Below are 102063 nucleotides of genomic sequence, written 5' to 3' on the forward strand. Positions count from 1 at the left end.
TCCGTTACCTAAGAAGTAACACACATACTTTAGTTCTGAATACTAATACTTTGCACTTTTTGCCCTGCCTACACAACAGTTTTTAATGTAAGATAAATTCCCTTTATTTACCTCTGTACGTTCTTTAAGTCCAAAGCCTTTCAAATAGATTTGTGTGGTTTTTATAGATTTATGGCCCAATGATTCACTAATCATTTCAATAGGTACTCCCCGATACTTCGCTGTCGTTGCCCAAGAATGGCGAAGTGTATAGGAAGTGACTGGAGATTGCAAATGCAAGGCTCTTGCCAAGTCCTTCAAACAATTATTGAATTGGCGAAGAGCGGACTGATATTCCCGGTACCCTCTTTCATCCAGACGTTTTTGATCGCCGCTAAGGATGTCAAACAGATAATCCGGACAATCGGGTTGTGCATCTTCCCTATTGCGAAGCTGGTTAATCATTTCACTGGCTGTATCAAGTACTTCCACACTCATCGGGGTTTTAGTTTTGATACGGTTGTATCGCAACACATTCTGTTCCAAAGCCGATTTCTCCAGGTGAGCCAGATCAGCGAACGACATTCCACAAAACTGGAACATCAGGGCAGCAATAGCCTGTGTACGACGCAAACGCTCCGATTTGGGGTCCTCATACAGAAGCTTATGCAATTCGACAGCAGGCAGGGCCTTCTTCTGGCGAACATCGACACCGGTATAAACATCATGAAACAGTCGCGGCACATAAGGCGCAATGCCCGCTTCTACTCCCCGGTTATAAATACTACGAAGCATACGCATATACGTAGAAATCGTGTTGGGCTTTAAGCCACACTCGTAAAGATACTGCCCGTAGCGTCGTAAACTTTCCCGGGTGACTTGTCTGAACGACACATTGAGCGTGCCGCAAAACTTGCTGAAAGAGAAGAGAGCATTCTTGTAGACATGCGCCGTAGAATAGCGTCCCTCCTTTCGCAAACGGCCGATGTAGAACTCTGCACATCGGCTAAATCCATTTTTGTTCCTCATTACATCACTAGTTATTTTATATATTTCAAAAAAACATCCGACTTTGTCCATCATGAGAACGGAACAAAGTCGGATGACCTTCATTTTGTACGCTATTATCTTATACGTATGTTTCCAGCAATTTCACACTTTCTCCTTCGGGAGTGATAGTGACATCTTGCGTGGTAGCAGGCAACAGGATAGATTCTCCTGCACTAACAGTCAGTTCATTACCTTCATTGTCTCTCATCTTGCAGGATCCTTCCATACAGATAAAGATCACGAATGAATCGAGTTCGGAATAGTCGCAACTGATTTCTTCAGTCATGTCATACAGAGAAGTCGTGAAGTAAGTGCAAGCAACCAGTTCTACCGGTTCGTCCTTCAACGGTTCGTATTTAGTGCGATAGTCATCCAACACTTCGTAGTTGATGGCTTCACGAGCTAAATCGGTGTGAAGTTCGCGGGTTTTACCATTCGCATCTTTACGGTTGAAATCGTAGATACGATAAGTTATATCAGAAGTTTGCTGAATCTCGGCGATGAAAGAACCTGCCCCGATGCTGTGCACACGTCCCGCAGGAAGGAAGAAAACATCACCCGGATGAATTTCATATTCCTGCAATACGTCGGTAATCGTATTGTTCAACACGCGTTCTTTATATTCTTTCGGGGTAATCTGTTCAGAGAATCCTGAACGCAATTTAGCTCCTTTGTCGGCATCTACCACATACCACATCTCGGTTTTTCCCATCGAATTGTGGCGTTTCTTCGCCAACTCATCTGTTGGGTGTACCTGGATTGACAAATCCTGTTTGGCGTCGATGAACTTAATGAGCAGTGGGAATTTGTTGCCGAAACGGGCATAATTCGCTTCACCAACCAGCTCCTCGCGATACTTTCTTACCATATCGGCCAAGGTTAAACCTTTATCCGGGCCATTAGCCACCACGGATTCATTGTTCTCAACACCGGAAATCTCCCAGCTTTCTCCTACTCCTTTCAAGTCTGAATTCAAATGCTTGAATGGAATAATTTTGTCGCCCCCCCAAAGCGTCTGCTTCAGAATAGGTTCGAATTTTAATGGATACATTTTTGTTTTTCTTGTTATAAACTTAGATTAAATTCGCTCGGATTGTTACAATCCGGGAACAAACATACAAAAAATAGTTCAGTTTTTAAGAAAAGGAGGATGAAAATTCATTTAAGAAATCATCTTTTGTTCTTGTATCCAAAGAAGATGAAGTAATAAAGCTAAACTTTCCTAAAGCACCTGTCATATTTAGTCGGAATAATTTGTGAGTAAGAAAGAATTTCCCTTTATTTGCAGGAAATTTTTAATAATACCAGACATGAATAACACATTCCCAACAGAAGGGAATCTATCAGGGCTCAGCCGGAAAGATTTCCAAAAGGATATAAATGATAAGAAAACTGATTTATTTATCCTCAAAAACACAAAGGGAATGGAAGTAGCTGTAACCAATTACGGATGCGCCATTCTTTCTATCATGGTACCGGACAAAAACGGTAAGTATGCTAATGTAATCCTCGGACACGACAGCATCGACCACGTCATCAACAGCCCGGAACCTTTCTTAAGCACTACTATCGGACGCTACGGCAACCGTATCGCGAAAGGAAAATTCACCTTGTTCGGCGAAGAACATGAACTCACGATTAACAACGGACCTAACTCTCTGCATGGTGGACCTACCGGTTTCCACGCCCGTGTTTGGGATGCTGTCCAGATTGATGAGAGCACAGTGCAATTCAACTATGTTTCTGCTGACGGCGAAGAGGGATTCCCCGGCAATCTGGAAGTGGAGATGACTTATCGCCTTGACAACGAAGTTAATGCATTGAATATTGAATACCGTGCTACCACCGACAAAGCTACAGTCGTTAACTTGACTAACCACGGTTTCTTCAACCTCGCCGGTATTTCCAACCCTACTCCTACTGTTAACAACCACATCGTTACGATCAACGCTGATTTCTATACTCCTATCGACGAAGTCTCTATTCCTACCGGTGAAATTGCCAAAGTAGAAGGTACTCCGATGGATTTCCGTACTCCGCACACTGTAGGCGAACGTATTGACGACAAATTCCAACAACTGATTTTCGGTGCAGGATATGACCACTGTTATGTACTGAACAAGATGGAAAGCGGTTCGCTCGACCTGGCTGCCACTTGCAAGGACCCGGAAAGCGGACGTATCATGGAAGTATATACCACCGAAGCGGGTGTACAACTCTATACGGGCAACTGGCTCAACGGATTTGAAGGTGCACACGGAGCTACATTCCCTGCCAGAAGCGCCATCTGCTTTGAAGCACAGTGTTTCCCGGATACTCCGAACAAACCTCATTTCCCATCGGCTACTTTGCTGCCGGGTGATGAATACCAACAGATCACTGTCTACAAGTTTACAGTAGAAGAATAAGATTTGAAAAATAACTAACCTAATTTTATAAACTAACATTTTTTTTGAACCATGACACAAGAAAAAAAGAACGGTAATCTCGTCGCAATTATCACGATGTTCTTCATCTTTGCGATGATCTCTTTCGTAACAAACCTCGCTGCTCCATTCGGAACAATCTGGAGAAATGAATATGCGGGTTCGAACACTTTAGGTATGATGGGAAATATGATGAACTTCCTGGCTTACCTGTTTATGGGAATTCCTGCCGGTAACATGCTCGTTAAGATCGGTTACAAGAAGACTGCTTTGATTGCAATGGCAGTAGGTTTCCTCGGTTTGTTCACACAGTATCTTTCCAGCTTATTCGGAGCAGGTGCTGAAGTATTCGCATTCGGTGAGTATGTTATCAAATTAAACTTTGTAATCTATCTGCTTGGTGCATTCATCTGCGGTTTCTGCGTTTGTATGCTTAACACAGTGGTAAACCCGATGTTGAACCTTCTCGGTGGCGGTGGTAACAAAGGTAACCAGCTGATTCAGACTGGTGGAGCTCTTAATTCTTTGTCTGGTACATTGACTCCGCTTTTTGTAGGCGCTTTGATCGGTACTGTTACTTCAAGTACTGCTATGTCTGACGTTGCTCCTCTGCTCTTCGTTGCTATGGGTGTATTCGTTGCTGCATTTATCGTTATCTCATTTGTTGCTATTCCTGAACCACACCTTCAGAAAGGTGGAGTGAAGAAAGAGAAATTCTCTCACAGCCCATGGAGCTTCCGTCACACTTTACTGGGTGTAATCGGTATCTTTATTTATGTAGGTATTGAAATCGGTATCCCAGGTACACTGAACTTCTATCTTGCCGATTCAAGCGATAAAGGTGCCGGTATCATGATGAACGGTGCTGCTATCGGTGGTGCTATCGCTGCTATCTATTGGTTGCTGATGCTTGTGGGACGTACTGCAAGTAGTGCTATCAGTGGTAAGGTTTCCAGCCGTGCACAGTTGATCGTTGTTTCTGCTACTGCTATCATTTTCGTATTGATCGCTATCTTCACTCCGAAAGATGTAACGGTTTCAATGCCGGGTTACACTGTAGGCGAAGGCTTTATGATGGCACAGGTTCCTGTGAGCGCCTTGTTCCTTGTACTTTGTGGTCTTTGTACTTCTGTAATGTGGGGTGGTATCTTCAACCTTGCAGTAGAAGGCTTAGGAAAATATACAGCACAGGCTTCCGGTATCTTTATGATGATGGTTGTTGGTGGTGGTGTATTGCCGTTGATCCAACAAAGTATCTCTGACTCTGTAGGTTATATGGCTAGCTACTGGTTGATTATCGCTGCTTTGGCTTACCTGTTGTTCTACGGCTTGGTAGGTTGCAAGAATGTAAATAAGGATATTCCTGTGGAATAATCACATAGAATAGAATTCAATTTATTCACCTTTAAAATATAAATATCATGGATACAGAATACGTAAGAAGTCGATTCATTAAACACTTTGACGGAACTACTGGATTTTTATATGCTTCTCCGGGCCGTATCAACCTGATCGGCGAACACACTGACTACAACGGCGGATTCGTTTTTCCGGGAGCGGTAGACAAAGGGATGATTGCTGAAATCAAACCTAACGGTACTGACAAAGTAAAGGCATACTCTATCGACTTGAAGGATTATGTAGAATTCGGTTTGAATGAAGAAAATGCTCCACGCGCCAGCTGGGCAAGATATATTTTCGGTGTATGCCGTGAAATGATTAAACGTGGCGTTGACGTGAAGGGATTCAATACTGCTTTTGCAGGTGATGTGCCTCTGGGTGCAGGTATGTCTTCTTCTGCTGCTTTGGAAAGTACGTATGCTTTCGCATTGAACGAACTGTTTGGTGAAAACAAGATAGATAAGTTCGAATTGGCTAAAGTTGGCCAGGCTACAGAACATAATTACTGTGGTGTGAACTGCGGTATTATGGACCAGTTTGCTTCCGTATTCGGTAAAGCTGGTAGCTTGATCCGTCTGGATTGCCGTTCACTGGAGTATCAGTATTTCCCATTCCATCCGGAAGGTTATCGTCTGGTTCTGATGGATTCAGTTGTGAAACACGAATTGGCTTCTTCTGCTTACAACAAGCGTCGCCAAAGCTGTGAAGCTGCTGTTGCCGCTATCCAGAAGAAACATCCGCATGTGGAATTCCTGCGCGACTGTACAATGGCTATGCTGGAAGAAGCAAAAGCTGATATCAGCGCTGAAGACTATATGCGTGCAGAATATGTAATCGAAGAAATCCAACGTGTACTTGACGTTTGTGAAGCACTGGAAAAAGATGATTACGAAACTGTAGGTAAGAAGATGTACGAAACTCATCATGGTATGAGCAAGCTGTACGAAGTAAGCTGCGAAGAACTCGACTTCCTGAATGACTGCGCTAAAGAATACGGTGTAACCGGTTCACGCGTAATGGGTGGTGGCTTCGGTGGTTGTACTATCAACCTTGTTAAAAACGAGTTGTATGACAACTTCGTTGAAAAGACAAAAGCTGCTTTCAAAGCTAAATTCGGCAGAAGCCCGAAAGTGTATGACGTAGTAATCGGCGACGGTTCTCGTAGAATTGAATAAGAATTTATTCGAAATTAAATAAGTAAGAAGGGCGGCTTCCACACGGGAGCCGCCCTTACTTTTACAATTAACAAAAATCTAAAATCTATTACCTATTGATTTAACTAACCCTATTCGTTTTGATTCTTCTTATTGTACGCCCTCTGTCGTCATCTGAATCCGTTTCATCGTACCATCTTCATTATAGTACAAACGGTCGATGCAAACAGCGCGGCGGAAACTACCACCTGCCGTATTAATGCTTCCATTGTGGTAAATGAAGTACCAATCTCCTTTGAATTCGATGATAGCCTGATGATTGGTATTGGAATTACCCGCCAGTTCGTTCAGGATACCTTTATATTCCCAAGGCCCCTCGATACTACGGCTCATAGCATAGCAGATCTTCTCGGGAAATTCGGAAGCGTAAGAGAGGTAATACCAGTCTCCACGTTTGTGTATCCATGGAGCTTCCGTATAACGGGGCAGGTTGATGGGGATAATCGGACCATCCAGCTCAATCATGTTCTTTTTCAGTTTAGCGTAGTAACACTGGGTATTTCCCCAACAGAGATATGCCTGTCCGTCATCATCAATGAAAACCGTCGGGTCAATGTCATCCCACCGGATATTAGTGTATTCGGTTGTCATATCATTGGTAATCAATGCTGATCCGCGAGCATCCACAAAAGGACCTGTCGGAGAATCCGAAACAGCTACACCAATTGATTTGCCGGGAATCGTACCATGTTCTACCGTTACATACCAGTAGAATTTGCCGTCTCGTTCGATTACCTGGCTTGCCCACGCTTCTCCTTTCGCCCAACTGAAATCTTTTGCTTTCAAGGGAACGGGATGCTCCGTCCATGTTTTCATATCGGGAGAGGAAAACACACACCATTCATTCAGCAGGTAGTGTTCTTTGGGAGGAGGACATTCATCGTGTCCGGCATAGATATATACTTTACCATTATGCACCATAGCAGCAGGATCACCCGTATATTTGTATTTAATGATGGGGTTACCGTTAGCTATGAAAGTGGTGTCATTTTGCGCTGACAGCCCGGAAAAGACTGTCAGTGCAAATGAGCAAACAATGAATCTAATCTTAGTTATCATTTCTTCTTGAATTTATAAACCGCAAAGGTGGTAGGTTCCAATTCGGTAACAAACACATTACCTTCAATCGATACCGGAGTTTCCTGCGGAGTGATGGCGGAAGGTTGTTCAAGCGTGTTATCCTTATCAAGATCAAGCGAACGAAGTTTGATGCAACGGCCGTCGGAAAGTACATCCTGTTTTTTCAGACCTTCAAAGTTCAATGAAATCGGTTGGGCTGTGGCGGAAGTATTAGCCACCTTAACAATCAGTTCATTCTTATCCTTGTCATAGACTGCGCTGGCAAAGAGTCCGTTTTGCCCTTCAGCTCCCGTTACACTTTTCTTGTTCATGGTAAGCGGAAGTACATTGGTTCCTTTGTTTTGTGCAAACAACTGCTGTACATAATAGCTTGTTGTACGCACGGAATTCAAGTTATCAAACCAAATCATATCCGGACGCCATTGCCATCCCTCTACGTGAGCAAAAAGAGGAGCATAAGTAGCCATGTGTACGACATCGGCATTGCGTTCCAGCCCTGTCATGAAGGCAGCTTCGAGCAGAGCGGCATGGTAATGATTCCATTTTTTACCTTTTCCGTGGCAGGCATATTCTCCGGCAAAGACTTTCGGGCCTTTACGGTCATAGTTATCATAGCGTGCACCTTGTGCCAAGAACCAACTTTCGGGACGATAGAAATGTTCGTCAACCAGATCGGCTTTCAGACGTTTCATTTCAGGCCACAGATAATCAAATTCTTTACCTTCGGAATTTGGACCGGAGCTACCTACAATCTTCATATCGGGATAGGCCTTACGAATCGCTTTGATGAATGGCTCGAGACGTTCAGGGTATTCTTTACCCCATTGTTCGTTACCGATACCAATGAATTTCAGGTTAAACGGAGCCGGATGTCCCATATCAGCACGCACTTTTCCCCAAGTCGTATTGACGTCTCCATTGGCAAATTCAATCAGGTCAAGTGCATCCTGAATATAGTTATCCAGATCACAGACTGCCACATGTGCTTTCGGATCGTTGTTCTGATATTGGCAGGAAAGACCGCAGTTCAGAATCGGAAGAGGTTCGGCACCCATTTCTTCGGACAACAGGAAGTATTCGTAGAATCCTAATCCGTAGCTTTGGTAGTAATCGGGGAAGAAACGGTGGGTAAAAGTATACTGCCAACGATTCTCGTTCAAAGGACGGTTTTCTACGGGACCTACTGATTTTTTCCAGTCGTAACGGGTATCGAGATCAGTGCCCTCTACAATACAACCACCGGGGAAGCGGAAGACTCCGGGGTGAATATCCGCCAATGCTTGTGCCAGGTCTTTGCGGAGACCGTTTTCATGTCCTTTCCAGGTATCAACCGGGAAAAGGGATACGTGTTCCAGGTCTACGGTTCCTTTGGAAGTAAGGAAAATACGAAGTACGGATTTTGGTTGGGTAATGCCGGGCTTCAGGATGACCTGATACTTTTTCCATTCTTTGGAGTCAATCGTAAGATTCTCCGAGGCAAATGCCTGATGCTCGCCCATGGACTTGGTATCTACCAATTCGATGCGTAATGTTTCTTTCGCGCTTCCTTGTGGCAAACGTGCCCAGACAGAAAAGCGATACTCCTCTCCTTTCTTGACGCCAATACCGAAAAAGCCTTCGTTGTCCAGGCCGGTATGTTTGTGTCCGTGTCCCGGATCGGAAAGACGTACATAATGCGGATTACGTTCAAAAGGTCCATCGTCCATCAGTGTCACTTTGCCATAGGTATTCCATCCCATCAGGTGCTGGGGGAACTCGAATGAGCGGTTCTTTACCAGTTCCGCGTATAATCCGCCATCGGCAGCATAATTGATGTCCTCAAAAAAGAGTCCGTACATGGTAGGTTGGATTTCTGCTCCCAACTTCTTCGTCTGAATCACCAGCTCGTTGGTTTGTGCATGAAGTGCCATACCTGTAGATAAGGCCAATACGGCCAATAAATTCGTGTATTTTCTCATGGTTTTCAATATAAAATTATATATGATTATTTAATTCTTTTTCCCCAGACAGAACGTCCCCGGCTATCGAGTCCGGTAAAGAGAATGGTTTCCGTTTCATTCTCCCAATCGTGTCCTGCAAAGATAATCAGATTCTCTATTTTCTCCGAATCTGATTTTATCATTAATAGATGCTTTTCAGTCAAAAAAGACCAATTTCCATTCATTGGTACAATTTTCCATCTGTCATCTGTGATCTCTCCCGTACAAGTTCCGTCCTTAGCCAACTTGATTCGGGTGGAAAGATTCCACTCACCGTCTTTCAATTTGCCTTCTCCCCACAGAATTTGACCGGCCTCCAGCCGACGTTCATATTTAGGCTCCTGCACCCGAATCATCTCCCACTCTCCTACCAAATCGACTTCGGTGAATTTACGCGAAGGAGTTCCTGTATATCTTTCGGGAGAAACAACCGGCCATCCGTCCGGTGTAAAGAACAACTGGCGGACGTGTAATACCATCAGTTGATTTTGTGGAGAAAGACGTCCCTGATGTGCCATGAAATAGTTTCCCTGTCCGTCGGTGAATACTCCACAATGAGCAGTGCCCGCCCAACCGGAATGATTTTCAAAGCGATAGGGAGCGGTCAGTATCGGGAAGTTGTTCGTGGTGTCCTTTTCGGCTTTGCCGAAATAGTCGGTAAACGGTCCCTGGGCAGCATCGGAACGGCTGACACGTACATTATAAGTAGTCATCAATGGGTCGTATGAAGTGAAGAGATAATACTTTTTCAAGTCGGGGTTATAGATGATTTCCGGTGCTTCCAGATTGTCTTTCCGATAGTTGGCACGGCGGGCTACCAGATGTCCCAAGTCGCCTTCATTGAGAGCTAGTCCTGTTTCCGGATTCAGTTCCACGCAGTAGAGTCCACCAAAGAAAGAACCGTAGTGCATCCACCATTTTCCGGTGATTTCATCGGCTATCACACTGGGGTCGATGGCATTCATGACGGTAGAATCATTGGTTTTGACGATACTGCCTATTTGTGTCCAAGGACCTTCGGGGGAGTTGGATTCAGCAAGTCCGATATACGAAGTCTTGCGTCCGAAAGCGGAGACACAATAGTAGAGACGGCATTTGTCTTTGTAGGGAATGATATAAGGGGCCCAGATATTGGTTGCTCCTTTTCCATCGGCATGTGTCTGCACCCACTGCACAGCTTCTTCCGGAATTTCGGGAAATGCCCATCCCAGAAACTCCCAGTGTACAAGGTCTTTGGAGCGACGCATCTGAATGTACCCCAAGGGCACACCCTTTTCTTCGGCTTCCTTTCGGTTTTCGCCGAAGATGGCGTCGGTAGAATACATATAGTAATAGTCGCCCAGCTTTCGGCAGGACGGGTCGTGCACGTTGTATGTTCCCCATTGGCGGTAATCTTCCATCTTGGCTACTGACAAATAATTATCATCCCAAGGATTCGCGGATGGGGTCGGGCTAAACACGGCAGAAGTACAGCTTGTCAACAAGCTACCAGCTACAAAAAAAAGGGGCATAAACAAGTTTGTCATAACATTAGTGATTAGTTTGTCAATCATGCCACAAAAATACGCTCCGTTTCCCCCATTGAAGGTGGACATACGAACATGATTGGTGGATAATCCGCTAACCTGCTAAAAAGAAGCCCTCTTCCGCTTTTGCGATTTGAGATTATCTTTTAACTTTGCTACTATTAATACGTACAAATATGAAAAGACACCTACTCACACACCTTATTATATATAGCGTTTTGTTTTTTGCCGGATGGAAGAGCGTGCATGCACAGGAACGATTCGCAGATCGATACAACATCACTTACGTGACAATGAACGAGGGATTGCCTCATAATTTCATCGACGATTTATATAAAGACAGCCGTGGATTCTTGTGGATTTCCACTGCCGGCGGCGGAGTGTCACGCTACGATGGTTATGAGTTTGTGAATTACAATCCAAACACTCCCAATTGCAAATTGAAGAGTAATTTTATTATTAATGTATGCGAAGATTCAGCTCAACGTCTTTGGATGGTGTCTGAAGGAGGAACGGATATCATTGACCTAACTACCTTGAAACCGACCATACCGAGGGATGCCAAAGGGGTCTTGAAAAACATATTGAATCAACCGGCTGTACACGTCATGAAAGATTCGAAAGGTTGTATCTGGCTACATTGTGCCAATAAACTCAATCGTATTGTTTTTAATGAAAAAGGAGATGTAGAAACGGTCTCCACTCTCGACCTCGTTGTCCTGAACGGGCCGAATATTGCTCTTCAAGATATTGACGAAGACGGTAAAATTTGGGCAGGAATCAATGGTGAAATACTTAAAGTGGATTGGGACTCACAGGGAAAACTGACAACTACCCCAATCGCCGAATGTCTAAAATTCGAGCCTGGAACTTATATTTCCGATTTTCTTATGAAGGAAAACGAGGTATGGATTTCCACCGACCGGGGACTGTTCCGATATAATAAAAGCGGGAACATCGTCAAACGGTATGAACACGACCCTAACAACCCACGTTCGCTTTCGCAAAATTACTTGACCGACCTGTCTATAACCAATGACAAACAATTGATTATTGCCACCTTGCGCGGTGTAAACATCTATAATCCAATGACGGACGACTTTGAGTGTATCGCATCCGGTGACTTTCAAAATGGAAGTTCCAATCTGCTAAACAGTAATTTTATCAATTGTATACTGTCTGAGGAAGATCATATCTGGTTCGGAACCGAAACCGGTGGTATTAATATGCTAAGTCCACGACGGTTGTCGATACGGAATTATCTACACAACAAGGAAAATCCGTCGAGTTTGTCTTACAATCCGGTGAATGCCATTTACGAAGACAAGTACGGCACTTTATGGGTAGGAACTGTGGAAGGCGGGCTAAACCGGAAAGAGCATGGAAGTGAAAAGTTTACACATTTCACCCGTGACCATGGTGGACTAAGCCATAATTCCGTCAGCGCGTTAACAGCTGATCCGGACGATCATCTCTGGATAGGAACCTGGGGTGGAGGCATCAACCTTCTCGACCTGAAAGCTCCCCAAGAAGTGCTGAAGGTCATTTCTTCTCAGACAAGTAGCGGATTTCCAATCGACTTTGTCGGTTCGTTGACATACGACCCTATTAATAAAGGTATATGGATTGGTGCCAATCAAGGGCTTTACTTTTACGAACCGGAAACCGGAACAATCAGTGCTCCTCTGGCAGACAAAGTGGCGGAGAATATTCATGGCTGCATCGGTTCTATTATTGATAAAGAAGGGAAGCTTTGGATTGGATGTCTGGAAGGGGTATATATCATCAACCTTCATTCCCGTTCGGCCGCAGGAGAGTTCGAATACAGGCATTTAAACTACAAGCTGAACGATCCCAACTCTCGTCTGATTGAAAAAATCACCTGTTTTTTTGAGACAAAGGACGGCACACTCTGGCTGGGAAGTAGCGGATATGGCATTTACAAACGGACTACCAACGAGCAGGGAAAGGAAATATTTGTATCTTACAGCACTCCTCAAGGATTGCCTAACAGTAGTGTGCGTGGAATATTAGAAGATGGCAACGGGTATCTGTGGATTGGCACAAACAATGGTCTTTCCTGCTATCATCCGGAAGAGAATCGGTTTATCAATTATACTTTGCAGGATGGACTGATTAACACCCAGTTTTACTGGAACGCTTCTTGCCGTTCGACACAAGGTTTACTTTATTTCGGCAGTGTTGGCGGACTGGTAGCTATCGAGAATAATCGTCCGACCATTTCTCTTCCTGCCGCCAAGGTACGTTTCACACGCCTACGGATCGGCAATGAGGAGATATTGCCGGGAAGCGAATATTTGCCGGAAGACATTGCTATCACTACGGAGCTACGTCTGCACGAGAAGGAGAAATCGTTTTCACTGGAGTTTTCAGCGCTCAATTTTAAGCCAAGTAATACGGCAATTTACAGTTACCGGTTGCTCGGATTTGATGATAAATGGATGCAAGTGTCCGGCAACCGCCGTTTTGCCAGTTATACCAATTTGCCTCCGGGCGACTATACACTGCAAGTGAAATATACTCCCGACAGAGAAAATGAAGGAGAGAATGTGACTGAACTGAAAATTACAATTGTTCCATACTTTTACAAAAAAGTTTGGTTCATTCTACTGATTATCATCCTCGCGCTAGTAAGCGTATGGCAATTCTACCAATGGAGAATCCGCACGCTGAAACGACAGAAGGAATATCTGCATCGCACGGTGGAAGAACGCACACACGAGCTGGAACAGCAGAAGCATCTGCTGGAAAATCAGACGGAAGAACTTTCACGCCAGAACCAGATGCTAACCCAGCAGAATGAAAAGATTACGAAACAAAAAGCGCAATTGATCCGAATGTCGCATAAAGTACAGGAGCTTACGCTTGATAAGATCTCGTTTTTTACCAATATCACACATGAATTCCGTACGCCGATTACGTTGATTATCGGGCCTATCGAGCGGGCATTGAAGTTGAGTTATAATCCGCAGGTGATCGAACAACTTCATTTCGTTGAGCGCAATTCGAAGTATCTGTTGTCATTGGTCAATCAGTTGATGGACTTCCGCAAAGTAGAATCCGGTAAGCTGGAGATTGTCAAAACACGGGGAAATTTTCTGAAATTCATTGATTCGCTAATCACTCCTTTCGAGGTGTTTGCGGGAGAAAGGAATATCGTACTGAAAAGGTATTACAGGATAGAAACACCGGAGATTCTGTATGATGAGGAAGCAATGCGTAAAGTGGTGACTAATCTATTGAGTAATGCTATTAAATTTACGCCGAATGGAGGTACTGTTTCCCTGTATATATCTTCCCTATCATCTGGTGAGGGTGGAAAAGAATCTTTGTATATATGTGTCTGCGATACCGGGCCGGGCATTCCGGAAGAGGATCTGAACCGGATATTCAATCGTTTTTACCAGTCGCAGAATCAGGTAAAATATCCGGTGTACGGACAGGCGGGAACCGGTATAGGGCTTTACCTCTGCAAACGAATCGTGCAGATGCACGGTGGGGAAATCAAGGTGCGCAACAACCACCTTTCAGGCTGTTCGTTCCGTCTTCTCCTCCCCTTACAACGGGAAGAAGAAAAGGATGACAAGCTGATAATCATTAATTCTAACGATTCTTCGATTAATGCTACGCCAACTTCCCAAACTCCTAAAGAGAAAGAGGCTTTGACGATTCTAGTGGTGGAAGACAATGTGGATATGCGGGGATATATCCGTTCCATCCTCCGTGAACAATATAATGTACTGGAAGCGGCGGATGGAGAAGAGGCGTTGCATATTCTAAACAGCAATCCGGTGGATTTTATTATCAGCGACTTAATGATGCCGGTGATGGACGGTGTCGAACTTTCCCGTCGGGTGAAAGATACTTTCGCCATTTCACACATTCCTTTCCTGATGCTAACTGCCAAGACTTCACAAGAGGCCCGTTTGGAAAGTTATCGTATGGGAGTAGATGAATATTTATTGAAACCTTTTGATGAAACATTGCTATTGACACGTATTCAGAACATCTTGGAAAACCGAAAACGCTATCAGCGCAAATTCACGCTCGACATGGATGTGGATGTGCTGAATATGGAGGAAGAATCGGGTGATAAGAAGTTTATGAATCAGATAATGGAAGTAATCAAAGAGAATTATAAAAATTCTTATTTTGAGGTCAGTGATTTCAGTGAAGCTGTAGGAGTGAGCAAAAGTTTGCTGAATAAGAAACTGCAAAGCCTCATCGGACAATCAGCCGGACAGTTTATCCGAAATTACCGATTGAATATAGCACGCGAACTGATTCTGAAGAATCGGGAAACGAAAAATATGAATATTGCGGAAATAGCTTATGAAGTAGGATTCAACGATCCTAAATACTTCACCAGGTGCTTCACCAAATATTTTAATACGACACCGAGTTCACTGCTTAATAAGGAAGAATAGTTTTACCTAAAAACAATAATCTCACATAATAAGTTGTATTTTTTACACCTAAAATCTTTTATCCACCTCTAAAACACGTTTGTCCACCCTCATTTACCATCAATGCCATACTTTTGTCATGCAATCGGTGCTCAATCCTTTGGGAGAGCACCATGCATTTAAAGTTTAATCTAATATTAATATTATGAAGAATGACAAGAAAATGGCTGTCGTATCGTGCATAGCTTCGGCTAAATCCAACCTTCCCCCTATTGCACAACAATTTAATCTATCAAATTAACAACCTTAATACTTTTAAAAATGAGGAAACATTTATTTTTTTCCCTAATGCTTAGTATGTGTACCTTTGGCGGCATGGCGGTGTATCCTACACCTGCAATGGCTACCGTGGCACAATCTCCGACTATCAAGGTTCGTGGTCAAGTTATCGACGAACAAGGTGAACCCATGCCAGGGGCTACCATCAAGATTAAAGGTGGACAAGGCGGAACCGTTACCGACTTAGACGGTAACTTCCAACTGGAGGTTCCTGGAAACGCTACCCTTTTGATTAGCTATGTGGGCTTCAAAGAACGTGAAGTGGCTGTTCGCAACCGCGCCATTATTGAAAGCATCCAGTTGCAAGCCGATAATAAGATGCTTGAGCAAGTGGTTGTCGTAGGCTACGGTACACAAAAGAAATCCGACTTAACCGGTTCTGTTGCCGTGGTAGATGCGGAAGCCTTGAAACAGACATCAAACTCCAACATCTCCACCATGCTCGAAGGTAAGGTTTCCGGTGTACAAATCACCTCTGACGGACAACCCGGAGCCGATCCTACCGTTCGCATCCGTGGCGTCGGGTCTTTCGGAGACACCTCTCCTCTTTACGTTATCGACGGCGTTCCCATGGGAACTTCCATCCGCGATTTCTCTTCAAACGATATTGAAACCATCCAAGTGCTGAAGGATGCTTCGGCTGCTGCCATCTATGGTTCGCGCGCCGCCAATGGTGTGATTATCATCACCACCAAACGCGGACAAAAAGACCAACCACTGAAAGTGGATTACAATGGTTACTTCGGTGTGGATAATATTCCTAAAGGTGTCTATGATGTAATGAATGCTGACCAGTACAGCCAGTACCTCGGTCAGGCGGCCGCAAACTCCAACACTCCGTTGCCAACGGGATATAAACTTGACAGCGAAACCGGAAAATACCATTTCCAAGATGACACCAACACCAACTGGTTTGATGAAGTATTCAAAGCGGGTATCCGTCAAAACCACAATGTAAACCTCTCCGGAGGTGGCGCCCATAACACCTATAATATATCATTAGACTATTTCAACCAAAAAGGAACTCTCGAAGGTGCCGGCCCTAACTATGAACGTTACACGGCGCGTGTCAACAACACCATGGAGACCAAATTCATAAAGTTCCAGACCAGTCTTGTTTACTCTCACTCCGACCAAGACAATATGGGGCTTTCGAATGCTTCCGAATACGTTCAAGGTCTGTATGGTGACGTAACCAATGTGCTGCGCGGTACCTTAATGATGCAGCCCACCATCAAGGCATACGATTCTTCTACATGGGTACTTGATAACTTAGTAGGAATCGCCAACAACTTTAATTATGACGCTTACGGCTATGGCGTATACTACGATACCGTGCATGGTGACATCTCCGCTTCCAACCCGTTGCTGGTAAATAACCTACTGCAACGTAACACCCGCGTAGATCGTTTCGTGGGAACCGGATCTGCCGACGTGGATATCCTCAAGATGATTGGCGTTGATAACAAAAATCATAAGCTCAACTATAAAGTGAACCTCTCTTACAGCAAAACCCATTGCAAGGACTTCACTTGGATTCCCGCATGGGTGCAGAGTAACCGTGTGTACTTGTCCAAGAGCAACGAACGGCTCACCAAGGGGTCGCGCGACTATTCGGATGCTTTGATAGAGAATGTGATTACTTACGATGGCACGATAGGCAAGCACCACATCAACGTATTGGCAGGCCAGAGTTACGAAGAAGAAGACACCGACCTGCTGACCGGATGGGGAATCAACTTCACCGAACCGTATTTTCTACAGCTCCAGAATGCTTCCGACACGTATTCTGAAAGCTACGAATACAAACATTCCATCCTTTCTTACATCGGTCGTATCAATTACAATTACGATGACAGATACTTATTCTCGGCAACAGTGCGCCGGGATGGCAGCTCGCGCCTGACCAGAAATATCCGTTGGGGAACTTTCCCTTCCGTCTCTGTGGGTTGGCGCTTCGACAAGGAAAAATTCTTCCCCTTCGACCAGAATGTCGTAAACCTGTTCAAGGTTCGTGCCAGCTATGGTGAACTCGGTAACGAGAATATCGGTGAGTATATGTATCAGGCTGTCATGTCGCGCAACAATATGACTTACAATTTCAACGGTAACGTAGTGACCGGTTCTGCCGTTTCCACTTTCGTGGACAATAACCTGGCATGGGAGAAAAAGAAAACCTACAACGTGGGTATCGACCTCGCCTTGTTCAACAATCGCTTAGAGTTCACAGCCGAATGGTACAAGAACACCAGCGAAGACCTGCTGTACGCTGTCCCTGTGCCCGAACAAGCCGGTGTATCCAATACCACCGTTACGATGAATGCCGCCTCGATGAACAACTCCGGTTTTGAGTTCTCGGCTACCTACCGTAACCGCGATCATGACTTCAAGTATGAACTTTCGGCCAACCTAAGCACGTTGCGCAACCGTGTGACTTCGTTAGGCTTTGGTACCGACTCTTATATCTCCGGAGCATATATTACCAATGTAGGCCAAGAAATAGGTCAGTTCTACGGCTGGGCTTATGAGGGTATTGCCCGCACGCAGGAAGACTTGGATAACCACGCCACTCAAGAGGGTGCCCAGATTGGCGACTGCCTCTATAAAGACATAAGCGGACCGGACGGTAAACCCGACGGTAAAGTAGACGCCAACGACCAAGTGGTGCTGGGCAGCGGTATGCCTAAGATTCATTTCGGTCTCAATGCTCGTTTTGAATACAAGCGCTTCGACCTAAGCATTGCTACCTTCGGTGCGCTGAACTATCATGTCAGCGACGACATCTACAACTCGCTTAACTCTTGCTACGGCTGGGGAAACAAAGAGGTGGGTATGCTTGATGCCAACCGCTTTAGCGAAGACGGTAGCACTTATCTTTCCAACGTGCCACGCACTTATGTCACCAACAGCGCCAGCTTGGGTTGGAACGACCTCTTCAGTTCACGCAAGATTCAGAATGCAGCCTACTGGAAGATTGCCAATGTAGAATTGGGCTACAATTTCCCTAACGAGTGGTTCGGAAAATATGTATCAGATGTACGTTTCTACGTGTCAGCACAGAATCTCCACACATTCACCGGATATCACGGTTATAATGTAGACTATGCGGGAGGAACTTTTACTCCGGGATACAACTTCTGTTCTTATCCTACTGCACGCACTTTCATGTGTGGCGTTCATTTTACATTTTAATCGTTACTATCTAGTACCTAAATACTAAAAACATATTTTATGAAACTATATAAATATTCACTTATTCTCATTTTGGGATTTAGCACGCTGGTTTCTTGCAGTGACAAAATGGATCTGTTGAATCCCAACCAACAAACCTCAAGTACTTTCGGCTTTAATGCCGATGATTTGGAGGAAAGCGTGATTGCCGCCTACAACCATATCCGCATGGAGGGTTCCTATGCTCGTGTAGGCTACACCATCGACGTGTGCCGTGGCGATGAAGCCTGGAACTCTTCACAAGTGTGGTACATGCCTTTCGATGACCTTAACGCAGAAGTTACCTCGGACATCACGTGGTGGCCTTGGCGGGAATGGTACTACACCATCAACGTGTGCAACTTCGCCATTTCCCGTTGCGGTGAGGACAACAGCCAACTTTCTAATAAAATGAAACGCATCAAAGGACAAGTGCTTTTCTTGCGCGGCCTGTCGTACTACAACTTGGTTGGTTATTATCAGAATCCGCCCCTCATCACAGATTATGCCACCTATTCTTCGTTAGACGGACTGTATACCACCAACAGCACTTACGATAACGTGCTCGATCAGGTGGAAAAAGATTTCCACGAGGCGATGGAATTGCTTCCTTCCCGTGATGAAGGCGGCGAATGGGCTGGTGGACGTGCCACCTGCGGCGCTGCGGCAGGCTATTATGCTCGCGCCCTCATGATGCGTCAAAAATACAGCGATGCACTCACGGTGCTGAAAGACATCATTGGCAAAAAATACGGCACCTATCGGCTAATGTCCAACTATGGCGATAACTTCCGCGAAGGTTCGGCATACGAGAACAATGCGGAAAGCCTCTTCGAAGTGCAGTATCTTGACTATGGAGCGCAAGGCACCGACGACGAGTGGACTCCGGTAAATACAAGTCCCAATGCCACACAAGGATCGGCTATTGAGAGCAACTTTGGTCCCGGTAACTATGGCGGTTGGGCCGACATCTCGGCTTCGCCCTGGCTCTATCAACTCTTCAAAAGTGAACGTACTATCAATGGCAAACTCGACCCCAGACTCTATTGGACCATCGGAACCTACGAAAACGACTGGGCGGATTTCGAGTATGGTAATGTAGCTTATACGCACAAACTTACAGCCACCGACAATATTGTAACCAACAACACTTACGGTGGTCTGCCGATTGCCAAATTCACGAATCTCCGTACCGGTCTGTACAGCACCATCGTTACAGGCTTGCACGATGGCATCAACCTGCGCCTGATGCGCTATTCAGATGTGCTGCTCCGCGCTGCCGAGTGCGAGAATGAAGTCAATGGTCCTACACAGCAGGCTATCGACTGGATTAACGAAGTGCGCAATCGCGCTGATTTGTCCGACTTGGAACTTTCCGACTTCGACACGACTGACCAACTCTTTGAGCAGATTGCCAACATAGAGCGTCCCAAAGAGTTCGGCTGCGAATTCGGTCGAGGTTTCGACCTCATCCGCTGGGGCTTCTTCTACGACAGCAGCCGCTTGAAACAGCTCAAGGAACACGGTACGGTACGCCGCTCTACAGTGGGAGTAAAGAATCCTGTGAACTACAGCGATGTAGCAAACGATCCTGAACTGAAGAGCACTTTCGATACCTACATATCGGGACACGAATTCCTGCCCATTGTGCAGCAGTTGATGAACAACAACCCGAATCTGAAAGGCAACTCCGCCAACTATAGTACAGATAATTCCACTTACTTCCGGGAAAGCGGATGTAAAGTGCGTCCGGTTGTAAATTTAAGCAAGTAAATAAACTTAGAGACCTATTAAAATTTAAGACAATGAGATTACTAAAAAAGATAGCATACGCTTGCTGTTCCGTAACCTTTGGATTACTGACACTGACAGGCTGCACGGATGGCAAACTTTATGACGTAAACGCCCCCGACTGGATTTCCGATAAGATACAGGAAATTGAAGATTCGAAGAAACAACCGGAAGATGAAGTGCTTGAGGGCATGCAGGAAGATGTGTACACCATCGGAAATACGGATTTCACCTCCGGTTGGTGGTCTACTTTCTCCAAGTATTATGTGGTACCTGATGGCGAGAAGTGGAATGCGGTGTTCAATCTCCATATCAACCCGACCGATAACACGTATTTCAAGAACTATGCCCTTGTAGTCACCAACGATGTGGATCGTGGAGGTACAGGATACACTGAATACGGAGCTATCCGTTTTGATGCCACAAGCGATTCTATAGCTTACAACTCGCAATGGGGCAAGCTCTATTTTAAGTACACCACAAGCACATTGCTCCTATCTCCTGATGCCAGCAATGCAGCCCCTAACGTACAGAGCTTGGGCGGCAAGGTGACACTCACCGTTGACCGTACCAATGAAAATGCTTTTACCATAAAGATGACCAACGGTGTAGCCACCAAGATTTACAAGCAACCATACAAGGAAGGAAATCTGAATGCAGATGCGAACAACACCAATATCCGCTGCTTCTTAGTTCCCGAAGGTTCTTACATCGATTTCTTGCAGACCAACATCGTCCCTATAGGTGGCCTTACATCTGCTCTAGACAAGAATCCGGTATCGATGGTACTGCAGGACGTACCTGATCAAGTCAACGTAGGTACTCCGCTCGAAGAGGCCATGATCGATGTATCGGCCATCGTTACCTTTGAAGAGGGAGTGACCAAAACTGTACCGGCTGCCGAACTCTCTATCTCTGCCATCCCTGATATGGAGCAACCTGGTGTGAAAACTCTTGTGGTCATCTACAACAAGACCTTAAAGGGTGAGAATTGTGATAAACCGATTATGGCTAATACTACCTTTGAAGTAGTGGAACAGATTGCATCCATCGAGGTGACTACCCCACCCTCGCACACACAATACTATTATTACACCTCGGCAGCTACCGAGAGTTTGGCGAACCGGACGATGGCCTTCGACCCGACAGGTATGGTGGTTACAGCAACTTACACCGACCAAAGTACAAGAATCATTGACAACGCGAGACTCATCTTCTCTGCCGTTCCGGTGAAGACCGGTTCGCAGATCGTTACCATTACTGCTGAAGAAGGAATCACCGCAACGGTAGAGGTTAACGTCTCCAAGTCTATAGCTTCTGAAGTGAGAAACACAACTAGCATGGTAGGAGCCGAAGACAACTCAACGGGCTTCCACGGAGCCTCTTCCGACATATTCAACGTACCTGTGGGCAAGACAAAGTATATCACCTTCACCAACTATAGTGATTTGGCTGCCAACTGGAATAACTTCCTTGTATTTCTCCATAAAAGCATAACTACTGACGAATACGCATTTGTTCGCGCCGACAACTTCGGATTAGGCAATGGATATGCCGCCTGCGTTAATGGCGGAACACAAGGCGACTGGGACACTTGGCTTTCCGGTATGAATGGAGCCAAAGTCACGGTCTATGTAACTAATTGCGGCAATAGCACCGCTGACATCCAGGCAGTGATGGTGGGTACTAAAGGCAAAACCTCTACCCAGTATTATTTGGGCATCAATACCATAGATCCCAATGACCTGTGTTTTACATTATCTGTCGAGAAGGCTCATCTTGTCTTCAATGAATAAGAATAACTATTAATTTCTTTATCATCCATATCAAATGAAAAAACTAACATTTTTCTTAATATCCCTGCTGACGGTCTTTGCTTTTGCAGCTTGCTCCGATGGACTGGACAATATCGAATACAATAGAAACAGTGATATAGTCATAGTTACTCCCGAAGTAACTACAGCCACAGGCACTTCGCTGACTGTCACTTCATCGGTCACCGGCAATATCAATCAGGTAGTCAAGAAAGGCTTTTGTTACAGTGTCAATGCCCAGAACCCAACTATCAAAGATAATATAGTGGATGCCGATGATAATTTCAGCGCTACGATTTCCGGCTTGACGGGCAATACCTCTTACTATATCCGCGCTTACGTCTATGGTAACAGCCGTTATACCTACTCGGATGTGCTCACGGCAACCACAGAAAGCCAAAGCCTTGACGAACAGCTCAAAAACTATGTGGCACCCGCCTATGAAGACAACTACATAGGCATAGCCGCTTGGAATCAACGCAGTAAATGGAATTTGGCAAACGTACACGACCCCACAGTGATGAAAGCTGATGACGGATACTATTATATGTATCAGACAGATGCTTCTTACGGAAATGCGCACTCCGGTAACGGACATTTCCATGCACGGCGCTCACGCGACCTAGTCAACTGGGAATACCTCGGAGCAACCATGACCGAAACCCCTCCTACTTGGATTAAAGAGAAGCTGAACGCCTACCGTGCAGAAATGGGACTGGAGCCTATCGATAGCCCTTCTTATGGTTATTGGGCACCGGTTGCCCGCAAAGTTGCCACTGGCAAATACCGTATGTACTACTCCATCGTGATTACTAACTATATCAAAACGGGCAAACCGGAAGTGGATAATAACGGAAACTTCGACGGTTCATGGACCGAACGTGCTTTCATCGGACTGATGGAAACAGCCGACCCGGCAAGCAATATCTGGGAAGATAAGGGTTTTGTTGTCTGCTCTGCCAGCGATAAAGGCAAAACAGACTATGGACGCGTAAGCACCAGCGACTGGAACGGTTATTTCAAGATCAATGCTATTGACCCAACCTATATTATTACTGAGAACGGAGAACACTGGATGATCTACGGCTCATGGCACAGTGGCATTGCTGCCCTGCAACTGAATCCCGAAGATGGTATGCCGCTCCACACCCTAGGCAATCCGTGGGACATCACGGGTGAAAACAACTCCGGTTATGGTAAAATTATCGCTACCCGCGGCGATAGCCGTTGGCAAGCTTCGGAAGGTCCGGAAGTAATTTACCGCAATGGTTATTATTACCTGTTCCTCGCTTATGGTACACTAGCAGTAGAATATAACACCCGCGTCTGCCGCTCTGTCAACATCGACGGTCCGTATGTTGATATGGACGGTACCCCTGCTATGGGAAGCGGAGAACTCTATCCGATACTGACAGCACCTTATCAGTTTAACAATAGCTATGGATGGGTAGGTATCTCCCACTGCGGTATTTTCGAGGATGGAGAGGGCAACTGGTTTTATACTTCACAGGGACGTTTCCCTGAGAATGTCGGGGGTAATGAATACTCCAACGCTATCATGATGGGACACGTTCGCAGTATCCGCTGGGATGCCAACGGCTGGCCTTTGGTGATGCCGGAGAGATATGGAGCCGTGCCACAAGTGCCTATCACGGAAGAAGAAATTGCCGGTAACTGGGAACATCTGTCTCTGACTTCCTCCACTGGTACTCAAAGAACATCTGAAACACTGACTTTTGATGCCGGTACGCATAAGATTAGTTCCGGCAGTTGGAAGGATGCATCGTGGACATTCGATGCGGCTTCACAGACGATTACGACTAGTGCCGGAGTAGTGCTTTATCTACAAAGAGAAGTGGATTGGGAAGCTACTCCCAGAACTCATACCATCGTTTACGCCGCACAAGGAAATAAAAAGACTTATTGGGGAAAGAAGGTTCAATAAACGCTCATTGATATGCTTATTGAAACTGCTTCCGGAATCTTGATATCCGGAAGCAGTTTTTTCTCTTTTATGCTGCATAACATATAAGAGTGTATTTGATACACCAAACTAAAGTGTTACTTTTACACCCAAAATAAGATAAGCATCTCATTTACATTAAAAATAAAACCATGAAAAAACATTTTCTACTTGCAGGAATTGCCGCGCTGATGCTGGCTGCGTGCAATAACAAGCCGGCTTCCGAGCTGACTTTGTCCGGTCTTGACCCGGTAAAATTTCAAACAGAAGTGAATAATGCCCAAACAGCTCTTTACACGTTAAAGAATAAGGCAGGCATGGAAATATGCATCACTAACTTCGGAGGACGCATCGTGTCTATCATGGTACCCGACAAAAACGGTCAGATGCAGGATGTAGTTTTAGGTTTTGACAGCATTGCTGATTATATTAATGTACCGAGCGACTTTGGCGCTTCTATCGGACGCTATGCAAACCGTATCAACCAGGGACGTTTTGTATTGGATGGCGATACGATCCAGTTGCCACAAAACAATTACGGACACTGCCTGCACGGAGGTCCGAAAGGCTGGCAGTACCAAGTTTATGAAGCCAATCTTATTGATCCGACAACACTGGAGCTGACTCGTATTTCACCGGATGGAGATGCTAATTTCCCGGGCAACGTAACAGCTAAAGTGACTTACAAACTGACTGATAACAACGCTATCGACATCAAATATAGCGCAACTACTGATAAAAAGACGATCATCAACATGACCAACCACTCTTATTTCAATCTTTCCGGTGATCCGTCTAAAATTTCAACCGATCATATCATGTATGTGAATGCAGACTACTATACTCCGGTAGACAGCACCTTTATGACTACAGGCGAAATTGTTCCGGTTAAAGACACTCCGATGGACTTTACTACTCCGAAAGCTGTAGGTAAGGAAATCAATAACTATGATTTCGTTCAATTAAAGAATGGAAATGGATATGACCATAACTGGGTATTGAACACTAAGGGAGATCTTTCCCAAGTGGCAGCCAAACTCACTTCACCCGAAAGCGGCATTACTCTGGAAGTATATACCAACGAACCGGGTATACAGGTTTATACCGGTAACTTCCTCGATGGAACGGTAACCGGCAAAAAAGGTATCGTTTATAACCAGCGTGCTTCTGTTTGTCTGGAGACACAACACTATCCTGACAGTCCTAACAAGGCAGACTGGCCGTCTGTAGTTCTGGAACCGGGACAGACTTACAACAGTGAATGTATTTTCAAATTCGGTATAGAGAAATAATTTAATATCAAAAAAACAAAAGCAGAATAAGATGAACTGGAATTCACACGAGTTTATATGGATCGACTGGGTAATCATCGTAGTCGGTATTTTAGCAGTCACATGGGCGGTATGGCGTTCGATACAGAAAGACAAGCGTTTGCAACAAGGCGCTAACAGTGAAGATTATTTGTTTGGTAAAGGGGAACCCTGGTATATCATCGGTGCAGCTATCTTCGCTGCCAATATCGGTTCGGAACACCTTGTAGGACTTGCCGGTACAGGAGCTAAATCCGGAGTAGGTATGGCACACTGGGAAATGCAGGGATGGATGATCCTTATTTTAGGTTGGCTTTTCGTACCGTTCTATCAGCTGATGAACGTGAAGTTAGGAAAAATCATCACGATGCCCGACTTCCTGAAATATAGATATACTCCTGCTACAGGTTCATGGTTGTCTATCATTACCCTCATAGCATACGTATTAACCAAAGTCAGCGTAACAGCATTTACCGGAGGTATCTTCATGGAAAGTCTTCTCGGATTGCCATTCTGGTTTGGTGCTATCGGCCTGATCGTTCTTACGGGAATCTTCACTGTTCTGGGTGGTATGAAAGGAGTTATGACATTGTCTGCTATCCAGACTCCGATACTTATTATCGGTTCGTTCCTTGTTCTTTTCTTAGGATTGTCTGCACTTGGAGCCGGTAGTATCAGCGACGGTTGGACTCACATGATAGAGTATGCCAAGACACTTAATATAGGAACAGACGGAGTTGCTCACGGCACAAACCACATGTTCCACTTTGAGACAGGCGACCCGATGTATGATGACTATCCAGGTTTCTGGGTATTTATCGGAGCATCCATTATCGGATTCTGGTACTGGTGTACTGACCAGCATATCGTTCAACGTGTGCTTGGACAACGTAAAGGTGAATCCAGCGAAGAGGTTATGAGACGTGCACGTAGAGGTACTATCGCTGCCGGTTATTTCAAGATTTTGCCTGTGTTCATGTTCTTGATACCGGGTATGATAGCTGCTGCATTGTCGGCACGTCCGGAAAGCGGTTTCGTACTGGATAATCCTGATACAGCTTTTGGTTCAATGGTTAAGTTCGTATTGCCTGCCGGTGTAAAAGGTATTGTTACCATTGGCTTTATTTCGGCATTGGTGGCTTCATTGGCAGCATTCTTCAACTCTTGCGCTACCTTGTTTACTGAAGACTTCTACAAACCGATGTTCAAGGACAAGAGCGAAGCAACTTATGTGTTGGTAGGTCGTATCGCTACTATTGTTGTAGTAATTCTGGGTATTGTATGGATACCTATCATGCAGAGTCTGGGTAGTCTTTATGATTATCTGCAAGGCATCCAGTCATTGCTTGCTCCTGCGATGGTGGCTGTATTCGCCCTCGGTATATTCTCCAAGAAGATTACGCCTAAGGCAGGTGAAACAGCTATGATAGTAGGTTTTATCATCGGTATGGTACGTTTGCTGACCAATATCCTCACGAATACAGGTAAAGATGTGATGTCTGGATGGTACTGGGAATGTACTGCCTGGTTCTGGCAGACAAACTGGCTGATCTTCGAAATATGGCTGCTCGTATTCCTGATCGTACTGATGGTTGTTGTTTCATTCTTCACTCCTGCACCTACTGCCAAGCAGATAGAAGCTATCACCTTTACTGATGACTATAAGACACTCATCAAGCAAAGCTGGAACAAGTGGGATGTTATCACCTCTATCGGTGTAGTAGTTCTTTGTGCATTATTTTATATATACTTCTGGTAATACCCTGATATGAATAAGTATTATAGTACCAATCCAACTTTCTATGTCGGCATCGACTGTATAATCTTTGGTTTCTCCGAAGGGGAAATCAGCCTGCTCCTGTTGAAGAGAAACTTTGAGCCGGCAATGGGTGAATGGTCACTGATGGGAGGATTCGTGCAGAAAGATGAAAGTGTGGACGATGCCGCCAAACGTGTATTGCATGAGCTTACCGGACTGGAAAACGTTTATATGGAGCAGGTAGGAGCTTTTGGAGCTGTCGAACGTGATCCGGGTGAACGGGTAATCTCCGTAGCTTACTATGCATTAATCAATATTAATGAATACGACCGGAAACTTGTTCAGAAGCACAACGCTTACTGGGTGAATATGAACGAACTTCCCCCACTTATCTTCGACCATCCTGAAATGGTGGAAAAAGCACGGGAACTGATGAAGCAAAAAGCGTCCGTGGAACCTATCGGATTCAATCTGCTTCCGAAACTCTTTACGTTGTCTCAACTGCAAAGTCTATATGAAGCTATTTACGACGAACCGATGGATAAACGGAACTTCCGTAAAAGAGTGGCCGAAATGGATTATATAGAAAAGACTGATAAAATTGACAAACTGGGTTCGAAACGTGGTGCTGCCTTGTATAAGTTCAATAGCAAGGCTTACCGCAAGGACCCGAAATTTAAATTATAATCATTATGCTGGAAGAACTAAAAGAAAAAGTATTTCATGCCAATCTCGAATTGGTAAAGCATGGATTAGTCATCTTTACCTGGGGAAATGTTTCTGCCATCGACCGTGAAAGCGGATTGGTAGTAATCAAACCCAGTGGTGTAAGTTATGATGATATGAAAGCCGAAGATATGGTAGTAGTGGATCTGGATGGCAAGGTCGTTGAAGGACGGCTGAAGCCATCTTCAGACACCCCTACTCATGTAGTGCTTTACAAAGCATTTCCGGAGATCGGAGGAGTGGTACATACGCACTCTACCTATGCTACAGCCTGGGCACAAGCCGGATGTGACATTCCGAATATCGGAACCACTCATGCAGATTATTTCCATGATGCTATTCCCTGCACAGCGGATATGACAGAAGCGGAAGTGAAAGGTGCTTACGAGCTGGAAACCGGTAATGTGATAGTGAAACGTTTTGAAGGCTTGAACCCTGTACATACACCGGGAGTATTGGTAAAAAATCATGGTCCTTTCTCTTGGGGAAAAGACGCGTACGATGCCGTACACAATGCTGTGGTTATGGAACAGGTAGCTAAAATGGCAAGTATCGCTTATGCGGTGAATCCCAATTTAACAATGAATCCGCTGCTGATAGAGAAACATTTCAGCCGCAAGCATGGTCCGAATGCTTATTACGGACAGAAATAATTAAAAATTAAAGATTAAAAATTAGAACAATAACAATTAAAGCAATAACATTATGAACGCATTTGATCAATATGAAGTATGGTTCGTAACAGGAGCACAGCTTTTGTACGGAGGTGACGCAGTAATCGCAGTAGACGCACACTCTAATGAAATGGTTAACGGATTGAACGAATCCGGTAAACTTCCTGTAAAGGTGGTATACAAAGGAACAGCTAATTCTTCTAAAGAAGTGGAAGCTGTTTTCAAAGCAGCCAATAATGACGAAAAGTGTGTCGGTGTTATCACTTGGATGCATACGTTCTCTCCTGCTAAAATGTGGATTCACGGCTTGCAACAGTTGAAGAAGCCTTTGTTGCACCTGCATACTCAATTCAACAAGGAAATTCCCTGGGATACAATGGACATGGATTTCATGAACCTGAACCAGTCTGCTCACGGTGACCGCGAATTCGGACATATCTGCACCCGTATGCGTATCCGTCGTAAAGTAGTGGTAGGTTACTGGAAAGAGGAAGAGACTTTGCATAAGATTGCCGTTTGGATGCGTGTTTGTGCCGGTTGGGCAGATTCACAGGATATGCTGATTATCCGTTTCGGCGACCAGATGAACAACGTAGCCGTAACCGATGGTGATAAAGTGGAAGCTGAACAACGTATGGGTTACCACGTAGATTACTGTCCGGTAAGCGAATTGATGGAATATCATAAGGATATCAAAAATGAAGAGGTAGACGCATTGGTAGCTACTTACTTCAAGGAATACGATCACGATGCTTCTCTGGAAGATAAATCAACTGAAGCTTACCAGAAAGTATGGAATGCTGCCAAGGCTGAACTGGCTATGCGCGCTATCCTGAAAGCCAAAGGTGCCAAAGGATTTACTACCAACTTCGACGATTTGGGCGACATTGAGTACAATGGTTTCGATCAAATCCCGGGTCTTGCTTCACAACGTCTGATGGCGGAAGGTTATGGATTCGGTGCTGAAGGTGACTGGAAATCGGCTGCTCTTTACCGTACTGTATGGGTGATGAATCAGGGTCTTCCTAAAGGCTGTTCATTCCTGGAAGATTACACACTGAACTTCGATGGTGCAAACAGCTCTATCCTTCAGTCACACATGTTGGAAATCTGTCCGCTTATCGCAGCCAACAAACCTCGCCTGGAAGTACACTTCCTCGGTATAGGTATCCGCAAGAGTCAGACTGCACGTCTGGTCTTCACTTCAAAAGTAGGTACAGGCTGCACTGCTACTGTTGTAGATATGGGTAACCGTTTCCGTCTGATCGTGAACGACGTAGAATGTATCGAGCCGAAACCGCTGCCTAAGTTGCCGGTTGCTTCTGCTCTCTGGATTCCGATGCCAAACCTTGAAGTAGGTGCAGGTGCATGGATTCTGGCTGGTGGAACTCACCACTCTTGCTTCTCTTACGACCTGACAGCAGAATATTGGGAAGATTATGCTGAAATCGCAGGTATCGAAATGGTACATATCAACAAGGATACTACGATCAGCTGCTTCAAGAAAGAACTGCGCATGAACGAAGTTTATTACATGTTGAATAAAGCACTTTGCTAAAACAATTATTCAAGTTTCGCATGGCTTAATTATTTCGTTAAGTTTTTGCGAAACTTGATTTTTTTATAATGATCGTTATACCTTAAAATATTGATTTCAACATGAAATTAGATGCAAAATCAACCATCGAGGCAGGTAAAGCTATTCTTGGTATAGAACTCGGTTCTACACGAATAAAAGCTGTCTTGATCGACCAGGAAAACAAGCCTATTGCTCAAGGTAGCCACACTTGGGAAAACCAGTTAGTTGACGGACTTTGGACGTATAGCATTGAAGCCATCTGGTCAGGGCTGCAAGATTGTTATGCTGATCTTCGTACGAACGTAAAGAATGCATACGGCATAGAGATCGAGACTCTGGCTGCCATCGGTGTCAGCGCTATGATGCATGGTTATATGCCATTCAACAAAAAAGAAGAAATCCTCGTGCCTTTCCGCACTTGGAGAAACACCAATACGGGCCGCGCAGCGGCTGCTTTGTCCGAACTATTTGTCTATAATATCCCTCTGCGTTGGAGCATTTCCCACTTGTATCAGGCTATTCTGGACAACGAAGCACACGTTAATGAAATCGACTTCCTGACCACTCTGGCAGGTTATGTGCATTGGCAGATCACAGGCGAAAAAGTGTTGGGAATAGGCGATGCATCAGGTATGCTTCCTATAGATCCAACTACTAACAACTATTCTGCTGAAATGGTGGCTAAGTTCGACAAGCTGATTGCTTCGAAAGAATATAGCTGGAAGCTACAGGATATTCTGCCTAAAGTATTATCGGCAGGTGAAAATGCAGGTGTCCTCACACCGGAAGGTAGTAAAAAACTCGACGCATCGGGTCATTTGAAAGCAGGAATACCCGTTTGTCCTCCGGAAGGAGACGCCGGCACCGGTATGGTTGCAACCAATGCTGTGAAACAGCGCACCGGAAATGTATCAGCAGGTACTTCTTCATTCTCAATGATTGTATTAGAGAAAGACTTGTCCAAGCCATACGAAATGATCGACATGGTTACAACTCCTGACGGAAGCCTCGTAGCCATGGTACATTGCAATAACTGTACTTCCGATCTCAATGCATGGGTCAACCTGTTTAAAGAATATCAGGAACTTCTGGGCATACCTGTAAATATGGATGAAATCTATAGCAAACTCTACAATATCGCACTTACCGGTGACACAGATTGCGGAGGTCTTCTTTCGTACAACTATATTTCAGGCGAACCTGTAACAGGACTTGCCGACGGAAGACCTTTATTTGTACGCTCTGCCAATGACAAGTTCAATCTGGCCAACTTTATGCGGACTCACTTATACGCTTCAGTAGGCGTTCTCAAGATTGGTAATGATATCCTGTTCAACGAAGAAAAAATCAAAGTGGATAGAATTACAGGTCACGGAGGACTGTTCAGAACAAAGGGAGTAGGTCAAAGAATCCTTGCAGCAGCCATCAACTCGCCTATTTCGGTAATGGAAACAGCCGGTGAAGGTGGTGCCTGGGGGATTGCCTTGTTAGGTTCTTATCTCGTGAACAACGAAAAGAAACAATCTCTTGCCGACTTCCTGGATGAAAGTGTATTTGTCGGAGATGCCGGTGTCGAGGTATCACCCACGCCCGAAGATGTAGCCGGTTTTAATACATACATCGAAAACTATAAGGCAGGATTGCCTATCGAGGAAGCAGCGGTCAAATTTAAATAAGCCTCATCACGAGTGCTTCCTCTGCTTTTTCTTCTCATAATCATTTAAGTATTAACATAAAACATCCTCATCCCCTCTCCTCTTTTGGAGAGGGACAAGGGGAGACTATTATCATGAAAACCACCTCGTTCATACTTGCACTTGCCCTGTCCACCTCACTAGCTAAAGCACAAAACGCTCCACAGGTGTCTTACTTCCCTTTACAGGATGTGAAACTATTGGATAGTCCGTTCCGGCAAGCCCAACAGACTGATTTACATTATATACTTGCCTTAAACCCCGACCGTCTGCTCGCTCCTTTTCTACGCGAAGCAGGATTGCAACCTAAAGCTCCCAGCTACACCAACTGGGAAAATACCGGATTGGACGGACATATCGGCGGACATTATCTATCCGCACTCTCCATGATGTATGCCGCTACCGGAGATACTGCCGTCTACAACCGCCTCAACTATATGCTGAATGAGTTGCATCGTGCACAGCAAGCTGTAGGTACAGGATTCATCGGAGGAACTCCGGGAAGCCTCCAACTTTGGAAAGATGTAAAAGCAGGAAAAATCCGTGCCGGAGGTTTCGACCTTAACGGCAAATGGGTACCTCTATACAACATACATAAAACGTATGCCGGATTGCGGGATGCTTACTTGTATGCAGGAAGCGATCTGGCACGTAAAATGCTGATTGACCTTACAGACTGGATGATTGACATCACTTCCGGTTTGAGCGACGAGCAAATGCAGGATATGCTTCGCAGCGAACATGGCGGATTAAATGAGACTTTCGCTGATGTAGCTGAAATCACAGGCGACAAGAAATATCTGGAACTGGCCCGCCGTTTCTCCCACAAACTTATCCTCGACCCGCTTATCAAAGATGAAGACAAGCTGACAGGTATGCACGCCAACACACAGATTCCCAAAGTGATCGGCTACAAACGAATAGCAGAACTTTCGCAAGATGACAAAAGTTGGAATCATGCTGCTGAATGGGATCATGCCGCCCGTTTCTTTTGGAATACGGTAGTCAATCACCGTTCCGTCTGCATCGGAGGAAATAGCGTCCGTGAACATTTCCACCCATCCGACAACTTTACGTCCATGCTGAACGACGTTCAAGGACCGGAGACCTGTAATACTTACAACATGCTCCGTCTTACTAAAATGCTTTACCAGAATTCTCACAATCCCAACAATACACAGGAGCCTGACCCCAACTACGTAAACTATTACGAACGTGCGCTTTACAATCACATTCTTGCATCGCAGGAACCGGACAAAGGTGGTTTTGTATACTTCACTCCCATGCGTCCGGGACATTACCGCGTTTACTCGCAACCGGAAACATCCATGTGGTGCTGTGTCGGTTCAGGCTTGGAGAATCATACCAAATACGGTGAATTCATTTATGCACATCAGAAAGATACGCTCTATATCAACCTCTTCATCCCCTCGCAACTAACCTGGAAAGAGCAAGGCGTAACTTTGACACAGGAAACCCGATTCCCTGACGACGGTAAGGTAACTTTGCGAATAGATGAAGCGCCTAAGAAAAAACGTACTTTAATGATACGCATCCCGGAATGGGCTAACCAATCCAAAGGTTATAGCATCAGCATCAATGGGAAAAGAAAAATATTCATTATGGCAAAAGGTAATCAGTATCTTCCTCTCTCCCGCAAATGGAAAAAAGGAGATGTCATTACTTTCAACTTGCCTATGAGAGTCAGCATGGAACAAATTCCTGATAAGAAAGATTATTATGCTTTCTTATATGGCCCTATCGTTCTTGCAGCTTCCACAGGCACTGAACACCTCGATGGTTTATATGCCGATGACAGTCGCGGCGGACATATCGCCCATGGCAAACAGATTCCTTTACAGGAAGTTCCGATGTTGATAGGAAATCCCGATTCCATCCGTAAATCTCTTCACAAAGAACAAGGCAGCCGGATCGCTTTCAGCTACAACGGAGATGTTTACCCTGCACAAGGCAAAGCATTGGAGCTTGTTCCCTTCTTCCGCCTGCATAATTCCCGTTATGCCGTTTATTTCCGGCAGACTAGCGAAGAGCAGTTCAAAGCCATTCAGGAAGAAATGGCAACGGCTGAACGAAAAGCAACCGAATTAGCTAATCAAACCATTGATCTTATCTTCCCCGGCGAACAGCAACCGGAATCCGACCATGGCATCCAATATGAGCAGGCAGAGACCGGAACGAACACAGACCGGCACTTCCGTCGTGCCAAAGGTTGGTTCGGCTATCAACTGAAAGTAAAAGAAGAAGCAAGCCGCATACTGGTCACCATACGGAAAGATGACCGTAACAAAGTGGCTATTCTACTGAATAACGAAAAGTTAGCTGTTAATCCGACGATCAGTGAAGCAGATAAAGATGGCTTTATCACCCTTTCTTATGTCCTGCCTCAAAAACTGAATACAGGTAGCTGTCCAATACGTTTCATCCCTGACGGAACGGAATGGACACCTGCAATTTACGAAGTGCGTTTACTAAAATAAACGTTCAAAAAGAAATAACCATCATCAAAATCAAACATCTATATAATCATTAAACAAATACCATTTATGAAAGCAAAACTATTAGTCAGCACGGCCTTTCTGGCAGCATCAGTATCTCTTTCCGCGCAAAAGAGTGCTACCATAACCGTACATGCCGACCAAGGCAAAGAAATTATCCCGAAAGAAATCTACGGTCAGTTTGCCGAACACCTGGGTTCATGTATCTACGGTGGTCTTTGGGTAGGCGAAAAGTCAGATATACCCAATATCAAGGGATACCGTACAGATGTATTCAATGCATTAAAAGACTTGGCTGTTCCCGTTCTACGCTGGCCGGGTGGCTGCTTTGCCGATGAGTATCATTGGATGGACGGCATCGGTCCGAAAGAAAACCGTCCGAAGATGGTGAATAACAACTGGGGCGGAACAATTGAAGATAACAGTTTCGGTACACATGAGTTCCTGAATCTTTGCGAAATGCTGGATTGTGAACCTTATGTAAGTGGAAATGTAGGTAGTGGTACCGTAGAAGAACTCGCCAAATGGGTGGAATACATGACCTCCGACGGGGACTCTCCCATGGCCAACCTTCGTCGTAAGAATGGTCGTGACAAAGCATGGAAACTCAAATATCTGGGAGTAGGAAATGAAAGCTGGGGCTGTGGTGGCAGTATGCGTCCGGAATATTATGCAGACTTATACCGTCGTTATTCTACTTATTGCCGTAACTATGACGGCAACCGTCTGTTCAAAATTGCCAGCGGTGCAAGTGACTATGACTACAACTGGACAGACGTATTGATGAATCGTGTAGGACATCGCATGCAGGGACTTTCTCTCCACTATTACACCGTAACCGGATGGAGCGGCAGCAAAGGAGCAGCCACTCAATTCAATAAGGATGATTATTATTGGACAATGGGTAAATGCCTGGAAGTGGAAGATGTGCTCAAGAAGCATTGTGCCATCATGGATAAATATGACAAGGACAAAAAGATCGCTCTTTTACTCGACGAATGGGGAACCTGGTGGGATGAAGAACCGGGAACCATCAAAGGACACCTATATCAGCAGAATACATTGCGCGATGCTTTCGTTGCTTCTTTAAGCCTTGACGTATTCCACAAATACACAGACCGCCTGAAGATGGCAAACATCGCACAGATTGTCAATGTACTTCAATCCATGATTCTGACGAAAGACAAAGAAATGGTGCTCACTCCTACTTATTATGTCTTCAAGATGTATAAAGTACATCAAGATGCCACTTATCTTCCCATCGACTTGACTTGCGAAAAAATGAATGTACGTGATAACCGCACCGTTCCGATGGTAAGCGCCACAGCTTCCAAAAACAAGGATGGAGTGATCCACATTTCTCTGTCCAATGTAGATGCTGACGAAGCACAGGAAATCACCATCAATCTGGGTGATACGAAAGCAAAAAAAGCAGTCGGAGAGATTCTGACCTCTGCAAAACTGACCGATTACAATTCTTTTGAAAACCCTAATATTGTAAAACCGGTACCTTTCAAAGAGGTAAAAATCAATAAAGGTACAATGAAGGTAAAACTTCCTGCTAAGTCCATTGTTACTTTAGAGTTACAGTAATTTTAGGGCAATTACTTATTGTATCACAAACAAGAAGACCGTAAAATTGTCGATAAAAAAGATAGCTCTTTTGGATTGTTAAATCCACATAAAGAGTTATCTTTGCGAACAATCTGACAGAAATCAATTAAATTTTAATGATATGAACGATAACAAACTTATGAATCGTGCAGCGGATAACATCCGTATTCTTGCTGCTTCAATGGTTGAGAAAGCCAATTCCGGTCACCCGGGTGGCGCCATGGGTGGTGCTGATTTTGTAAATGTACTCTTCTCTGAGTTTCTAGTATACGATCCTGAAAATCCCCGTTGGGAAGGACGTGACCGCTTCTTCCTGGACCCTGGCCATATGTCTCCGATGCTTTATTCTACACTGGCATTGACAGGTAAATTCACTTTGGACGAACTGAAAGAATTCCGTCAATGGGGAAGTCCTACTCCGGGACATCCTGAAGTGGACATCATGCGTGGCATTGAAAACACTTCCGGTCCGTTGGGACAAGGACACACTTTCGCTGTGGGTGCTGCCATCGCTGCCAAATTCCTGAAAGCCCGTTTCAACGAGGTGATGAATCAAACAATCTATGCTTACATCTCTGACGGTGGTATCCAGGAAGAAATCTCTCAAGGTTCCGGACGTATTGCCGGTGCACTGGGATTGGACAACCTGATTATGTTCTATGACTCCAACGATATCCAGCTTTCTACTGAAACGAAAGATGTAACCGTTGAAGATACTGCCATGAAATATGAAGCATGGGGATGGAACGTACTTAGCATCAACGGTAATGATCCTGACGAAATCCGCGCAGCAATCAAAGAAGCACAGGCTGAAAAAGAACGCCCGACACTGATTATCGGTAAAACGGTTATGGGTAAAGGTGCACGCAAGGCAGACGGCAGCAGCTATGAAGCCAACTGCGCTACACACGGTGCTCCTCTCGGTGGCGACGCTTATGTAAATACAATCAAGAATTTGGGTGGTGATCCTACTAACCCGTTCGTTATATTCTCGGAAGTAGCCGAACTGTATGCAAAACGTGCAGAAGAGCTGAAGAAAATTGTAGCTGAAAAATATGCTGCAAAAGCTGCATGGGCGAAAGCAAACCCGGAACAAGCTGCCAAACTGGAACTTTTCTTCTCGGGCAAAGCTCCGAAAGTGGACTGGGCTGCTATCGAACAGAAAGCTGGTAGCGCTACTCGTGCTGCATCTGCCACTGTACTGGGCGCACTTGCCACACAAGTAGAAAACATGATCGTTGCTTCTGCCGACCTTTCTAACTCTGACAAGACTGACGGTTTCCTGAAAAAGACTCATTCTTTCAAGAAAGGTGATTTCAGCGGAGCATTCTTCCAGGCAGGTGTATCAGAATTGTCGATGGCTTGTATCTGTATCGGTATGTCACTCCACGGTGGTGTAATCGCTGCTTGCGGTACATTCTTCGTATTCTCCGATTACATGAAACCTGCCGTACGTATGGCTGCTTTGATGGAACAACCGGTGAAATTCATCTGGACACACGACGCATTCCGCGTAGGTGAAGACGGTCCTACTCACGAACCGGTAGAACAGGAAGCACAAATCCGCCTGATGGAAAAACTGAAGAACCACAAGGGACACAACTCGATGTTGGTACTTCGTCCGGCCGATGCAGAAGAAACAACTATTGCATGGAAACTTGCCATGGAAAATATGTCTACTCCGACAGGATTGATCTTCTCTCGCCAGAATATTGCCAACTTACCGGCAGGAACTGATTACGAACAGGCAGCTAAGGGTGCTTATATCGTAGCAGGTTCTGACGAAAACCCGGATGTAATCCTGGTAGCTTCAGGTTCTGAAGTTGCTACATTGGTAGCCGGTACAGAATTGCTTCGCAAAGATGGCGTAAAGGTACGCATTGTATCTGCTCCGTCTGAAGGTCTGTTCCGTAACCAACCGAAAGAATATCAGGAAGCTATCCTTCCGGCAGATGCAAAGATTTTCGGTATGACTGCCGGTCTGCCTGTCACTCTTCAAGGTCTGGTAGGTTGCCACGGTAAAGTTTGGGGATTGGAATCTTTCGGTTTCTCTGCTCCTTACACTGTATTGGATGAGAAACTTGGATTTACTGCCGAGAACGTATATAACCAAGTAAAAGCAATGCTCTAATGAAAACAATCGGATTAGCATGCGACCATGCCGGTTTTGAACTGAAAGAATATGTTCGCGGCTGGCTGGAAGTAAAAGGCTGGGCTTACAAGGATTTCGGAACCAACTCTACCGCTAGCGTAGACTATCCGGATTATGCTCATCCGCTGGCTCTTGCAGTGGAATCGGGAGAATGTTATCCCGGTATCGCTATCTGTGGCAGTGGAAACGGAATCAATATGACGCTGAACAAGCACCAGGGAATTCGTGCTGCTCTCTGCTGGAATGCAGAAATTGCGCACTTGGCTCGTCAGCACAACGACGCTAATGTTCTGGTCATGCCGGGACGCTTCATCAGCACTGAAGAAGCGGATATGATTTTGACAGAGTTCTTCTCTACAAAGTTTGACGGTGGTCGCCATCAGAACCGTATTGATAAGATTCCGGTAAAATAAAGCCTGAAGATAAATCAAATATGAGTAAAGCTGTTCTTCTTTCTGAAGGGCAGCTTTATTTTTATGTAAATATCATATAAAACAATGAAATAAGATCCATCCTTACATATCATCTAAAAAACAAACCGGCAATAAACTGATAACAGAAATAACCGCAAACAACAAACTTCAGCAAAGTTCCCAATATGAATCCGATTAATGAGCCGAATCCGGATTTAAGTGCCTGAGAAAATTCCTTATTTCCCAATAGCTCACCAATCACAGCTCCGAGGAAAGGCCCGAGAATAATACCCCAAGGTAAGAAAAGAAGTCCGACTAGCGTTCCGATAATACATCCCCAGTTTCCCCATTTACTACCGCCACTATACTTACTCCCGAGCATTGGCGAAAAATAATCTAACACCTGCAATACAGCTACAATTAATAACCAAACGATCAATTGTGTCGTAGTATATTCCACCTTATCCGTGAAATGAAGAATGACTAATCCCAAATAAGCAATGGGAGGACCGGGAAGAAACGGAAGGATACAACCTGCTAACCCAGCTATCATACAAAGGGCACTAATCACAATCAAAATAATGTCCAGCATAGTCTATACATTTTAATATCTGCACAAAAATACAGTAACTTTCAGTAAATACAAGCTAACATCAATAATTATTTCCCCTCCCTTCACCTTTCTCCTGCCATCGCTTTATTCATCGGAGATTGCAGGTGAAGGGCACACCCTTCACCATTGTTTCACAATGAATCTGTCATCGACGGTATCATTGATTTACACATCCGGGCATTTTTTCTATTTCAAACCTCCCCTCCTAATATAAAAAAGCCTACCTTTGTCAACCAAGCGATTCAATAATAAAAAAAATGAACGATAACAAATTAAAAAACAAACCGGTACCTTACAACTATGCCCGTTGTTTCAACGAACACTGTCCGAAAGCACCCGATTGCCTGCGCCATGTCGCAGCATTACATACCACAGCCGATACTTCTTTTATCAGCATCGTAAATCCCGTCAGTATTCCGACCGACAGCACTGCTTGTCCTTACTTCAAGACTGCCGAAAAAATGCACGTAGCTTGGGGAATCAGTCATCTATTGGATAAAGTACCCTTCAAAGATGGAACCAGTATCCGCAACCAACTGATAAGTCATTTCGGCAAAAACCTTTATTACCGTTTCTACCGGGAAGAACGTCCCATCACTCCCAATGACCAAGCCTTCATCTGTCAACTCTTCCGCCGGAAAGGAATTATGGAAGAACCTGCCTTTGACAGCTACACTGACGAATATAATTGGTAAAGCTACGCTCTAAATAGTTTTTCCCGGTGTGAAACTTTTGGTTTCATGCCGTAGAACTAAAAGTTTCACACCGGGAAACCAGTAGTTTCACACCGAGAAACTAATAGTTTCAAGGCATGAAACAAGAAAAAGACTCGGATCATGCCAACATTGTACGATGTATCTTTGTTTTTTTATATTATGAATACAAACATCAGAAAAATACTAAATGACAAGTACGGGCTTTTCGAGAAAGACATAAATTTATTACTTGAAAAGTTTACAAGGCTTTCTCTGAAAAAGAAAGAGACCATCCTGCAGGAGGGTCAAGCAGATCATTATATCTATTTTGTAGAGAAAGGGATCGTAAAAAGTACAATTTTCAGAGAAGGCAGAGAATTTATCGTATTCTTTGCACTAGAGAATGAGGTTCCTTTTAGTTCGCCCGATTTGATTCATAGCGGACAATCCTTATACACTTTAGAGACGATAGACGATTGCATTTTGTGGAGAATCTCCCGTAAAGACTTGGCTGACCTATTTGGAACATCTATTAATCTATCCAATTGGGGAAGAATGCTTCTCCAGGAATGGCTTGCAGTATCTTCTTCCTATTTTTCATCCATCCACTGGATGAGTAAGAAAGAGCAATATCAGTACTTACTTGAGAAAATGCCTCAACTTGTACAAAGATTGTCTATGAGAGATCTTTCCGCATGGCTGGATATAACTCCACAGTCTTTGAGCAGAATCAGAGCCGATATTTATTAATTACCCTTTGGTAACTTTTCGTTCTTCCGGTTGGCCTACCTTTGCGCTCAAATTTTAAATACGTATGATATGAAAAGTTTAAAAGGTATTATTTATGCCATGATTTCATCAGGCACATTTGGTCTCATTCCATTATTCACTATCCCACTAATGGGGGATATGGGGATGAATGAATCCAACATTCTTTTTTATCGTTTTCTGTTTTCAACTCTTATGATGGGAGCAGTATGCCTCATACATAAAAGTCCTTTAAGAGTCAATATGAAACATCTGATTTCCATCACTGGGTTAGGTGCTTTGTATGCTCTAACAGCGTTGTTCCTTATTTATTCCTACCATTATATAAGCAGTGGAGTGGCTACAACGATTCACTTCCTCTACCCTATATGCGTCAGCTTCCTGATGGTGGTATTTTTTAAGGAGCAAAAATCAAAGGCTTTGTTCCTGGCAGCTTCACTATCATTGATAGGCGTTGCATTCATGTGCTGGTCGGGAGGAAGCAGTATTCGATTAATGGGAGTCGGACTGGCAGCTCTTACCATATTGACCTACGGGATATATATTGTTGCCCTGAATCAATCGGGTTTAGGTAAACTGCCTGCTGAAGTACTTACATTCTATGTACTCCTGGGCGGCTGCATCATCTTCTTTATCTATAGTCTGTGTACAACGGGAATATCTGCCATTCCGGGTACAAAAGCCGGATTATATATCCTTGCACTGGCATTTCTATCAACAGTCATCTCGGATTTGACGTTGATTTTAGCAGTGAAGTATGCAGGCTCCACCACAACAGCCATCCTTGGTTCGATGGAACCGCTGGTTGCAGTTGTTGTAGGAGTATTAGTCTTTGCGGAACATTTTTCATTTCAATCTTTGGCCGGTTTATTGCTTATATTATTATCTGTCATTATTGTCATATTAGCCGACCAACGAAAGAAATCGCAGAAGATACTAGAAAAAGAAATTGTTCAGTCACATTAAGGAAGTTCTGGTGAAGAGGCGGGTGAAGCATAGGGCTTCACCCGCTATTGCTGATGAATAAAGAGATACAGAAGATGTTGTAAGAGTGAAGGAGCATTTCACTAAACACTCAATATCGATCAGTCATCACAAATACCAATTCTCCTCCTTTCATAATATCCGAATGATATATTCTGAAATTCTCAACAGGTTTGCCATTCAACGTTACCGACTGCACATACTTATTTTCATCCGATAAGCCCTTTGCCTGTACCGTGAATGTTTTATGATTCGGTAATGAAATGGTGACTTCTTCTATCTGCGGTGCTCCTAATATATACTCCCCTCCAATCGGATTTACCGGATAGAATCCCATTGCAGAGAAGATATACCATGCAGACATTTGTCCGCAATCGTCATTTCCGCACAATCCATCCGGTTTGGGCAGATAGAAACGGTCAAAAATCTCACGAATGAGTTGCTGTGTTTTATGCGGTTGTCCCACATAGTTATATAAATAAGCCACATGATGGCTTGGCTCATTGCCGTGTGCATACTGTCCGATAAGCCCCGTTACATCTTGGGTGAATCCTGTATTCTCTTTAGATGATTCCAGGAAAAATAAAGAGTCCAGTTTATTGGCAAACTTCTCTTTACCTCCGAGTTGTTCGATTAACCCTTCCACGTCATGTTGCACGTGCCAAGTATATTGCCAGGCATTCCCCTCCGTATAATCTCCGCCGGAAGTGGCAGCATGTGACAATAACAAGGTGTTAAAAGGAGTACGCCAGTCCCCCTTCGAATCTTTCCCTCTCATCATGGTTGTTGAAGGGTCCAGCAGATTCTTATAATAGGAAGAGCGTTTGGAGAAATAAGCATAATCTTCATCATTCCCCAGCGCTTTAGCCATTTGAGCCACACAATAATCATCATATCCCGATTCCAGTGTCCGGGAAACAGATTCTTTTGGGATAAGATCGAAAGGATAATATCCGTATTGGTCATAAATCTCCCAGTCGGAATGCTGATGACTAACGGTTGAAGTGCCACGAATAGCAGCATACGCCTCTTCCGGTTCAAATCCGCGGAAACCTTTCAGATAGGCATCCACTATGACAGGAATGGCATGATTCCCTATCATACAATGACTCTCCTTTCCCCACAAAGCCCATATCGGCAGATATCCTTGTATTTTATAATGGTCAAGCATACTCTGGATCATACCATCCACCTTTTCCGGACATAGAATCGTATATAAGGGGTGAGCTGCCCTGTAAGTGTCCCACAAAGATAAAGTAGAATAATAACTACCCGTCTTCGAAGTATATATACTATCATTGGCTCCACGATAACGACCGTCTATATCAGCAATGTTGTTAGGTTGGATAAACAGATGATAGAGCGATGTATAAAAGTTGGTTTTCTGTGCATCACTTCCCGTAACTTTCACCCTAGAGAATAGTTGATTCCATTGGTTATGTGCCTTCGTACGGATTCCCTCAAAATTCCATGTCGGATTTTCTTTTTCCAAAGCTGCAATGGCACCCTCTACTCCTACCGTTGAAAGTGCTATTTTCACTTGCAAGGTATCCCCTTTCGCCAGATTGAAATCCAACAGAAGACGTTTCCCTTTCTCCGGATCAACAGAAGATAAGGTATCCTTTACCGTATAGGGTTTATCAAAAGAAATCACATAATAATAGGAACGTTTCACCCAGTTCTCTACCATCTGATGTCCGGTGATGGTATGGTTATCCGGCAGATCCATATCAGCATACAACACATGTTTTTTAAGCCATTCCCGATCCCATACGACTCCGCTCTGCAAGTCTACCAGTAATCCGGATGGTGCATCCGAATGATAAACGTAACGATGAAAAGCTGTCCGTTGGGTAGAAGTCAGTTCGACATCCACATCAAAATCTGTCAGGTGAACAGCATAATATCCGGGAGAAGCCTTTTCTGACCTCTTATCAAACTTACCTTTATAAACATTATTTTCGATCTTCCCACTGAAAGGTAGTAAGAGGATATCACCCAAATCAGGACATCCCGTTCCGCTTAAATGAGCCTGGGCAAAGCCGATGATAGAATCATCCGCAAAATTATATCCGCTGCAATACTTCCAGGCATCATTTCCTGTTTCCGGGCTCGCCTGAATCATACCGAAAGGAACGCATGCTCCCGGAAAAGTATGTCCGTTATCCGCATTGCCTATAAACGGATTCACATATACCGAATAATCGGCATTTACTTTGGGTTGTGTAGTACAACTCAACACCAATAGTCCTCCAACTATATTTAATAATAGGATGGGTATCTTTATTGTCATCTTCATTTGTTTATTACTCATTTCTCATTCATTTGTGTCCTGAAAAGTAATGTTCCATATCCGGGACCATCACACCATTTAGAGCCCCCCTCAATCGGTATTTTGGACATTACACGCCGGGTATAGGGCATATCCAACCCCTTGCGGGTGACATAGTGGTTGTATACAATCTCAAATATCGGGCGAAAGGCTCCTCGTTCTTTCTCCGAAATCACTTGCCAATCGCAATAACGTCCTGATATATCCGTCCAGACTTTGAAAGGAACCGATTCTCCCAGATTATACTTTACCGTATATTCGTAGCCGGTCAGCAAGCGGTTGTCAAGTGCGGCATACATCTTTTCATCACCTTGATTATAACCTGTTTCGCAAACTTCAGACAGATTACCCAATCCGAACATCACGTGGTCCTGATCGCGTCCACTCTCCTGGCACTGCCCGCTTTCACTGATATAATTTTTAATTGTACCATTATCGTGACCATTATAGTAGAAGTCAACAGCCTGATTATACAAAGATTCATCATCCAGGAAAATGCCGAAAGCCATATATGCTTTCGTTGCAGCGGCTCCCCAGTTTCCGTTTGTATAAGGCTTGGCTTTGAAAAAGGTGTCCAGAACCGGAATAAATACCGTACGCAACATGTGCTCCCAGCTTGCAATATCTTTCTTTTCAACCTTGTCATACGTATACTTGATAAGTTCGGCGGCATTGGCTAACATACTTCCTTGTAAAGAAGCACACAGGGGATCATCATTATCATTGGGGCCAATAAGTTTTAATACAGCGCTATACGCATTCAATATTTCGATTGATTTGCGGGCATGGGCTTCCTTTCCTGTAATCGTCCACATCAGAGCATTCAAATAAGCTGCTTTATGGTCATCTTCGCTCGGTCTTTTTGTATAGCTGTTCACTCCCAAGCGGGCTATAACCTCAAAAGGTCCCTGAAGCTGATAATCGGATGAAGCACAAGGATCGGCCTGCAACAATAAATAAGACTGATAAGCCGGATTTATCTTCTGGTCTACATAATGCCTGATTCGCTCCAGGCTCTCCCGGGTATGTAGAATACCCGGATGGATAAATTTATTCTCTTGCGACAGAGCTTGTTTTGCTTCTATTTTCTTCCACCTCATAAGTGCTTCTATATAGTAATAATCAGCATAAATGATAGAAGCATCTATTTCTTCCCCGGCAGGATAATGCCCGGTAGAATGTAATAGAAAGGAAGAGTTCTTCTTTCTACTCTGATAGTGCTCTGAAGATAAGCTATGAAGCATTTCTTTTGCTAATGCATAATATCGTTCGGATCGTTCCGGATCGTCTTCCAATGTTGACAGTTCCAATAAGGCGGACGCTGTTACCGCAGCAGCCGAAGCGTCTTTGGGTGCTACCGGAATATCTGGTGCATCAAAATCCCAGAATGGAATCGGGTCGGCCGGCAAACGACTGATATAAAGATCGGCCAGCTTTTCTGCAAATCGCAAGAAGTCCTTATCACGGGTTTCACGATACACCATCGTATAGCCATAAATAGCCCATGCCTGTCCACGTGCCCACATAGAACGGTCACTATATCCCTGGTGAGTGATTCCTTTTATAAGCCTGCCGGATATGGTATCATAAACGGCCACATGATAGCAAGAGCCGTCTTGACGAAAGTGATTTTCTTTAGTCACACGAGCATGCGACAATGCCATATCATAATACTTTTTGCCTCCTCCATTCTTTGACGCCCAGAATAATAATTCCAGATTCATCATATTGTCTATGATTGTATTGTGCGGCCAACCATTTTCCGCAACTTTCCACGGCCATGACAGAATAGTTCCGACCCGGGGATTATACAGTTTTGACAGTTCTTCCGCACTTTTGAGAATAACGTCCTTATAATATTTATCCTTTGTCAGACGGTAGGCATTGCCATAACTACAGAATATCTGGAATCCCAGATCATGACTGGTAACTTTATGGGATAAAGGCTCTAACAGTCTGGTGAAATAAACGGCTTTTTCTTTTATCTCTGGTTCCCGGCTATATTCGTAATCATACCATAAAACTCCCGGAAAAAAGCCACTCGTCCAATCATCGACACTCACCATATTCCAATGCAACTTATGAACATCCATGGATCTCGGAATTTTAGAAGAAGTTCCTATCGCTTTTAATGTTTTATGTATTTGCCGATTACAGTAAGCCAGTTCTGTCTCTTGCGCATTAGCTATACAGATAATGCATAAGCCTATCCACAAAGAGAGTATTCTTTTCTTTATCATTTACCTATATTTTAATGATGTATATAATAACAAGAGGGTGTATCGAAAGCCTACAGTAACTCAAGACACACCCTCCCTTTATCCTCTTTTTACCTATTTTTTACCTTATAATTGGGAGGTGATTAGTTTTCTTCCAAATATTTAATCAGTTCCGCCTCGTTTCTAAAGGATTTCATCCATTTAACGGTATAAGGCGATACGCCGTCCGGATATTCAAGATCAGCAATCTTCAACTTGAGAGACATATTGAATGATTGATCCGTAGGTATCGGCTTACCTAACGTGTAACTTGCTCCCGTCACCAAATCCCAGTAATAAACGGTACCATACTCCTTCTCAACGGTAGAATAAGTGCCATGTCCGTGCTGGTTACCTTTATCATTTATTAAAGATCCATATTCGGGAGAGTCAAACGTTATCGCTTTCTTCGCCGGAAGACCTTTTATAACTACCGCTACAATAGGATAATTACCTACGTGGAAGGTTGACTTTCTCTCTATATCACCTCTATATTTTCCATTGCTTTGCAAAGCAGGTGTCACAACCAAATTATCTCCGTCTGCTGCTGTCGTTGCATTGGCCGTAGCGACCTTCCATTCGGTTCCTTTCGCATCAATAGCTCCTTCGCTCGGCGGCATACCCGATTCTGTACGGAACAGTAGTGTGCCATATCCCGGATGGTCACACCACATCGCATCCCCTTCCGGAGAGATTCTTGAGATAACCTGCTGCGTATACGGCATTTCCAGACCTTTGCGAGTTACGTAATGATTGTAAGCAATCTCAAATACAGGCCGGAACTTTCCTCGATCATCATCAGAGATATTATTCCATCTCACTCCCGTCACATCCGTGAAAGGTTCAAAAGGCACATCGTATCCGAGATTATACTTAGCTGTATACTCATACCCTTTCATAAGTCTGTTTTCCGATGCGCTCCAAAGCGTCTCGTTGCCCTGATTATAAGCAATTTCGCAGGCTTCTGCCAGATGTCCTATCCCCAGCATCGTGTGGTTTTGGTCACGTCCGCTTTCCTGACATTGTCCGCTCTCCATAATATAGTTCGTCAAACTTCCGTTGTCGTGCCCCTCATAGAAAAACGTCACCGCTTCGTTATAGAAACTTTCGTCATCCAAAAAGATACCGAACGCCATAAAAGCCTTGATAGCAGCGGTTCCCCAATTGCCGTTTGCATAAGGAGATTTGGCAAAGAAGTTTCTCAATACCGGAATAAATACGTTACGGAACATATTCTCCCAAGACTTGACATCCGTATCCGATACCGAAGGATAAGTATGTCTCATCAGTTCAGCGGCATTAGCAAGAAGAAATCCCTGCAAAGCAGCGCACAGGGGAGCGTCATTATCACTCATATCGATCTCACGCAATGTGCCGGCATAAGCATTCAATATCTCAATCGACTTTTGAGCGTGCGCCGGATTCTGGGTAATACACCACATGATAGCGTTCAGATAAGCAGCTTCGTGATCTTCTTCGCTTGGAGTCTTGGTCGACGAAGTGTTCTGTCCGAAACGTGAAATAACCGTGAAAGGACCTTGAATCTCATAAGTAGACGAAGACAAAGGACTCTGCTGCAACAGTCTGTAACAATCTATTGCCGGAGAAACATTCCCATTCACAAAGTTCTGCATCCGGGTAATGGCAGCTGTCGTATGTAGAATACCGGGATGAACGAACTCCATAGAAGGTCCCACTTCCGTATAGTTGGGATTCGGATTGGGCGGCGGAGGCGTATTATCTTCCTGACACGAAACAAACGTAAACAACAAGCATAATATCGGTAGTATATATTTCATTTTCATATGAATATCATTTTAAAGGTTCAACATTCGATTACCAACCCGGATTGTTACCCAATTCGTGACCATTGGACAAAGAGTTCAGCCACTGCAAAGGAATCGGACGCAATTTAAACTTACTCTCAAACGACTCTTGTGTCAAGGTAGTCTTGATTGTTCCGCCATAAATATTGGAAACATCCCAGTTGTACTTCAACACACGTTCAGCCAGTTTGCCGGTGCGCTGCAAGTCGTTCCAGCGTGATCCTTCACCAAGGAGTTCTTTGGCTCTTTCGTCCAAAATATTATCTATCGTGACATTGGAATAACGAGAAAGCCCACTCTGCGGAGAATGTTTTTCTGCACGGGAAACAACGTAGTTAATATATTTCTCGGCATTAGCCTGATCGTTGTTATTCATCACTGCCGCTTCCGCCGCAATCAGACAAGTTTCCGCCAAACGGAAGAGATAGATATCACGCGTTCCCGAACCGGATTCGTCTTCCCTGTACTCCGCATTTCCATCTTTGAATTTCCAGATAGGAAGACAGGTACGAGAAGTTGCGTTCGTTGTCTGATAAGCGTGTTTGTAGTAATCATCATTCGCCCAATTTGTATTATCCCCCATCGGATAGTTGAACACTTTATATCTTACTCCATTCTTGTCCGTTTCAGCCCAATACTTATATTCAGGATCGGTAGGTACCGGGAAATAGATAATCTTATCGCCTTTGGCGAACACTCCATCTACAGGAGTAGTACACTGGAACCAGTTCTTGCCTGCATCCTTTCCGTCTGTGGAAGTACTCGCATTACCATTCAAAGGACTCATAAAGGTCACAGAAGGACGTCTGTCTTTCTGCCAGTCATACATCATATAAGCAAATTTAGTAGGAATCGCCTCCACATGCATACTCGCATTACCATAATAACTGTCTTTGCCCAATCCCAGCCATCCGCCAATAGCATAAGGCATCATATACCATTGATTCCAGATATTGGTGTTGTAGTTAGCTCCGTCAGCAAAACCGATAGGGAAAATAATTTCATCGTTTATTTCATTCGACTGACGATGAACCATCGCATAGTCGTCCAACAACTTATGTCCGGAATTAAGATACACATCTTCAGCATCCTTGAATGCGTTTTCAAAATCCTTCGGATCGGCATACTCTTCATAACCACGTGTCAGATAAACCAACGCACGGATATGCTTCGCAGCAGCTTTGGACATGCGTCCGTAGTTGGAACCCGTTTGACGCCAAGGAAGAACACTAATGGCTTCTTCCAAATCTGTAAAAATCTGCTGGTAGAAAGCGGCACCATTCGAATACTCGACAGTATAGCTCGGCTCTTTAGACTCGTTGATTTTCAACGGTCCCTGTCCCCAGTTCCTCACAATCTCAAACAAATACCAAGCTCTCAACGCTTTGGCTTCAGCCACAAGCTGTGCCAACGCACTGGGTTCTATTCCATCAGGGTCGTCTGTCTTCAAAATGACACTCTTCGAACGATCGATAGCAGCATTTACATTATTCAACGCATTGAAATAAGAACTCCACATCGCATAAATAGTACCGTTATTTGACTGATAAGTAGTGGTATACTGATTCATTGCCGCTACTTCTGTCGGATAATTCTGTGTGAAGACATCCGTACCTTGTTGTGTAAATATCTGATAAGTAGTAGTATTATAGATATTTTTCAAGTTTGAGTAGCAACCTACAATCAGACTCTCATATCCCCCCTTTGTCTGATAGTATTTGTCCGCTGACTGGCTGGAATGGTTCACTTCGTCCAGAAAATCAGAACAAGCAGTCATTCCAAAAGTAAATAACAGAAGCGTATACTTCAAATATCTTTTGTTTATCATAGATCTGTTTTTTTAAAATGAAATATTAACACCAAGTAAAGCATTCATAGTCATACCGTCCGTATCTCCAATGTTAGTAAGATCAGGCTGTTCGGGATCAAGACCTCTAAACTTCGTAAGAATGAAAGGATTCTGTACAGTCACATAAATACGGGCATTATCCAGTCCCCATTTCGACATCAGTCTCTTGTTCAAAGTATATCCCAGCGTGATATAGGAAACTTTCAGGAAGTCTGTTCTTTCATAAGCGATATTACCTCTGGACCCCATCTGTGAGGGGCGTCCCATGGTATTCGAAGGATTCTCCGGCGTCCAGTAATTAGTTCGCAGATTGTTGAAGTTCTGGCTGTTCCATTCTAATGCGAAGTTCTCAAAGAAACGGTCGTACTGTGTGGCTCCCGCCTGGAAATACATGTGGAATGAAAAGTCGAAATCATAGATTTTGAACATATTTGTCATACCTCCTGTCCAGTCCGGTGTTCTCTTTCCGTCGATGATATAGTCATCGTCCGTCAGCTTGCCATCATTGTTATAGTCTTTAATCTTGAAGTTACCCGGTACACAACCATATTTTGCAGCCTCTTCTTCTTCTCCCAACTGCCATACGCCAATTGTATTTTGAGTCCAGTTCGTATCTACCGGCTTACCGATGAAACGCTTGTCAGAATAGCGTCCTCTCATGCCTTTCAGATGAATGGAATAATTGCTAAGATCTTCTTCATCAGCCAGACTTACGATTTCGTTTTTATTGTAAGCCAGGTTGATGGTCGTATTCCAGGCAAAGTTCTTGGTCACGATATTCGCGGTATTCAATTGCAACTCAAATCCGCTGTTTCTTACGGAACCTACATTCGAAGTAACCGACGAATAACCCAAATGAACAGGAATATTACGTTTCATCAACAGGTCATTGGTAGTACGATTGTAATACTCAATGTTACCCGAAATTCGTTGGTTTAAGAAACCGAAATCAAGACCTACGTTATATTCTGAAGTACGCTCCCAAGTCAGCATCGGATTGGCAATGTTAGCAGGAAGATTTCCTACGGAAGTAGACGTTCCGAACGGATAATATACAGACCCCGAAATGGTACCTTCGGATGCATAAGGAGACACAGAGTTGGTATTACCTGCCTGACCATAACTGAAACGCAGTTTCAGGTTGGACAACCAATCCAGATTCTTGGCAAAATCTTCTTCAGTGATTCTCCACGCAATAGCTGCGGAAGGGAAAAGCGCCCATTTATTTCCTTCGGACAAACGTGAAGAACCATCGTAACGCAAGCTGGCTGTAAGCAAGTATCTATCCATCAACCCATAGTTGATTCTACCTACATAAGACATCATCGTCCACTGACTGAAATTGGAGCTCAAGCTCTCGATAGCTCCCCCATTCAGGTTATACCAAAGTGAATTGAAAGACAAATCCTTGCTTGCACCGTACAATCTGTCGTACTGATACTTTTGAGCGGAGAACACTCCGGTCGCAGTAATAGAATGAACAGACTTCTTCCAAGTATAGTTCACAATGTTATCCCAAATCCAACTCAATGAATTATCTTTCGTCGCATTCGCCTTAGCACCTTTGGCAGTTCCCTGCTGTGCTTTTGTCCACACTCCGATATAATCCCCCATGGAAGTCTGTGTAAAATAAGGAGAAAACGAGGAAGTAAGTTCCAAATTCTCAATAGGTGTTATTTTAAGATAAATATTGCTTTGCAGGTTGAGGCTCTTCACTTGCGAGCGCTGGTTTTGAGAAGTAACCAACGGATTGAAAAGATTATTGCCGGAATATTTCCATATCTCCTCACCTGTCACCAGGCTATTGGGATGTTGAGTAGGACGCATACGGAACACATCACGCAACAAGTCCCAGTTACCTTTTTCACGAATACTGTGAACCGCATACATACTTCCTCCAAAAGAAACATGCTTATTAATAGTGATATCTATTACCGAACGCAAGTTGTAGCGTGTATATTCTTGCGGCTGAATCATACCGTCTTCAAAATAATAGCCGCCAGAGAAACCGTATTTCACAGCTTCCGTACCACCAATTGCCGACAAGCTATGGTTTGTCATAAAGGCAGGACTGGACACAGCGTCCAACCAATCGAAATACTTACCTTCTTTCACTGCCTGCAATTCGGACGGGTCAGTAAAAATTTGCTCGTCTCTCTTATAAATATAGTTGGGAGCTCCGCCACGGGTAGCCTCTCTCGCCAACTGCACATATTCGTCACCGGACATCATGTCGGGCAAGTTTGTATAAGATCTCACACCAACATAACCGTTATAGGAAATTTTCGGCTTACCAGTCTGTCCTCTTTTGGTCGTTACGATGATTACACCGTTTGCACCACTGGAACCATAGATAGCCGTTGCCGAAGCATCCTTCAGGACGTCAATCTTTTCAATATCGTCCGGATTGACAAAATCCAGATTACCGCCGGGAACCCCGTCAATGACAATCAAAGGAGACGAAGAGGCAGTGATAGAGTTGATACCACGAATCTTTATATCATAGCCTCCACCCGGTTTGTTATTCGAACGTGTGATGGTCACACCGGACAACTCTCCTTGCAACGCACCTGCGGAATTCGTTTTTCCACCTCTAAGCAGAGTTGTATTGGAGACAGAAGCGACAGAACCAGTCAAGTCGGACTTTTTCACAGATCCGTAACCTACCACCACTACTTCGTTCAATGACTTCGCATCTTCACGCAATACAACATTCAGAAAGTTTTGAGCGGATATTTTTATTTTTTGTGTCGTATAGCCAAGATATGAGATTTCAACCTCATCCCCTGCTGCTACTTCCAAAGAGAAATTACCGTTCATATCCGTTATCACTCCCTTTTTTGTTCGGGGAACGATCACATTAGCCCCCACCACAGGAAGGTCTGTTTCATCTTTTACGATACCTGTTATCTTCTTTTCCGAACCGCTTGCGCGTCCGTCTTTGTTTGTAGAAGAGACGTTTGGCTTTTTAGCCAGAATGATATGACGTCCTTTAATGGTATATGACAGGTTGGTCTTACTTGCAACCGCATCCAGGACATCTTTCAAAGAACTGTTCGTTTGATTAATTGTGATTCGTTGTTGCTTGTTGATTTCGTCCGAATCATAGAAAAACAAATAGTTGGCCTGTTTTTCTACCATTCGTAACACAGTCTCGAGTTTTTCATTTTTTACTGATATCGATATTTTCTTTTCCTGCGCATACACGTTACCAACTATACCCTGCAGAATAAATAACAACAAAACAGCAAAGGTTATTTTTGTATTTTTTATGCTTCTTTTTAGGGCAAACCCATAGACAATAGGCTGTTTATTCATACATTTGTAAGTTTTAAGATTAAATACTATTCCGTTCGAAGGAAGTTTAATTTAGGAGATGCGTGCATCTCTCGGAGAGAAGAGGATTCGCCAAAATCTTCTTCTCTTTTTTTAAGGCTAACTACTGTTCATAACAATGTTTTATTAAATTATACGGCTCAATGAATCGTCACTTGCCGATTATTAATACTGTATCGAATAGGGATTGAAATATTAATTATGTCCAAAATGTCTTTGATGCTTTGCCCCCGATAGAAAGTTCCGGTAAACCGACGTTCTTTCAACTTATCAGACTGTATCCGGAAACTGACACCGTATATATTTCCCAATCGGGCTAATATACCCTCCAAATTCTCTTCATGGAAATAGTAATAACCGGAAATCCATAAGGTGTAAAGAGCCGCATCTACTTGAGCCACTTTATAAGAACCTTTGTTTTTGTGATATATATATTGTTGATTCGGAGTTAAAACGGTTAAAGTGTTTACCTTTTCACTAACCAAGCGAATGGAGCCTTCCAATAATGTGGTGGTTACCACGGAATCAGACGGATAAGCATCAACATTAAATTTCGTCCCTAAAGCTTCTATTTCCTGCCCGTTCACAACTACGATAAAAGGCTTGTCTTTCTGCTTGGCTACATTAAAGAATGCTTCTCCTTCCAGATAAACGACACGCTTCTCTTTTCCATATTGCGGATCATAGCGGAAAGTAGTCTGACTACCCATGCTGATTTCTGTGCCGTCTGGCAAAACAACTTTATCGGCTACGATTCCATCGCCACTGACATATCGGGCAACAGGTACGGAAGAAGTATCACCCAACCACCAAAAGAGAACGGAAGTTAAAGCAACAGCTATCATCGCCACCGCTGCATAAGCCTGAACTTTCCGGAAGAGAGTGTATATTTTCCTCGGAGCCTGTTTCTGTTTCTTTTCCAGTAACCGCTGCCAGCTCTGATCCATATCAATATTATTTCCTTTAGACAAGCAAGCGTCATAGACCATCTTTGCCTCAAAAAAGATCTGTTTATTTTCAGGCGTTTCATTCACCCAATCATAAAACTGATTGATCTCTTTCTCATTCAACGAGCCTTTCAAAAATCCTATTATTAAATCTGAAGTCATGCTTTCCATATATAAATAGATATTATTTTCCTGTTTTTATATATGTAACGAGCAATCAGCAGGAATTACTCACCGACTTCTTTATTTTTTTTGAATTTTATTTTCCGAGACTGCGAAGAATAGAAATAAATCAGCACTAAACGAACATGAATAGATAGACGAAAGCAGTCTGAAGCTCTTTTCGTAAGAAAAGTAAGGTTCTGTATAATTGGTTTTCTACTGTCCTGGTGGATAAGTTTAATCTCTCGGCAATTTCCGCCGCTTTAAGTCCTTCCATATAAGATAACAGGAAGATTTCACGTCTCTTTTCGGGCAGTTCATTTATTTTTGCCATCACATGTGCCATTAAGTCTTTCCTCATAAACAATTCATCAGCACCGTCATAAAAACTCAACTCATCTAATTTGAGCTGGATAGCACGCTTGTCGGCAAACTCCTGTTCGAGATTAATACGACGCAAATGATCGATACAGGCATTCCGGACAGCAACAAACAATATATTTTTAACCTCTGATTCAGATAACAGAAATACTTGTTTATCCCATATTCTAAGAAATACATCCTGCACAATATCTTCTGCAAAAAAAGGAGAAATAAACTTCCCAGCAAAACGCAACAACATGGGCGCATATTGCATATACAGTTTCTGATAATTATTTATATCATTCACATGTTCATTTTTCATTTCAGTATTCTACAAGGCCAAAGTGTATTAATAATCATCATCAGAGAAAACAGCCAATCATGTTGGTGGCGACAAAAATAGATATATTCTCGTTATAAACAAAAAAGATGAGAACCGTTTTTTCTTTCATCCTGACTATATATTCATAGAATATGCAATAAAGCCCAAACCTTGCAAATTTCCGTTCTCATTTGCCCCATTTACACAAATAAAAACTATCTTTGCGTTTCAGAATCCCGAAAGACGAAAGAAATGGAGCAAATAGACAACCTAAAAGAGCTTATCAATCAGGGGGATGTGGACACAGCGATTAAGCAATTGGACCAGCTTCTCCAGGACACTTCTGTCGAAAAAGAGAAAGATACTCTTTACTATTTACGGGGAAATGCCTACCGAAAAAAAGCAGATTGGAAGCGGGCACTGGACAATTACCAGTATGCCATCGAACTCAATCCGGACAGTCCTGCCGTTCAGGCCAGAAAGATGGTAATAGATATCCTCAATTTCTACCACAAAGATATGTTTAATCAATAATCGAACTCAAAGATAACGTAATAAAATAAAGATTATGGCAAAAATCAAAGGAGCAATCGTAGTCGACACGGAGCGTTGCAAAGGATGCAACCTGTGTGTAGTGGCATGTCCGCTCGATGTAATCGCCCTCAATAAAGAGGTAAATATGAAAGGCTATAACTATGCCTGGCAAGTAAAAGAAGATACCTGCAACGGATGCAGCTCGTGTGCAACAGTTTGTCCGGACGGATGTATTTCAGTGTATAAAGTAAAAGTAGAATAAAAGAAAAGAATATGGCAGAAGAAGTTGTATTAATGAAAGGAAACGAAGCCATCGCCCATGCAGCGATCCGTTGCGGTGCGGATGGATACTTCGGTTATCCTATTACTCCCCAATCGGAAGTGTTGGAAACGCTTGCCGAACTGAAACCGTGGGAAACAACCGGCATGGTAGTACTCCAGGCAGAAAGTGAAGTGGCAGCTATCAATATGGTATATGGAGGTGCAGGTAGCGGAAAGATGGTACTGACCTCCTCTTCAAGTCCGGGTGTGAGCTTGAAACAGGAAGGTATCTCATACATTGCAGGTGCCGAACTTCCTTGTCTGATTGTGAACGTGATGCGCGGAGGTCCCGGACTGGGAACTATCCAACCGAGTCAGGCCGACTATTTCCAGACAGTGAAAGGCGGCGGACATGGTGACTACAAGTTAATCGCTCTTGCTCCGGCATCCGTACAGGAAATGGCGGATTTTGTGGCATTAGGATTCGAACTGGCTTTCAAATACCGTAATCCGGCTATTATTCTTGCCGATGGTGTGATCGGACAGATGATGGAAAAAGTAGTTCTTCCTGCACAAAAGCCACGCCGCACGGAAGCGGAAGTGATTGAACAATGCCCGTGGGCTGCTACCGGAAAGGCCAAAGATCGCAAACCGAACATCATCACTTCTCTGGAACTGAAACCGGAAGCAATGGAAATCAACAACCTCCGCTTCCAGGCTAAGTATCGCCAAATCGAAGAAAACGAAGTACGTTTTGAAGAAATAAACTGCGAAGATGCAGAATATCTGATTATTGCTTTTGGCTCAATGGCGCGTATCGGTCAGAAAGCCATGGAGCTGGCTCGTGAGAAAGGTATCAAGGTAGGTATCCTTCGTCCGATTACTTTGTGGCCGTTCCCGACAAAGGCTATTGCCGCTTATGCTGATAAAGTAAAAGGTATGCTTGTTACGGAACTGAATGCCGGACAGATGATTGAAGATGTCCGCCTGGCTGTTAACGGTAAAATAAAGGTAGAACATTTCGGACGTCTCGGTGGTATTGTGCCCGATCCGGATGAAATTGTAACTGCCCTGGAAGAAAAAATAATCAAATAACGAAACGATGAATCCCGATAAAATAAGAAACGTACTGAATATCCTCTTTATGATATTGGCCGTTGCAGCCATCATCATCTATTTTGTAGCCAAAGAAGATTTCAAAATGTTTATCTACGTATGCGGCGCGGCAATCTTTGTCAAGCTGATGGAGTTTTTTATACGGTTCACCAACAGATAAGGAGAAGAAGTTATGACTAAAGAAGAAATAATCAAACCCGAGAATCTGGTTTACAAAAAACCGACTCTGATGAACGATAACGCCATGCACTACTGTCCGGGCTGCAGTCACGGTGTGGTACACAAGCTCATTGCCGAAGTAATAGAGGAGATGGGTATGGAAGATAAAACGGTGGGAATCTCTCCGGTAGGATGTGCAGTTTTCGCCTATAACTATTTGGATATTGACTGGCAGGAAGCTGCACACGGACGTGCTCCTGCTGTGGCAACTGCTGTAAAGCGCCTGTGGCCGGATCGCCTCGTATTCACTTACCAGGGTGACGGTGACTTGGCTTGTATCGGTACAGCCGAAACCATACACGCTTTGAACCGTGGCGAAAACATCACGATTATCTTTATCAACAATGCCATCTACGGTATGACAGGCGGTCAGATGGCCCCGACCACACTGGTAGGAATGAAGAGCTCGACTTGTCCTTACGGACGTGACGTTGAACTTCACGGCTATCCATTGAAAATCACAGAAATCGCAGCCCAACTGGAGGGAACGGCTTACGTAAGCCGCCAGTCCGTACAATCCGTACCGGCCATCCGTAAGGCAAAGAAAGCTATCCGCAAGGCTTTCGAGAATTCCATGAGTGGTAAAGGTTCCAACCTGGTGGAAATCGTTTCCACTTGTAGTTCAGGCTGGAAGATGACTCCGGAGAAGTCTAACAAATGGATGGAAGAACACATGTTCCCATTCTATCCGCTGGGTGATTTAAAAGATAAAGAATAACGCTAAAAGTCAACAGAACAATGAAAGAAGAAATTATTATAGCAGGCTTCGGTGGACAAGGCGTATTGTCTATGGGTAAGATTCTGGCATATTCCGGTCTGATGGAAGGCAAAGAAGTGAGCTGGATGCCGGCTTATGGTCCTGAACAACGAGGTGGAACGGCCAACGTTACAGTTATTGTAAGCGACGACAAGATATCTTCACCGATTCTAAGTAAATATGATGCTGCCATCATTCTGAACCAGCCTTCACTCGAGAAGTTCGAAAGCAAAGTGAAACCCGGCGGTATCCTGATTTATGACGGTTACGGAATTATCCACCCTCCTACTCGCAAGGATATCAAAGTATATCGTATTGACGCAATGGATGCAGCCAACGAGATGAATAATGCCAAAGCATTCAACATGATCGTACTTGGCGGTTTATTGAAACTTCGTCCGGTTGTAACTTTGGAAAATGTAATCAAAGGATTGAAGAAAACCCTGCCGGAACGCCACCACCACTTGATTCCTATGAACGAGGAAGCTATCAAGAAAGGGATGGAGTTAATCCGTGAGGTTTAATAAATTAAAAATTGAGAATTGAGAATTAAGAAATAATTGCTCGCCAAGTAAAGGATGCAACATATTTTTCAATTCTCAATTCTCAATTCTCAATTAAAGTAAGTATCTTTGCCTCCAATTATGAGACGAATCTTACTATTATATATATTACTTTCCGTTATAGGTTTGACGACTGTTCACGCACAGTTCGATAATGGTCGCCAGAGAGTAGACGAAAACGGATACGACCAATACGGAAATCAGGTAGACCCTGCCATGATTCCGGACAGATTGGATAGTGCAAATGTCGAAGTACAGGGATTGCCTCCAAAGTTGTATATGTGGCGTATCAAGAATCAGTTGGGCGACCGGACTATCATCCCGGCAGATACTGCCTTTCATCATTTCCAGAATTCAAACCTGACCGACGGACTCACCGGACATTACAATTATCTGGCCAATATGGGCTCCCCCCGTATGTCACGCATCTTCTTTGACCGCCGTGACCCGGAACCGACTATCTTTATGGAGCCTTTCTCCAGTTTCTTCATTCGTCCTACGGAGTTTAACTTTACCAATAGTAACGTACCTTATACGAATCTGACATATCACAAAGCCGGTAATAAAGTGAACGGGGAAGAACGTTTCAAATCTTATTTTTCTGTCAATGTAAACAAGAAACTGGCTTTCGGATTTAATGTAGACTACTTGTACGGACGAGGATATTACAATAATCAGAATACGGCGTACTTTAACGCAGCTGTTTTCGGTAGCTATATCGGCGACAAATATCAGATGCAGGCTATATACAGCAATAACTACCTGAAAACAAATGAAAACGGAGGTATTGAGGACGACCGGCATATCACTGCACCGGAAGAAATGGCGCAAGGCCAAAGAGAATATGAATCAACTAATATTCCTACCAAACTAAGTGCAACGACCAACCGTAACCATGACTTTTATGTCTTTCTGACCCAACGATATAATCTGGGATTCAGCCGCGACATACCACAGGCCGAAAATGACACCACTCCCGCCAAACAGGAGTTTGTACCTGTCACCAGTTTTATACACACCATCCAGGTAGAGCGGGCACGGCATACCTTCAACTCGAATGATGATATGCGCGAGAAGAATTATTATCAAAACACTTATTTAGATCCGGATAATCCTACGGCCAGAGACAGTACCACCTACGTAGGAATTAAGAATACCATAGGTATTGCTCTATTGGAGGGCTTTAATAAATATGCCAAAGCTGGATTGACAGCATTCGCTTCCTATAAAATCAGTAAGTATACACTGATGAATATGGAAGGAAATCCGTTGCCCGACAAATACAACGAAAATGAAATATTTGTTGGAGGCGAATTATCCAAACGTGAAGGAAATGTGCTTCATTACCATGCGATCGGTGAAGTGGGATTAGGCGGAAAAGCCATCGGTCAATTCAATGTAAAAGGAGATATCGACTTGAATTTCCGATTGTGGAAAGATACTGTCAGTCTTATAGCCCGTGGTGAAGTCAGCAATAAGCTTGCTCCTTTCTATATGCGCCATTATCACTCCAAGCATTTCATGTGGGACGACGATATGGACAAGGAATTCCGTACCCGTATTGAGGGGGAATTGAGCATTGCACGTTGGAGGACACGCCTGAAAGCAGGAGTTGAAAATATCAAGAACTATACTTACTTCAACCAGGAAGCAATGCCGGAACAGAATGGTGGAAGTATACAGGTACTATCTGCAAGTCTTAATCAGGACTTCAAGTTGGGAATCTTCCATCTGGACAATGAGGTGACTTGGCAGAAATCGAGTGACCAGACTGTACTTCCTTTGCCTGATCTATCGCTATATCATAACTTCTATATGCAGTTCAAACTGGCGAAGAAAGTACTTAGTGTGCAATTGGGAGCCGACGTGCGTTATTTCAGCAAATACAATGCACCTGCCTATATGCCGGCCATTCAGAATTTCCACCTGCAACCGACAGACGACCAGGTACAGATAGGAGGTTATCCGATTGTGAATGTATATGCAAACTTACATTTAAAGCGTACACGTTTCTATGTAATGATGTATCACGTGAATCAGGGCATGAGCAGTCCGAATTACTTTCTGTCTCCTCACTACCCCATCAACCCACGTGTGCTGAAATTCGGTCTTTCATGGAATTTCTATGATTAACAAAAACTATACGACTTATGGTATCACGCCCCAAATTGAGACTGTTCAGATATTTAGTGCCAGTGATTATTGTATTGGCATTTATCTTCTCTTTCCGTCAATGCGGTAAGCAGGAAAAACCTGCGGGACATCCGCGTGATTATGCTTCCATTGCCAAAGAGGGTATCATACGTGTAGCTACCGAATATAATTCCATCAGTTTTTATGTAGACAGTGACACCGTTTCCGGCTTTCATTACGAACTGATACAGGCATTCGCCCGGGACAAAGGACTCAAAGCCAAAATAACACCTATTATGAGTTTCGAAGAGCGGTTGGAAGGATTAAGCGAGGGACGTTATGATGTGATTGCTTATGGCATATTAGCCACCAGCAAGTTAAAAGACTCTCTGCTTCTCACCTCTCCCATTTTCCTCAACAAGCAAGTGCTGGTGCAACGCAAAGAGATTGGAGAGAATGATTCACTCTATATCCGTACCCAGCTGGATTTAGCCCAGCGAACACTTCATGTCGTAAAAGGCTCCCCCTCTATTTTGCGTATTCAGAATCTAGGTAATGAGATCGGAGATACTATCTACATCAAGGAGATTGATAAATACGGTTCCGAACAATTGATATCAATGGTAGCGCACGGAGACATCGACTATGCCGTTTGCGACGAAAGCATTGCACTGGCAGCAGCTGATTCGTTGCCGCAAATAGATATCAATACAGCTATCAGCTTCACGCAGTTCTACTCATGGGCAGTCAGCAAACAATCCCCCGCCTTACTCGATAGTTTGAATACATGGCTGGATAAATTCCAAAAGGAAGAGGAGTACCAAAAGATTTATAAGAAATACTATATCTCAAAATAAACTCCCAAAGACTTGACTTTCGCTTCCGAATGTCGTATCTTTATAGAGTTAATGATAAAGTAGTTTCAATTAAACTACGTGTAAAGGAGGGAATTGCGATTCCTTCCTTTCTTGTTATATACCAAGGAGAAAATGATCTCTATAGAAGAAAAATATTCCTCAACCCGGCTTTTATTTCAGTTTCTCCGGTATTCCCCCGCCCTTCACCCGGAGGTATAGTGGTCTTCACCTTGCTTCTTACCGGAATTAGAGTGTGCGTTGCCATCTTTTAGAGGCTCTGTTCTCACCAAACAGACCGTCTGTTCAGCTAAAACAGAACCTCTATTGAAGTAAAACGTAATGTCTGTTTTCCCACTGTCTCTGCTAAGTTAATAATCAATAAAGTTGCTCTTGACAAAAAATAGCTTTATCTTTGGGGGTTGTTAAAACAAACACAATAGGGATAGTATATTATGAGTGAAAAGATTATCAAATGGGGCTTCATTGGTTGTGGAGAAGTAACCAAGACAAAAAGTGGTCCCGCTTTCCAGAAAGTAGAACATTCGGAAGTCGTAGCTGTGATGAGTCGTGACGGTGCGAAAGCGAAAGCGTATGCCAAAGAGAGAGGAATCAAAAAATGGTATGACGATGCACAAGAACTGATCGATGATCCGGAAGTAAATGCCATCTACATTGCCACTCCTCCTTCTTCACATGCTACGTATGCCATTATGTCCATGAAAGCAGGCAAACCTGCCTATATTGAGAAACCAATGGCTGTGACGTATGAAGAATGTACGCGTATCAACCGCATATCCAATGAAACGGGAGTTCCCTGTTTCGTTGCTTACTATCGCCGTTATCTCCCCTATTTCCAGAAAGTAAAGGAATTGGTAGAGAACGGGACTATCGGTAATGTTATCAATGTGCAGATTCGTTTTGCCCAACCGCCACGCGATTTGGATTACAATCGCGAGAATCTTCCCTGGCGTGTGCAGGCTGACATTGCCGGAGGTGGTTACTTCTATGATCTTGCTCCGCACCAGATTGATTTGTTGCAGGATATGTTCGGTTGCATCCTCGAAGCAAGTGGTTATAAGAGCAATCGGGGTGGACTTTATCCTGCCGAAGATACATTAAGCGCCTGTTTCCAATTTGATAACGGATTGGTTGGTAGCGGTTCCTGGTGTTTCGTAGCCCATGACTCTGCCCGCGAAGATCGTATTGAAATTATCGGTGACAAGGGAATGATTTGTTTCTCTGTCTTTACTTATGAGCCTATCGGCTTGCATACCGAAAAAGGACGGGAAGAAATCTGTATCGGTAACCCGGAACATGTGCAACAACCTCTTATTCAGGCAGTGGTCGATCACTTATTAGGTAAGTCCGTTTGTTCCTGCGACGGGGAAAGTGCAACGCTCACTAACTGGGTAATGGACAAGATATTAGGTAAACTATAATCCAAAAAAAAGCAAAAAGAAGGAGCATTTTCTTGCAAAGCTTACCGATACTGTAAAAAAATTAATAGGGATATTCCATTGTATATTGTTAGTTTTTTCTATCTTTGTAAAAAGATGCAAAAGGAAAATGAAACTAACAATATATTTTTTGTGCCATGACTAGAGAAGACTTAATGCGGAAAGCGATCGAGCTTTCCAAAGAAAATGTTGAAAATGGTGGAGGTCCTTTCGGTGCTGTGATTGCCACGAAAGAGGGGGAAATAGTTGCAACAGGAGTAAATCGTGTTACGGCATCTTGTGACCCAACTGCTCATGCCGAAGTGAGTGCAATACGTGCCGCAGCTGCCAAACTCGGTACTTTTAATCTTAGCGGATACGAAATCTATACTTCCTGCGAACCTTGTCCCATGTGTCTCGGTGCTATTTACTGGGCACGATTGGATAAAATGTACTATGGAAACAATAAGACCGATGCCAAGAATATTGGCTTCGACGACTCTTTTATCTATGACGAACTGGAACTGAAGCCTGAAGACAGAAAGCTTCCTTCCGAAATCTTATTGCATAATGAAGCCCTTACTGCCTTCAAAGCCTGGGCGGCCAAAGAAGACAGAGTAGAATATTAAAAAAACCTCTCACTATTATTAACCTATTAATTACCCCTCAAATGAAAAGAAAAAGCCTTTTATTTGTGATGGCATCAGTATGCCTGTTCAGTTGTCAACAACAAGACGAACTGCAAGCCCCCAGTAAAGAAGGTATCAACTTTCTTACTACTGTCGACAATGAAAGTATCACTGACGCTGTTACTCGTAGCAGCAGTAACTTGTCACTTCCTTTAAAAAGTAGTTTTTCAGCCGGAGACGTCATTTCAATGTCCGTTTCCGAGCAGGAATATCAGCCTTTTACCTTGGGAGTAGATAACCAAAATTGGAGCGAGACAGCTACAGATTCGGAAGCTGTAACTTTCTATGCTCATTATCCCGAATTGTCCGGTGATGTAATGACTAGATCCCTCTTTAGTCGCTACCGTGACATCAAAGGCGGTTTAGAATATTTGTTCGGCACAGCCCAAGCCCGCAAAGGTTCTAGCAATGTAGCCCTTACATTCAAACGAATGACTGCGCCCGTTATTCTACTTGATGAAAAAGGCAACCCGTACGAAGGTAAAGCAATCGTTAAACTTTTCTTGAAGAACAAAGGTGTGCAGGATCTTTTCAACGGTAAAATCGAAGCTGACAAGAATGCAACCCCGGAATATATCAGTATCCGGAAAATTTCAGAAGGTATCCTGACTAACTTGATTCCACAGATAATCAAGGCTGGTGAGAAGATTGGTTCTGTAGTTGTAGACGATAAGGAAGAACCTATCATCGCAGATCAGGATATTACCATAGAAGCCGGAAGTCCTGTTACGATGAGACTTTACGGAGGCCGCGGAATTATTGATGAACGGACTCCGTTACGCAGATAAAACAAAAGAATAAAAGTGATACTAATAAAAATCCCCGGAACCGCTGTAGACACTCAGCATTCCAGGGATTTTTTACACACAAAAGTTATTATTGAAATTGAAAACTGTCTCTTTATTAGATTAGAAGCGCATACCTACGGTAAGAACCACCTTATGATTATTATTGGTTACCTTTGTTCCTGGTAATTCTAAACTATCAAAAGCATAGAATGTTTCTTTATAAGTGTTATACAAATATGCCATATCCACATAGAAACTTTCACCACGATAACCACAACCGAATGTATAATTATTAGTAGCACTCGGATTAGAGAACTCCGTATCAGTACGCATTGAGTTTACAGGAAGATACTTAAAAGCGTCTGATTTCAAAGGAGCAGTTATATGATTATATCCCAAACGGAATGAAAATTCCGGTGCTAGCTTAAATTCAGCTCCAACACGAAGTGTATGAACAGGCTTCATCATCGCTTTAATGTCTTCCGTCTGACCTAATTCATATCCGTCCGGATCTTTCATTTTAGCTTTAGTACGGTCTGAATATTCATACTCAACTCCCAATGCGACGGAAGAACCGATAGTATATCCCATACTTGCATTGAATTTCCACGGAGTAACTAATTTATATTCATATTCTCCTTCAGTATCATTTCCACGAGCATCATAAGGTCTGGTAATGTCCTTTGTTTCTTCATTTAAATCAAAAGCAAGATAAGCAGTATTGCGTTCCTTCAAACTAAAGAAAGTCGGAGTATGCACAGCAGCACCTATACGGAACGAAGATGACTCAAAAGGACGAAGAATGAAACCAAGCTTAAAATCAACTCCACTACCATCTACCCAGAAATCATTTCCTAAGGTATATCCTCCATGGCCATTTCCATCCTTGTCTGTAAAGTCTTCATTATATTCGCTGGTTCTATCATAGTTCACACTGTAAAGTCCTAATGTAGCTCCAACATAAAAACGATCATAAAAATTCAACGCACCATTCAAATCAAAAGAATGGATGCCTCCACTTTCTTTTGAACGATAGGACTGACTCACAGCATCTCCTGCCTGAAAATAGGGCAGATACCCCTCAAAGGGAGGTTCTGCATCCGGATTATCAGGATCAACTTCCCCGTAAACAGGATTCACTAAATGAGCATTATATCCCATAATACCCAACCAAGGCAATTCCGGATTTTGGAAAGCATCATCGCTCCTCAAAGCTGCTTCTGTAAATGGATCAAAACCTCCGTATGAATCAAAGTTTACCATGTTGGCCATTTGAACAGTTTGAGAAGTGTTGAATACTCCACTCATCAGCATACTTCTATTAAATGACTTCATTTTGCGATAATTAAAACCAAAGTTGGCAAATCTCAACGCTGTTGTATTTCCTATTTTGGTAGAGAACACAAATCCGGCATTATCGAATGAACCATGAAACTTGTCAAGACTCGCTCCATTAGCTTTTGTTCCTGTATTATCAAAACCAAATGACACCATAAAATCATTGCTGCGATAAATTCCGATACCGGCAGGATTGGTTCCCATAGTGGTAATATCTCCACCCAAGGCTCCCATAGCCCCCCCCATACCTACAAAACGAGCAGTTCCATTTAAATCACTTCCCATCCATCGGTTTGCATCATAGATAGTTGTTTGAGCATTTAGAAATCCTACACCTATCAAAAGAATACAAATCGCTAATATTCTATTACTTTTCATAATCAATCTCTTTTGAAATTATAAATTATCTTCTATAGCTACCGCCAGAACTACGTGAAGAGCTACCACCGCCACTACTACGTGAAGAACTGCCACTGCTACCAGAACTGCGAGAATAACTACCACTGCTACCTGATGAGTAGCTACTTCCACTACTTCTTGAATAGCTACCTGAATTGGAAGAGCGGGATGATGATCTATCAGGTGTATAGCTTCGTGATGTAGAAGTTGAACTTCCGCGTGAGTAGCTACTACCGCTACTGCGACTAGTACTTGTTCTGGAATTTCCCGTTGAACTGTTACTTCTAGTATAGGAAGAACCAGAATTACGTGTGCTAGTACCGGAACTACGTGTACTGCTTGGGCGTGTATATGTTTCCGTATTCCTACGAGAATATGAACTTCCCGAACGAACAGAACCATTACTACTGCTACGAGTATAATCACGCGTTCCTACTACTCTGCTATTTGCACCTGTAGTGGTACCGGAACGACGAACACTTTGTCCAACAGAAGAATTAGTAGGCCGTGTAGTTGATGAACCTGTTCCTCTTCTATAAGAAGTCGAATTATAATTTCTTGAGCCTGAATAATAGGAACGGTTATTTCCATTTATTACACTACGTCCGGCGTAATAAGGTCTTCCACCTCCGCCCCAGCCCCAGCTAGGACCACCGTGCCAGTGGTGGTGATGTCCCCAATAACCGCCGCCATACCAGCCACCCCAGTAGCCGCCATACCAGCCGCCCCAATAGCCCGGAGAATATCCCCAAGAGTAGTAAGGACGATTCCATCCCCAGCCATAGTTCCATCCCCAGCCGTAAGAGCCATAACGCCAATCCCACCAGAGTGGATTACTGAATGTCGGGAATGCGTAAGCATACATACCGTCGGTATATACGTTCCAGTCCCATGAATTCGGACCGTAAACGACATCCCAATACAACGGGCTGCTGATACTAATAGCAAAACGCGGATTGCGGAAACGGATGATACGTTCAGCATATTCATAGTCGTCTTGTGTACCATTGAATTCACCTGTCACCCATTCTCCGTCCAAATCCGGATTAGATTTTTCTTTTATATATAAGGTATCATTATCCATTACGAATTCATTATCACGTGCATCGTAACGGCGGTTATATTCATCCACATCCCGTGTTCTTCCCTTACGGTCCTGAACCACTACTGTAGTACCCGGTGAAGTATAGATGTTGGTCACCTGTTTCTTCGTTTCCTTCTTAACCGGAGTTTCTTTCTTCTCCTGTTTGTCTTTGGAAGGAATGAAGTAAAGGTCGTCCTCAACGCTTTGTGCCATCAAGCCTATCGGGAGGCACAAGGCAAATAGCAAGAAATAAACAATCTTTTTCATATCATCTCGGTTTATGTAATTACTTAAACTTATTCACGTTACAAAGATAAGGAAGAGATTTTTTGTTCGAGGGAGATTTTCCCCAAAGGATAATAGGGATTTCCCTATTTTAGCACTATTATACCGGAAGAAGAACACCATGGTTCCATCAAAATGAAAACATTCAACTTATCAATAGCATCATAAACTTCTCCTCAATACTTCGTCAATCATTCGTTTTTTGAGTATCTTTGCATCTTCATCATTCAGATTAAAAGAAAGATTATGAAATACTTTGAATTTTCATTCCAGACACATCCTTGCACCGAAACGGTGAACGATGTATTAGCTGCGGTATTGGGCGAGGCAGGGTTCGAAAGTTTTGTTGAAAGCAAAGACGGATTGACTGCGTATATTCAACAAGACTTATGCGACGAGACTGTGATTAAAAATGCCATAGCCGAATTTCCTTTACCCGATACAGAAATCACCTATACTTATGTTGAAGCAGAAGACAAGGACTGGAACGAAGAATGGGAAAAGAACTTTTTCCAACCTATCATCATTGGCAATCGCTGTGTGATTCACAGTACTTTCCACCAGGATGTTCCCCAAGCGGAATATGATATTGTTATCAATCCGCAAATGGCTTTCGGCACCGGACACCACGAAACGACAAGCCTTATTATTGAAGAATTACTGGACAGCGAACTGACTAATAAATCTCTACTGGATATGGGTTGTGGGACTTCCATTCTCGCCATCCTGGCACGAATGCGGGGTGCACGTCCTTGCACAGCTATCGATATAGACGAATGGTGTGTACGCAACTCCATCGAAAATATCGAATTGAATCATGTAGATGATATTGCTGTTTCACAGGGAGATGCCTCGTCACTGGCCGGAAAAGGTCCTTTCGATATTATCATTGCCAATATCAACCGGAACATATTACTGAATGACATGAAACAGTATGTTGCCTGTATGCATCCGGGATCCGAACTGTTGATGAGTGGATTCTATGTAGATGATATTGCTGTTATCCGCGAGGAGGCAGAAAAGAACGGACTGACTTATGTTCATTATAAAGAGAAGAACCGCTGGGCAGAAGTGAAGTTCATCTTTAAAGCGTGATATTGATATACATTGACATTCATTTCGGAAGACCGGACGTTTACCTCATAAAAAAAGACATATCTTTCCTCTTAATACAAAGGAAAGGTATGTCTCTTTAATCTTTATTCCGGTCACTATTCGCCGGTTCTAGTACTTATCAGGAATTATTCAAACTCTTTCTTGACCTGTTTACACCATTCTTTTATTTTCTCTTCCGCCTGTTCTGACTGATTATCCAAATCGATAACCAAACCGCACCATTGACCATCACGCAATGCCTTAGAACGTTCGAAGGTATATCCGCTGGAAGAAGTAAAGCCGACTAACGTAGCTCCATCTTCTTCAAACACCTCTGCCAACAGTCCGATGCCATCTGCAAAATTCTCCGGGTAACGTATCTGATCTCCCAAGCCGAAGATTGCAACCTTTTTTCCTTTCAATTTCATTGTCCGTAACTCCGGCAACAGTTCATCCCAATAAGTAGGAAGTTCTCCGTCAAACCAAGTTGAAGCACCGATAATGAAACAATCATAAGCCTCAAAGTCATTTTGCCAGGCCTGTTCAATAGGCACTGTCTCTATCTTTTCCTTACCGAATTCTTTCTGTATTTTCTCTGCTACCCAACTCGTTCTTTCGGCTTTGGTAGCATAAAATAAACCTATCTTTTTCATAATCCACACTATTTAATATTCCAATAATTTCCGGGCAGCCTCGTATATCTTGGCCTCATCCGGCAGAATTTCCTTTTCCAAAATCGGATTAAAACCGACAGGAGTAAAAGTAGAACCGACACGCTGCACCGGTCCATCAAGATAGCGGAACATCTCTCCACTAATCATAGCAGCTAGCTCCGCACCAAAACCGGAGAATACTTTATCTTCATGAACGACCAATGCCTTGCTCGTTTTCTTGACCGATTCGAATATCGCCTCTTTATCTAACGGAATCAAAGAACGAATATCAATGACTTCTACTTTCCAGCCACCTTCTTTTTCTAATCGCTCTGCTGCGTGCAAACAGAAATGGGTGGTATTGCCATAGGTAATAATGCTCAAATCTGTTCCCTCACGACGAATACGTGCTTTCCCGAAAGGTACTTCAAAATCTTCCGGCACTACTGCCGCCGCTTCTACCGAATTATACAATGCTTTCGGTTCGAGGAACAACGTGAAACCCTTGGATCGCATACTGGTACGAAGCAATCCGGCAGCATCATCCGCAAAAGACGGGCAGACAATACGTGCCCCTGGTAAAGTGGTCAAAGCTCCCTCCAGGTTTTGAGAATGATACAAGCCTCCACCGATATAGCCACCGGAAGCCAGACGCAGAGTTATATTCGGAGCAAATTTCCCATTGCTACGCCAGTACTCATGTGTACACTCCACATATTGTTCTACGGCAGGCCAGAAATAATCGGCAAACTCCGCTCCCTCAATCACCACATGAATTTTAGGATCAAAGCGACTCATTCCATTGGCGGTGCCTACAATATAATCTTCCGCAATCGGTGCACTGAATACACGGGCTTCGCCGAATTCCTGCTGCATACCTTTGGTTACATTAAACACGCCTCCTTTTTCCCTGTTTGCCACATCCTGTCCCCAAATAAAGGTATCGGGATTATGGCGGAATTCAGCTTTCAATGTTTCATTAATGGCATTGACCAGAAAAGTCTTCTCCCCTTCCGCCTCATGTGTGCCGTCTTTATATTTCTGTGGCTGATAAGGTTCGGGCATTACAAAGTCATAAATGCTTTTAGGATCGGGATCGGGAGCAGCCAAAGCCTTCCGGTTGGCAGCAGACAATTCTTTCTTTGCATCAGCTTCTATTTGTTGCAGTTCTTCCTCGGTCAGACGTTTATAACGCAGCAGCATCCGGCGGAACTTCATCAAGGGATCAGCATCTTTCACATATTCCAATTCATTCTCATCCCGATACAAGGTGTGTTTATCTGAATTGGAGTGCGAACCGATCCGGACACAATTCGCTTGCACAATAACCGGATTACGGGTGCTGATAGCATATTCCCGTGCTTCGGTCATAGCATTCATCGAATCGAATACATCCTTTCCGTTACAATAGATAATCTTCAAGTTCTTGAAGCCCGAGAAGTTCTCGGCCACTTTACGGTTGGCAGTCTGTTCCGATTTGGGTACGGAAATACCATACCCATTATCTTGTATTACAAAAATCACCGGAAGACGTTCGAGACTGGCACCATTGATAGCTTCGTAAACGAATCCTTCGGAAGTAGCCGACTCTCCGTGAGAAGTGATAGCCACGCCTTTATGTCCATAATATACCATTGCTCTGGCCACACCTGCTGCGTGAAGGTCGTGTGTGCCAGTAGCAGAGGAAATGTTTTCAATGTGCCATTCCGGTTTGGCGAAATGGTTCGACATGTGACGTCCTCCGCTACCCGGGTCTGTCGCTTTCGAGATACCATTCAGAATGATTTCTTCCGGAGTCATTCCGGCAGAAAGCACGGTTAACATATCCCGGTAGTATGGGAACAGGAAATCTTCACCGAGGGTGAATACCTGACCGACAGCAAGTTGAATACCATCATGTCCTGCATAGGGAGCATGATAAGACCAACCCAAAGATTGCAACAGGTAAGACGGTGCCTTTTCGTCCAAGGCACGCCCCAATGTCATCAGATGATACCACTTTTTCAGGGTTTCTACATCTGTAGTCTTTATATCATATTTCTTTTTCATGAGTAATGAAGTTCTTAATGAATGAAACAATCAGTTATCAGCCTTTCCAATTTTCGAGATAGTCGGCTATAAAATGCAGGAAGTTACCTCCCAACATTCCGTCTACTACCCGATGATCGTAAGACAAAGACAAGTACATTTTATGCCGGATTGCAATCGTATCACCCTCCGGAGTCTCTACAACAGCAGGTTTCTTCTCAATATACCCTACTCCCAAGATAGCTACTTGCGGCTGATTAATGATTGGCGTACCGAACAGGCTCTTGAATGTACCAAAATTGGTTATCGTAAATGTACCCCCATCAATATCTTCCGGCATTAATTTGTTATCCCTTGCTTTCAAGGCCAGAGAATCGATGGCAACAGCCAACCCGTTCAGATTCAGATGATCGGCATCATGCACCACAGGAACAATCAGATTTCCATCATTCAAAGAGACGGCAATACCGACATTAATATGCTTTTTGAAAAGAATATTGTATCCATCTACCGATACATTCACCTGTGGATAGGCAGCCAATGCTTTTGCCACGGCTTCCGTTATCACAGGCATATAAGTCAGTTTCACTCCTTCGCGACGGAAGAAAGCGTCTTTATTCTTTTCACGCCAACGTACCAATTTGGTAACGTCTACTTCTACTACATTGGTCACGTGAGGAGATACTTTCTTAGACATAACCATGTGGTCGGCAATAATCCGGCGGACACGATCCATCTCTTTTACTTCGACTCCAGGCATTGCTACAGGAGCAACCTTCGGACTTGCCTGTTCAGAAGAAACAGCAACTGATGGTTTGCTTGCGGCCGGAGCAGCAACAACAGATGCCGGCTTCGGTTCAACACTACCTCCTCTTTTCTTCTTTTCAACATAATCTTTTATATCTTTCTTGCTTAATCGCCCTTCATAACCGGTTCCTTGTATAGCATCCAGCTCTTCTTTCGGAATCTTAGCTTCCCGCGCCAACTGAATCACAACAGGAGAGTACCAACGTTCTTCCTCTACAACAACAGGTTTCGATGCAGTATTCGCTGATTCGTTCTTAGCAGTTTCTGCTAACGATAGTGATGTTTCAGAAACATTTATCGGCTCCGTTCCTGAAGATTCTTCTCCATCCAAATCAATTATAGCGACTACTGTTCCTACAGCAACCGTATCACCCTCCTTATATAAAATCTCCACCACTTTTCCCGCTACGGGAGAAGGGATCTCCGCACTTACTTTGGCAGTATTCACTTCAAAAAGCACATCGTCTTCCTGAATCATATCACCTACCTTTACAGACCAAGAGACGATTGTCCCTTCGGTTATACTCTCGCCCAACTTAGGCATTTTTATTTCGAATTTTGACATAGACAGTAAATTTATTATTCAACCTTGATATATTACAACAACGGGCTGAAATAGAAAGTTTTAAGTTAAGTAAATTTTAACCGGATGCTGACAAAGCCAGCCCGGACATCAACGACTATATATCCACTCTTTCTGAATATATTTCCCTTCCCGGAGCTGATTAACAGCCTCTATTTCCTTCCCAGTAAAAGCACTGACAGATTGGGAATCACTGAAATACTGAAAAGCCTTCTCTTTAAAATCAGTTACAGTTCCCTCCGATAAATGACTCCGAATATTGGTTACCTCACTCCGAACGGAAGGAACGGCATATACTGACGATAAAGTTTCATCATCAACCATCGGTTCCGGATTCAAAGCTTTATGCAATGCTGCCAGATCCGTATCATACAATAAAGTGCAATGATACAATACCCGATTCTTATGCAAGCATTGCGCACTTCCTGAAATTTTCAATCCATTCAGATAAATTCCCAATCGTTCATCTCCTTTTACCATCAGGCCTATAGAGTTCAGGAAATCCAATGTCCGTTGCAAGTACATAACAAATTCCGGCAATCGGGGAGCCGTTTCTATAAAAGTCAGATTGACATTGCCCAAATCATGATACACCGCTCCCCCACCCGAAAAACGACGGGCAATATGCACTCGTTCCTGTTCCGCCCATTTCTTATCGACCTCCGACCGCAACCGCTGATGCTTACCTATTACCACAGAAGGAGTATCCTGCCAAAGCATGAAAATATTTTCATTTCCCTGCTTCAACAGATACTCTTCTGCTGCCAAGTGAAAGTAAATATCAGTAAACGGACTATAGATACATCGAATCATAGATTAAGCGGAATAAGAGTTAAAACATAATTTCGTGATAAATCTCTCCAACCGTAGGATGTGGAAACACAGTCTTCTGGAATTCTTCCACCGTGTACCCTCTCTGAATAGCAATACCTGCTATCACAATAAGTTCTGATGCCGGATTTCCCAACATGTGGCAACCGATAATCTTCCCATCTTCATCCTGAATCAGCTTACAGAGTCCGTTTCCCTGTTCATTCTCCGCAACGAACCGTCCGGAATAAGCCATCGGTAATTTCGAAATACGGTAAGGAATTCCTGATTTTACCAGTTCTTCTTCCGTCTTTCCCACTCCCGCCACTTCAGGGTTGGTATAAACGACTCCCGGAACACAATCGTAATTCATCCGGTCTTCCACTCCTAAAATATGATTGATGGCGACTTCTGCTTCACGGATAGCAGTATGCGCCAATAAAGAGTAGCCTGTAATATCACCACACGCATATACACGAGGATGCGAAGTCAACAGATGTTCGTCTACTTTCACTCCATTCCGATGCAGTTCTATATTCAGCTTGTCCAGTCCTACCTTGGATAGATTTGCCTTACGTCCTACACTAAGCAAGATCTTCTCCGCTTCAATAGTAGACGTCTTACCTTCTTTTTCTATCACAACTCCATGAGGATTTACTTCCACCACTTTCGTATTCAAATAGAAAGTGACTCCCCGTTTGGCATATTCGGCACGAAGCATACCACTGGTTTCCTTATCCATCGCTCCCAGAATCTCTGGCATCATTTCTACCACATGTACTTTCACGCCCATACTGTTGAAGAAAGAAGCAAACTCCATCCCGATCACTCCGCCACCAATAATGACCAGTGTCTTAGGGAGTTCCTTTATTTCCAATGCCTCCTTGGAAGTCCAATAACTGATTTCTGACAGTCCCGGTATAGGAGGAATCACTGTATCAGAGCCGGTACATACCAGCAAATATTTCACGGAATAGGTTTCTCCGTCACAAGTGATTTGTATTTTCCCATCTTTTTCTCCTTCTATCAGAGCTTCCTTTTCTACAATAGTCACTCCGTAAGAACTCACAGTCATCTTCACACCGCCCGTCAACATTTTTACTGTTTTATCTTTACGGCTCATAATCTTGGATAAATCGAACGAAGGAGATTCGGCAGAAACGCCGTATTTGGAAGCACTCTTGATGCTATCCAGTATTTTAGCAGAATATAACAAAGTTTTAGTAGGAATACACCCCTCATTGAGACATACTCCACCCATTGCCTTTTTCTCAAAAAGAACGGCCTTTAATCCGTTGGCCCCTGCCCGTTCGGCAGCTGTGTACCCGGCCGGACCACCACCAATAATAGCTATATCAAAGTTCATAATCGTATTTTTTTAGTAATAATACGATTATAACAAATATAAGAAGAGATAAGTTGTAGGGAAAAGAAATACCCGTTACTTAATTGTCAGCTTTTTAAGTTCCTCTAACGAGCCATTGAACACATTCAAATCTACGTCTTCTTTAATGCCGGGGACACTTCCTACATCCGTATGTTGCCAAAAGTGCCATTTTCCCTGATACCGCACAGAGTCCACATAATAATGGGCAATCCAGTAAGGGTATGCATTGAAGATAGAGTCGTCCAGATAACGGGTTTTAAATTTATAAGAGGTATAAAGAATAGGCTTCACTCCATAATGAGATTCCACCCGGTCCAGCCAGCGTTTGATGCCTTGCTGTAATTCCTTTTTTTCCTTCCGCCCGGTCACTTCCACATCAAGTACGGGAGGTAAATCACCGGAAACAAGTTTTACCGTGCGAATAAAGAAGTCCGCCTGTTTCAAAGCATCCGTGCTTGGAATATAAAAATGATAAGCGCCACGGATAAATCCATGATTACGGGCATTGGCAAAATTTGCCTCAAATGTGGTATCGTTATGATCTCCTCCTTCTGTTGCCTTCATAAAAACAAAATGCAAAGGAGTAGCTGTCTCTTTATTCTGCAACAGCTTCTTCCAGTCAATCTTTCCCTGATAGTGAGAAATGTCAATACCATGAATATCATATCCGTCAGGGATGCAGACACCATATTCCTTTAAGCCATGGCAAGGTTTCCATCGATAAGCATAAGGACGGATAAAGAAATAATAGAAAGCGACGGAGAAACAACCGACAATTATCACTGCCAGAATATTACGAAGCCAGGTAGGCATCACAGTTCGATGCTTCACCTGTTCCTTTTTTGAGGTACGGGAAGTCTTGGAAGAAGAGGTTGTTCCCTTTCTTTTAGTGGTGGAAACAGTTCTTTTCTTCTGTACGGCAGACATCGGGTTGTTGCGTTGCGGCATTTACTTTAAACGATCAATGTTTTTAGAGATAGGCACGGATTACACGGAATACACGGTTTATAAGAAATAACTAAAAAACCGTGTTAATCCGCGTAATCCGTGCCTGAAAGAACCCTTCATTGCAGCTGTTATTGCAACAGTTACATTAACAACTGCTCTAAAGCGTATTTATTTAGCTTGTTCCAGTTGCAAAGTCTTAGTTGCCTGGTCGCAAACTTCTGTAGGACCGAAGTATTGGATCGGACCCGGATATACATAATCCGTTTCGATAGCCCAACGTTCGCGTTGTGAAGCAAATGCTTTGAAAGGAGCACCATCCAGTTTTACCAGTGCTTTCTGAATAACCGGCTTCATTTCACCGTGACGACGTTCCATGTTCATCATCATGGTAATAGGCACACCACCAGCAATCCATTCGGCAGCAGGAGCTGTTGTGTTACGTACAGAAGACATATAACCAGTCTTACCGTTAGCAATCAACATAGAAGCTGTGTAACCCAAAGAGTAGCAATAGTCAGCGTCAAAGTTTGACGGAGCAGCACAACGTCCTTCATAACCGAAGAAGTGGTGTTGAGCAGCAAATTTACCAACATACTTGCCTTCTTCTTTCCATGCAGCCAACTTAGTAGCTACCATTTCAGACAACAGTTTTTCAGTTTCGATCAATGATACCTGAACGTTTCCGTGCGGGTCACGATCTAAAGTCAACTGACGGGCAACACCTTCCGGCAGACTAGCATAAATAGCAGAGTTTTCCGGAGAAAGTTTGCGGATGATATAATCACGTTGGTGAGATTTCTTAATCTGACCGAATTCTTCAGCATTAGCAGCCAGGAAGTCATTCAATTCAGCAATCAGACGTTTCATGGCAGGAATGAACTCTACCAATCCTTCCGGAATCAAAACTGTACCGAAGTTGTGTCCTTGTGCTGCACGGTCTGCTACCACTTTAGCGATGTAAGTCACTACATCATCCAAAGACATATCTTTTGCTTCCACTTCTTCTGAAACGATACATACGTTAGGCTGTACCTGCAAAGCACATTCCAGTGCGATGTGAGAAGCCGAACGACCCATCAATTTGATGAAGTGCCAGTATTTACGTGCAGAGTTACAGTCACGTTGGATGTTACCGATTACTTCAGCATAAGTCTTACAAGCTGTATCGAAACCGAAAGAAGTTTCAATCATATCGTTCTTCAAGTCACCGTCGATTGTTTTCGGGCAACCGATAACCTGTACACCATACTTCTTAGCAGCATAGTATTCAGCCAATACACAAGCATTTGTGTTAGAGTCGTCACCACCAATGATAACCAGTGCCTTGATACCTAATTCTTTGATGATTTCATAACCCTTTTCAAACTGGCTTTCAGCTTCCAATTTCGTACGTCCGGAACCGATGATATCGAAACCACCTGTATTACGGTATTCGTCGATGATATCAGCAGTCAGCTCCATATAGTTGTGATCTACCAGACCACCAGGACCCAGAATAAAACCATATAATTTGTTTTCCGGGTTCAATTTCTTGATACCATCGAACAAACCGGAGATTACATTGTGTCCGCCCGGAGCCTGACCACCGGAAAGAATTACACCTACGTTCATAGCAGGAAGAGCAACAGCTTCACCAGCTTCGAATGTGATCAACGGCATTCCATACGTGTTTGGGAATAATGCTTTGATAGCTTCCTGATCGGCTACAGATTGAGTAGCAGCACCTGCTACAGCCTTAACAGCTCCTGATGCCAATGCTTTCGGAAGTTTGGGCTGGTAAGCAGCCCTTGCGATTTGCAATGCACTTTTAGTCATTTTCTTTAATTTTTTATTTAAAGGTGTTAGTAAGTTTCTTGTCAAACTTGAAAAGCGTTGCAAATTTCGCATTTTTTTCCGAATTATAAAAATTCTTCTTCTGTTGTTTTTAAGACAAAAGAAAGAAGAAAGAAAAATTAAGGCTATCTCCCGACGTGGGAGATAGCCTTTACGTTTTCTTCAGCGAGCTAATTTATAATATAATTCTAGGGATTCTGCTCCCAGCCTCCGCCAAGAGCCTTATAAAGTTGAACCACCGCAATCAACTCGTCACGAATGGCATTACTCAATCCGATTTGGGCATCAAAGTATCCACGTTGGGCATCCAACACATCCAGATAGTTGATGACTCCATTGATGTACTGCAATTGTGCCAGGTCCATGTAGCTCTTGGCCGAACGTTCCAGATTGGCACGAAGTTCGTACACTTCCTTAATCTTGTTGAAGTTGACAATCGCATTACGTGTTTCCTTGAAAGCTTCCAGTACGGATTTCTCATAACTATGTACTTCAGCCTCATAAGCAGCCTTCTTCGCTTTCAATGCCGCACGGTTCTTTCCCCAGCCAAAGATAGGAGTTAATAAAGCTCCTTCCATAACTGCATAGGGAGATTTCAAAAGTTCCGACAAAGAAGTACTTTCACTACCGAAACCACCTGTCAGGGCAAGACGCGGGAACATATTCGTATAGGCCACTCCTACTTTTGCATTGGCAGCAATCAATTTCTGCTCTGCCTGACGAATGTCGGGACGACGTTCCAACAAAGTAGACGGCAACCCAACAGGAAGTGTTTCCGGAGAGTTAAACTCCTGAAGCAAACGGGAACGGGCTATCTTATTAGGATATTCACCCGCAAGATAAGCAATATCGTTCTCTTTCAGGGAGATTTTACGTTCCAAGTCAGGAACCAGAGTGGCCGTACGTGCCAACTCCACTTGTGCCTGTCGATAGGAAGTCTCGGAAGTCAATCCACCGGCAAACCGGATACGTGCTAGGCGCACCCCTTCTTCACGGGCTTTCAATGTCTGTTTGACAATATCAAGCTCTGTATCCAAAGCTACCAGTTCATAGTAAGCCTGTGCCACTTCAGCCACAATCGTCATCTGCAATGCACGTTGTGCTTCAATAGATTGCAGATACTCAGCAATGCTGGCCGAACGCGCCCAACGCAGATTTCCCCAAAGATCGACTTCCCACGAAACGAGGAATTGTGCTTCAAAGGTATCCGATCTCTTGAAAGCATCTCCTCCATGATTCTCGAGTTCGCGTTCCCCTGTCACTTTTCCTTTAATATCCGGAAGCAATGCAGCCGTAGAAATTCGTTTCTGCGCAGCCATTTCTTTCACACGGGCAGCAGCAATCAGCATATCTTTATTATGATCCAATGCACGCTCTATCAGACTTCTCAATGTAGCATCCGTATAAATATCCCTCCAGTCCTGGTCACCGAAGCTGACCGAATCCTGTGATCTTTCCAAGCTGTCGGGTAAATGAAGATCAGGACGGACATAGCTTTTCCCTACCTTGCAGGAAGTCAGTACTCCGGCAAGTAACAGGATAGCAATATATAGTTTCTTTCGTTTCATTATTTCTTATGTTTTAAGATTTTCGACTTTGTTTTATACACCATCACAAAGAAGAACGGCACAAGAATGATACCAAATACGATGGCAAATATCATTCCGAAAAATACACCTGTACCGATTGCCTGCCGGCTTGCCGAACCCGGACCACTTGCCACTACCATCGGAAGCATACCGAGCACAAAGGCAAGAGAGGTCATCAGAATCGGACGGAAACGCAATTTGGCTGCGTATATGGCCGATTGCACCAAGTCTTCACCTTTATCTACCTGCACCTTTGCGAACTCTACAATCAAAATTGCATTCTTAGCGGCAAGTCCGACCAACATAACCAAGCCAATCTGGAAATAGACATCGTTTTCCAATCCGCAAACCCAGACTCCCAAATAGGCTCCCAAAGCTGCCACAGGTAAAGAAAGCAACACGGCAATAGGCACTGTCCAACTTTCGTATTGTGCCGCAAGGAAAAGAAAAACGAACAAGAATACCAGTGCCATCACCATACCTGTCTGACCTCCCGCCTGCTTCTCCTGATAGGAAAGGCCGCTCCATTCCAGACCGATATTATCGGGGAGATGATCACGGGCAATCTGTTCCATGATCTCCATCGCCTGTCCGGAACTATATCCTTGCGCAGCTGCTCCACGAATAACAGCCGTAGTAAACATATTGAAACGTTTGATACTTCCCGGTCCTGTGGTATATGATGCATTTCCCAGAGAAGTCAACGGTACCATCGCTCCATTAGAGGCTTTTACGAAAAATAAATTAATATTGTCTTTATGTTCCCGGTAAGGAGCTTCCGCCTGAATATAAACCTTATATATACGGTTGAACATATTAAAGTCGTTCACATACACCGAACCGGTATAAGCCTTCATGGTAGAAAACACATCAGCCAAAGGCACACCCAGCATCTTCACTTTGTCTCGATCCACATCAAAATAGAGTTGTGGGATTTCCGACTGCAAAGAAGATGACAAGCCAGCCAGTTCTTTCCGTTTGGAAGCATAATACATTAATGTATCTGCCGCGTCTACCAAATTATCAAAAGTGGCTTCTCCACGAGCTTCCAGCTGCATCTCAAAACCTCCCGAACTACCGAGCCCCGGAATAACTGGAGGGGTGGACAGATAGACTTTACATTCCGGATATTCCTCAAGATGTTTCTCTACCGTATGCATGATCTTCTCAATAGTGGTACTCTTCCGTTCCTCCCAAGGTTTCAGGATCACCGTCAGTTCAGCACGTCCCTGGTTACTTCCGACACGCGGACTACTTCCCGTTACATTCTGTATATACTCAATGTACGGGTTCTTTTCCAGATAAGCAATGGCACGCTCTGTCACGATACGGGTACGTTCCAGAGTAGCTCCTTCCGGCAGTTCTAATTCAATCTTGAAATATCCCTGATCTTCTACAGGTAAGAAACTGGTCGGAATAATACGATGAATCAACATGATAGCAATCAACACCATACCAAAAGCACTCAAAACTCGACGAGGATGCTTAATTGTACGAGTTACGGCAGCCACATACTTATTACTACCGATACCCAGCCATTCATTAATCTTCCGGAAAACGATATTCTTTTTCTTCCCGCTATCCGGTTTCAGAATCAGCGAACACATCACCGGACTCAATGTCAGAGCCACTACCGTAGAAATAAGTACGGACACTACAATTGTCACCGTAAACTGGCGATACAACTGTCCTGTAATCCCACTTAAAAAGCTAACCGGGACGAACACAGCCGCTAATACCAGTGAAGTGGCAATCAAAGCACTGGAAAGTCCGTTCATCGCTTTTTTCGTAGCTTCATAAGGACTTAGGTGCTCCGTTTCCATGATATGTTCTACACCTTCCACCACCACAATCGCATCATCCACCACAATACCGATGGCAAGGATCAACCCGAGCAATGTCAGGATATTCAGTGAGAAACCGAAAATCAACATGAATCCGAAAGTACCGATCAATGAAATAGGCACCGCCACTACCGGAATCAACGTTGCACGCCAGCTCTGCAAGGATAAATAAACCACCAAAACCACCAATACCAATGCTTCAAACAACGTCTTGTATACTTCATGGATAGATTCGGAAATATAAGTCGTCATATCGAACGGAATCTCATAGCTCAATCCCTCCGGGAAGTTCTTGCTAATCTCATCCATCGCCTCTTTTACTCTCTCGGCCACTTCCATCGCATTGGCACCCGGTAACATATAAATACCAAGTACGGCAGCATTCTCACCGTTGATGCCACTCTCTGTATTATAGGAAGAAGCTTCCAGCGATACACGTGCCACATCTTTCAATCGAATGATAGAACCATTCGCATTGGCACGCACTACGATATCTTCAAATTGTCCTACAGAGGATAGACGTCCCTGTGTCGTGATAGGAATTGTAATATCCAATCCCTGTACGGGCTGTTGTCCCAGCACCCCCGCTGCCGATTCACGATTCTGATCTTTCAATGCATTCTGCAAATCCTGTACGGTCAGTCCGAAGTTTGCCAGCTTATCCGGCTGCGCCCATATCTGCATGGCATAATAACGGCTACCGATATTGGATACACGCCCCACTCCGGGAATACGGCGAATCACATCGAGCACATTGATAGTAGCAAAGTTACTCAAGTAAATCTCATCGAACTTTGGGTCAGTAGAAGTCAGACAAAGCGTCATCAACTGACTGGGAGCCTGTTTCTCTACCGAAATACCATTCTGAATCACTTCCGCCGGCAAACGGGATTCTGCCAGTTTCACACGGTTCTGAATCTCAACAGCTGCCAAATCCGGATCAGCAGATACATCAAAAGTAACTGTTGCCGAAAAACCTCCGGAGTTAGAACTATTTGATTCCATATAAAGCATCCCCGGAGTACCATTAATTTCCTGCTCAATCGGAGTAGCTACTGCCTGTGATACAGTAAGTGCACTCGCACCCGGATAGGAAGCACTAATCTTCACCACCGGAGGGGTAATCTGTGGGTATTGATCCACCGGAAGCATCGTCAGACCGATAATGCCGACAATCACAATCACGATGGAGATTACAGCCGAAAAGACCGGCCTATCTATAAAAAAAGTAACTTTCATCGTTTATTCTCCTTTCGCGTTATCCTTCGTTCCGGTAACATCTTCTTTCGCCCCGGCCACTTCATTTTTTGTCGTAGTTATACTATCCTGGGCCTCTGCATCCGGTTGGCTCACCCGTACTTTCATACCCGGAGTCAACTTATGGAATCCTTCCACAACAACCATTTCTCCTTCTGCCAATCCTCTTTCTACCACCACATTATTCCCGACTTCCGGTCCTAATTCGATAAAACGCTTCTCTACCGCATTATCTTTACGCATGGTATAAATATAAGCTCCTCCCTTCTCGATGGTAACGGCTTTCATCGGAACAACGAGTGCTCCTTCACGAACATCCAGCAACAATTTCACCTTTGTAAACTGTCCCGGCAACAATACTTGTTTCGGATTAGGCATTTCTGCACGTACAGAGAAAGTACCGGTTTGAGGATCCACCTGCGGTTCGGCAAAATCCACGTATCCTTTGAATGGATAGACTGTGTTATCCGCCAATGTAATGGTAATATTGGGCTGCCAGGAACGGGTAGAATCCTGCTGTCCCAAATTAATATTTCTTTCTTTACTCTTCAGATAATCGAGTGCTGTCATACTAAAATCAACCAACACCGTATCACTCTTCACAATAGTAGCAAGCAACGATTTTCCCCCAGGTCCCACTAACGTACCCAAGTCCACATTTCTTTCACTAATGTGTCCCGCCAAAGGCGAACGGACAATGGTATAGCCCAGCTCCAATTCAGCCTGTGCCAAATCCGCCTCACTCATGGCTACCGTTGCCTCGGCACTTTCATAAGCAGCTTCCGCATTATCCAAATCCAACTGGCTTGCAGCATTCTGCTCAAACAACGGACGGATACGTTTTAAATCACGCTCCGCCTTCAAAGCCTGCGCTTCGTCTTTTTTCAACTGCGCCCTAGCCTTATCAGCTTTGGCACGATACTGGTCCTGATTAATGACAAACAAAACCTGATTCTTATTGACATATGTACCTTCGGCAAAAAGCATATTTTCCAGATAGCCTTCCACCCGGGCACGGACTTCGACGAACTGTTGGGCACGAATACGCCCTACATACTCCCCGTATATCTCTACATCATCTTTCACTACCGGTTCTACAATGACTGTCGGCATTTCCGGCGCAGCCTTCTGAGGTCGGGTCAGTATCCAATACACACCCAACACAACTACCACACATATAATAGCAGCAATGGTTCTCTTTCTCCTCAGTTTCAACTCATGTTTCGAAAAGAATAATCTCATATCGAATCTTATTATTTAATTTAACTTATGTTTGTTCTATACTCTTATATGCAATTCATATACCAAAAATGCGTCGCAGACATTATTCGCTTACAATCAAAGCATTACAAAATCTTCTTCTTTTTGCAAAAGTGTGGAAATTCACTGTCTTGTGTAGAAATTATCCACATTTCCGACTTTTGGAACATTTTTTTTAATTCCCATTTCAACAACTAAACAAATTATGCTCTACATTTGTATTATATTAAACATCAACACTAGACCATGTCCTAATGAAAAAACAAATCTTTTCAACATTAGTTTTATCAATTGGCTTATTATTGCCTTTTTCTTTGCATTCTCAGGAACAAAGAAAAAAGGTAGGTGTCGTTCTAAGTGGCGGCGGTGCCAAAGGAATGGCACACATCAAAGCACTGAAAGTGATCGAAGAAGCCGGAATTCCTATCGACTATATAGCCGGTACCAGTATGGGAGCTATCGTAGGTGGTCTTTATGCCATCGGCTATACTCCGGAACAATTGGACAGTATGGTACGGAAGCAAGATTGGACATTCCTGTTGAGTGACCGTATCAAAAGAAGTGCCATGTCATTAACAGATCGTGAGCGATCTGAAAAATATACAGTCTCTATCCCTTTCACCAAAACTCCCAAAGATGCCGCTACCGGAGGAATCATGAAAGGACAGAATCTGGCTAATCTATTTTCAGACCTTACCGTGGGGTATCATGACTCCATCGACTTTAATAAACTACCCATTCCTTTTGCCTGTGTGGCTGCCAATGTTGTCAACGGAGAGCAAATCGTATTCCACGACGGAATACTCTCAACTGCCATGCGTGCCAGTATGGCTATCCCCGGTGTATTTACTCCGGTACGACAAGACAGCATGGTATTAGTGGACGGTGGTATTGTAAACAACTATCCGGCGGATGTAGTGAAAGCAATGGGAGCCGATATTATCATCGGGGTAGATGTGCAAAATGCTCTCAAGAAAGCCGACAAGCTCAATAGCGTCCCCGACATTCTGGGGCAAATTGTAGATATCACCTGTCAGTCTAACCATGAAAAGAATGTAGATCTCACAGATACCTATATCCGTGTCAATGTAGATGGATATTCATCCGCCAGTTTTACTCCGGCCGCTATTGATACGCTGATGCGAAGAGGCGAAGAAGCTGCAAAAGACCAATGGAGTTCGTTGCTTGCCTTAAAAAAGAAAATAGGAATAGCCGAAGACTACACTCCGAAACAACACGGTCCTTATTCTTCTCTTTCCAATGCACGCACCGTTTATGTGACAGACATCTCATTTTCAGGAGTAGAAGTGGATGACAAAAAATGGCTGATGAAGAAATGTAAACTGGAAGAAAACAGTGATATTTCCACTCAACAAATAGAACAGGCCCTGTATCAGTTACGTGGCAGTCAGTCCTACTCCAGTGCCAGTTATACGTTGAAAGAGACACCTGAAGGTTATCACCTAAACTTCCTGTTGCAGGAAAAATATGAAAGAAGAATCAATCTGGGCATCCGTTTCGATTCAGAAGAGATCGCATCTTTGTTGGTCAATGCAACAGCAGACCTCAAAACTCGTATTCCTTCCCGATTGGCCCTTACCGGTCGGTTGGGTAAACGATATGCTGTCCGCATAGACTATACGCTGGAACCAATGCAACAGCGTAATTTCAACTTCTCGTATATGTTCCAATACAACGATATCAATATTTACGAGGAAGGCGACCGTGCCTATAATACAACTTACAAATATCATCTGGCCGAATTCGGTTTCTCTGATGTATGGTACAAGAATTTCCGTTTCGGACTCGGTCTTCGTTTTGAATATTACAAATACAAGGATTTCCTGTTTAAGAAACCTGAAATCTCCGACCTGAAAGTAGAATCGGAACATTTCCTAAGTTATTTTGCCCAAGTGCAATATAATACCTATGATAAAGGACGTTTCCCTTCTAAAGGAAGTGACTTCAGAGCCGCCTATTCACTCTATACGGATAATATGGCACAATACAACGAACACGCTCCATTTTCAGCACTGAATGCTTCGTGGGCAAGCGTCATTCCTGTAACCCGCCGTTTCGCAGTCATTCCTTCCATTTACGGACGTATCCTGATTGGAAGGGATTTTCCGTATCCGCTACAAAATGCCATTGGCGGTGATGTCCCCGGTTTCTATATTCCCCAGCAATTACCTTTTGCCGGGGTTACCAATCTGGAATTAATGGACAACACCGTTATGATCGCCTCTATAAAATTCAGGCAACGTATGGGAGCCATTCATTATCTCACGTTGACAGGCAACTACGGACTAACGGATAGTAATTTTTTCGATATATTGAAAGGCAAACAATTATTCGGTATCAGTGCCGGCTATGGAATGGATAGTATCTTCGGACCATTGGAAATATCATTAGGATATTCCAATCAGACGGATAAAGGAAGCTGCTTTGTAAATTTAGGATATTATTTCTAATGTAATACAGTATTTCCGAAAAGCAAAAGAGGAGACCGCTTCACAGTGACCTCCTCCTTCTATACTCTCTATGAATATGCTTAAAAGGGTTTATTGAAAAAAAGAAGCATATTCAAAAGGGCTTTATTAAAAAATATTACATGTCGATTCTATGAATCGCATCAAAATCATATCAACGATCTTCACAGACAAATGATATGTATGGGAAATATGTATCAAATTAAATATTGATACGTAGGTCGAATAAATTACATACTACCACCTTTACCACCACTATGTGTCGGATTATAAGTTACCGTCTTATATTGCTGGTCAGCACCTGTATAGCGTTTTGCAGAGATAGATATCGTTTTTGTCTGCCCGCTATAGATAACTGTTGTAGTCAATGTAGTTGTACGAGTCTTAGCATAACAAGCATAATCCATCGTAGTATAACCATTCACATTTACCGTATTATATGTACGTTCGGTAGTAGTGATTCCGGATGTTGAACCCATCAACGAATACATACGGGTTTTGAGATAAGCTGCCATTGCATTTATTGTCGTTTGGTCACTGGTACCTAAGGCATTTTTTATAGCCGCAACCACTCCATCTACACCACCGACATAGTCCCAACCAGCTTTTTCAGAATATTTCAACACGATACCTGTCACAGCTTTCGCATTCTCGCTATTATCACGACTTGCCTGTCCCAGTACTTCGCTTTTCTGAATTTCCTCTTTGCTGATAGTGCTAGACACTTTGTTTTCTATTGCATAAGCGGAAAAGTGTTTCACCGGAGCTATATAATTACCATCTTCACTCAAAGTAACCTCTACATTTTGCCCTGATTCTTTCTCCACTTCCCATTGTCCTGATTGCGGATTCTGATAAGTCAGTTGCATACTGTTCTTCGGGAAAGTTATACCCGGAATAGGGTTAGGAATAGATATGTTAACAGCCTCTTTGAATTTTAATCCTGTCGGTTCAAAATGAGCTGCAGCCAAAGGAATGCTCTTATCTACAGCCTTGCCTTCTTCAGCAGGTTTAACTTCGGTAGTAACCTTTTCGGGAGCAGGAACAAACGTAGTGACACTGATATTGACTTTACCGTCTTTCACAATTCCTGCATTCTGCCCTTCTGCTTCAATAGCTCCTGCCGGAATCTCTATGGCCACTTTCGCCAAGGGTACATCTTCTACAATTTTAGCCGGTTCAACCTTTCCTAAATCGTCTGAAGTTGCCGGAATATCCGTATTTGATGTACTTTTATCTTCCACAACAGTTGCTTCCTGTGCGTCCAATTTGACTTCTTCTTTCGGACTTTCCCCAGTTAGAGCTAAAGCCACTGTTATCACACTACGGTTCTCCGCATTGTCAGCTATTGTCACAGAAGTCTTTTGAGAGAGATAACCGGTATGAGAAACGGTAATTTCATAAGTACCTGTAGCACTTTCTGTAACAGAAAACTTACCATTGGAGTCCGTTGTACAATTTTTACTTCCTACTTTCACAGTCACCCCATTCATTCCTGTGCCTTTTGAAGTGACCGTACCCATAATGTAGTACTCCACTACCGGTTTCGGACTTTCAATGACTTCCCCTTCTGCCGGTTTCGGATCGTCATCATCATCATGACACGCAACTGTCGCAAAAGACAACACACCCAAGGCTATCGCCATGGCACCCACATAAAACCATTTTACACTTTTCATAATGTTTCAAATTTGTTAAAAATACTAGTTTAAATATCAATCATGATTCATTTCTCACTCGTTCTAATCAAATAATAACGGATATAATCCGGCTGCCAGAAACGTGAGTTCTCGGCAGACTTAGGTTCTATACTATAACTTTCGCCCAACGAACGGTGGGCATATTCATTTCCACTACGCATATCATATTGAAAAGCAAAATATTCGGGAAGCATCACCCGTAGCGCATGTCGCTTGCGTTTCTTTCCCGGTAACGGAATAGAAAAATTAAATCCCGCATTCGTTGCTCCATCTGTATACATACCATATATGCCTACAATATATTCACCGAAATAACGTGAAAGAGTTCCACGCACTCCATAATCTCCATAAATAAAACGAGCTCCTTCTACTTTCACCAAGGTGTTCACTTCCGGTACATAATATCCTACACTAAGCTGTCCATTAACTCTTCCCCACTTACTCATTTTCCATTCACTACCGTAGAAATGGGAAGAACCGGTAATTCCTCCGCCACCTTCTACTGTCCACCGCCCATTCGCAGAAAAATAGCCGATTCCTGCAGCAAGCCCCTGACGGTCATTAGAAAAACTACCGCCAGCAAGGTATCCTTTCCAATGGTTAGCCAAACGGAAATCCTGGCGTAAAGTCACGAATCCGAAGCGAACACAGTCCCATTTACCATCTTCATTACTCACAATGGGCAAAGAAACCTGCATCCGCAGCGAAGCTCCCTTCCATAATTGCATTTCTAAAGCAGGCTGCAATTCCAAAGCCGCTTTATACAACTTATAAGTTACATTATTGACTAACATCACACTGGGATATACCACCAGATCTACCTTACCGAAAGAACTTTCTTCCCGTTTTACACCTTTCAGCCGATGCACAGCAGTTTTGGTAGAAGTTGTCATCGCCATATTACGATACACTTCATCCAACGCATATTCACCGGACTGATATCTTTGAATCAATTCCGCAGGGATAGTTATACATAATTGCGGTAAGGCATTATCCAATATAAGCAACTGCAAAGTCGGTATTTCCGGTATGGCAACCAAATGGCTTATGGCAATACCTATTCCATTATAAATGCCTCTATAGGTAGAGGTCTCAAAAGCGACAGTTATCGTGTCCTTATTCTCCACAACCGAAATATTCTCCATTTTCAATTCTTTCAGGGCATCACTCACGCGGAGTAGCTGTGCCTGCAACAAAGAAATACCACAGAGAAAAACGGCTGCTATACTAACGATCCTTTTCATCTTTATTTTAATGTATTAATATACATTCATACCGCAGACCAGCGGAAACACATGTAAATTCACGAGTAAACACATTGACGGACAAATGCTTCCAAAAGCGCATGGCAGCACCCAGATTCCATCCACGCGTATCATATTCAGCCATCAACTTTAACTCCTTGCAAAAAGAAGGCGTGTAGCGGACACCTCCGAAAGGCCCCTTATTATATACCCGGCAATCGCCCTGATGAATATACCAACCTGCCGTCACAGCCAATTGATCCCCCGAACGGAATCCGATAGTCTTTGTTAATACACCATAATAAGCTCCCCAATATGGCGTCTTCTTTTCCGTCAAGAGATCGTCTCCACCAACCACAACAGCCGGAAAATAACGACTTTCCTTTATCGGACGAATACGAATCGTATTAGAACGGTCTTGATTATGATAACCGGTTCTACCCGTAGCTGTTGTCATTTTGAGCAATGTCATCCGATAAGTGAATTCGATAAAAGAAAAAAGAGTCATATCTACAAAATAGTTCATGGTAGGGAAACTGAAAACCGAAGGAGTAAGCTGTTCGGGTAAGAAATTGGCTCCACCCATAAATGTACCAGTCTCTTGCATTTCAGCAGTAGGTATCATCAACTGCCCCGTTGTTCCTATGGAATATTGAGCATGAACCAAACTGGAGGTCATCAAAATGAGAATCAAAAATAGAATACTACCTTTCAATGAAATAAATGACTTATTCCTAAAAGTTGCTTTAGTTTGTTTCATCTTTATTTGTATGTTATACTTTTAAATAGAGATACCCTCAAGCCATTGATTAATCTACTATTTTTACCTTATATAATTCCGTTACTTCTTAGGTAACAGTAAACACACAATCGAGAACAACTAGAATGAAAGCAGAGAAAAACATCGACAATTACAGTAATAGAAGGGTTTTGGCCTTTAGCGAAGGGGGGGAATTCTCTTTTTAACAGGACATATAAATCATAGGGCATGAAGATAAGATTATTTCATGTTCGGATTTTTTCTTGCCATATATATCAGATAAAACGAAAAAAAATGAGATTATATTTGTTTGCTATCTATATTTTTGTTTATCTTTGCGTCGTATTAAAATCCGTTACCTAAGAAGTAACAGACATAATTAGATATTGATTATTAGAGTTTTGCCTATATATCACCTGCTAACATTACAATTTTTAATGTAAGATAAATTCCTTCTATTAACTTCTGTACGTTCTCTTAATCCAAAGCCTTTCAGATATATTTGTGTGGTTTTAATAGATTTGTGCCCCAACGATTCACTAATCATTTCAATCGGAACTCCGCGATATTTAGCGGTAGTAGCCCACGAATGTCGGAAAGTATATGAAGTGACGGGGGAATTCAAATGTAGTGCCCTAGCCAAATCCTTCAAACAATTATTAAAGTTCCGAAGAGCAGATTGATATTCCCTATATGCTCTTTCATCTTTCCGTTTCTTATCGCCATGTAAAATATTGAATAAATAGTCGGGACAATCAGGAACAGCAGGTTTATTGCTTCGAAGCTGATCAATCATCTCCTTTGCACTATCCAAAATTTCCAGGCTCATAGGCGTTTTAGTCTTGATACGGTTATATTGAAGCACATTTTGGTCCAAAGCTGATTTCTCTAAATGCGCCAAATCCGCGAATGACATCCCACAAAACTGAAACATCAGAGCAGCAATCGTCTGTGTACGGCGCAAGCGTTCGGACTTAGGATCTTCATACAGAAGTTTATGCAATTCGATTACAGGCAATGCTTTCTTTTGCCGGATATCCACACCTGTATAGACGTCATGAAACAACCGGGGCACATAAGGAGCTCTTCCCGCTTCCACTCCCCTATTGTAGATGCTACGCAGCATACGCATATAGGTAGAAACCGTATTGAGCTTCAATCCTGACTCATAAAGATACTGCCCATAGCAACGTAAGCATTCCCGCGTGACTTGTCTGAACGATATGTTCGTTGTTCCACAAAACTTACTAAAAGAAAAAAGGGCATTCTTGTAAACATGAGCAGTAGAATATCTCCCTTCTTTTCGCAAACGCTCAATGTACGCTCCGGCACATTGGTTAAATCCATTCTTATTCATTTTTTGCATCATTAGTTATTTTAGATTATACAATAAATTAAGAGAAAGAACAAAAATAACCCACTTTATGATTGCAACTATTATAAAAAAGAGAAGTAAAAGAAAAACCGTCACTCACGTGAAAGTTATTCTTTTACTTCTCTATAACTTAATGAACAAACTTAATAATTAACCTTATGACTTAAATGTCTTCAGTGTACATCATAGACATACAATTATCTTATTATTCCCTTTAGATTTTAAAGGGTGTCATTTTCAGATATACCCGATAATCTTTAATCATGCCTGTCTTACCGGCTTCTGCTCTCGGCAAATATGAAAATCCGGTTACTACCTTATCTTCACCGAGATTAATCACAATCTGATGCGGGAATTTATGTTTGGCAGCCGAAGAATAGCTTGTGTGCCAAAAGGTAGATTCCTGCAAGTCGAACACATTCGTTGCAATATTATTCGCTTCTTCCGTTTCCTCACTATCTGCATAAACAACTTTCCAATGTTGGCGTGACAAGGGCTTGCCATCAGCTCCCAGTAACTCCAATTCCGCAATGGCTGCAAAATCTTTCCCATCATGTGCATTCAATGCTTCCAGACAGAAGAAACGTGTTTCCACCTCTTTTCCAAACTTCACATGTTGCCAACCATTACCCGCCTTGAAAGAACCTTTATAAACGGGCGTTTCTCCGCTCAAGTCCAAGTTCTCACCTACTTTACGATGTGCATAGGCAGCACCATGAACGCGTAAATTATCGAGAATAGGTTGTTGCAAGCCTGCCGTTTCCGGTTGTACAGGTCCAGCCATATCCAATATAATCACTTCGTTCTCACCTTTCTTCAACCAACATCCCGGCACATATAAGGTTTGTTGTGGTCCTATTTCCCAGTAACGTCCAATAGCATAACCATTCACCCAGACCATCCCTTTACTCCAGTTAGTCATATCCAGGAAAGTATCACCGGTTTTATCCAGCGCAAATGTTCCACGATAATACGCAGGGTCTTTTTTCGGATTATCTTGTTTCACAAATTTCTTATTCTTTGCAAAAGCATAATCAACCGGGATATTATAAACTTTCCAATTCTTCAATGAAGTAGCAGCACCGTCCGATTGAATTTCCACCTTTTCAGTAATACCTTTCCAATCATAAATACCTTTACCGAAATTCATACGGCCCATCGCTTCTACCAGAATATCCAATTGGGCTCCTTCTTTCACAGGTGGAAGAATAACAGTCCCTTCCCCTTTCAAACGACTTAATGTCGCCAATTTCCTGCCATCAAGGAAAACCTGTGCCCAGTCATGAGCCTCTGTAATTGTCAGAACTTGCTCTTCGTTAGATGCCGGAAGTGTAGTTCGATATAGAATACTTCCCCAACCCTGATCAAACGCTTCCATTGACTGAATATTTTCACTGATTTTTGGCTCCGGCAGATTATCAAACAGTATCGCCACTTCATCTAACTTAAATGAAGGAACAGTAATCGTTGGAATAGAATCCGGGATTTCCGGCAACGATTCGCCTTCAGGTAAATAGTTACTTAACAATTTACGTACTTCAAAATATTTGGGAGTGACTTTTCCTGATTCATTGATAGGTGCATCATAATCATAAGACGTACATGTCGGAGAGAAGTTCGGGAAGTTTGCTCCTCCCCAATGTCCGAAACTAGTACCTCCATGAGTCATATATAAACTAAATGAAATATTACGATCGAGCATATCTTTCATTCCTTTTACCAAATCCTCCGCACTGCGTGTCTCATGCTTCGCTCCCCAATGATCGAACCATCCGGACCAGAACTCACTACACATCAATGGAGTATCAGGACGAAGCTCTTTCAAACGTTCAAACTGCTGATCTATATTGGCTCCCGTACCAAAATTGACAGTCCAAAGAAGATCATCCAAAGCATTGTTCTCAAAATTAGAATTCCAGTCACACTGGAATAAAGGTACCCCTGTGAATCCCGCTTGCTTCACAAGATCACGGATAGCAGAAATATAAGGCTTGTCAATACCAAATGAGCCATATTCATTTTCTACTTGTACCATAATTATATTTCCACCTTTGCTAATCTGAAGATCAGCAAGTTGTTTACCAACTTCATTCATAAACAATTTCACACGCTCCATATAATACGGATCCTGTTCACGGAGCTTAATATCTTTCTTTTTCAGTAACCACCAAGGCAATCCGCCCATCTCCCACTCTGCACACACATAAGGACCAGGACGCACAATGACGTACATACCATTCTTCTGTGCAAGACGACAAAATGCTGCAATATCCTTTTGTCCGGTAAAATCATATTTTCCTTCTTCCGGTTCATGGAAGTTCCAAAAAACATAAAGACAAATGGTATTCATACCCAACGCCTTAGACATCTTAATACGATGTTCCCAATATTCCTTTGGAATACGAGGATAATGAATCTCTGCCGCTTTTACGACAAACGGCTCTCCATTAAGCAAGAAAGTCTTGTCACCCACCTCAAATGTTCCTTTTGAAGATTGAGTACAGGAAGTGCTGAATACAGTCACTAACAAAATAAGCAAATACAATAAAGGTCTTTTCATTTTCAATCTATTCTATTGTTTTCATGATACATTAATCTCTTTAGAAATTCACCACCGGTTAATGTTTCCATTAAAACCGATAGCGAATTTGAAAACCAATCCCATTTAATTACCCCAAAAAACTAAAACTATTACCTATTGAAAACTGATGCAAAGATGGAATATTCTTCTTACACAAAGGTCTTTAAATCGGTCAAAATAGGATAATATTCATTCAATATTTCCTAATTATGGCTTTTTAGTATCAATTTGACTCTTTATAAAAATCCCGCCAATACCTCTTAATAGTATTGACGGGATTGACGTTTATAATAAAGGTTAGTTAGTATTATTTTAAGTTCTATCATCATAATACAATAAACATGTAATAAGTCCAATATACCCCGTTGATAATATTATTAATAACCACAGTATCTGAGTTGATAGAGCTAATCCTTTCCTATTCATAAAAAAACAGCAATTACCCCAGGAACTAACAAAATTATAATCAAAATAAAGATATATAATAACATCTGATTTTTTCAAAGTTCACATCAATAAAACATAATCTCCCAAATAGATGGCTTAGCACTACTTTCCAAAGTCATAAATGACAATTTTATAAACTTACACTGTTTACCTATCAACACATTAACTGGAGACCCTAAGATTCCATTAGCAGTATAATCAGCAGCAACAGTCCAATCGTTATTATCTGACGAGATTTCAACCTTCATAAAATATTTTTCCCAAGGGTACTCAAAACGCACTTCCATTGTATCAACTGCCACTATATTATCAAACAAAACCGTCAAAACAGGGGCCTTATCTTCGTCGGCAGGTTCCCAGCGTGTACCATAATCTCTATCTGTCAGTTTTCCAGGCACAGCATAATCTGCATAAGAAGAACTTCCGGTAATCGTTTCCGGTTGAATGTATAGCCTTTTTTCTTTGGCTAAATCCGGAAATAATTGCGTATGATAAGGAATGATTTTATTGATTTCATTATTAGCCTCATCAAAAGTCAGTTTACTGATGCAAGTCTGCCTATAAGCCGTTCCTTTCACAAAAGGTAACCTATGTCGATGATACAGAATATAATCCTCACCAGCATAAGAAAATAAAGTATGATGTCCCGGTCCATACACTTGTAAGCTATCATTAACTTTCAATATAGGACTATTTGCAGCTTCCGTGAAAGGTCCAAGCGGATGATCACCAATTGCATAACGTACTTCGTATGTTTCATCAATCGTCTTTCCTTCCGAATAAGTCAGATAGTATTTACCATTATGTTTCACCATCAGTGGAGCCTCAAAGTAATGCGCTGGAGTCACTTCTACAGGTTCTGCACGAAAAGAACTCATATCGTCATTCAATTCCGCAGCAAAACAATGTCCGTTCGTCCAGTTCCATCCTGATCCCCAATAAAGATATGTTTTACCATCATCATCCACAAAAGCCTCTGCATCAATCACATGATAGTATTTCGTCGAATCCCCCTGAATCATTGGCTTATCCATGAGCATATTCTCCCATGGACCCAACGGATGTTTTGCTTTTCCACACCATACTTCCGAACCAACAGACACATACATATAGAAAGTATCCCCTTTTTGGATTACCGAAGGCGCCCACACTTTATTAACTTCCGAAAGAGAAGTAGTACATGCAGCTTTTGTCGGCCAATTTAAAGTATGAAATGTCCAATTTTGGAAATCATCTGATACCCAACAGGAAAGAAAACCAGTTCCCCAAGGATCAGCTGTCACATACATATAAAATTTACCATTGTACTGCACCAAAGACGGATCGGCAAAATATCCGGGTATAATCGGATTTTGAAGTTCCACCATACGTATCTCTTCTTTCATAACTTTAGTAGAACAACTGCTTAAACAGACTGTAGTTGCTATCAATAATTGCAATAATCTCATAAATATCTATTTTATTGTACAGATCAAAATTTAATCATCGCACCTTACTAATAATGAATTGCATGATCTTTCGGAAACTCACGACCGCTCCATGCTTTCTTAGAAGTCCAATCTTGAGGAGCCGATGTCCAAAAGGAATGATTAGCAGGAAGTCCTAAAGGAAGAAAAACCTCTGATGTTATATACATACTTCCATTGTTACTATACCAGTCGGCCAGCCCGGTCTGATGTCCAGCAAAGCCTAATTGCAGAAATCCTTTCTCATTGAAATTCCCGTCAACAGAGAATAAACGTTTCATGACGCAAGTTAACGCATTACGAACTTGTCCTTCCGGGAGTTCTTCAGGCAACATTTCTTTCCAGCAGAGCATTGACAACGGCTGGAAAACTCCCAATCGATAAGTCATAGAACGACCAAATACAGGGAAGGACGCTTCAGGAGATATAAAACGCTCCAAAATCATTCCAAAACGTTGCATACGTTTTTTAGCTAAATCTTCAATCTTCTTTTGCATCTCCAAACTACGGTCATGTAATATTACCTTATGATCGTTCACAGTCTGCATTACTTGTACAAACATAGGCTGAATTACATAGCTATTATAATAATCGAACGCAAAAGTTTCTCCATCCGAATACCAGCCATCACCTACATACCATTCTTCCGCTTTCCGAACAGCCGTATGAATACGGAATAAATCATATTGCGCATCGGCTTCCATTAAAAAAGATTCAATCATAGCAGAAAATAGCAACCAGTTAGTATAAGGCGGATCAATTCGACGCAACAACTGGAATTCTTTAATATACCGTTGTTTTGTCACGTCATCCAATGGTTCCCAAAGTTGCTCTTTAGCACGAAGAAAACTACTGGCAATATAAGCCGCATCTACTAGAGGCTGTCCTTCATTTCTCCATAAAAGATAATCGGGGCTATCCGGATCAACAGCATGTGCGTAGCTTTTCAAAGCCCATTCACGCAATTGCTTACGCATTTTTCCTTCTTCCGTGTCATCATCCGGCAAAGAAAGCCAAGGAGCAATACCGGACATCAGGCGCCCGAAACATTCCATATACGTCACATCTTTGCTCCTTCCATCCCAAGTAGGGCTGATTTCTACCTGCATATTTTTCTTCAACTCTCCTTTACTCATATTACTTAATACCGGAGCAGCAATTTTATATGCCATCTGTACCCAATATTCACGGTCGCAGATTTTTCTTTCCACTTTCACTTTTTTGGCATAAATTACCGTGCTTAACATGCACAATAAAATAATGACCAAGATGTTTTTGCTTTTCATCATTACATTTAAATATAAAAATAAATTCTAATCATTTAGATATTTCACCATTTCAGAACCTGCCAACAAGAAAGCTCCTACCCCAAAATCAGCAGTTGTTTCTGGTCCTACATTTTTATGTTGGTCTGCTCTTTCACCAATCGGCTGTACATAACCAATCTTTCCACTAGGTTGCAAAGCTATTTCAGTCAGGTATTCCCAACCTTTTTTTATAACAGGTTCATAAATTACCTTATCCAAAAATCCATTATTCACCCCCCAAAGATATCCATAAGTAAAGAAAGCGGTTCCACTAGTTTCACGTCCCGGGGCCTGTACCGGATCTAATAAGCTACGAGTCCAGTATCCCTCTTCCTGCTGTGCAGCAGCTAATGATTTAGCCATCATTTTATAAATCTCAATATACTCGGCACGATGCACATTATTCTCCGGTAAATCTTGTAGTACCTTTGCTAAACCAGCAAACACCCAGCCATTACCTCTCGACCAAAAATCCTTTAATCCTTGATTAGTCTTATGTTTCGGATATATATATTTTCCATCCCGATAAAACAGGGCACTTTCCTTATCATACATCAAATTCTTGGCATACGTAAAGTACTCATACAATTTATCCAAATATTGCTGATTACCCGTAACCTTATAGAGCTTAGTCATCACCGGCATTACCATATACAATCCGTCTGCCCACCACCAATAGTCATTATTAGGAGTTGACATTTCATATTCCATCACCTCCTTCGCACGAGCTATTTTATATTCCGCCGGTTCCCGATCCATATTATATAAATCTATATAAGTCTGAAAACAAATCTGCCAATCTCCGAAAAGAACATGTTCCATCGTTTCACCATAATTATATTTCCACTTGGATTTATCATCAGAAGTAGCACCTTTCCATTGATTCTTTTCAGCCCATGCCTCTGAATATTTTTTGTAATCTATATTACCTGTCACCTCATAAGCCGCAATATTTCCCGTATGATAAGCTGCCGGATGCCAAAAGGCAAATGCCGGTTCCGGATTCTCCTCTTGCCAATAGTTATTAACCTTCTTAATAGTCTCAAGAACCTTTGACTTTGTCCATACACTATCAACAATTACTTCACTCTGACCGTTACTCTTACCTGATTTACATCCTGCCATGCAAATACTGAACACACAGCTTAATACCCAAAAAGAAAATCTCCTAAAGTTCATTAATTATACAGTTTTTCGTGGTTATTATTCAAGTCACAAAGATGTATCCTTTTAAGGATAAAAAGGTTCTAAAATGCGTCAAAACCGTACAAAAATCATTCAATTATATAGAAAATAGTCTTTTTGAGGAAAGAACTATCAGATGTCTTTATTATAAAGCATACAAACTACAAGCCCACCGTAACTAGTCAATACAATCAATAATAACCAAAGAATCTGAATGTGCCATGCTATTTGTTTTTTTGTCATATATCTAATACCGATAATGCAAGGTACAATAAACACTATCAATATGGATAAAACAGAAATAAGATAAAATACACCCATAACTTTCAAACTTTTATTTAATCCAATATTTAACAAGTAAAGAAATTACAATGAAACAATAGCTCAAAACATTTCCGCTAAGTATCGCCCATACCAATACCTGGCTCTTATCTTTAAAGATCCATCTCACTGTCAAGTATTCAAGCCCGAAACTTCCGGCAAACATCAGAATCCAAGTAATGAGCATAGTCGGAAAGAAATCCGAACCAAACAGAAAATCAATTAATATACTGGCACATCCTATAACAATAGTCCCAATAATTCCAGAAACCAAGTTTCCAATTGTAGAGATAAGTAATGACTTCCCCCACAAATGAGAAGTCATCAACTTAATTATTACCATTTCAATAACAATGGTAGCCGGTATTATATACCAAAAACGAATAAAGCTTTCTCCTATAAGGACACCGCTCCAAACAAAATTCAATAATACTAAATTCATGTCCCAATTATTTTTATAATATTTCGTCCAATACTCTGCTACTCTTATACAACGAATGGGCACAAGATAAAGAGAATAACTGGAATCAAAGAGGAAATTATGTACCCCAAAAGTTTACATTTTAATTTATTCTATTGTAAATACTTCAATAATAAAAGATAAAAATTACCATATTGTAATTTTTATCTTTTATTAGAATTTAGTACATATAATCAATCTTTTAAAACCTCCCTATTTCGTGCTAAATAGTTCATATATATACGCAAAGCGCACTCTACGTCTTCCTGAAAGTCATCCAAGTCAGTATAGCCATGGTAACCTAACTTAAAGTCAGGATGTAATTTGGCATAAACATCATAATCATGAGGAACTTCACGTATTTTTCGTCTTTCAGCCTTAGAGAAATCACTTATTGCCTTATATGCCTTTCTCATATCAGAATTGTTCAATCTTTCTCCAGCAAGCATGGCATCTTCCACTTGACGACGGACTTCCACCACTCTACTGTCTCTTAGGATTTCTTTCCACCTATTTTGGGATTTTACCAGCATTTTCCGTAAATCCGATCGAATACTCGAAATCGATGGAAACCAGTTATCAGGAACAGCCGAATCTTTAAGACAAGTTAGCATGACTTGCAAACAACGTTCTTGCAATGCATTTATTTTATTTAGAGAAGATTTCGTCAGCTCAACCGATGAGTGCCCTATTTCTCGAGCCCATTTGTATTCTCTCCTCAAACCCGGTATATCCAATTCCGGATGAAGAACATTCACCAGACTATCCAAAATAATCTTTCGCCGCCTGCTCTCTTCCAGTCTAACTTTATCCCGAGCTCTTTTCTCCTCCTTACTAAGTTTACGGTTTATCTGCAAAATATCTCCTCTCGCTCTCGCACTTTTCTGCAATTCTTGGAGAATATATTTCTCGGCCGCCATATTTCTTTTGGGCTGCGCTTGTAATATTAACGGTAATAAAACCACCAACATCAACAAATAAAAATAAAGCTTTTTCATGACTACTACATGGAAAAACACTCATTCTTTTCCTTCCATGATAACTTTCAATCTATCGTTTACTTTCTTTAACTTCCTAATATAATATTGCTTACGTTTCTGCTCTAAAGTGTCGCAACGCAATTTTTCTTCTATCCGTATTTTACTTCTAATTAGCATATTCTTATTTATCTTTTTTCTTTCCTCCGGCGTAATTCCGACTTCAGCATCTTTCATTTTCTGATGTTCTTTTCTTATAGAATCCGCTTCAGCCTGACTATATACAATAAATGTATCAGCAATATTTTCGTTATTCACACCATCTGCCGTAAGATATCTGAAAATGAGCACTATAGGTTTACGATTATTCCTTTCATATTTTATACTGTCTTTCTGAACTTTTTTGCTTTTCTGTGCAAATGCTCCCCCCGTGGACATAAATAATAATAGAATTAATAAATAAAAACTTTTCATACGCCTAAATGTTTATAAGTTAATAATATAATGATTGTATCATTTGAAAGTACGCCTTTTCGGACCAAAAACATAAATGACATGTTCTGCATTCCTATCAGTATACCCATCTACAATACCTCCAAAAGTTGGAACATAATCGTACACTAATCCTGGAAGTTCTTTTTTTGCAGCTTCCATCTCATCTTCATTTGATGCGCCAACATTACGCCCACCACCACAACAATCATTGACCGGATGAGTGTGAAACCATGCTATGGCATAACGTCCTGGTAAATCAGGTCCCATTATAATCTCATCATCAATCGTAACAGTTACATTAGGAGGAAGACTACAACTGCAATTAGTTCGGCCATAAACGAGGTCACCAGCATAAAAAATTACATCTTCGCCTATTATATCTGATACAGTCATATATATAATAAACCCCATTTCACGTCGACAATGGTCTTTTGCGTTAGAAGAAGCAAGCATTTCATCCCATGCAGCATCCATCTCACTCATAAAAGGAGACTCTCTATCTTCTTGAATGAATGTAATATCTGGATATATAACCCTGATAGAGACTCGGTTTGAGTAGATTTTTTTATTACTTTTGGTTATAGCATAGGCTACATAATCCCATTCGCCAGCTTTAAATGCTGGCATTATATAAGAATTATAGCCTGTGAAATAATCATCGCTGGGATAATAAACATCAGTTTCATTATCGTATGGCTTTCCCGATTCTACGATTAGCACATGAATAGATTCAATTTCGTCATCATTATTTGTTTCAATGTTTAAAGATATTGTTTCTCCCATTGTCACATCTTGATAATTTAGTGACGAGAGAATAAGAATAGGCTCTATTGGGAAAGGATTAGAATTTTCACTATGCTCATTCTTTTCCAATACATTTATTTGATTAGTACACGCATTACAGAACAACATGTAAATAAAAAAATATATTTTAGATCTCATATTATCAATAGTTCATTATAAATTTAAATCAAGTCACATTGACTGTCAAATCAATAAGCCTTTGAATAATTTATTATAAAAAGCTCTACTTGACTTTAATACAATCAACTTTAAGATTTTCCGAGTATATATGGATTATACATCAGTAGTTGATATTTATTTACCGTAAAACAGGATATCATTTATTGATATCGTTCACTTACTCACAATCAATTCATTGTATATTTCCCCACCGAACTATCTTAAATATGAACCATTATATATCCCTAATATACAATAGTCCCATTTTATATTACAAGATCGAACAATCATAGTACATCTGTTTTTAATTAACAGTGACAAGATAAGGAGAATAAGTGAAATAAAGAAGAGAACTGTGTACCCAAAAAGTTTACATTTTTTCAATATCCTCTAAAGATTCCGAATAATACCGAAAAAAGTTACAATGAAGAATCACTGATATTTTGAAAAGTAACATAGTACTTACATCAGAATGAGAGAATATTTTATAGATATTACTTCGAGAACAACATAGCTGCTCCGCAAACCAAGTAATAGACCGATTTTGACGGTATAATTCTTTTTGTATCAACTGACCTATATGTACCATGTTCTATCAAATTCATAATCGAGTAGGAGGAAAACGAAGTAGTTTTCTTCCTACTTTCGC

General features: G+C 42.8%; 71 protein-coding genes and 1 pseudogene. 34 read left to right on the forward strand and 38 right to left on the reverse strand.

What is annotated here, in order from left to right; all coding sequences use genetic code 11:
* Nucleotides 1-42: 42 nt before the first annotated feature.
* Both DXB58_RS19360 and DXB58_RS19365 read right to left on the reverse strand, forming a co-directional pair.
* Nucleotides 43-1008 (reverse strand): tyrosine-type DNA invertase cluster 3b, encoded by a 966-nt coding sequence (locus tag DXB58_RS19360; RefSeq protein WP_008644049.1) that lies wholly within the window; start codon nucleotides 1006-1008, stop codon nucleotides 43-45.
* A gap of 100 nt (nucleotides 1009-1108) precedes the next feature.
* Nucleotides 1109-2080, reverse strand: coding sequence for a type I phosphomannose isomerase catalytic subunit (locus DXB58_RS19365; protein ID WP_117611017.1), 972 nt, complete (start codon nucleotides 2078-2080; stop codon nucleotides 1109-1111).
* Between the two features lie 259 nt (nucleotides 2081-2339).
* Here DXB58_RS19365 and DXB58_RS19370 point away from each other — a divergent pair, with 259 nt between their 5' ends.
* Genes DXB58_RS19370 through galK form a run of 3 tightly spaced genes read left to right on the forward strand, consistent with a single transcriptional unit; the run spans nucleotide 2340 to nucleotide 6031 of the window.
* Entirely contained in the window at nucleotides 2340-3437 is a 1098-nt protein-coding gene (locus DXB58_RS19370) for an aldose epimerase family protein (protein ID WP_117611018.1), read from the forward strand.
* 51 nt (nucleotides 3438-3488) lie between these two features.
* Nucleotides 3489-4829: an MFS transporter gene (locus DXB58_RS19375; RefSeq protein ID WP_004297464.1), complete on the forward strand. Its 1341-nt coding sequence runs from the start codon at nucleotides 3489-3491 to the stop codon at nucleotides 4827-4829.
* 47 nt (nucleotides 4830-4876) lie between these two features.
* Nucleotides 4877-6031 carry a galactokinase gene (gene galK / locus DXB58_RS19380; protein ID WP_122137949.1) on the forward strand — a complete coding sequence of 385 codons (1155 nt, stop codon included), beginning with the start codon at nucleotides 4877-4879 and terminating at the stop codon, nucleotides 6029-6031.
* Nucleotides 6032-6160: 129 nt separating this feature from the next.
* Here the strand turns inward: galK and DXB58_RS19385 are convergent, their stop codons facing one another.
* The 3 genes from DXB58_RS19385 to DXB58_RS19395 are packed head-to-tail and all read right to left on the reverse strand — an operon-like array spanning nucleotide 6161 to nucleotide 10655.
* Complete coding sequence (locus tag DXB58_RS19385; protein WP_187343826.1) at nucleotides 6161-7129, reverse strand: glycoside hydrolase family 43 protein; 969 nt, start codon at nucleotides 7127-7129, stop codon at nucleotides 6161-6163.
* The gene (locus DXB58_RS19390; protein ID WP_117936907.1) at nucleotides 7126-9108 is read right to left on the reverse strand and encodes an alpha-L-arabinofuranosidase C-terminal domain-containing protein; all 1983 of its coding nucleotides are present in this window, start codon (nucleotides 9106-9108) and stop codon (nucleotides 7126-7128) included. Before DXB58_RS19390 ends, DXB58_RS19385 begins: the two co-directional genes overlap by 4 nt.
* Before the next feature lie 26 nt (nucleotides 9109-9134).
* Nucleotides 9135-10655 carry an arabinan endo-1,5-alpha-L-arabinosidase gene (locus DXB58_RS19395; RefSeq protein ID WP_270439291.1) on the reverse strand — a complete coding sequence of 507 codons (1521 nt, stop codon included), beginning with the start codon at nucleotides 10653-10655 and terminating at the stop codon, nucleotides 9135-9137.
* 176 nt (nucleotides 10656-10831) lie between these two features.
* Between DXB58_RS19395 and DXB58_RS19400 the strand changes: the two genes are divergently transcribed.
* From DXB58_RS19400 to rpiB, 15 genes are all read left to right on the forward strand, one after another.
* Nucleotides 10832-15103: a two-component regulator propeller domain-containing protein gene (locus tag DXB58_RS19400; RefSeq protein WP_122137950.1), complete on the forward strand. Its 4272-nt coding sequence runs from the start codon at nucleotides 10832-10834 to the stop codon at nucleotides 15101-15103.
* A 300-nt stretch (nucleotides 15104-15403) separates the two neighbouring features.
* A complete protein-coding gene (locus DXB58_RS19405; RefSeq protein WP_117936913.1) occupies nucleotides 15404-18613 on the forward strand; it encodes a TonB-dependent receptor in 3210 nt (1069 codons plus the stop codon).
* Between the two features lie 39 nt (nucleotides 18614-18652).
* Nucleotides 18653-20404 (forward strand): RagB/SusD family nutrient uptake outer membrane protein, encoded by a 1752-nt coding sequence (locus DXB58_RS19410; protein ID WP_117936915.1) that lies wholly within the window; start codon nucleotides 18653-18655, stop codon nucleotides 20402-20404.
* Between the two features lie 32 nt (nucleotides 20405-20436).
* The gene (locus DXB58_RS19415) at nucleotides 20437-22218 is read left to right on the forward strand and encodes a hypothetical protein (protein ID WP_117936917.1); all 1782 of its coding nucleotides are present in this window, start codon (nucleotides 20437-20439) and stop codon (nucleotides 22216-22218) included.
* A 34-nt stretch (nucleotides 22219-22252) separates the two neighbouring features.
* The gene (locus DXB58_RS19420) at nucleotides 22253-24181 is read left to right on the forward strand and encodes an arabinan endo-1,5-alpha-L-arabinosidase (RefSeq protein ID WP_117936919.1); all 1929 of its coding nucleotides are present in this window, start codon (nucleotides 22253-22255) and stop codon (nucleotides 24179-24181) included.
* A gap of 170 nt (nucleotides 24182-24351) precedes the next feature.
* Nucleotides 24352-25491 (forward strand): aldose epimerase family protein, encoded by a 1140-nt coding sequence (locus DXB58_RS19425; protein WP_117936921.1) that lies wholly within the window; start codon nucleotides 24352-24354, stop codon nucleotides 25489-25491.
* A gap of 31 nt (nucleotides 25492-25522) precedes the next feature.
* On the forward strand, nucleotides 25523-27268 hold the full coding sequence (locus DXB58_RS19430) for a sodium:solute symporter (protein WP_008999165.1): 1746 nt from the start codon (nucleotides 25523-25525) through the stop codon (nucleotides 27266-27268).
* Nucleotides 27269-27277: 9 nt separating this feature from the next.
* A complete protein-coding gene (locus DXB58_RS19435; protein ID WP_117936923.1) occupies nucleotides 27278-27955 on the forward strand; it encodes an NUDIX domain-containing protein in 678 nt (225 codons plus the stop codon).
* Nucleotides 27956-27960: 5 nt separating this feature from the next.
* Nucleotides 27961-28647, forward strand: a complete 687-nt coding sequence (locus tag DXB58_RS19440) for an L-ribulose-5-phosphate 4-epimerase (RefSeq protein ID WP_008648247.1) — start codon at nucleotides 27961-27963, stop codon at nucleotides 28645-28647.
* 52 nt (nucleotides 28648-28699) lie between these two features.
* Complete coding sequence (gene araA, locus DXB58_RS19445; RefSeq protein WP_117936925.1) at nucleotides 28700-30226, forward strand: L-arabinose isomerase; 1527 nt, start codon at nucleotides 28700-28702, stop codon at nucleotides 30224-30226.
* A gap of 101 nt (nucleotides 30227-30327) precedes the next feature.
* The gene (locus DXB58_RS19450) at nucleotides 30328-31923 is read left to right on the forward strand and encodes a xylulokinase (protein WP_117936927.1); all 1596 of its coding nucleotides are present in this window, start codon (nucleotides 30328-30330) and stop codon (nucleotides 31921-31923) included.
* A gap of 113 nt (nucleotides 31924-32036) precedes the next feature.
* The gene (locus DXB58_RS19455) at nucleotides 32037-34439 is read left to right on the forward strand and encodes a glycoside hydrolase family 127 protein (protein ID WP_122137951.1); all 2403 of its coding nucleotides are present in this window, start codon (nucleotides 32037-32039) and stop codon (nucleotides 34437-34439) included.
* A 66-nt stretch (nucleotides 34440-34505) separates the two neighbouring features.
* Entirely contained in the window at nucleotides 34506-36050 is a 1545-nt protein-coding gene (locus DXB58_RS19460) for an alpha-N-arabinofuranosidase (RefSeq protein ID WP_122137952.1), read from the forward strand.
* A gap of 142 nt (nucleotides 36051-36192) precedes the next feature.
* Nucleotides 36193-38202, forward strand: a complete 2010-nt coding sequence (locus DXB58_RS19465) for a transketolase (protein ID WP_122137953.1) — start codon at nucleotides 36193-36195, stop codon at nucleotides 38200-38202.
* Nucleotides 38202-38636 (forward strand): ribose 5-phosphate isomerase B, encoded by a 435-nt coding sequence (rpiB, locus tag DXB58_RS19470; RefSeq protein ID WP_004309178.1) that lies wholly within the window; start codon nucleotides 38202-38204, stop codon nucleotides 38634-38636. Before DXB58_RS19465 ends, rpiB begins: the two co-directional genes overlap by 1 nt.
* 109 nt (nucleotides 38637-38745) lie before the next feature.
* On the opposite strand, the gene DXB58_RS19475 is transcribed toward rpiB, so the two are convergent.
* The gene (locus DXB58_RS19475; protein WP_008999158.1) at nucleotides 38746-39228 is read right to left on the reverse strand and encodes a DUF456 domain-containing protein; all 483 of its coding nucleotides are present in this window, start codon (nucleotides 39226-39228) and stop codon (nucleotides 38746-38748) included.
* A gap of 278 nt (nucleotides 39229-39506) precedes the next feature.
* Here DXB58_RS19475 and DXB58_RS19480 point away from each other — a divergent pair, with 278 nt between their 5' ends.
* From DXB58_RS19480 to DXB58_RS19490, 3 genes are all read left to right on the forward strand, one after another.
* Complete coding sequence (locus tag DXB58_RS19480) at nucleotides 39507-39944, forward strand: DUF6078 family protein (RefSeq protein WP_008999157.1); 438 nt, start codon at nucleotides 39507-39509, stop codon at nucleotides 39942-39944.
* A gap of 180 nt (nucleotides 39945-40124) precedes the next feature.
* Nucleotides 40125-40694, forward strand: a complete 570-nt coding sequence (locus DXB58_RS19485; protein ID WP_122137988.1) for a Crp/Fnr family transcriptional regulator — start codon at nucleotides 40125-40127, stop codon at nucleotides 40692-40694.
* A gap of 69 nt (nucleotides 40695-40763) precedes the next feature.
* Nucleotides 40764-41678: a DMT family transporter gene (locus tag DXB58_RS19490; protein WP_122137954.1), complete on the forward strand. Its 915-nt coding sequence runs from the start codon at nucleotides 40764-40766 to the stop codon at nucleotides 41676-41678.
* Nucleotides 41679-41787: 109 nt separating this feature from the next.
* Here the strand turns inward: DXB58_RS19490 and DXB58_RS19495 are convergent, their stop codons facing one another.
* The 8 genes and pseudogenes from DXB58_RS19495 to DXB58_RS19525 form a co-directional block, all read right to left on the reverse strand.
* Nucleotides 41788-43989 carry a GH92 family glycosyl hydrolase gene (locus tag DXB58_RS19495; RefSeq protein ID WP_122137989.1) on the reverse strand — a complete coding sequence of 734 codons (2202 nt, stop codon included), beginning with the start codon at nucleotides 43987-43989 and terminating at the stop codon, nucleotides 41788-41790.
* Between the two features lie 17 nt (nucleotides 43990-44006).
* Nucleotides 44007-45128, reverse strand: coding sequence for an alginate lyase family protein (locus DXB58_RS28470; RefSeq protein ID WP_369907173.1), 1122 nt, complete (start codon nucleotides 45126-45128; stop codon nucleotides 44007-44009).
* Nucleotides 45105-46265, reverse strand: a pseudogene (locus DXB58_RS28475) (glycoside hydrolase family 88 protein); the annotation flags it as partial. The gene DXB58_RS28470 and the pseudogene DXB58_RS28475, both read right to left, overlap by 24 nt.
* A 125-nt stretch (nucleotides 46266-46390) precedes the next feature.
* A complete protein-coding gene (locus DXB58_RS19505) occupies nucleotides 46391-48091 on the reverse strand; it encodes a DUF4979 domain-containing protein (RefSeq protein ID WP_122137955.1) in 1701 nt (566 codons plus the stop codon).
* Nucleotides 48092-48122: 31 nt separating this feature from the next.
* Complete coding sequence (locus tag DXB58_RS19510) at nucleotides 48123-49940, reverse strand: RagB/SusD family nutrient uptake outer membrane protein (RefSeq protein ID WP_122137956.1); 1818 nt, start codon at nucleotides 49938-49940, stop codon at nucleotides 48123-48125.
* A 12-nt stretch (nucleotides 49941-49952) separates the two neighbouring features.
* Complete coding sequence (locus tag DXB58_RS19515) at nucleotides 49953-53279, reverse strand: TonB-dependent receptor (protein WP_122137957.1); 3327 nt, start codon at nucleotides 53277-53279, stop codon at nucleotides 49953-49955.
* A 158-nt stretch (nucleotides 53280-53437) separates the two neighbouring features.
* A complete protein-coding gene (locus tag DXB58_RS19520) occupies nucleotides 53438-54415 on the reverse strand; it encodes a FecR family protein (protein ID WP_122137958.1) in 978 nt (325 codons plus the stop codon).
* Nucleotides 54416-54542: 127 nt separating this feature from the next.
* A complete protein-coding gene (locus tag DXB58_RS19525) occupies nucleotides 54543-55091 on the reverse strand; it encodes an RNA polymerase sigma-70 factor (protein ID WP_122137959.1) in 549 nt (182 codons plus the stop codon).
* 252 nt (nucleotides 55092-55343) lie between these two features.
* On the opposite strand from DXB58_RS19525, the gene DXB58_RS19530 reads away from it, so the two are divergent.
* From DXB58_RS19530 to DXB58_RS19585, 11 genes are all read left to right on the forward strand, one after another.
* On the forward strand, nucleotides 55344-55625 hold the full coding sequence (locus tag DXB58_RS19530) for a tol-pal system YbgF family protein (protein ID WP_117937343.1): 282 nt from the start codon (nucleotides 55344-55346) through the stop codon (nucleotides 55623-55625).
* Nucleotides 55626-55659: 34 nt separating this feature from the next.
* A complete protein-coding gene (locus DXB58_RS19535) occupies nucleotides 55660-55887 on the forward strand; it encodes a ferredoxin family protein (protein WP_004297419.1) in 228 nt (75 codons plus the stop codon).
* An 11-nt stretch (nucleotides 55888-55898) separates the two neighbouring features.
* Nucleotides 55899-56981, forward strand: coding sequence for a 3-methyl-2-oxobutanoate dehydrogenase subunit VorB (locus tag DXB58_RS19540; protein WP_117937341.1), 1083 nt, complete (start codon nucleotides 55899-55901; stop codon nucleotides 56979-56981).
* Between the two features lie 7 nt (nucleotides 56982-56988).
* Nucleotides 56989-57162 (forward strand): hypothetical protein, encoded by a 174-nt coding sequence (locus DXB58_RS19545; protein WP_008999147.1) that lies wholly within the window; start codon nucleotides 56989-56991, stop codon nucleotides 57160-57162.
* 12 nt (nucleotides 57163-57174) lie between these two features.
* Entirely contained in the window at nucleotides 57175-57939 is a 765-nt protein-coding gene (locus DXB58_RS19550; RefSeq protein ID WP_008999146.1) for a thiamine pyrophosphate-dependent enzyme, read from the forward strand.
* Nucleotides 57940-57959: 20 nt separating this feature from the next.
* Nucleotides 57960-58502 carry a 2-oxoacid:acceptor oxidoreductase family protein gene (locus DXB58_RS19555; protein WP_008999145.1) on the forward strand — a complete coding sequence of 181 codons (543 nt, stop codon included), beginning with the start codon at nucleotides 57960-57962 and terminating at the stop codon, nucleotides 58500-58502.
* A gap of 120 nt (nucleotides 58503-58622) precedes the next feature.
* On the forward strand, nucleotides 58623-60674 hold the full coding sequence (locus tag DXB58_RS19560; protein ID WP_122137960.1) for a putative porin: 2052 nt from the start codon (nucleotides 58623-58625) through the stop codon (nucleotides 60672-60674).
* A 17-nt stretch (nucleotides 60675-60691) separates the two neighbouring features.
* The gene (locus tag DXB58_RS19565) at nucleotides 60692-61531 is read left to right on the forward strand and encodes a transporter substrate-binding domain-containing protein (RefSeq protein ID WP_122137961.1); all 840 of its coding nucleotides are present in this window, start codon (nucleotides 60692-60694) and stop codon (nucleotides 61529-61531) included.
* Nucleotides 61532-61983: 452 nt separating this feature from the next.
* Nucleotides 61984-62970, forward strand: a complete 987-nt coding sequence (locus DXB58_RS19575; protein WP_008999133.1) for a Gfo/Idh/MocA family protein — start codon at nucleotides 61984-61986, stop codon at nucleotides 62968-62970.
* A 155-nt stretch (nucleotides 62971-63125) separates the two neighbouring features.
* Nucleotides 63126-63596: a nucleoside deaminase gene (locus DXB58_RS19580; RefSeq protein WP_004297398.1), complete on the forward strand. Its 471-nt coding sequence runs from the start codon at nucleotides 63126-63128 to the stop codon at nucleotides 63594-63596.
* Between the two features lie 41 nt (nucleotides 63597-63637).
* Entirely contained in the window at nucleotides 63638-64444 is an 807-nt protein-coding gene (locus tag DXB58_RS19585; RefSeq protein ID WP_122137963.1) for a fimbrillin family protein, read from the forward strand.
* Nucleotides 64445-64564: 120 nt separating this feature from the next.
* Here DXB58_RS19585 and DXB58_RS19590 read toward each other — a convergent pair whose 3' ends face one another.
* The gene (locus tag DXB58_RS19590) at nucleotides 64565-66160 is read right to left on the reverse strand and encodes a hypothetical protein (protein WP_122137964.1); all 1596 of its coding nucleotides are present in this window, start codon (nucleotides 66158-66160) and stop codon (nucleotides 64565-64567) included.
* Between the two features lie 25 nt (nucleotides 66161-66185).
* Nucleotides 66186-67532, reverse strand: coding sequence for a hypothetical protein (locus DXB58_RS19595; protein ID WP_122137965.1), 1347 nt, complete (start codon nucleotides 67530-67532; stop codon nucleotides 66186-66188).
* A gap of 264 nt (nucleotides 67533-67796) precedes the next feature.
* Between DXB58_RS19595 and prmA the strand changes: the two genes are divergently transcribed.
* On the forward strand, nucleotides 67797-68645 hold the full coding sequence (prmA, locus tag DXB58_RS19600) for a 50S ribosomal protein L11 methyltransferase (RefSeq protein WP_122137966.1): 849 nt from the start codon (nucleotides 67797-67799) through the stop codon (nucleotides 68643-68645).
* 146 nt (nucleotides 68646-68791) lie between these two features.
* On the opposite strand, the gene DXB58_RS19605 is transcribed toward prmA, so the two are convergent.
* From DXB58_RS19605 to DXB58_RS19650, 10 genes are all read right to left on the reverse strand, one after another.
* Complete coding sequence (locus DXB58_RS19605) at nucleotides 68792-69298, reverse strand: flavodoxin (RefSeq protein ID WP_122137967.1); 507 nt, start codon at nucleotides 69296-69298, stop codon at nucleotides 68792-68794.
* A 12-nt stretch (nucleotides 69299-69310) separates the two neighbouring features.
* Entirely contained in the window at nucleotides 69311-71347 is a 2037-nt protein-coding gene (locus tag DXB58_RS19610; protein ID WP_122137968.1) for a thiamine pyrophosphate-dependent enzyme, read from the reverse strand.
* Between the two features lie 37 nt (nucleotides 71348-71384).
* Nucleotides 71385-72698 (reverse strand): dihydrolipoamide acetyltransferase family protein, encoded by a 1314-nt coding sequence (locus tag DXB58_RS19615; protein ID WP_122137969.1) that lies wholly within the window; start codon nucleotides 72696-72698, stop codon nucleotides 71385-71387.
* A 108-nt stretch (nucleotides 72699-72806) separates the two neighbouring features.
* On the reverse strand, nucleotides 72807-73529 hold the full coding sequence (locus DXB58_RS19620) for a lipoate--protein ligase family protein (protein WP_122137970.1): 723 nt from the start codon (nucleotides 73527-73529) through the stop codon (nucleotides 72807-72809).
* Between the two features lie 19 nt (nucleotides 73530-73548).
* Nucleotides 73549-74892, reverse strand: coding sequence for a dihydrolipoyl dehydrogenase (gene lpdA / locus DXB58_RS19625; RefSeq protein WP_122137971.1), 1344 nt, complete (start codon nucleotides 74890-74892; stop codon nucleotides 73549-73551).
* 75 nt (nucleotides 74893-74967) lie between these two features.
* Complete coding sequence (locus DXB58_RS19630; protein WP_004309007.1) at nucleotides 74968-75861, reverse strand: glycoside hydrolase family 25 protein; 894 nt, start codon at nucleotides 75859-75861, stop codon at nucleotides 74968-74970.
* A gap of 168 nt (nucleotides 75862-76029) precedes the next feature.
* Complete coding sequence (locus tag DXB58_RS19635; protein ID WP_074556442.1) at nucleotides 76030-77676, reverse strand: diphosphate--fructose-6-phosphate 1-phosphotransferase; 1647 nt, start codon at nucleotides 77674-77676, stop codon at nucleotides 76030-76032.
* Between the two features lie 206 nt (nucleotides 77677-77882).
* A complete protein-coding gene (locus DXB58_RS19640) occupies nucleotides 77883-79262 on the reverse strand; it encodes an efflux transporter outer membrane subunit (RefSeq protein ID WP_004297381.1) in 1380 nt (459 codons plus the stop codon).
* The gene (locus DXB58_RS19645; RefSeq protein ID WP_122137972.1) at nucleotides 79262-82366 is read right to left on the reverse strand and encodes an efflux RND transporter permease subunit; all 3105 of its coding nucleotides are present in this window, start codon (nucleotides 82364-82366) and stop codon (nucleotides 79262-79264) included. The genes DXB58_RS19640 and DXB58_RS19645 overlap by 1 nt, the downstream gene beginning before the upstream one ends.
* 3 nt (nucleotides 82367-82369) lie before the next feature.
* Complete coding sequence (locus DXB58_RS19650) at nucleotides 82370-83626, reverse strand: efflux RND transporter periplasmic adaptor subunit (RefSeq protein WP_122137973.1); 1257 nt, start codon at nucleotides 83624-83626, stop codon at nucleotides 82370-82372.
* 272 nt (nucleotides 83627-83898) lie between these two features.
* Between DXB58_RS19650 and DXB58_RS19655 the strand changes: the two genes are divergently transcribed.
* Nucleotides 83899-86115 carry a patatin-like phospholipase family protein gene (locus DXB58_RS19655; RefSeq protein WP_122137974.1) on the forward strand — a complete coding sequence of 739 codons (2217 nt, stop codon included), beginning with the start codon at nucleotides 83899-83901 and terminating at the stop codon, nucleotides 86113-86115.
* Nucleotides 86116-86363: 248 nt separating this feature from the next.
* On the opposite strand, the gene DXB58_RS19660 is transcribed toward DXB58_RS19655, so the two are convergent.
* From DXB58_RS19660 to DXB58_RS19720, 12 genes are all read right to left on the reverse strand, one after another.
* On the reverse strand, nucleotides 86364-87812 hold the full coding sequence (locus DXB58_RS19660; RefSeq protein ID WP_122137975.1) for a carboxypeptidase regulatory-like domain-containing protein: 1449 nt from the start codon (nucleotides 87810-87812) through the stop codon (nucleotides 86364-86366).
* 47 nt (nucleotides 87813-87859) lie between these two features.
* Nucleotides 87860-89077 (reverse strand): hypothetical protein, encoded by a 1218-nt coding sequence (locus DXB58_RS19665; protein ID WP_122137976.1) that lies wholly within the window; start codon nucleotides 89075-89077, stop codon nucleotides 87860-87862.
* A 7-nt stretch (nucleotides 89078-89084) separates the two neighbouring features.
* Nucleotides 89085-89837: a YjbH domain-containing protein gene (locus DXB58_RS19670; protein WP_122137977.1), complete on the reverse strand. Its 753-nt coding sequence runs from the start codon at nucleotides 89835-89837 to the stop codon at nucleotides 89085-89087.
* Between the two features lie 412 nt (nucleotides 89838-90249).
* A complete protein-coding gene (locus DXB58_RS19675) occupies nucleotides 90250-91203 on the reverse strand; it encodes a tyrosine-type DNA invertase cluster 3b (protein ID WP_122137990.1) in 954 nt (317 codons plus the stop codon).
* A 223-nt stretch (nucleotides 91204-91426) separates the two neighbouring features.
* The gene (locus DXB58_RS19680; RefSeq protein ID WP_122137978.1) at nucleotides 91427-93772 is read right to left on the reverse strand and encodes a beta-galactosidase; all 2346 of its coding nucleotides are present in this window, start codon (nucleotides 93770-93772) and stop codon (nucleotides 91427-91429) included.
* Nucleotides 93773-94305: 533 nt separating this feature from the next.
* Entirely contained in the window at nucleotides 94306-95688 is a 1383-nt protein-coding gene (locus DXB58_RS19685) for a family 43 glycosylhydrolase (protein ID WP_122137979.1), read from the reverse strand.
* Nucleotides 95689-95735: 47 nt separating this feature from the next.
* Nucleotides 95736-96995: a DUF2264 domain-containing protein gene (locus DXB58_RS19690; RefSeq protein WP_122137980.1), complete on the reverse strand. Its 1260-nt coding sequence runs from the start codon at nucleotides 96993-96995 to the stop codon at nucleotides 95736-95738.
* Nucleotides 96996-97019: 24 nt separating this feature from the next.
* Nucleotides 97020-98192, reverse strand: a complete 1173-nt coding sequence (locus DXB58_RS19695; RefSeq protein WP_122137981.1) for a glycoside hydrolase family 88 protein — start codon at nucleotides 98190-98192, stop codon at nucleotides 97020-97022.
* 340 nt (nucleotides 98193-98532) lie between these two features.
* Nucleotides 98533-98961, reverse strand: coding sequence for a hypothetical protein (locus DXB58_RS19705; protein ID WP_122137983.1), 429 nt, complete (start codon nucleotides 98959-98961; stop codon nucleotides 98533-98535).
* Nucleotides 98962-99173: 212 nt separating this feature from the next.
* Complete coding sequence (locus DXB58_RS19710; RefSeq protein ID WP_122137984.1) at nucleotides 99174-99977, reverse strand: hypothetical protein; 804 nt, start codon at nucleotides 99975-99977, stop codon at nucleotides 99174-99176.
* Nucleotides 99978-99998: 21 nt separating this feature from the next.
* The gene (locus DXB58_RS19715; protein ID WP_147338738.1) at nucleotides 99999-100430 is read right to left on the reverse strand and encodes a hypothetical protein; all 432 of its coding nucleotides are present in this window, start codon (nucleotides 100428-100430) and stop codon (nucleotides 99999-100001) included.
* 39 nt (nucleotides 100431-100469) lie between these two features.
* On the reverse strand, nucleotides 100470-101393 hold the full coding sequence (locus DXB58_RS19720; RefSeq protein WP_122137986.1) for a hypothetical protein: 924 nt from the start codon (nucleotides 101391-101393) through the stop codon (nucleotides 100470-100472).
* Between the last annotated feature and the right edge of the window lie 670 nt (nucleotides 101394-102063).

The organism is Bacteroides sp. OM05-10AA (genome assembly GCF_003439055.1).
GTDB lineage: Bacteria > Bacteroidota > Bacteroidia > Bacteroidales > Bacteroidaceae > Bacteroides > Bacteroides intestinigallinarum.

Coding starts and splice junctions, on each gene's coding strand:
- DXB58_RS19360 (WP_008644049.1), bottom strand. CDS start 1,008: ATGAGGAACAAAAATGGATTTAGCCGATGTGCAGAGTTCTACATCGGC.
- DXB58_RS19365 (WP_117611017.1), bottom strand. CDS start 2,080: ATGTATCCATTAAAATTCGAACCTATTCTGAAGCAGACGCTTTGGGGG.
- DXB58_RS19370 (WP_117611018.1), top strand. CDS start 2,340: ATGAATAACACATTCCCAACAGAAGGGAATCTATCAGGGCTCAGCCGG.
- DXB58_RS19375 (WP_004297464.1), top strand. CDS start 3,489: ATGACACAAGAAAAAAAGAACGGTAATCTCGTCGCAATTATCACGATG.
- galK (WP_122137949.1), top strand. CDS start 4,877: ATGGATACAGAATACGTAAGAAGTCGATTCATTAAACACTTTGACGGA.
- DXB58_RS19385 (WP_187343826.1), bottom strand. CDS start 7,129: ATGATAACTAAGATTAGATTCATTGTTTGCTCATTTGCACTGACAGTC.
- DXB58_RS19390 (WP_117936907.1), bottom strand. CDS start 9,108: ATGAGAAAATACACGAATTTATTGGCCGTATTGGCCTTATCTACAGGT.
- DXB58_RS19395 (WP_270439291.1), bottom strand. CDS start 10,655: ATGACAAACTTGTTTATGCCCCTTTTTTTTGTAGCTGGTAGCTTGTTG.
- DXB58_RS19400 (WP_122137950.1), top strand. CDS start 10,832: ATGAAAAGACACCTACTCACACACCTTATTATATATAGCGTTTTGTTT.
- DXB58_RS19405 (WP_117936913.1), top strand. CDS start 15,404: ATGAGGAAACATTTATTTTTTTCCCTAATGCTTAGTATGTGTACCTTT.
- DXB58_RS19410 (WP_117936915.1), top strand. CDS start 18,653: ATGAAACTATATAAATATTCACTTATTCTCATTTTGGGATTTAGCACG.
- DXB58_RS19415 (WP_117936917.1), top strand. CDS start 20,437: ATGAGATTACTAAAAAAGATAGCATACGCTTGCTGTTCCGTAACCTTT.
- DXB58_RS19420 (WP_117936919.1), top strand. CDS start 22,253: ATGAAAAAACTAACATTTTTCTTAATATCCCTGCTGACGGTCTTTGCT.
- DXB58_RS19425 (WP_117936921.1), top strand. CDS start 24,352: ATGAAAAAACATTTTCTACTTGCAGGAATTGCCGCGCTGATGCTGGCT.
- DXB58_RS19430 (WP_008999165.1), top strand. CDS start 25,523: ATGAACTGGAATTCACACGAGTTTATATGGATCGACTGGGTAATCATC.
- DXB58_RS19435 (WP_117936923.1), top strand. CDS start 27,278: ATGAATAAGTATTATAGTACCAATCCAACTTTCTATGTCGGCATCGAC.
- DXB58_RS19440 (WP_008648247.1), top strand. CDS start 27,961: ATGCTGGAAGAACTAAAAGAAAAAGTATTTCATGCCAATCTCGAATTG.
- araA (WP_117936925.1), top strand. CDS start 28,700: ATGAACGCATTTGATCAATATGAAGTATGGTTCGTAACAGGAGCACAG.
- DXB58_RS19450 (WP_117936927.1), top strand. CDS start 30,328: ATGAAATTAGATGCAAAATCAACCATCGAGGCAGGTAAAGCTATTCTT.
- DXB58_RS19455 (WP_122137951.1), top strand. CDS start 32,037: ATGAAAACCACCTCGTTCATACTTGCACTTGCCCTGTCCACCTCACTA.
- DXB58_RS19460 (WP_122137952.1), top strand. CDS start 34,506: ATGAAAGCAAAACTATTAGTCAGCACGGCCTTTCTGGCAGCATCAGTA.
- DXB58_RS19465 (WP_122137953.1), top strand. CDS start 36,193: ATGAACGATAACAAACTTATGAATCGTGCAGCGGATAACATCCGTATT.
- rpiB (WP_004309178.1), top strand. CDS start 38,202: ATGAAAACAATCGGATTAGCATGCGACCATGCCGGTTTTGAACTGAAA.
- DXB58_RS19475 (WP_008999158.1), bottom strand. CDS start 39,228: ATGCTGGACATTATTTTGATTGTGATTAGTGCCCTTTGTATGATAGCT.
- DXB58_RS19480 (WP_008999157.1), top strand. CDS start 39,507: ATGAACGATAACAAATTAAAAAACAAACCGGTACCTTACAACTATGCC.
- DXB58_RS19485 (WP_122137988.1), top strand. CDS start 40,125: ATGAATACAAACATCAGAAAAATACTAAATGACAAGTACGGGCTTTTC.
- DXB58_RS19490 (WP_122137954.1), top strand. CDS start 40,764: ATGAAAAGTTTAAAAGGTATTATTTATGCCATGATTTCATCAGGCACA.
- DXB58_RS19495 (WP_122137989.1), bottom strand. CDS start 43,989: ATGACAATAAAGATACCCATCCTATTATTAAATATAGTTGGAGGACTA.
- DXB58_RS28470 (WP_369907173.1), bottom strand. CDS start 45,128: ATGAGGTGGAAGAAAATAGAAGCAAAACAAGCTCTGTCGCAAGAGAAT.
- DXB58_RS19505 (WP_122137955.1), bottom strand. CDS start 48,091: ATGAAAATGAAATATATACTACCGATATTATGCTTGTTGTTTACGTTT.
- DXB58_RS19510 (WP_122137956.1), bottom strand. CDS start 49,940: ATGATAAACAAAAGATATTTGAAGTATACGCTTCTGTTATTTACTTTT.
- DXB58_RS19515 (WP_122137957.1), bottom strand. CDS start 53,279: ATGAATAAACAGCCTATTGTCTATGGGTTTGCCCTAAAAAGAAGCATA.
- DXB58_RS19520 (WP_122137958.1), bottom strand. CDS start 54,415: ATGGAAAGCATGACTTCAGATTTAATAATAGGATTTTTGAAAGGCTCG.
- DXB58_RS19525 (WP_122137959.1), bottom strand. CDS start 55,091: ATGAAAAATGAACATGTGAATGATATAAATAATTATCAGAAACTGTAT.
- DXB58_RS19530 (WP_117937343.1), top strand. CDS start 55,344: ATGGAGCAAATAGACAACCTAAAAGAGCTTATCAATCAGGGGGATGTG.
- DXB58_RS19535 (WP_004297419.1), top strand. CDS start 55,660: ATGGCAAAAATCAAAGGAGCAATCGTAGTCGACACGGAGCGTTGCAAA.
- DXB58_RS19540 (WP_117937341.1), top strand. CDS start 55,899: ATGGCAGAAGAAGTTGTATTAATGAAAGGAAACGAAGCCATCGCCCAT.
- DXB58_RS19545 (WP_008999147.1), top strand. CDS start 56,989: ATGAATCCCGATAAAATAAGAAACGTACTGAATATCCTCTTTATGATA.
- DXB58_RS19550 (WP_008999146.1), top strand. CDS start 57,175: ATGACTAAAGAAGAAATAATCAAACCCGAGAATCTGGTTTACAAAAAA.
- DXB58_RS19555 (WP_008999145.1), top strand. CDS start 57,960: ATGAAAGAAGAAATTATTATAGCAGGCTTCGGTGGACAAGGCGTATTG.
- DXB58_RS19560 (WP_122137960.1), top strand. CDS start 58,623: ATGAGACGAATCTTACTATTATATATATTACTTTCCGTTATAGGTTTG.
- DXB58_RS19565 (WP_122137961.1), top strand. CDS start 60,692: ATGGTATCACGCCCCAAATTGAGACTGTTCAGATATTTAGTGCCAGTG.
- DXB58_RS19575 (WP_008999133.1), top strand. CDS start 61,984: ATGAGTGAAAAGATTATCAAATGGGGCTTCATTGGTTGTGGAGAAGTA.
- DXB58_RS19580 (WP_004297398.1), top strand. CDS start 63,126: ATGACTAGAGAAGACTTAATGCGGAAAGCGATCGAGCTTTCCAAAGAA.
- DXB58_RS19585 (WP_122137963.1), top strand. CDS start 63,638: ATGAAAAGAAAAAGCCTTTTATTTGTGATGGCATCAGTATGCCTGTTC.
- DXB58_RS19590 (WP_122137964.1), bottom strand. CDS start 66,160: ATGAAAAGTAATAGAATATTAGCGATTTGTATTCTTTTGATAGGTGTA.
- DXB58_RS19595 (WP_122137965.1), bottom strand. CDS start 67,532: ATGAAAAAGATTGTTTATTTCTTGCTATTTGCCTTGTGCCTCCCGATA.
- prmA (WP_122137966.1), top strand. CDS start 67,797: ATGAAATACTTTGAATTTTCATTCCAGACACATCCTTGCACCGAAACG.
- DXB58_RS19605 (WP_122137967.1), bottom strand. CDS start 69,298: ATGAAAAAGATAGGTTTATTTTATGCTACCAAAGCCGAAAGAACGAGT.
- DXB58_RS19610 (WP_122137968.1), bottom strand. CDS start 71,347: ATGAAAAAGAAATATGATATAAAGACTACAGATGTAGAAACCCTGAAA.
- DXB58_RS19615 (WP_122137969.1), bottom strand. CDS start 72,698: ATGTCAAAATTCGAAATAAAAATGCCTAAGTTGGGCGAGAGTATAACC.
- DXB58_RS19620 (WP_122137970.1), bottom strand. CDS start 73,529: ATGATTCGATGTATCTATAGTCCGTTTACTGATATTTACTTTCACTTG.
- lpdA (WP_122137971.1), bottom strand. CDS start 74,892: ATGAACTTTGATATAGCTATTATTGGTGGTGGTCCGGCCGGGTACACA.
- DXB58_RS19630 (WP_004309007.1), bottom strand. CDS start 75,861: ATGCCGCAACGCAACAACCCGATGTCTGCCGTACAGAAGAAAAGAACT.
- DXB58_RS19635 (WP_074556442.1), bottom strand. CDS start 77,676: ATGACTAAAAGTGCATTGCAAATCGCAAGGGCTGCTTACCAGCCCAAA.
- DXB58_RS19640 (WP_004297381.1), bottom strand. CDS start 79,262: ATGAAACGAAAGAAACTATATATTGCTATCCTGTTACTTGCCGGAGTA.
- DXB58_RS19645 (WP_122137972.1), bottom strand. CDS start 82,366: ATGAAAGTTACTTTTTTTATAGATAGGCCGGTCTTTTCGGCTGTAATC.
- DXB58_RS19650 (WP_122137973.1), bottom strand. CDS start 83,626: ATGAGATTATTCTTTTCGAAACATGAGTTGAAACTGAGGAGAAAGAGA.
- DXB58_RS19655 (WP_122137974.1), top strand. CDS start 83,899: ATGAAAAAACAAATCTTTTCAACATTAGTTTTATCAATTGGCTTATTA.
- DXB58_RS19660 (WP_122137975.1), bottom strand. CDS start 87,812: ATGAAAAGTGTAAAATGGTTTTATGTGGGTGCCATGGCGATAGCCTTG.
- DXB58_RS19665 (WP_122137976.1), bottom strand. CDS start 89,077: ATGAAAAGGATCGTTAGTATAGCAGCCGTTTTTCTCTGTGGTATTTCT.
- DXB58_RS19670 (WP_122137977.1), bottom strand. CDS start 89,837: ATGAAACAAACTAAAGCAACTTTTAGGAATAAGTCATTTATTTCATTG.
- DXB58_RS19675 (WP_122137990.1), bottom strand. CDS start 91,203: ATGCAAAAAATGAATAAGAATGGATTTAACCAATGTGCCGGAGCGTAC.
- DXB58_RS19680 (WP_122137978.1), bottom strand. CDS start 93,772: ATGAAAAGACCTTTATTGTATTTGCTTATTTTGTTAGTGACTGTATTC.
- DXB58_RS19685 (WP_122137979.1), bottom strand. CDS start 95,688: ATGAGATTATTGCAATTATTGATAGCAACTACAGTCTGTTTAAGCAGT.
- DXB58_RS19690 (WP_122137980.1), bottom strand. CDS start 96,995: ATGATGAAAAGCAAAAACATCTTGGTCATTATTTTATTGTGCATGTTA.
- DXB58_RS19695 (WP_122137981.1), bottom strand. CDS start 98,192: ATGAACTTTAGGAGATTTTCTTTTTGGGTATTAAGCTGTGTGTTCAGT.
- DXB58_RS19705 (WP_122137983.1), bottom strand. CDS start 98,961: ATGAATTTAGTATTATTGAATTTTGTTTGGAGCGGTGTCCTTATAGGA.
- DXB58_RS19710 (WP_122137984.1), bottom strand. CDS start 99,977: ATGAAAAAGCTTTATTTTTATTTGTTGATGTTGGTGGTTTTATTACCG.
- DXB58_RS19715 (WP_147338738.1), bottom strand. CDS start 100,430: ATGAAAAGTTTTTATTTATTAATTCTATTATTATTTATGTCCACGGGG.
- DXB58_RS19720 (WP_122137986.1), bottom strand. CDS start 101,393: ATGAGATCTAAAATATATTTTTTTATTTACATGTTGTTCTGTAATGCG.